Here is a 102,508-nt window from a genome sequence, read left to right as displayed (position 1 = left end):
TCCCTGATAGCTCAGTTGGTAGAGCACTCGACTGTTAATCGAGTTGTCACAGGTTCGAGTCCTGTTCGGGGAGCCATTTTCTTGATTATCGCATGGAGGCTTAGCTCAGCTGGGAGAGCATCTGCCTTACAAGCAGAGGGTCGGCGGTTCGATCCCGTCAGCCTCCATTTTATCTAAGGCTCGGTAGCTCAGTCGGTAGAGCAGAGGACTGAAAATCCTCGTGTCGGCGGTTCGATTCCGTCCCGAGCCACCATGTTATAGGGGCATAGTTTAAAGGTAGAACAAAGGTCTCCAAAACCTTTGGTGTGGGTTCAATTCCTGCTGCCCCTGTCCAAAAAGAAGCTATAATCTTTTCTGTTATACATCTAGGAGCTGCTACGGCAGCTCTTTTTTGTATTCCATTTTTCAAAAAAGGTTGGTATCCTAGTATTTCATGCTATAAGCATAACGCTCGTCAAGAGCTATAATTTCATTTATAATCGTGCAAGATATCGCACAAAATACGTCGTACTGGTGGTAGATGATGTAAATCTGGATGAGGAGTCTGTTATGACGATTTATTGCAAGGTTCTGATTGTTGATGATGAGATGTTGGTGCGCCAAGGCATCCGGCATCTTCTGGATTGGGAAAGCGAAGGGTTTCAAATTGTTGGTGAAGCCTCCAATGGCAAAGAAGCGTTAGAGATGGTTCATTTGTACCAACCGAACATTGTGTTGACCGATATTGTCATGCCGGTGATGGATGGTGAGGAATTGACGAGAATCGTAAAGGGTATGTATCCGGAGATGGAAATCGTCGTGCTCAGCAGCTTCGGAGAATTCGAGTATGTTCGCTCTACGTTTCAAAGCGGTGTCGCTGACTATATGTTAAAACCCAAACTGGACGCGGTATCCATGTTGGCTGTTCTGAAAAAAACGGCAGAACGAATTCCTGCTTTTCAACACTCGGTGTGGAAAAGTGAGAAAAAGCAGTCAGTCGATTACATCCTGGACAAGCTGATTTCGGGTTATTCCGTTGATTATGACAAAAATGAATTAAGTACGATAGTTCCGTATGCCAGTTTTGTCTTACTCTCGGTGGTTCAGGATAAATCCGTGTCCTTGACCCGAAATGAGGAATGGTTAGAAGCGGCTCTGAAAGCGATCATTCAAAATAGGGATAGACCCGTCGCTACACGCCGTTTTTCGCATCAAGACGGCTATATTCGCTACCTGCTGAATCTGGACAACTCCGCACAAGAGGACGCCGTACAGATCGCCCAGCAGCTGCTTGAAGCCGGCGATAAAGGGCATATGTCCATCGTCGTGGCGCTCAGCCATGTTTTTGAGCATCTATCTGAGCTGCACGATATTTATACCAATGACATGCTGAAAGTGTTGGATCACCGCTTCTTTCTGCCGGATCGCAGACTTCTCATTGTCAATGAATTGGAGAAGCAGGCGGAGAAAGGCGCTCCTTTTGACATGGAGGCGTTCACGGCAGAATTGAATCATCAAGAGTTCGATCTGGCTTTTGGGCGTCTAAGCACATACGCTCACTCGATGAATGGCAGACTGGATACCGACATGTTTGAGTTTAAATCTTTTTTGGACCACAGCCTGTTTAATATTATTGTTACGCTAAAGCATTTTCACTATGAGGCAAGTTCGTTGGATGAAGGCAAATACGAGTATTTTCGCGCGATTCATGAGGCTGAGCATATTGGGGAAGTTATTCTTTTGTTAGAAAAGTTTTTGAATGAGGCTGTATCATGCGTCAGCGATAATCGAACGGGATCTCCGGGCATTCAGAAAATTTTATTGTATATGGACAAACATTTTTCGCAGCCACTGACGTTAACAGAAGTCGCCAAACACTTCCACTTCAATCCTTCCTACTTGTCCAATTACTTCACGGTTCATAATAAAGAAGGTTTTAATGAATATTTGAACCGGATTCGGATCGATAAAGCCTGTACGTTGCTGCGCGAAAATCCTAATCTCTCCATTTCAGAAATAAGCAATCTCGTCGGATACTCCGATCACAGCTACTTTACGAAGGTGTTCCGAAAGCTGATGGGAATTTCCCCAAGTCACTATCGCAAAAAATAAGCTTGAAGGGACTACGATCCATAATGGGAGCATGGGTAAAAAAAATAACCGATCAAAGTCTGTTTACCAAAATGTTTATTGTGATGGTCGTAAGCATTATTTCCGTCACGATTCTGACCTCTTGGGTATCGGTTCAAATGTCGCAGAAACTTTTCGTCCAAACGTTCAGTATTACCAATTCCAAAATTATCAACCAGATCAAAACGGGATTAGACGCCATTCATTATTCCAATATAAATATAGCCATTAGTGTCGCGCAAAGCGGCGCGATTAGAAGCTTCCTAACCGAGGGGGATACGGATTCGTTAACGAATTTCAAAACGAATTTCAGCATGAGTGATCAGATGAAGCGAATTCAGTCCGGGATTGGGGCCAAAAATATTGGCATCAGCGTCCTGGGCATGAATGGCAGGAGCTACGTGAGCGATGTCACCTATTGGTCCGGCTCCTCGAAGGAGCTCCAGAACAGCCCACTAACACAAGAGACATGGAAGCAGCCCGGCAGGATATTATACAGCTTCATGAGGGCGGGAACATGGGGCTCCAATGAAGATCGGATTGTTGCCACCAAAGCGCTGCTTTCTTCAGAAAGCAAAGAAGGTTATGGATCGCTTTACATGATGATTAGAGAGAGTGATTTTAAGAAAATCTATGCGAGCTTCACAAGTCAAGGCAATGATGTCATGATTTTGAATCAAAATGGTTTGATTGTCTCTAGCAACAGGGAGGACCTGATTGGAACGATTTCCGAGGAACTCTTGTCGAGCGCCAAGCAAGCCCAGCAATCTCAAGCGACAAGTCAAGAAATGACTTTGTTTAATCATGACGTCATCGTTTTGGCAGATTATTTACCCATGTATGATTTCTATCTCGTCAATGTGATTGATAAGCAAATGACACTGGGCCAGATGCTCAACAGGAAGGCCTTATTTATGATTGGTGCCGGTATCGTATTGACGGCTGTGCTTGTTGTCTATTTTATCACTCGCAGAGTAACGCGATCTTTAAGAACGCTTGTCATGAAGATGTCGAACATTACCAAAAAGAATTTTCTCAACTACATGGCGGTGACCGGTTCGTATGAGACAAGAGAGCTCAGTAATGCTTACAACTATATGCTTGATGAGCTTAACGATTATATTATTCAGCTGGTGGAGACACAGGAGGAGCAGCGGAAGGCCGAGTTAGCTGCGCTGCAGCAGCAAATTAACCCACATTTTCTCTATAATACGCTGACTTCCGTTAATATTCTGGTTCAACAAGGGAGTAAAGAAAAGGCCACGGACACGATTCATGCGCTGATTTCTCTGCTGCAAAATACGATTAGTAATGTGAAAGACACGATATCTGTTGAGCAGGAACTTTTGAATTTAAAACATTATGTATTCATCAATCAGGTGCGCTATGGGAATGGCATTAAGGTGGATTATTTCGTTTCGCCGGACTGTTTGAAGTCGCAAGTGCCAAAATTAATGCTCCAGCCATTTATCGAAAATGCGTTTTTTCATGCTTTTAATAAAAAAACGACGGGATATATTTATGTCATTATCACGAAGGAGGGCGATACGCTGCACTGTGAAATCGTGGATAACGGCGATGGCATGGACCTTGCAGAAGCGCAAAGCGAGCAGCGTACCTCAACGAGTGCCAGGCAGCTTTTTACAGGGATTGGCATTCGCAATGTGCATGATCGCATCCTGCTTTTATACGGAGACAAATATGGAGTTTCCATTACGAGCACGCTTGGGCAAGGAACAAAAATTGCCATTAGTCTTCCCTGGCGAACTTAGCAAGTCCCCCCATGTATAGAAATCTAAAGAAAGTACAAATTATAAATAAAGTACCAAAATGGTCATTATGATAGCGGATACAAAACACAAGAATTTCGCTAATTATGACAAAATTTTTTCTAACAGAAGGGATTTCCGAGATGCTATTCTTTTAAAAGAAAGCATTTTCAAAAAATCAAAACTACACGGGGGGCGCACATGAAAAAGAAAGTTTCAACCATTTTATTGGCTAGTTTTTTGCTGCTATCTGCATGCTCAAGTAAAGCACCTGACACAACTGGAACAGCGACAGGGACTCCAACTGGAACAGGAGCAGCGAAGGAAATTACGGTCTGGGCCTGGGATAAGAACTTCAACATTGCAGCTATGAAGCTGGCACAAGAGGCTTATGCGAAAGATCATCCTGACGTGAAAATAAACATTGTTGAATACGCGCAAGATGATATTATTCAGAAGTTGAACACGGGGTTGAACTCCGGGACAACGACAGGTCTACCGAATGTTGTGCTGATTGAAGATTATCGTGCACAAAGCTTCTTGAAAACATATCCTGATTCCTTTCAAGATTTGTCGGCATCCATTAAAGCATCCGATTTCGCAGATTACAAAATCGGTCCAACAAGTTTGAATGGCAAACAATATGGCCTTCCATTTGATTCCGGAGTAACAGGTTTATATGTTCGCTCGGACTATTTACAACAAGCTGGTTATAAACTAGACGATTTGAAGGATATTACTTGGCAGCAATTGATTGAAATCGGTAAAGCGGTTAAAGCTAAAACAGGTAAGGATTTGTTAACGCAAGATCCGAATGACCTTGGCTTAATTCGTATGATGATTCAATCTGCAGGTGCTTGGTATCTGAAAAGCGACGGTTCTACACCGGATCTGAAAGATAATGCAGCTCTGAAAGATGCTTTTGCTACATACAAAGAGTTGATGTCCGCTAACATCGTTAAAATCACGTCAGATTGGAATTCCTTCCTGGCTGGCTTCAACAGCGGCAGTGTAGCAGCTGTACCGACAGGAAACTGGATCACGCCTTCCATTAAATCGCAAGCTGACCAATCTGGGAAATGGGCGGTTGTACCTTTTCCTAAGTTGAAAAATACAGCAAGTTCCGTACACGCATCAAACCTTGGAGGCAGCTCCTGGTATGTATTAAACAACCCTGGTAAAGAAGCGGCAGCTGAATTCCTTGGTAAAACACTCGGTTCCGACGTGAATCTGTACCAGAAGTTAGTAACTGACGTTGGTGTTATCGGTACGTACAAACCGGCAGCAACAGGTGAAGCTTACACGAAAGCGGATGATTTCTTCGGAGGTCAAAAAGTCATTTCCGATTTCGCAACGTGGACGACTCAAATTCCTAAAGTAAACTACGGCATGCATACGTATGCGATTGAAGATATTCTGAAAGTAGAAATGCAGAACTACCTGAAAGGCACGGATATCAATAAAGTGCTAAGTGATGCCCAGTCTCAAGCGGAGTCTCAAATTAAGTAAGTTTTCCAATAAACCTAAGGGCGCTGACCCCCGAATTGCATGATGGTGCAAGCGGGGGACAGCGTTTCGATTTTTAAATGCAATATAGGAAGGATCTGGATAAATTGAACTACTCGATGAGTAACCGTGTAAGACTGACAGGCTGGCTGTTTATCGGTATAGCGGTATTGATGATTTGTTTGTTTTACTTCTATCCCATGATTCAGGCGCTGTTGCTGTCGTTTAAAACCGGCGCAGGAGCTAATCTGCATTTCAATGGCGTCAGCAACTATAAGCGGCTTCTGAGCGATAAAACGTTTTTCACTGCTGTAAAAAATACGTTTCTATACCTAATCATTCAGGTCCCGATTATGATCATTCTCGCGATGATGATCTCCGTTCTATTGAACGACAGCAAACTTCGTTTCAAAGGGTTTTTCCGTACAGCGATTTTCTTGCCTTGTGTTACCTCGCTTGTTGCCTACTCCGTCGTATTCAAATATTTATTTGGCAATGATGGACTCATCAACTTGGCTTTAGTGAAAATGCACTTGATTGCACAACCGATTCAATGGATTTCCGATCCCTTCTGGGCGAAAATTACGATTATTATTGCCATTACGTGGCGCTGGACAGGATACAACATGATTTTCTTCCTTTCCTCTTTGCAAAATATCGATAATTCGATTTATGAAGCCGCACGCATCGACGGAGCTTCTCCGTTCAAACAGTTTTTCTTTATTACGTTCCCAATGTTAAAACCAATTGTTCTTTTTACGTCGATTACATCTACGATCGGAACCTTGCAATTGTTTGACGAGATCATGAATATTACGAAGGGTGGCCCAGGAAACGCAACCCTCTCCATATCGCAGTACATTTACAACCTTTCCTTCAAGTACACACCTGATTTTGGCTATGCGGCGACAGTTTCCTATTCGGTTGTAGCTATGATCATTGTGTTATCTGTCCTTCAAATCAAATTGGCAGGTGATAAATAATGAGAGTTCTCAATCGCACAATTGTCTATGTCTTCCTTATTGCCGTAGCCGTGATTTCGATTTTTCCATTTCTATGGATGATCGTTAGTTCAACGAATCTTTCTGTGGATGTCACGCAGGGAAGAATGCTGCCGGGTACGCATTTTGTCTCTAACTTTAATAAACTGGTTGATTCCATCAATCTCGTTCCTGCACTGTGGAATTCCCTTAAAATTTCTGTATCGACCACGATATTGGCATTGCTCGTTGCTTCGCTCGCGGGATATGCTTTCGAAGTTTATCGGAGTAAAGCAAAGGACGTCGTATTCAACTTGCTGCTTCTCTCCATGATGATTCCGTTCGCAGCGTTAATGGTTCCGCTTTACCAAATGTTCTCCAGCTTGTCAAAGACGGTTCCTTTTCTTGGAATCAACACGATGAATGCCGTTGTTCTTCCAACGTTTACAACAGCTTTTCTCATTTTCTTCTTCCGCCAAAGCACGAAAATGTTTCCGAGAGAGCTGCTGGAAGCAGGGCGAATGGATGGATTAACGGAATTAGGCCTGTTTTTCCGAATTTATATGCCGACCATGAAAACGACCTATTCAGCTGCAGCGATTATTACGTTCATGTCCAGTTGGAACAACTACTTGTGGCCGCTCATCGTGCTGCAAACACCGGAGAAACGAACAATTCCTTTATTGATTTCGAATTTAGGATCTAGTTATGCACCGGATTTCGGGGTCATTATGACCGCTATTGTCATTTCGACGATACCGACAGCGCTTGTGTTTTTCCTTATGCAAAAACAATTTGTTGCAGGTATGGTTGGTTCAGTAAAATAGGAGCTGATAGCAGTCAAAATAGAGGAGTTATTTCAGTTTTAATTCTCAGGAGGCATTATTCATGAAACATTCCGTACCAAGCCTTGATTGGCTGCAAGATGTGCGTGTTTTTCGAGTTAACAGGTTAGACGCTCATTCCGACCACCGCTATTATGGCTCGATGGCGGCTGCTGAAGCAGGCGCTTCCATGGACATGAGACATAGCTTAAATGGCAGCTGGCAGTTCAGTTACGCGCCAAATGCAGCAAGCCGTGTGCAATCGTTCTATCAATTGGATTATAACTGCAGCAGTTGGGAGCATATCCAAGTGCCGGGACATATTCAGCTGCAAGGTTGGGGACAGCCGCAGTATGTGAATACGATGTATCCTTGGGATGGCGTAGAAGCACTGCGTCCTCCATTCATCTCGCAAGAACATAATCCCGTGGGCAGCTATGTGAAAAATTTCCAACTCCCTGACACGATGAAAGGAAAACCGGTTTATATCTCCTTCCAAGGGGTTGAATCAGCTTTCTACGTATGGCTTAACGGGGAATTCGTCGGTTATAGCGAAGACAGCTTTACGCCTTCGGAATTTGATCTTACGCCTTATATTCGTGAAGGTGAGAATAAGCTGGCCGTTGAGGTTTATCAGAGAAGTACGGGAAGTTGGCTGGAGGATCAGGACTTCTGGCGGCTATCAGGCATTTTCCGGGATGTATACGTATATACGGTTCCTAAGGTGCATGTGTGGGATCTGCGTGTAAAGGCAGACTTGGATGATGCGTATGTGGAAGGATTGCTTGAAATTGACCTCGATCTCCGAGACGCTCATGCGAAAACAGCAAGTGCCAAGCTTGAATTAAAAGATGCTAAGGGGCAGACGATTCTCACAGAATCGGGTGAATTCCGAAACGGAAAGCTGTCTTTCAACCTCGCAGCGGGCATTGTTCAGCCATGGAGTGCAGAAAATCCCTATTTATATGCGGCTTGTATCTCGATCTACGATGAGAACGGAAATTTGGTCGAGGCCATCGTGCAAAAAACCGGCTTCCGCCGATTTGAGATGAAAGACAAGCTGATGTGCTTGAATGGCAAACGAATCGTATTCAAAGGTGTAAATCGCCATGAATTCAACAGCCGCAGCGGGCGAGCCATCACGAAGCAGGATATGCTGTGGGACATTCAAACACTCAAACGCAGCAATATCAATGCGGTCCGGACTTCCCACTATCCTAATCAGACCTTATGGTATGAGTTATGCGACGAGTATGGCGTCTATGTCATCGACGAGATGAATTTGGAGACACACGGATCGTGGCAGAAAATGGGGGCTGTCGAGCCTTCGTGGAACATTCCGGGCAACGATATGCAGTGGCAGGATATCGTGCTCGACCGGGCGATTTCGATGGTCGAACGCGATAAGAATCATCCTTCGATTCTTATCTGGTCCTGCGGAAACGAATCTTATGCCGGTCAAGTGATTTTGAACGTAGCCGATTACTTCCGTGAGACGGACCCAGGCCGACTTGTTCACTACGAGGGCGTATTCCATAATCGTGATTATGACGCTACAAGCGATATGGAGAGCAGAATGTATGCCAAGCCTGCGGACATTGAAGCGTATCTCAACAGCCAGCCGGGCAAACCGTATATCAGCTGCGAATATATGCATGCGATGGGCAATTCCGTCGGAGGGCTTCACAAGTATACGGAGCTGGAAAACAAACATCCGATGTATCAAGGCGGCTTTATTTGGGATTATATCGATCAGGCGATTATGAAAAAAGATCGGAATGGTCGTGAGTTCTTGGCCTATGGCGGGGATTTCCAAGACCGTCCTACGGATTACAGCTTTTGCGGAAATGGACTGGTATTCGCTGATCGTCAGCTTACGCCTAAGATGCAGGAAGTTAAATTCCTTTATCAGAATATCAAGTTGGAGCCTACAAGAAGCCATATTAAAGTAATTAACGAAAATTTATTTGTGAACACAGATCCGTACGTGCTTGAATATCGCCTCTATCATGAAGGCACGGAAATTAGCAATGGGTTTAAGGCTGTTGCCGTTGAGGCGCAAAGCGAAAGCATCATTCCAATCGAGCTGCCAGACGTGAATGGGCAATCAGGCGAATATTGCATCCAGGCTTCATTGGTGCTCAAAGAGTCAGCGATCTGGGCCGACGCCGGGTTTGAGACGGCATTTGGCGAATCCACTTTCATCATAGAAGCAACCGTACAGAATGAACAACCTGCCGGTGAAGTCAACGTGGTGGAGGGAGACGTCAATATCAGCGTCACAGGAAAAGGCTTCAAGGTCATTTTCTCGAAGCAGGTGGGCTCGCTTGTTTCGCTTAGATATCATGGCCGGGAGATGATTGCGATACCTCCGGCACCGCTATTTTGGCGGGCAACCACAGACAACGATAAAGGTACGGCAATGGGCTATACGGCCGGTGCTTGGTACGCTTCGAGCCTGGCGCGCAAATGTGTCGGCACGGAGTTGAAGCAAGAGAAAAGCTCGGCAACGGTTGCCTTTGAATACAGATTCAGCATTAGCTCTGAAGTCAGCGTTCGCATTGCTTATACGGTGCACGCGGATGGAACCATTCGGGTTCACACGAATTACAAAGGCGCAGCAGGCTTGCCGAATCTTCCGATCCTTGCCGTTTCCTTCAAAATGTCGGCTGATTATAACCAGTCCGAATGGTACGCAATGGGACCTGAAGAAAACTATAGCGATCGCAGCTTTGGAGCTCGTTTGGGAATCTTCAGCCGTCAGGTTGATCAACTGCCGACACCGTACCTCGTTCCACAGGAATCGGGTAATCGAACCGGTGTTCGTCGGGTGAATGTGACGGATGTGAAGGGGAACGGTCTTATGATTAAAGCTGACCCGCAAGCTCCGGTAGAATGCAACTTGTCTCCTTATACGGCATTTGAGCTTGAGCATGCTGACCATGCTTGGGAGCTGCCGGATGTTCATTATACGGTTGTAACAGTTGCCGGCAAACAAATGGGTGTAGGTGGCGACGACAGCTGGGGAGCTCCTGTTCACGAGGAATATCAGATTCCGGCTGATCAAGAGATCTCGTTCGAGTTCGTTATTGCTAGTGCAGGAAACTAGGTATATGAAAAAAGTCCAAGACACTTGTCTTGGGCTTTTTTTGTCGCCTTGCGTGAAGTGAGCAATTTGCTCAGCATGCCCGCCTCGCACCAAGTGACCATATTGCTCAGCATGCCCGCCTCGCACCAAGTGACCATATTGCTCAGCATGCCCGCCTCGCACCAAGTGACCAATCCGCTCAGCATGCCCGCCTCGCACCAAGTGACCATATTGCTCAGCATGCCCGCCTCGCTCAAAGTAACCAATCCGCTCAGCATGCCCGCCTAGCTCAAAGTAACCATCCCGCTCAGCACATCCGCTTCGCACCAAGTGACCATACCCACACTCCATCACCGCTTAGCGATCGGCTCCTCGCTCCCATGTCTATGTTGCACTATGTACACCATAGAACAGCTTTAACCCCCACAAACGCGCTCTTCCTTGCACAAAGTACAATGAATTCAGTACAAATAGCGTGAAATCAGCGCTATCCTGCCCAAATCGTTGTACTTTGTACAACGTAGAAGGCTGCAGCGGCTGATCTGAGGCCTTAATATTGCACAAAATGCAATATAGCGATGGCGGTGGCCATTATTTGCGGCTGACATTGGATTTCATCCAATGTCACACTCATCCACAACGCGCCTGCGCGTGCAAATAGCGGGAAACTGCGTTATCCTTGCTCGTAGTTTTTGGAAGGGAACTACAGTCCTCTATTTCCTGTAAATTCACTATTTTCCATTTAAAAGGGAACTACAGTCCGCTATTTTGCCAATTTTACGCGAATAACAGGTCATGGTGGCTAAATAAGATCCTGTAGTTCCCCTCGGAAATAAAAACAGCTCATTTTCCTCCAAATAGAGTACCCTAGTTCCTCTAAGCAAAACCTTTGTTCAACTTTAATGCAAATCGCAGGGTGTGGGAGCAGTTGCTGCATAGCGATCTGTCTGAATAGACGGCCGCCAGGTGTAATGCGATGTGCCGCCACAATAGATTGCCATAAAATTACAAGAAATGCCTGAAATCTGTAAATACAAAAGGTTAGAGGGACATATATGCTTGAGATGCGCTCACTTTTGATTTGAGGGTAATGCCAAGTTGAAAAGGAGAGGAGGCATATGCAAGAAGACTCGTTTTATAACCCGTAAATCCAGTAATTCAAAAGAGGAGAATTGTACAAATGAAAACGACCAAAAGGCTTGTGCAGTTATTTATCTTTTCTATGCTGATCTGTATCATTCTTCCGTATAGTTTATCCAAAAGCCATGCGGCAGATTCCAATTCCAATGCAACGAATTATGGCTTGAAAGCAGACTATTACAAGAACTCGGGACCCGATGAGTTTAGGTTTGAAGAATTGGTTACGACTGTGGTCGATCCGTACATTAATTTTAGTTCATTGGAAGGAGCATTCACAACGCTGGTAGGGCAGAACAATCACGTGAATGTGAGATGGACAGGGCAGATTACACCTGAATTCACTGAAAATTATACGTTCTGGATGATTGGCGACAACGGTTTCAGACTATGGATCGACAACAAACTAATTATTGATCATTGGGTTAATGACTGGGATAAAGAACAAACAAGCAGTCCGATTGCCTTGGTAGCCGGCAAGAAATACGACATTAAAGTGGAGTATTTCGAGAATGACGGCGGGTCCAATTTGTATCTAAGATGGGGCAGCCCAAGTGTGCCGAAGCAAATTGTACCTGCGACAGCCTTCACGCTGCCTGCTGATTACGAGAATAGCGGGCCTGTTGCCGGATCGGTTCTGCCTGATGGTTTGCATGCCGAATTCACATTTGCGGAGGCGTTGGAGGAGCTGGGCAGCGGTGCGCGCGAGCAACTTTCAGCTAATGTGCTCGGGAAGGAATGGCCGATTAAATCGGCGGCTTTAAAAGTCGGTGATCCGAAAACGATTCAGATAGAGTTTGAATATCCGATGTATCGTCAAGATGCTCCGATGGCCAATATCGGATATACAGGAGGCGGCGCTCTTGTTTATGCGGCAAGCAGTAAGCCACTCAAAGATTTTTATCTCGCAATCAAAAATGACTCCACCTATCAGATCGAAACGCCGTGGGCAAGCCAAGTCGATCCGAACAATCCGTTGCCGGATTATCCAAGACCGCAGATGGTTCGCGATCAGTGGCTAAACCTGAATGGGAAGTGGGAATTCCAACCCGCCAAGCAAGGGGACGCCCTTCCGACAGGTCAAACGCTGAAAGAGAACATCACGGTACCGTTTGCCGTGGAATCACGGCTTTCAGGCATCCAACGCCAAGAGCAGCTGATGTGGTATAAGCGAAATTTCACGGTGCCGCAAAATTGGAATGGCCAACATGTGAAGTTGAATTTTGGCGCAGTGGATTACGAAACGGACGTCTATGTAAACGGAACAAAGGTAGGAAGCCATAAAGGCGGCTACACGTCATTCAGTTTCGATATAACAAGTCAGTTGAAACCCGGGGAAAATGAATTGATTGTACATGTACTCGATTATACGGATACCCAAGGGGATCAAATCAAAGGGAAACAAACCGTCGTACAACCAGGAGGCATCTGGTATACGTCGGTGTCCGGGATCTGGCAAACCGTCTGGCTGGAGCCTGTCGCTAGCGCAAGCATTGACCGGATGAATATGGTGCCGGATATTTGGAATGGCAAGTTGAAGCTGACCGTAGATGCGGTAAATGGTACAGGTAAGACTGTAGAAGCTATTGCTCTAAAAAATGGCGTTGAAGTCGGTCGCATTAGCGGAAACGCGGGCACTGAATTGCTGCTTCCAGTACCGAATGCGAGATGGTGGACACCGGACGACCCGTTCCTCTATGATCTCAAAGTGTCTTTGAAGGATGGCGGAACAATCATCGATAACGTTGACAGTTACTTCGGAATGAGAGAAGTGAAGCTGGGAAAAGTCGATGGTATCCAGCGTCCATTGCTGAATGGGAAGTTCGTTTTTCAAATGGGCACTTTGGATCAAGGGTATTGGCCGGACGGCCTGTATACAGCGCCAACCGATGAGGCATTGAAATTCGATATTGAAGCCGAGAAGCGAATGGATATGAATATGATCCGCAAACATATTAAGATTGAACCGGCCCGTTGGTACTACTGGGCAGACAAGTTGGGACTTCTCGTTTGGCAGGACATGCCAAGTGGAACCAGCAGAGATGCATCGGCTCAACCGCAATATTACAAAGAATTCGATGAAATGATTAAGCAATTGCAGAATTCGCCTTCCATCATCGTCTATATTGTTTTTAATGAAGGGTGGGGGCAATTCGACAACGGCGGTGACTATACCCGAGAGGCAATTGCCCATGCGATAAAAGCAGATCCAACTCGCCTTATTAATGGAGTTACCGGTTGGTATGATGCCGGAGGCGGGGCCAATGAGTCCAAAGCAGGACATTTCCTGGATTGGCACAAATATCCTGCACCTGAGTCTCCGACGCCTTCGGACTATCGGGCAGCTACGCTTGGCGAGTATGGGGGCGTAGGGCTTCGCGTGCCAGGGCATGAATTCAGTCCTTTGACCGTGTATGCCGGACTGGCGATGAACACGAAAGAAGAGTTAACGGATCAGTATATTCGTTATATTAATACGATCAAAACATTGAAGGATAAACCTGGACTTAGTGCGGCCGTATACACCCAAATCTCGGATGTCGAATACGAAATCAACGGATTATTAAGTTACGACCGCAAAGTGGAAAAGGTTGATTTCGCTCGCGTTGCCGCAGCACATAGGGAATTAATCGGCAGCAGCAATAAGTCCGATCTCCTGACCAGCATTCAAGCGGCGAAGCAACTTCGTGATAACGCCGCTGTGGGAGATGGTCCGGGACAGTACAAGCAGCAAATCGTGAATTTTTTTTCAGCGGCCATTGTAAGCGCACAAGCTGCGTACGACAAGGAACAAACTACCGCGGATGGCATTAAAACAGCGATAGCTGCGCTGGAGGCAGCCACGAAGCAATTCCTCGACAGAGCGAATAATCCGCTGCCTTTTGTTGATACATTTGATGATCGGAATGCGGATGGTTGGACGACCTATGGCGGTGAGTGGAGTGCTGCTAACGGCAACTACACCGTGATTAACGGTGAAGGTTATAAAGCTGTGGCTAACGATACGAAATTCAAAGACTTCACTTATGAAACGGATATCTCCATGAGTGCCAGCCCTAATTTAGCTAATGCCGGCGTCATTTTCAGAGTGAATAATCCAACAGTTGGAACGGATAACTTGCAAGGTTATTATGCGGGCATTACATTGGCAGGTCGAGTTCAGTTGGGCAAGCTGAATAACAATTGGACAGAACTCGTGAATAAAGCGCTACCTTCGGTCTCCGTAGATACGGTTTACAGATTAAAGGTTGTGGCGAAGGGACCAAACATCGATGTTTATGTGAATGATACGCTTGTGGCTAGTGCGGTTGACGGTACCTACACAGAAGGTGCAATTGGCGTTCGCACATACAAGGCTAATGCAACGTTCGATAACATTCGTGTGACTGAAATGGAAGATGCCGTACAACCGAACATGACTTTAGACGGAGCAAGCCTTGTCAATGAAGGTTCGACGTTCGCGGTGAAGCTTGGTGTATCCAGTGTTACAAATTCGGTGTACGGATCAGATGTTACGTTGAAGTATCCGGCAGATTTGTTTGAACTACAGAAGGTAGACTCGGCTGCAGATGCTATTGCCGTTGTTCATTATGTCGATGATCACAAGGGCAGCGTTCGAATGGTGCTCGCGAATATCGGGGGAGATGATCGAAGCAAGCATGAAACGCCGCTTGTTTCGCTGCAATTGAAAGCGAAGGGTTCTCCGAATTCCTCTGGCAACATCTCGGTGCTCCAAGCCATTTTGGCCGATGAAAAAGGGGTGGAGACAGAAGCCGTGCCTGCTGAGCTTACAGTGAGCATTGAGGGATATGTCTCAGATGGCGACTTGAACCATGACAGCAGATATTCGATTGGTGATTTGGCCATCCTTGCTACTCATTATGGGAAAAATAGCAGCAGCCCGGACTGGAATATGGCTAGAGCAGCAGACTTAAATGGCGATGGCAAAGTAGATGTTGAAGATCTGGCGAAAATGGCACAGAAGGTGTTGAGTCAATAAGAAGAATGGAATCATGGCTTTTTTAGCATGATTCCATTTTTTTTATTGTAATCATCAGAGCCTTTTCAAATAATCAATCACTTCCTGCGGCTCCGTTCGATTCATGAAATCAGGATCAACGCGGGCATAACGGAGGATACCTTGCCTGTCAATGAGGTAAGTCGCCGGAACCGGCAGCACCCAGCGATCGCTTGCGTTGAACTTGGCGAGATCCCGTCCAAGTATGTCCGTAAATGTATTTTGAAGATAAGCAGGCAGTTCAAATAAAAGGTTGTAACTGTCAGCGACATGGCCGTTCGGATCACTTAGCACGTGGAACGTAAGCTGTTCTTTCTCCATCTGAGACAGCGAGTTGTCGGGGCTTTGAGGAGAGACGGCCGCCAGTTGGCCGCCGACCTTCTGAATTTCAGGCAGCAATTGCTGATAAGCTCTAAGCTGGACATTGCAAAACGGGCACCATCCGCCCCGGTAGAAGATGAGAATAACCGGGCCATTCGCAAGCTGGTCGTAGAGGGTGATCTGCTCTCCTAGCGGATTGGCTAATGTAAAGTCAGGGGCTTGATCCCCCTCATTCAGACCAAAAACGATACCGGATTGCTGCTGCTCCTGGATATGACGAAAAATATTTTCTTGAGCCAATGCAGGCACTTTCGCGATAAAACCTGCCTTGGTTTGTTCCAATTGTTCGTTCATCGACATGGGACAACGCTCCTTTTTGAATGGAATTTTGGCGCTTCCTTTTGGTTTCATTCTGGAACTCATTTAAATAAAGATACCAATTGGTATCTTTTTATTGTAGCATACATCCAATAAATGGCAATGGATCCCTCGAAAAATTTGTTATAATGAATTATCGACTACGATTTGCACGGAGGGCTTATGAAAAAAGGAGATAGAACCAGGGAACACATCATCATGAAATCTGCTGAGCTTTTTAATCAACAAGGATATGCGGGTTCATCGTTAAACGATATTATTGCCGCCACCGGCATTAAGAAGGGAGGCATTTACCGGCACTTTAGCAGTAAAGACGAAATTGCCCTCGAAGCCTATCAATATGCGGCCGGTACAGTGGGCAGGAGATTCACCGAAGCTATGGAGAAAGAGGAGTCTGCCTCGGGGCGATTGCTCGCTTTTTTCCATGTCTATGAAGACGTTGCGGACAATCCCCCGTTCATCGGCGGGTGTCCTTTGCAGAACACAGCGGTAGAGAGTGATGACACTCATCCGATATTGCGTAATAGAGCGCAGCGCAGCCTTACCACTACTCTGGATATGATGAAGAACATTATTCATGAAGGCATCCGATTGGGGGAATTTAAGGGGGATTTGGATGTAGATGCCTTGGCTACGTTTGCCCTTTCCTTATTGGAAGGAGGCATTATGTTGAGTAAGCTAGAAGGCAACAGCAGGCATATGCATAGGAATATGGCCAGCTTCACTTCGTACCTGCAGCAGTGTTGTTTGAATGTTCATTGAACGGCCGCACCTGCTCCCGGCACCTCGAATCATCTCAGGAAATTCGAATCAGCATACTGGGGACTGCGGACAAATACGGATGGGAAGTGAATCATTAGCATGATGGTACGATTTAAGGCTTATTGCCATGCTATTTTAAACAAATATCTTTCAGGGGAATCGATCGATTACCGACAGGTCATCTCGTTATTTCTACCGATCCTCATCGACCAAGCCTTCCTTGTCGGTTTAAGTTTGGTGAACACGGCGATGATAAGTTCATCAGGCGTGGCGGCGATCAGCGCGGTAAGTATGGTCGATTCGCTCAACATGTTTTTGGTTAACGTTTTTGTCGCCATTGCGACCGGCGGTACAGTCGTAGTGGCGCAGTATAAGGGAAGCGGGAACGATAAAATGGTTTCCAAAGCGGCGGCCAGCTCGCTTTCAGCGGTCACGCTGGTAGCGGTAGCGCTCAGCCTGCTAGTTCTGCTGTTTTATCATCCCATTCTGAAGGTGCTGTTCGGTACGGCGGAGCCGGAGGTGTTCTCCCATGCCGGTACCTATTTGGTGGGCAGCTGTATCTCCTACACGGGAATCGCGATCAAGGAAGCAGTTAACGGAGCGCTTAGAGGAATCGGCAGAACGAGAGTGACCTTGGTGCTGTCTTTGATCATGAACCTTACTTACGTGCTGCTCAATGTCGTATTTGTCCATTATTTGGACATGGGCGTTCTAGGGTTGAGCGTGGCTGTGAATATTTCCCGGTATGTAGCGGCCGGTTGCGCATTATTCTATCTGCTGCGGATGGATGCCAGCCTGAGAATTCAACTTCAGGATGTACTCGAATGGAATTTCTCCATGTTTAAGAAAATCATGTTCATTGGGCTGCCATTCGCAGCGGAGCAGTTATTTTTTAACGGGGGAAAAATGTTAACCCAAATCTATATCGTCAGCCTGGGCACCTATGCGATTGCAACTAACGCGATCAGTTCGGTAATCGCCATGCTGCTGCAAATCCCTTCAATCGCCTTGTCTACAGCGCTAGTCACGGTAGTAGGGCAATGTATTGGGAGGCGTAATATTCAGGATGCGCGCAAATTTACGAGGTCGTTTATGTGGCTGTCATCAGGCTGCCTTTTATTGATGGGGCTGCTGTTACTTCCGTTTTTCAATCCGCTTGTACGAATGTTCAGCCCTCCGGCAGAGATTATGGACGATCTGTATCTCATTATGCTGGTCAATTTCTTAGCTCAAATACCGTTATGGTCGATCAGTTTCCTGCTGCCAGGGGCACTGCGAGCTGCGGGGGATTCACGCTTCACCTCGATCTCTTCGATGCTGACCATGTGGTTGTTCCGGGTTGTGCTCGGCTATGTTTTCGGCATCACTCTGGGTTACGGCGTTATCGGGGTTTGGGCGGCTATGCAATTGGAATGGGGCGTGCGCGGGGCGGTTTTCCTCTGGCGCTACTATGGCGACAAGTGGTACAAACACCGCTTGATCGAACCTACGTGCGGGAAATAAACCAGGAAATAAGCCCCATTCCATCAGGGGTCACTTGAGGGCTTGTTTGCTCGCATAATACTTGGGCAGCACGCCTACTTTTTTCTTAAACATGCGCAGGAAGCCAGTGTAATCATTAAAACCTGACCCCATGCAGGCCTCGGTAACGTTGTAGCCATCTGCGAGCATTTTTTTGGCAAGCGCAATCCGCTTGTAGATGATGTACTCATGGATGGTGCTGCCTGTATGTTTTTTGAAAAGTCGGCTTAGATGATATTTGCTGATAAAAAACATTTTCTCCAGCCGTTCAAGGGTCAAATCTTCCGTGAGATGTTGATCCAGATACGCCAGGATGGGGCTCAATCTTTTCGGCAAATCCATGCCGTTTTCGTTTGCTTGGTTGGTATAAAAGAACCGGTGAACCAGAACAAGAATCTCAATCAAACAGCCGAGTTTCACGAGGGAATCACCCGGGAATGGGTGGTTGATGATTTCATTATATTTCGTAAATAAATCAAGCAAGGCGGAGGATTGTTGTTCGCTAAGCTTGATTTTATTTTTTTCACCGGCGGGACGATCATAGAAGCATTGAAGTGGTTTCAAGTCTTCGGTTTGAAAGAGAGCAATCAGAGCCGGATTAAATTCTATGGTTACACGTTCATATAAGTCGTCTGTCGTGAGCGCAGGTTTATGAATTTCATGCTCATTGGTAATGATGAGATCACCGAATTCCAGAGGGTACATCGTCTTGTCAACGAAATAGTTCACATCACCCCGGATTAAAAAGAAGATCTCACAGCCCTGATGCAAATGAAAATGAACATTAAAGGGGGCTGTTCGAATGGCATGGCGGAATTTCACATGTTCATCAAACTGTTCCAAGTAATCAGAAATCAAGATCATGACCTCCTGTGATGAGAGCAAGTTTATCCACTTTTGAGGCAATTTCATCAAGGAAGTGGTAATTGTAATGATATAGGATGATAGTGTGATATTCAATAGATTTGGGAGGGAACTACCTATGAGTGAGCAAAAAATCAAATTTGGACTTGTTGGCATTGGTAATATTGGCAATACGCATTTGAAGTATTTGAGTGAGATGGACAATGTAACGCTTGTAGGCGTTTGTGATGTAGATAAAGAAAAGGCCGATTTGAATGCCAAAACGTATGGGACGACGGCTTATTACGATGTCTTGGATTTATTGGACAACTCCGGGCTGGATGTCATCATTATCGCCGTTCCCCACTACGATCACCCATACATTGCCATTGAGGCTTTCAAACGCGGGATTCATGTCATGTGTGAGAAACCGATCGCCGTTCATGTCAATGATGCCAACCGCATGATTGAAGCTTATGAATCCGCTAAAGAGACATACCCGGGCCTCCAGTTTGCCATTATGTTTCAAGAAAGAACGCTGCCTTTCTATGCAAAACTTAAAGAAATTGTGGAAAGCGGAGAGTTGGGACAACTCACTCGCGCAACTTGGATTCATACCAAATGGTTCCGCTCCCAGTCTTACTATAATAGTGGCGGATGGCGGGCGACATGGGCCGGCGAGGGCGGCGGCATCTTGACGAATCAGTGTCCGCACACGCTCGATATGTATCAATGGCTGTTCGGGCTGCCTTCGCTGATTTCCGGTCATGCGCATATCGGTAAATATCATGACATCGAAGTTGAGGATGAAGTAACTGCTTACTTTGAACATTCAAACGGCATGATCGGGCATTTGATTGTGACGACAGCTGAGCTGCCGGGCACGAACCGCCTGGAAATCGTCGGCGATACCGGTAAACTCGTGTTGGAGAACGGGAAGCTGCTTCACTATAAATATGAGCAATCCATGCTCACGTTCACGAGAGAAACGGAGCAAAAATTTGCCACTTGGCAGATTGAACCGGAGGAAGTTGAAGTGGATGAGAATGCTCCTAATGGCCATCATGTCGTAACCGGCCGCTTGGTTGACCGTCTCTTGGGCAAGGAGATTGACTTGATTGCTGAAGGTCCTGAGGGGCTGGGCTCTTTGACGCTGGCTAATGGCATCATGCTGTCTTCCTTCCAGAAGCGCCCTGTTGAAGTGCCAATTGACGGTGATGCTTTCCAATCTCACTTGGACGAACGGATCAAATCCTCTACATTTGTGAAAAAAGTCGTCGCAGAATCTAAGACGCAAGAAGATATGTCAGCTTCTTTCGGCAGCAGCAAATAATAAAGGAGAGATAGCCATGCTTAAAGCAAAAATTACTTGTTTCGCCGATGAAATCTCGCAGGATTTGGAAGAACAGTTAGACGTGCTGCAGCAAGAGGGAGTCTCCTATATCGAGCTGCGGAATGTATGGGGCAAAAATGTCTTGGAATTGAATGATGAGGAACTCTCCTCCATTCGTCAAGTATTGAAAGAACGCGGTTTTCAGGTATCTTCCATTGCTTCTCCCATCGGCAAATATCCGGTTGCGGAAGAGTTTGGTCCCCAAGTACAAGCGGTTCAGAAGGCGATTCATGCAGCACACGTGTTAGGAACCCCGTACATTCGTATATTTTCCTACCACCCGCCCGAAAATGCGGATCTCGATACGTGCAGAGACGAAGTGCTGCGTAGAATGAAGCAATTGACGGAGATCGCAGAACAGAACAACGTTGTCCTCATTCTAGAAAATGATAATAACTTGTACGGAACGTCGGATGAACGTTGTTTGGAAATTTTACAGCATTGCGTGTCCGATTCCCTGCGTATGGCTTTCGACCCAGGTAATTTTGTTAAGAATGATATAAAACCGATGCAGGACGCGTATCCGAAACTTCAAACCTATACGGATTACATTCATATTAAGGATGCTACATTCGAACCGAAGCTATTTGTTCCTGCGGGAGCGGGTGACGGAGAAGTGGATGCACTGTTGTTGTCTCTAAAAGAGAGAGGCTACGACGGATTTCTGTCTGTTGAGCCGCATTTGCAGCATTACATGCCGCACGCGAGTAATCCTAAACGTGTTGTCACTGCGGTCCGCGCACTCAAGCAGCTGCTTGAACGGACGGAATACCAGTGGGAGTAAATTCATAAGTAGAAAAATAGAGCTCAATCCATTTGGATTGGCTCTTTTTTAGATCATGGACTGTTTATAAATCCCGTGGAATAAAGTGAGATAGGCAGCTGAAATCGGGAGGAGTCGAAGGCAGTGACTTATTTCATGTATCCCTATATGGGTTGGAAGCAGCAATGCACGAATGTTCCTATCGTGTTTCCACCACAGCATCAGGACCGACAACCAGGCTTCGAATATTTGATGAATCCCCGGCCATTATCCTCTCGCTTTTTATTTTTTGCCAAGGAAGCCTTCCTTGAAAATATTCAGTAAATATTCGAGCGTTGTCGGATCGCTATACGTGGAAGCTTCCGTATCAATCTCGATGACGTGCTTGTTCTTGACGGCAGGAATATTGTTCCACGTTTCGGTTTTCATGAATGAATTGTTGGCTGCCGAGCTTCTGCTCAGGACAAGATAGTCACCCGCATAATTAGGGATAACTTCTTGAGAGAGCGCATAGTAGCCTGGGCCAAGGGCATCCTTTTTAACTTTCTCAGGCATGTTTAAACCCATCGCTTGGTAGAGGACCTCGGTACCGCGAGCCCAGTTATTGCCGAATACATAGAAGTCCTTCGAATCTGTTTCAATGACGGATACGGTAGCCTGCTCACCGATTTTGGTTTTGATTTCTTTGCCGAGATCTGCCGCACGTTTCTTGAAATCATCGATCCACGTTTGCGCATCCTTTTCTTTATTCAGCAATTTGCCAATTTCAAGTTGTTGGGCCAGATAGTCCAGTTTGCCCCACGTATAGACGACCGTTGGCGCAATTTGTTTTAACTTTTCGATATTTTTCGATTCGGAGCCGGTAATGATGAGATCCGGTTTCTGCTCAATGATTTTCTCAAGTTCATTCTCTGAAACAACAGGGACGCCACTCAGTTTTTCTTTGAAAAGAGGGTTCTTGTTCGTCCATTCGTCGACTCCGACCAGTGTGCCGCCTAGAGATAACACGTTCGGCGCATTCGTCAGGGCAACGATACGCTTAGGATTCGCCGGAACCTGGACAGGTCCGGTCTCGGATGCATAAGTCATCGTTCCGGAAGCCTCTTTGGCAGCGGCTGGCGCGTTCGAGCTTTGTGGGGATGCTGCAGGGCTATTGCTCGCCATATTGTTATCGCAAGCGGAAATAGCGAACATGAACACGAAGAGAATAGGTATAAAAAGCTTGTTTTTCATCTTGGAGTCTCCTTATAGGTGGAACTAAACCACGCAATAATTGATAATGATAATCGATATCATTTAAATAAATATAGATTCTAGCTGGCAGTTTGTCAACGAGAATCTCATCTTTTGAGCAGCGGCGCGGAGCTTCGACTTTTCACTGAAGAAAATGTTGCTTTTTGAAAAACGGATAGAACCTTTGTCGAATGCAAATTTATTAGCAGGGAATGTCGTGTTTTTGGTGAAATTGTTGCTAGGAGCTTACACGGTGTGTTCCTTTTGCACGAAATAGAGATGGGGGTCGTTCGATGTATAGACTATTAATTGTCGATGATGAGCCTAGACATAGGGATGGTTTAGCGAATCTGATCGGGAAATTAAGGCCGGAATACCATGTACTTAAGGCGAAAAATGGAAATGAAGCGCTTGGCCTTATGGCTGACAATCCCATTGATATTGTTTTTAGCGATATCCGTATGCCGCAGATGGACGGCTTGCAGCTGCTCGAACATCTGGATGCCTACGAGAAACCGCCTATTCTTGTCGTATTAAGCGGTTACCGACAATTCGAATATGCACAAAAAGCCATTAGCTTAGGGGTATGCGAATATTTGCTTAAACCTGTTGATGCAGCGACCTTGAAGAATACCTTGGAGAAGATTGAAAGAGAAATAGCCGCCAATCACACGCAGCTGCAAGAAAATGAAAATGCGCTCATGAAGCTCAATCAAACGCTCCCTATTTACAATGATCATTTGATGAATCAATGGGTCGCTGGGCATATAGAGGGGAAAAGTCTATCTGAATTGCGGAAATTACTTCCGCCTATCGAGGCGGGCACTATTCTGCTTACAGAGATCAATGCGTTTAGATCAGCGGATTATATCGATGATTTCCAGGCCAAACAATTTCTGAAGGGGCAAATAGAGCAAATATTGGGGCCTGCAGCAGGCTCTGTTTCATTTTCCTTGGAGGACAGAAGAAGCATTCTCGTTACCGTCATATCCACCCGTTCATTCGAAATCTACTCGACTGAAACGCAGGATAAGCTGCGCGCATGCATTCGACAAATGAAGGAAGACGGATTGGAGATCACCATAGCGCTGGGAAGCCAATGTGAGGATATCATCCTGCAAGCTAAACAAGCCTTCGAAGACGCCAAACGGGCCCTATCGTATCAATTTTTTCTTGGTAGCGCTATCATCCTTTCGTTGAATGAGATTATGCCGGCAGCAAGCGGGAGGGTTCTCACCAAATATCGAGAAGAAGAGGAGCTGCTTGATGCTGTCCGGGAGTCGGATAAAGAGAAAACCGTTCGATTGATCACGGCCATTTTCGAAAAGCAGATCCATGAGGGGCTTCCGCTGCCTGAATCCTTTAAAGAGTTTATTCTGCGTATTGTGCTGCACCTGATCCATCAGTTTAAAGACGTTATGCTGGAGGACTATTATAAAGATTTCTTGCGAAGGGCCGAGGAGACGTTAAAACACAGCCCCTTTTATGCCATGATGAAAACTTCCGTTATCGACATGTTGAGCGAGATGATTGACACGATTCTGAAAACTAGAAATTGGAAAAAAGAAATGATTATCAAAACGTGTTTGCAATATATCGAGGAGCATTATGCCGAGGATTTATTTCTGGAGGCAGTGGCCAGCAAATTTTATTTTAACACGAGTTATTTCAGTCATTATTTCAAAGTAAACACCGGCATTTCGTTCAGCCAATACTTACTTCGAACACGGCTCAGAAAAGGGAAAGAGCTGCTGGAGGAGACGGATTCCAAAATTTACGAGATATCCAAATTGATCGGCTTTAAGGATACGAAATATTTCAATCGCGTATTTAAAAAAGAATTCGGAGTCACACCGGAAGAGTACAGACGAATTACGGTGAACATTTTCAACGCGAATAAATAAAAAGCGAGTGGATGCGGCAATGAAGAAATATTTGAGACGGCTAGGTCAATTGCTGAGTGAGCTGAGGTTCAGAGACAAATTAACGATTTCTTATATTTTTCTTATTACAGTTCCAGCTGTGGTGATTGGCATTAAATATTACAATACAAGCTCACAAATTATTCTGGAAAATGCCAGTAAACATATTTATGAAATTGTCAAAAAAGACAATCAAATTATTGATAACAGGCTAAACAAACTGCAAGAAAGCACCTTATCTACCATTTCCAATGTGGAATTATATTCACTGTTAAACGCAATGAGCACCGATGATGATATGCAACTAATTCAAATGGACAAGCGGATCAAGGAAATATTAAACCAGTATTTTATTGAAAATGGCGATATTTTCTCAGCGAATCTGCTCACGAGCTACTATGCTTTTGGAAGCAACAATGTATCCATTTCTCAGGAGAAGGTGCTGGATTCCAGCGTGTATAAGGATGCCAAGGATGCACAAGGAGGGCTTGTTTGGGTTCCCAATTACGAAGTGTCCGAAATCGTGAAAAGCGGAGAAATTCTGAATAACAATGTGAATAGTTTCTTTGCGGCCGCCCGTACGATCAACAGCACCTATTTCCAAAACGGCTCGATTCATTACATGAGTGAAGGCATCGAACGGCCCGTTCTGTTAATTAATGTAAAAATCGATATGTTTAATAGCGTGTTCGCTGATAGCCTGCCTGTAACGGGGGCATTTACTTTTGTCCTCTCCCAGGACGGAAGGGTGATCTCTCCCTCGCAATCCAATCACATCAAATCGTACGCAGACTCTAACTGGTTTCAAGACGCGATGCTGCAAAAAAGCGGATCCTCGATCACGACGATTGGCGGCAAAAAGCTGCTGGTCTGCTTCGACCGCATGCAAACGACGGGGTGGATCACGGCAGCGTTCGTGCCGTATGATCAACTGATTGTCAACTTATCGAATCTCCGCACGTATACGCTCTATCTGAGCATTTTTCTCATGGTGTTGTCGGTTATCATTGCCTATTTTCTCTCCGGCTGGTTAACGAATCCGATCAAGAAATTGTTAGTTGCGACTCATTTAATCGGGATTGGTAAATTCACCACGAAGATTCCAGTTGTATCGGATAAGGAGTTCAGCTTTCTTTTCACCAAATTCAACCAGATGAACGAGAAAATTCAGCAATTGATTACCGAAAATTACGAGGTGAAATTAAGGGAGAAAGAAGCGGAGATTATGGCTTTAAATCTGCAGCTGAATCCTCACTTTCTTTACAATACGTTAAATATTATTAACTGGATGGCTATTGATAAGAATCAGGATGACATTAGCCGCATGATTATCAGCTTATCCACGATGCTTGAGTATACCGTACATAATAAAAAAGAAGTCGTCCCTCTTCGAGAAGATATGAAGTGGCTGAAAGGCTATTTGCATATCATGAGCACTCGTTATGAAGGTATCTTTGGCGTTCAAATCGAGATTGACCCCTCCTTGGACAACTGCACGGTACCTAAACTATTTCTTCAGCCCATCATAGAAAACTCCATTATTCACGGATTCGAATCACTTGAGGACGGCGGTTTGATTCAAATTATCGGATGGCATAACGAATCGATGGTGCATTTTACTGTGCAGGATAACGGCAAGGGAATGGATGATTCCCAAAGAAAGCATATCATGAAAAACGATTCGGAGCATGTTGGGATTAGCAATATAGACAAACGAATTAAGCTGTTGTTCGGGCAAGAGTACGGAATCGCGATAGACTCCCAAGTCGGCGTAGGAACGAGTGTGCATATGGTGTTTCCATTTCGCAAATTCGAGAGCAGTGTGGACAATTTTTAGTACGGCGTCAATTTTATTGAAAATATAAGAATAGTCCACTAAACCAAAATCTTTCGAATATCCAAGATGTAAGCGCATTCGTTATAGTGGTATTACATAAGTCAAACCTTATGAAGAACCTAGAGCGATAAGGGAGGAAAGCAAATTGTTACAGAAAAAAAGAATGATGAAACGATCTCTCGTGGTTTTGTTTGCATCCATGATAACGCTCACCGGATGTACGACCGGTACGAGTACGAAAGAGGCGGCAGTAACACCAGCGGGAACGACGGCGCCTCAACCAAGCAAAGAAGCTGCTGCAACACCGGAAGCGAAGAAAGAACCTGTTAAACTAAAGTATACCTATTGGGGAAGCCCGCAAGAAAAAACAGCGATCGAGAATGCAACAAAAAAATTCACGGAGAAATATCCTTGGATTACAGTAGATCCCGTGTTCATTCCTGAATCGGATTATGACGCAAAAATTACAGCGATGGTGGCTGGTAATGAATCGCCGGATGCCGGCTATATGCATTCTGAGCTAGGGGAAGCATGGCAAAATGAAGAAAAATTCGTTAACATCAACGATTTGTTCGCAAACGACAAGGAAGTTAAAAAATCGGACTTCCTAGACTATATTTGGTTCAACGGCACAAAACCTAATTACACGTATGCGATAAGTTCAGCCGCAGAATCATTTGCTATTTTCTACAATAAAGATTTGTTTGCAGAGGCCAAAGTGGAGGCTCCTCCGGCGAAGGCTGAAAATGCATGGACGTGGGATCAATTCGTAGCAGCAGCGCAGAAATTAACACTTGATAAAAATGGTAAAAATGCAGCTGACCCGGGTTTTGATCCTAATAATATCAAACAATTCGGCGTATCCTTCGAGAGCTGGTGGGGGCCAATTATGGCTCAAGTCGTGAATAACGGCGGCGATATCATCTCGAAAGATGGGAAAACATTCGCACTCGACCAACCGGAAGCGATTGAAGCGGTGCAAAGACTTGCAGATCTTATTAATAAATACCATGTTGCTCCATCCCCGACTCAAATGAAGTCAATTCCGTCTCAAGCTGTCGCGCTGCAATCCAAAATCGTCGCGATGAGTATGCATGGACAATGGATCAATCTTGATCTTGGAGCGGCAAAAGTGAACTACGGCATTGGGGCCCTACCGAAGATGAAGCAAAGCATCGCAATGGGCATTAGTGGTGCGAGTGTTATCTACAAATCGACGAAACATTTGGAAGAAACATGGATGCTGACCAAATTCCTGGCTGATCCTGCAGGCGCCATTGATTTGTATAAAGGCGGATTATGGATGCCGACGATGAAGAAATGGTACACCGATCCTGCACTTGTAGCACAATGGGCGGAAAATAATCCTGCGCATCCGGAAGGCTTCAAAGACGCCTTTATGAACAACTTGTTGAATAATGGCGTGGCAAGCGCCGGTTACTATTTGATGAATTTCGGTAAAGTCACGGATATGACTTTCTCCGCCCTTGACCCTGTATGGCTTGGTAAATCAACGGCGGAAAAAGCGCTCAAAGATTTAGCTCCGAAAGTTCAACCGGAGATTAAAGGCCGATTTGGCGCTAACTAATGACTGAATAGGAGATTAGCAATGGATTTATCGATTAGTCGGCCTTCGTGCCGGCTAATCGAACAAATGATAGCAGGAGAGATAGCGATGGAGATTAGTACTGAGAATAAACTGGCTGTATCGACATCTAAGAAGATGCTGAAAAAAAGAATCACTCGCGAGCTTTTAAACGGTTTATTGTTTGCTTCTCCCGTACTTTTGGGGTTTCTCATTTTCGTAGTTGGTCCCGTGCTTTATACCGTGTTTCTAAGCTTTACGAAATATAATATTGTCTCCTCTCCTCAGTTTGTTGGACTTGATAATTATGTACACCTGCTTTCAGGCAAAGATGCTTTCTATTATCCAGCCGTCAGGGCTACCTTCTATTATGTCATGATCAGTGTGCCTGCAGGTATCATTTTCTCGTTTTTCATTGCCATTTTACTGAATATGAAAATAAGAGGAAGAACGGTCTTTCGTGCCATATTTTATCTGCCTGTTATCATTCCGCTTGCAGCGTCTTCCATGATCTGGCTTTGGCTGCTGCAGCCGAATTTCGGCGTCGTCAATTTCCTGCTTGAAACGTTTCATTTGCCAACATCCTTGTGGCTGTCGTCCGATGCAACCGTGATTCCGACCTTGATTCTCATCAGTTTGTGGACCACTGGAAACATGATCGTCATCTTTCTCGCAGGGCTTCAGAATATACCGGCTCATCTGTATGAGGCTCTTGAAGTGGACGGTGGGAACAGCTTTCAAAAATTGGTTTATATTACGGTGCCTATGAGCTCTTCCATTATATTTTTCAATACAGTTATCGGTTTTATCAACGCTTTTCAAACGTTTGTTCAGCCTTACGTAATGACGCAAGGGGGACCTAATAAAGCGAGTTACTTATATGTTCTCTATCTGTTCAGAGAAGGCTTTCAATTTTCGAATTTTGGTACCTCAAGCGCGAGTGCCGTTCTTCTATTCTTGATAATATTATTGTTCACCTGGGTGTTCTTTAAATTTTCAAAATCTCTTGTGTATTACGAAGGGCAGGAAGACCGCAAATGACAAATAGGAGTTCATTCAAGCTGCTTCTTGTGTATGTCATTTTAGTAATCGGCAGTCTCATTTGCTTATTCCCTTTTTATTGGATGGTTCGAACCGCGATTGTAGATATGGGGGAAATTTTTAAAAGTCCCCCGATCTTTCTTCCAACGACCATTCATTGGGATAACTTTAAGACCGCACTAAGCAGCCATCCATTCCATAGATATTTTCTCAACAGCACAATCGTTACAGGGCTTTCCATTGTTGGCGTCTTATTAAGCAGCTCACTTTGCGCCTACAGCTTTTCCAGGATTAACTGGGTTGGCAGAGATCGAGTGTTTGGTGTCATTCTGACCGGATTAATGCTCCCGTTCTTCGTCGTTATGATCCCTCATTTTATCGGTTGGAAATTATTGAATCTGACGGATTCTTTTGTTCCGTTAATTGCTCCAGCTTGGTTTGGCGGTGGTGTGTTTAACATTTTCTTGCTTCGCCAGTTCTTCATGTCCATTCCGAAAGAGATGGACGAGGCGGCTAAAATCGACGGTGCGAGCCATTTCCTAACGTATTGGAAAATTATACTGCCAATCGGCAAGCAATCGATGATTGTTGTAGGGTTGCTGACGTTTCTGGCCAGTTGGAACGACTACTTGGGACCGCTTGTTTTTATCACAAGCGAGAAAAACTATACGTTGATGCTTGGATTGACCTTGTTCCAAGGAACGTACTCTGCACAGTGGAATTATATGATGGCGGCAACCAGTGTAGTTGTTCTGCCGTCCTTGGTCTTATTCCTCATTGCACAAAAACATTTGGTAGAAGGTATTGCGATGACCGGTGTGAAGGGATGAACGTTGCATAATCGAATCGCGAAGTTAACTACCTTAAGGGGGTGGTCCTCATGAACGGAATGATCAGCATCGTAGATAAGCAAATGTGTAGCAGCAGGCTGTTCATTCCGCTAAGTCATTGTTTAGATGGCAGACAGTAGCTACTAAGGGGCATGTCACGGCTAAAATTCAATAGGAGGTAACAAATGAGAAAGTTCAAAAAATCAATTGGCAGAAAAATTTTGACGACATCATTAGTGTTCTCGTTAGCATCCATTTTCGGCGCATCCGTTTTCGCAGCAGATCCTAATTTTGTGAATAATAATGATCCCGGAATGCCTGTGTTTACGAATGCAGCCGGCAATGTCGTCGTACCTGCTGAACCTGCACCATTCAATGCGAGCAGCAGCCGAATGATGGATATGTATCAAGCGGACCTTGCCGCAGGCGGCACTTCCTACTGGATGGATCGCATCCTCACGCGGAAAGGGAATGATCCGACAGGAACCTATTTGATGTCACGGGGCAAAGCCTTGTACATGTATACGAATAGTGCCACCGTCATAGGCTTTGGCAATAACATCGCCTATTTTGATTTGCTGAATCAAAAGGGGTACTCGGTTCAGATCCCTGGCGTAACCTTCACGCAGGATGCCAATAAACGCGTACAGACGCCAAGTTACTGGTCTGCCTTTTATAATGCGACGGGATATACGCTGGAAGAGACTAAATTCATTACAGATAATAACGTAGCTATCGACAATGTGACGATTACGAATACAGGCACAACGTCCAAAACCTTTGATTTAACCGCAGATTCACCATTCGCCAAAACGGCATCCAGTGATGGCACGGAGCTTTCCGGCACCTTTGATGTCAGGAATAATTTGACCAAAGTGTATCCAAAATTTAGCGGCACGGGCATGACGGCTAACAACGGGATTTTAACCAGATCCATCACTTTGGCGCCTAATGAGAAAATAACGGTGAAATTCCAAATGGGTTTCATCACGAATGAAATCCCGCAATCGCTTGTTGATTACAATAGATTTAAAGATTATGATGCCAATACCGCTTATCTCACGCAACTTCGTGAATATAACAAATGGTGGGCAGACAACGTCCCGTACATCGATGTAGCGGATGAGAATATCAAAAAGATCATCTACTACAGATGGTGGTTAAGCCGATTTAATTTCCTCGATGCGAATATTCCTGGGAATGACTATCAGTTCCCGATTTCCGTTGAAGGAGCTTTAGGCTACAACAACGCAATCGTATTAACCCAGCCGATGCATATGCAGGATCTAAAATATTTAAGAAGCCCGATTTATTCCTATGGCGATTGGGTGTCAGCGGGCGAAACTTCCAGGGACAGTCTGTTTACAGATAATCCAGGTAAACCTTCCAACTGGAATAACAGCTATTCCCAGTACATTGGGGATTCCGCTTTTCAAACATATGAAGTCCATGGCGGTCAAACGGAAATCCTGAAAAATTTGGCGCGATATTCGGAAAAGGATGCGAAAGGCCAGCTGGATCGTTTCGACACGAACAAAGACGGCGTTATCAATTATGATTGGGGTTCTCTAACAGGGAACGATGCTGATGGCAATGCTTTTCACTATTATGAAAAAAGAGGCAATATTGATCAAAATAGAACTGAGAGCGCTTTCGTGTATGGAAATGCGATGGCTTCAGCCAAAGCTTACCAACTGGCCGGCGATTCGGCAAAGGCAACTGAAATGTTCGCTTTTGCAGATAAGCTAAAGACCTCGTTCTTGTCCATCATGTGGGATGATAGTTCGAAAATGTTTTTACAAAAGGATTTGTTGACGAATACATTTATTCCATGGAAAGAAGCAAACAATTACTACGCGTTCCAAATGGATGGACTGGTTCCCAAAGATGATCCTAAGTACTTAGAGTCACTTAGATATTGGGGAGATAGCGCCGAATTCCCTGTATTCCCATTCTATACGGCTAACCAGAAGGACAAAGCCTTATCAGTAGCGGCAGGCGTCGGCGGTTCCAATAACTTTGCCAACTTGAATGCATCAGGAAATATTCGACTCTTTACCGAGGTGCTTCGCAAATATCCGAACCAGCCTTACATAACAGCCGATATGTATAAGAAACTGATGTATTGGTTGGGATGGTCAACCGCTTATCAAGGGAATATCAACTACTTGGATAACAATGAGTATTGGTATAACTGGAACCCAACAACGAAACAAATCGGCGGAAGATCAGGCATTCACCACAATATTCTTGGAAATTACAACTATTCAGTCATTGAAGATATTATGGGCCTTGTACCTCGTACAGACGCAACGGTTGAGCTATGGCCAATTGATATCGGTTGGGATCACTTTACGGTGAATAACCTGCGATATCATGGCAATGACGTAACGATTGTCTGGGATAAACCAGGAGACGGAACTACGTACTATCCGAATGTTCAAGAAGGATATTCGATGTATGTGAACGGTACGTTAGTCATGAGAACGGATAAACTGGCTCATCTGGAATGGAATTCGGCTACAGGTGTCGTATCGATCTTAGACGGCAGCGGAGCAGTAGCATCCGTACAGAACAGCAATACACAAATGAAGAGCGCTATGGATGTCGATTTGAATACGTATGACAGGGCAGCAGACTTATTCCAGAAGGCCGGTGTGGATTTGACGCCGGAAACAGGCAATGCAGTCAACCTGGCTTTGGATTCAACGATGACGGCTTCTTATACGCATCCGCAAACCTCAGCAGCAAATGCCAAAACAGGCTTCACGATCAGCGGTAACTTCTTTACCTCTGGAGCGTTTACCGCTAACCCGCCAATTTGGGGATCGAGAGGGTCAACCAACGCGCAAGATTGGTTAGAATCTGATTTGGGGTCACCTAAGACATTTGATGATATCAAAATTTATTATTATAACGACAAACCGCAAAGCTTTTACAGAGAGCCATCCATGTATACCGTCCAATATTACGACGAAGCCACATCTGCATGGGTAGCTATTCCTAAACAGTACAAATCGCCAACACTGGCAAACTACAATCACATTCAATTCCCTGAAATTACAGCACAGAAGGTAAGAGTCCTGATGACTCCTAAGCCGGGTTCCAATGTAGGTGTCAAAGAACTTCAAATCTTCCGTACCGGTGTTAAAGCTCCGGAGGTTGTGAATACGCCGCCAGTGGTGACGGTCCAACAAGATACGACGGCGAAAATTCCGTTAAAAGCGAAACTGCTGGTCAATATGACGGATGACGGCCTGCCTAACGGTACGCTGGATACGAGCTGGTCGCTGAAAAGCGGAGTCCAAGGCGGTCAGGCTATCTTTACCAAGGATGCAGCTGGCAATACGATTGCTACTTTTAACAGACCAGGCAGCTATGTCATAACACTTACGGCAACAGACGGTGAGTTGTCTACCAAAGTGGATGTCGCCGTGACGGTAGATCCTCTTCCGAATGCGGTGAATGTAGCTTTAACAGCTACGCCATCAACTTCCTTTGTTTCAACTTGGGAAAATCTGAATGCGATCAATGATGGTTATGATCCGACCAGCTCCACCGATAAAACAGGCGGCGCTTACGGAAACTGGAATAGCAGCCCTAAAACACAGTGGGTTGAGTACACGTGGGGAACACCGGTGAACATTTCGAAATCGGATGTTTATTGGTGGACAGATAACGGAGGTATTCTGGCACCTACGGACAGTAAGCTTCAATACTGGAATGGCACGCAATATGTGGATGTTCCAAATGCAGTGGGGAATGGTGTTGCCCTCAACAAATATAATACAACGACGTTCTCACCGATTACGACGACGAAGCTGCGCATGACCGTCACAAGAGGCACGCAATGGACGGGAATTTTGGAGTGGAAGGTTTACACGACGCCGACAACAAGTGTGAAACCGGTGAAAGTAAGCACACTTCATGATGTACTGCCTGTCCTTCCGCCGACCGTTACGAAAGTTTTCGAAGATGGATCAACGGCTTCTGCAAGTGTCATCTGGGATGTTGTGACGCCAAGTCAAGTCGCGACGCCAGGAAGCTTCACAGTAAAAGGTACAGTTGAAGGAACAAATATTGAAGCTGAAGCTACAGTATATGTACGTGTAACAAATGAAGTAACGATTAACAGCATACCGGATGAGAATATATCCATCACGGCAGGGCAACCTCTCGTATTACCATCGGTGATCGAAGCTTATTATAACGATGGCTCGGTTGATAATATCAACATCAAAGTCACATGGGATGCGTATGATCCAAATCTGTTGAATCAACCTGGAACCTTCACCATTTTTGGTACAGTACCAGGCAGCTCTGTAAAAGCCAAAGCCAATGTGACGGTGTATCCAAGGACGATTACCTCTCTAGCAACAGCAACGGCTACAACGGCAGTTGGCGTAGCGCCGGTATTACCGCAAACGGTAACAGCCGTATTCGATAACGGTACAACCGGGCCTGTCAATGTCGTCTGGAGCATAACGCCAGAACAATACGCAGCTACGGGAACAGTTACGCTTAACGGTACTGTCCAAGGCACAAGTATTGTAGCTCACTTAACACTAACGGTCACTGCGAAAGCTATTACGAGCATTGCTCCGGTCAATGTAACGACAACTTCGGGTACAGCTCCTGTCCTGCCTAGTGTCGTAACAGCGACGTATAGCGACGGAACAACGGCCACAGTAAACGTCGTTTGGTCATCTATTGACCCAGCGCAATATGCGGCAGCAGGAACGTTCAGTGTCAATGGAACGATATCCGGAACTTCGGTTAAAGCAGTTGCCAATGTGACGGTACTTGCACCTCAAGTAACTTCGTCTACATTGATTGGCCCTGAAGCTGTGAATCAGGCTCAATTGTTTGACTTGACCGTTGGAGTAAGCAGCGTGCAATCAAGCTTTACGACGATGGACGTCATTGTGAAATACGACCCTGCTAAGCTCGAGTTTGATACGGTTACTAGCGGGAATGCCGTCTCCTTGCCAGAAAGTGCGATTAGCAACCTGAAAGACAATTTTAAAGTGCTGGGTACAGCCGTTAAAGCCCAAAAAGGTGAAATTCGGGTTATCATGGCTAGCGAAGGCGCAAACAATGCCATTACCAGTCCGGGCGATTTATTCAGCCTTCATGCCAAAACCAAAGCAAGCGTTGAACCGGGCATTACGACGGTATCGTTGACGGGCTTTAAAGTTTCTTATGAAGGATCTGAAACAGGAGTCCCTGGTGCTTCCCTCAATATCCAAATTAACGTTGTGGATAAAGCTGATTTGATTACAGCCATTGCTGCTGCTCAAAGTAAATACGACAGCGCAGTTGAAGGTACTCAGGTTGGTCAATATCCAAGCGGTTCCAAAGCTACATTGCTGGCAGCTATTACTCAAGCATCGGCAGTAAGCAATAACCCTTCATCCACGCAAGCTGAAGTAGTAGCTGCGCTGAATGAGCTGAACGCTGCTGTTACTGCATTTAATAACTCTGTCATTACGGAAACAGATCCAGAACCAGGTACAGTTGATAAATCTCATTTAGCTGATGCTATTACTGCAGCACAAAGCAAGCTGGATGCAGCGGTAGAAGGCAACAAACTCGGCAAGTATGAGACTGGTTCGAAAGCGGTTCTGCAAACAGCGATTGCAAGTGCTCAAGTTGTTCTTGACAAGTCCTCTTCGAGACAACCGCAAGTGGATGCAGCAACAGCTGCATTGAATGAGGCCGTAGCTACATTCGCGACTAAGTTCATTACACTTGTTCCTGGTGCAACGAAAATTACGATTAATGACTTGTCCATCGTTGCTAAGTACTACGGTACTAAATCTGGAGATACAAATTGGAACGAAATCGAAAAAGCAGATATCTACAACAATGGCGAAATTGACATTCAAGTCCTAGCAGCCGTTGCCAGAATGATTATTGACGATTGGATGCTGGAAAACTAATTCTTAGAATCGGGGAGGCGGCGGCTTACAGCCCCTCCCCGATCCTTATAGAAAGGAAGAATCGGCTTAATGACTCGCAAACTGTTTTCATTCAGCTTAGCTCTTCTGCTATTCACTACCTGGTTGCTGCCACAAACATTGCTGGCGGTGGATTCTCCTTCATTTTTCCTTGAGATGAGCGACAAAACAAACGCAGGCAAAGAGGTACAAGTTACCGTCAAGGGCAAAAATCTGACGGATGTGTTCGCTTATGAATTTAATTTGCAATTTGATTCCAAACGCCTGTTATTTAAAGACGGCAAAAGTGCGATATCCGGCTTTACTGTCAGCCCGATAATAAAGGGTGACCTGCTAACTTTTGCTCATACGAAGGTTGGACTTTCACCGGGGCAGAGTGGAGATCTCACGTTCTTCACGCTTAATTTTGAAGCCATTGAAGAGGGGGACGCCCTCATTCAGATAAAAGACGTGAAATTAATTGACTCCGATTTGAAGATGACATCGCAAAAAGCAGAAACGCTCGCAACTATACAGATTGGCCAGATCCTTCTGACGGACATTGACCAGCACTGGGCGGAAGCTTCTATTCGAAGAGCTGTCAGTCTTGGCATCGTCAAGGGTTATGATGACGGTACGTTCCGTCCGGAGCGTCCGGTAACTCGCTCTGAGTTTGTCACGATGTTGATGCGTGCATTGAAGCCTCCTGCAAGTGATAGTAAAGATCTGGCTTTTGCCGATGTCGATGTGATTCCACCGTGGGCAAAAGAGCCTTTATCGGCAGCGGTGAAACAGAATGTCATTAACGGTTATGAAGATAACACGTTCCGTGGTGATAACCAGATTACCCGTACTGAAATGGTAACGGCTATTATTCGTGTGCTCGGATTGAATGAAGAGGCAAGCGAGAATACGTCCTTTGCGGATTACGAGTCGATTCCGGCGTATGCAAAAGGATTTGTTGCCGCAGCCCTTAAGGCTGGATTAGTACAAGGGAAAGAAGACAATGCCTTCGCTCCTAATGATCCTACAACGCGAGCGGAAGCAGTAACGTTAATTCTTAGAATGCTGGACATGAAATGATGATTGTCTAAATAGAAAGGTGATGGATCGTGAAACTTTTGACTAAAGTATGTTCAGCATTCCTGTCTTTCGTGATTGCGGCTCCTTTACTTGCATCCACCGGAACTGTTCTGGCTGCCGATCCTGTCGATTACCAACTGGATATCAACGCAGCACAGCGGGGAGCTACGATAAGCCCGAACTTGAACGGGCTATTTCTGGAGGATATTAACTATGCCGGTGACGGAGGGCTGTATGCCGAGCTGGTTGAGAATCGTTCCTTCGAATTTCTTTCTGCGACGGGAAGTACGGCGAATTCGACACCGGCCCCACTTTTTGCCTGGAAATTGATACAAACTGGAGCGGGTGTCGGCACGATTACCGCACTGAAAACAAGTCCGTTAAATGCCAAAAACCCAACGTACCTGCAGCTGTCCGTGACTGCGCCGGGTGATGGTGTTGGCATTTCCAATGATGGTTATGATGGTATGGCCATTAAGAATGGCGACAATTACGATTTCTCCGTGTACTTGCGCAGCAGCGATGCGTTAACGGAACCGGTTACGGTCAGTGTCATGGATCCGTCAGGGACACAATCCTATGGCGAAGCTCAAATTGCAGGCTCCGGGATCAAGGGCACATGGAATAAGTTCACGGCAACGATTCAGGCTACAGGATCTGCAACCAATGCCAAGCTGTTTATCAAAACAAAAAATACCGGTCGAATTGATATCGATATGGTCTCGCTATTCCCTCAGGAAACATGGAAAAATCGTCCAGGAGGGCTTAGAGCCGATCTGGTGCAGATGCTTGCGGATATGAATCCCAAGTTTCTAAGATTTCCAGGCGGAGCCATTGTCGGCGGTAAAAACATGGCCAATGCGTACAACTGGAAAAACACGATTGGGGATGTAGCGGAACGCCCGAATAACATTAATTTCTGGTCAACGGCCAACCGAGGTGAGAAAGGGGCGGCGCTAACCCAAAATCAATCGGGAGGTTTAGGCTTCTATGAATACTTCCAATTGGCGGAGGATCTGGGCTCGGAGCCGCTGCCGGTTGTAAATGTAGGCATGGTCGAGCAATTTCTGGTCGGTGGTCCCAACACGCCATTGAGTGAGATTCAGCCCTATATCCAGGATGCGCTCGATCTCATCGAATATGCCAATGGCGATGTTTCTACGGAATGGGGCGCTAAGCGCGCTGCGGCTGGGCATCCGGCTCCGTTTAATCTGAAATATATGAGCCTTGGCAACGAACATTGGGGACAGGATTATTATGATCGATATCCTTTGTTCTACGATGCGATTAAAGCTAAATATCCGTATATGAATCTCATTTTTTCAACGGGTGGCAGTGCGGACGTTGCCGCAGGCTGGAATTGGATGAACGACCCAAGTAAAGGAAAGGGCCGAGCGGAAGTCATCGATGAGCACTATTACACGAACGCCTCCTTTATGCTGAACAATACGAACAGGTACGATAGTTACGACCGTAATTCCAAGCAGGTATTTGTCGGCGAATATGCGGTTAAAAACGATGCGGGTTCCGCCAATAATGGCGATGGCAATACAGGCAACTCGATGAAAGGCGCTCTTGCCGAAGCAGCGTATATGACTGGACTTGAGCGCAATGCGGATATTGTGAAGTTTGCCTCGTATGCGCCAACCTTTGCCAAGCTCGGAAGCGCAGGCGGAAATACGTATACACAGTGGTGGCCTGATCTCATTTTCTTTAATAATTCGCAAGTCTATGGAACGACATCCTATCAGGTTCAGAAGTTATTTAGCAGTAACACGAGCAAAAGCTCTTATGTACTGCCTAGCACCTTATCCAAACCTAACGCGAGCGCCTTAGCAGGTGTATACTCGGCAGTCAGTAAGGACCTTTCAACGGGTGATATTGTTGTAAAACTAGTAAACAACTCCAGTGCTGCGCAAAACACTCGTATCCATCTGGATGGAATCAACGCAGCCAACCTGTCGCTGGAAGGAACGGCAACGGTACTTGCCGCTAACGCTTTGACCGACGAGAACTCGTTAGCGAATCCAACCAAAGTTGCCCCGCAAACACAGGCTATATCTGCAGTAAGTCCACTATTCGACTATAGCTTGCCTAAATATTCAGTGACGGTTTTGCGTTTGCATACGACAGGCGAGAATCCGTTAGATATCCTTAGTATTCCTTGTATCACCTTGGATGCTGTTGTGAACAAAGCACCGAAATTACCAACGACTGTAACAGCGATACTTAAAAATGGCACGACGACCAAATTAGCGGTTACCTGGGATCCAGTCGATGTCTCGAAGTTCTCTACAATAGGCAATATCTTTATCGTTAATGGCGTAGTCCCAAGTACATCTGAGAAAGCGATGGCGATCGTAACGGTCATTGGAACGCCGTCGTTAACAAGCATTGATCCGGTTTCCGTCTCCACGCGAGCGGGTGTAGCACCTTTCTTGCCAACTACCGTGAAGGCTAACTATTCGGATCAGAGCAATGATTATGTTGGCGTCACATGGGAACAACCGGATGCAGCGAAATATGCGCAAGCAGGAACGTTCACCATGGAAGGAACGGTTGCGGGCACGACAATAAAAGCCGTAGCGAATGTGACGGTAACGCCAGGACCGGCGGCAGGAACAGACTTAATGCTCTGGTACAAATTTGACGAGGGCAACGGAACGACGCTTACCGATTCGTCCAATAAAGGGAATACCGGAACGTTAAAAACAACTTCGGGAGGTTCAGCCACTTGGGTGGCAGGAGGCCATGACGGCACAGGATTGAACTTGAACGGCGGCAAAATTGACGCCGGTACGAGCCGAGATTTGCAGCCGGCGGATATTACCGTCTCCTTCTGGTTCAAGCGAACAGCCAGCATCAGCGGTGAACAGGTCGTCGCATGGTTCAAGCCGAATGGCAATTATGCGGGACAGGGCTTTTTCATCACTTTCAATGGCGCGATTATTATGATGATTGACGGCACGAACCTGTTCAAGGTGGCTCAAGCACCAAATACCTTCTTCCCATTAAATGAATGGACACATGTCGCGTTTACGTTTAACTCGGTATCCAAGCAAGGCGCTATTTACAAAAACGGCGTAGCCCAACAGGTAGCTATTGAGGGAGCCTTGAATAGTATTACGCCAACCAGCGACCCTAAATTAATCGGCGTTAGCGGTTATTCGGACGGCGCACCGTTAAAGGGCGGGGTGTTGGATGATTTCCAAATCTATAATCTGGATAAGAGTCCACAAGAAGTTCAGACCATCTATCAAGGGAAGCAAATTGCAAGCATTAACGAGATCCATGTAACGACGGAAGCGGGAACGGCTCCAGTGTTACCGACTGTTGTAACAGCGGTGTATAGCGACTCCTCAACATCGCCCGTAAATGTCACGTGGGATGCCGTTGATCCAATCAAGTATGCGCAAGAGGGCACTTTTATTGTCAATGGTGCGGTTCAAGGAACAGCTGTCAAAGCAAGAGCGAATGTTACGGTCGTTTCAGCAGGCGTCACAGCAGCGACATTAACGGGGCCTTCTTCCGTTGGCAGCGCTCAGGGTTTTGATTTGAGCATTGGCGTGAATAAACTGCGCACCAGCTTCACTACATTGAATATGGTGCTCAATTATGACCCAAGCAAAGTGCAATTCGAAACAAAAACGAATAGCAACGGTACGCTTTCCTTGGCAGACAATGTGCTGAGTCCTGAGAAAGCTAATTTCCGAGTGCTGGATACAGGTATAAAAGCGGATAAAGGCCAAATTATGATTCTTATGGCCGGTGAAGGAACCAATAATGAAGTCAGCGAGTCAGGCCCGCTGTTAACCGTACACGCTCGTGCGCAAGCCGTCAGCGATACGGTCACAACTAGCGTCTACATCTCCGACTTTGAAATATCTAAAGACGGTGTGGGCAGAACGGTAGAAGGCGCAACTCATGCGTTTGAAATCACCGTAGACAGGCAAAACGTGGATACATCGCTACTAAACGCGGCCATATCGCAAGCTCAAAGCAAATTGGATACGACAAAAGAAGGCACGACCATCGGTACGTATCCGGCAGCAGCGAGATCAGCTTTGCAGGCAGCGATTAACAGTGCACAAGCAACAGCGAACAACGCATCTTCGCAAAATCAAGTGGATGCAGCGGTCGTCAGCTTGCAAACTGCTGTACAAACTTACATCACCACTTTCATCACATTAATTCCGGGTCAAACAAGAATTACGCTGAATGATTTGTCGTTAATTGCCAAGTATTACGGAACGACGTCTTCAGATGCCAACTGGCCTCTGATTGAGAAAGCCGACATCTATCATAGTGGCGTTATTGACATTCATGCACTGGCGGCAGTGGCAAAAATGATTCTCGATGACTGGTTAAACGAGGAATAGTTAATTGCACGAAGGCAGGCCTGTCATCCTTGGATGACGGGTCTCGCTGTGATTTCTATGGATGATACTATGAATAGCAAAGGGGAGCCTTTCCATGACTTTATCGATCGCAAGACCTGTTCCATTGAAACAAATCCAGATTACGGATGATTTCTGGTCCGAGTACATTCGATTGGTTCGTGAAGTTGTTGTTCCTTATCAGTGGGAAGCGTTGAATGATCGAATTGAGGGGGCGGAGCCAAGCCATGCGATGAAAAATTTCAAAATTGCGGCGGGTTTGGAGGCCGGCGAGTTCTATGGGATGGTTTTTCAGGACAGCGATGTTTCGAAGTGGCTTGAAGCCGTGAGTTACTTATTGGAGACAAGGAAAGACCCGGAACTGGAACAATTGACTGACGAGGTTATTGATATTATTGCCCTGGCTCAGCAGAAAGATGGGTACTTAAACACCTATTTTACGCTCAAAGAACCGGAGAACAGATGGACGAATCTTGCCGAGTGCCATGAGCTTTACTGTGCAGGCCATTTTATTGAAGCTGCCGTTGCTTATTACAACTCGACAGGCAAAGAAAAGGTGCTCGAAGTAGCTTGCCGTCTAGCCGATTGCATCGATCAGGTATTTGGGCCTGGACCGGATCAATTGAACGGATATGACGGGCATCAAGAAATTGAATTAGCGCTGGTTAAGCTGTACAATGTCACACAGAATGAAAGATATTTGAGATTAAGCCAGTTTTTTTTGGACGAAAGGGGGAAAGAGCCGAGTTTTTATGAAATGGAGTATCAGCGCCGCAATGGGAAGGTCCATTTTCCAGCGTTAGATATCGTTCATGATCGTGCCTACAGTCAAGCCCATAAACCGATTCGAGAGCAGCACACGGCAGAGGGGCATGCGGTGCGTGCCGTTTATATGTGCACGGGGATGGCCGATGTAGCGGCGCAGACAGGAGATGCGGAACTGCTTGAAGCTTGCCGTCGATTATGGCGGAATATGGTCAGCAAACGGATGTACATAACGGGAGCAATTGGCTCTATGGAGTACGGGGAGTCGTTTTCGCTGGATTATGATCTGCCTAACGACACCGCTTATGCGGAGACTTGCGCCTCGATCGGCTTGATATTCTTCGCGCAGCGCATGCTGCAAATGGAGGCCAAAAGCGAGTACGCGGATGTCATGGAGCAAGCGCTCTACAATACTGTGATCAGTGGGATGTCGCGCGACGGGAAACGGTTTTTCTACGTGAACCCGTTAGAGGTATGGCCGGATGCCATCGGTAAAAATCACACGGTGAACCATGTGAAGGCAGAGCGGCAAGGATGGTTCGGATGTGCGTGCTGCCCGCCGAATATTGCGCGTTTGCTCGCTTCGTTAGGCCACTATGTGTATAACATTCAAGGGCGAACGATTTATGCGAACTTGTATATCGGCAATCAAGCGACTTTACAAATAGAAGGGCAGCAGGTAAAGATTGAGCAGCAATCCCAATTTCCTTGGAATGGACTTGTACGTTTTCACATTGACGTTGAGCGGGAGACGGAATTCACTTTAGCGCTGCGAATTCCGAAATGGTGCCGGGAAGCGAAGCTCGTCGTTCAGAATGAACTCGTTTCGCTTCCTGATGTTTGTGTAGATGGCTATGCCTATATCCATAGAAAATGGCAGCCAGGCGATCGCGTAGAACTGGATCTGGCGATGCCGGTCAACCGGATGACGGGCCATCCGCAGGTACGTGAAACCATCGGCAAAGTTGCACTTCAACGTGGGCCGCTGGTGTATTGCATCGAAGAGGTGGACAATGGACCGAACCTGCATCAAGTTCTTTTGCAGCGGCAGTCCGCCTACGAGCTTCAATTCGAGCCTGATGTCGTTGGAGGCCTTCAGACTATTTCTGTTCCTGCCTACCGGTTAGCATCCAGCGAGTGGGGAGACCAATTGTACATGGCCAGCGCAGAAAGCCATCTGGAAGAGGTCAATTTGAAGTTTATTCCGTATTATGCGTGGGCCAACAGGGGGCGCGGTGAAATGTCCGTGTGGGTAAAAGCGTAGTGATTGCCGGCTAATCCGCCGGTTTTCCTGTGCAGCTCCCGACATGATATAATGAACCCGATTAACAGCAGGAGATGATCGTCGGATGGGGTTCGCGAAAGTGTATTTAGCCTACTTGAAAAATAATTTATTCATGAGACTGCTGCTCCTGTTTTCACTCATTACGATTATTACGATTATTTCCTTTTCTTTTTACATGTATCACTCGATGTCGCAAGCCGCGATCAACCGTGAGCTGGATATACAAAAGAAGGCCATGATGAACGTTAATAATTATTTGGGACAGAAGTATGACTCGGCGCAGTCCATTTTATTCGGGTTATATCGGGATAGTTCGCTGGCCGCGGGCGTATCCTTCATGCTGCAGCATCCGTTTCAAGAATATGTGCAGCATAGCCTTGAACAAAATAATTTGGGTGGAAACAGCACATGGAATGATGGTTTGGAGTATTTCAAAAACCACTTGGAAGATGACGAGGATATTCGCAATATCATGTTGTACAGCGTGGAGCAGCAGGATTTGTACGTTCTGAGCCACAACCGGCCGATGAGGCTCATATCCGCGAACGCGGCGCACTCGTATATTCCGGAAGTGATGGCGCTCGACAGCAAGAGTGTCACGCTTCCGAATATTTGGGTGCGCGAAGCCGCGGATCAATGGGATAACCATCTATATGCCGTGCGGACGCCGATCAATGATAAACAAACGTTGAAAAACATCGGTCAACAGCTTGTTTATTTCAGTTCGGACAGCATTTGGAAAGTGTTATCCGATGAGCAGAAAGATTTGAAAGGGGCGATTCTCGTCCTGTCGTCAGAAGGCGGCGTCCTGTTCGACTCCTCAGATCAGTATTATGGCAAGCCTTATCCATACATGGACCAAGTGAATGCGATGTATGAGCACAGCGAGATGAATAATAACAATTATGTGACGAAGCTTACGCAAAATAAAGGTGATTTTATCGTCGTCGGCCTGATGCCCAAAGAGGAGCTTTCCGCTTCTTCGTGGCGAATCGGGAGCACGATTTTTTCAATTAGTGCCGTGTGTATTGCTATTGCGATCCTGCTGCCATCATTGGTCGTGCTGAATGTCGCTAAGCGAACGAACCTGATTATCCGCTTCACCCGGAAGGTCAAACAAGGTGATTTGACAGCACGGATTCAGGACAGTCGGGAGGACGAGTTGGGCCAGATTTCCCGCAGTTTTAACGAGATGATCGATGAATTGAACCAATATATCGACCGCGTATATAAGGCGGATATTAAGCAGAAACATACGGAATTAACAGCGCTGCAAGCTCGTGTGAATCCCCACTTTTTATATAATACACTGGAAGTGATCCGCATGCGGGCGATATCCCAAGGCGCTCATGACGTTGGCGAAATGATCTACAGCTTATCGGCGTTATTCCGCAGTTTTGTCCAGCAGAAGAAAGTTTACACATTGAAGGACGAGCTGGAAGCCTGCCGCTTGTATTTGGAGCTGTTTCAGATTCGCTACAAAGATAAATTTACGTATACAATCGAATGGGATCGGAAGCTCGCTCCTCTTCGCATTATGAAAATGTCGCTGCAGCCAATTATTGAGAACTACATCGTTCATGGATTGCGAAATGAGAGCACGGACAACCAGCTGCACATTCGAGTCCATCAAATGGAGGAATTCCTGCACGTTCAGGTGACAGACAACGGTAACGGGATAACGCCCGAACGTTTGAAAGAGATTGAGCAGCGCCTGCAAATGGAAGAGTCGGAAGACGAATCGTTTGGTTTACGGAGCATTCATCAACGACTGAAGCTTCTCTATGGAAGTAAATACGGCATCGAGCTGCGAAGCACCCCAGGGATTGGAACGACTGTTGATGTATGGCTGCCTGCGGACGGCGGGAAGGAAGATTACGATGTTTAGGGTTTTCATTGTGGATGATGAACCATTTATTGTAGAAGGATTGTACGACATTATCGACTGGGCGGAAATGGGGCTGGAGATTGTTGGACATGCCGGCAACGGTCAAAAAGCGCTGGAAGCTTTACAGGAAACGACCGTGGACATCCTCTTGACGGATATCTCCATGCCTGTGATGAATGGGTTGGATTTGATTCGGGGTGCCCGGGTTCACCACCCGGATCTGAAAGTCATCGTGCTCAGCGGATTCGATGAATTCAGTTATTTAAAAGAAGGCATGATGCTGGGCATTGAAAATTATCTGCTGAAGCCTATCAATATCAAAGAGCTCAAAGCAACTCTGCACAATACGGTTGAGAAGCTGAATTCTACGAAAGAGACCCGGCTGGTTCAAGCTTACAGTAAGCAAATTCTGAAAGACAACACCTTGCAGCGCTGGCTGACGCATCAGATTGCGCCGACGGAATTCTACGAACGAGCGGAATTGCTGGGCTTCAACCTGGATTGCCCGTATATGGTAGTCTCCGTATTGCGGACGGAAGCCAATGCCGCGGAGGTTTTTGAGACACTCTCACAGCGAGTGGAGGCACATGACGGGTTGACGTCCTTCTACGATATGGATGGCGATATCGTGCTGCTTGCGGTTATGAATGATGCGGATCGCGGCAGAAAAACGTTGAAGGATTTGCTTCGACAATTCCAAGTCGATCTGCACGACCGCTTACTCCGCATCACGGTAGGCAGTGTTGAACAGCTTCCTGAACAAACAGGAGAGAGTTATGCAAGCGCGAAGAAAGCACAGGAGTATTTCTGGGTTTATCCGGAGCTCTTTCTAATTGATGTTAGCGACTTAGCGTTCCATGAAGGCCATCCTAAGGTGGATTTCTCGATCATAGACTGGGCTAGTTATGCCAAACTGATCGTGGCCAAAGATCTGGAACATTTAAAGCTGCAAATTCAGAGTGATTTCAAGCGGATTCAGGCGCTGCCGGGAATTACCCCGCAGCATTTTCAGGATATAGCTTTCGAGATGGTGATTCATTTCAAAATGGAACTCAAGACCATCCGCCATACCGAGGAACAGGACGTATACAATCAAGCTTTTCAACAAATCAGGAGCTCGGTGACGCTTGACGACTTGGAAAAGGCGATTCTGGAAGTTGCTGAGATGACGGTCGGATTATTAATCTCTGACGTTCGAAGTCCGATCGTGCAGCAAGTATTGAAATATATTCACGAATCGTACGCCGATGAGCTTTCGCTCAAAATGCTGGGAGCTCATTATCATATTCACCCGGTCTATTTAGGACAGCTGTTTCACAAGGAAATTAACGAGTCGTTTACGGAATATATCAACCGGTACCGGATCGAGAAGGCCAAGGAATTGCTCAAAACAACCCATTTGAAAGTTCATGTCATTGCCAAAGACGTGGGCTATTGGGAAGTCGGTTATTTTTATAAACAGTTCAAAAAGTATGTGGGAATATCCCCGACCGATTATAGAGGACTGCTCTAGGGTAAACTGGAGTGCAGTCCTTTTTTTTGTTTTTTCTTTGATTTGTACATGCTTACATTTAATTTATCGTCTATTTGTAAATGCTTTCATAGGTTACTGTAAATATAGCCCCTCGGGCGTTATACAATAGAGCACTGAACAGGGAGGATACACACAGATGAGCAAGATTAAAAACCGATGGACGGCGACACTTGGACTAACGCTTGCGGCTTCAATGGTACTTAGTGCATGTGGAAGCAAAGATGCTAGCGATACGAATGGGGCGGGAACGCCAGATAAACCGGTAGAGTTGATTTGGTACACGATCGGGACGCCGCAAAAAGACGTTGACCGCGTGATGACGGAAGTTAGTAAATACACAGCTCAGAAAATTGGCGTAACTGTGAAAATGAACATGATCGATTGGGGCGACTATCCGCAAAAGATGCAGGTTATGACCGCTTCCGGTACCCCTATGGACATTATGTTCACGTCTTCATGGGCATTTGACTATGTGCAAAACGCGCGTAAAGGCGCTTTCAAATCGATTGATGATCTTCTCCAAAAAAATGGACAAGGGATTGTCAAAGCGTTGGACCCCGCTTTCTTGAACGGTTCTAAAGTAGACGGCCACAACTACGGTGTTCCAGCCAACAAAGAGCTTCCGGCACAAGACGTATGGCGTTTTAACAAAAACCTGCTTGATAAATACAACTTGAAAATCGATAACGTAAAATCTATCGAAAGCTTGGAGCCATTGCTGAAAACGATCAAAGAAAAAGAACCGAATGTATACGGCTTAGCTGTGGACAAAACGTTCATGCCATATGTTCCGTATGACTATGTCATTGAAAAAATGCCGATGGCTGTGAAAATCGACAACCCGGATTACAAAGTCGTCAACATTTTGGATACGCCGGAAATGAAGCAAGCGCTTCAAGTGATGAACAAATACTACAAAGCGGGTTACATTCCGACGGAAGCGGCAACGCTTAGCTCTTTGAACGATGTTCAAGTGACGGGCAAATGGTTCGCGGATAAAGCGACCAACCAACCTTTTGCAGATAATCTATGGTCCGCAAGCTATGGTTATCCCGTTGTTTCTACGCCAGCAAGCCCGGCTTTGATCTACAACTGGTCTGTCATGGGTTCCATGCAAGCGATCTCAGCCAATTCCAAATATCCTGAGAAAGCGATGGAGTTCTTGAACTTGCTGAATACGGATCCGGTTCTGCGCAATATGGTTGACTCCGGAATTGAAGGCGTTCACTACAAAAAAGTCGATAACGATAAAATGGAAAACCTGCCGGATTCCAAAAACTATGATATGCCGACCTTCTCGCTTGGAAACGTTCTACTGACGTACAAAGACAAGAAAGATCCAGAGAACAAATGGGAAGAGTTCAAAAAGTTTAATGACACGGGCGTACCTGCACCGCTGCTTGGTTTTAACTTCGATCCTTCGAAAGTAACGGCTGAAATCGCTGCGGTTCAGAACGTGAAAGAAGAATTCTGGGCGACATTGATGACAGGTACGGTTGATCCGGACAAATTCATTCCTCAAGCTAACGAGAAGTTCAAAGCGGCTGGTCTGGATAAAATCATTGCAGAAGCACAAAGTCAGATTGACGCTTGGAAAGCAGCGAACAAAAAATAAAATTGAATTCGGATTAGGCGAATGTCACGCATTCGCCTGATCTTTTTAATCGCAAATGGGAGGGGTGGTTTTATGAATAGAATAGGAGCATTTCTAAAAGATGTTAAACAAAGCAAAGTGCTGCTGCTCATGGCATTGCCGGCGACGCTTTGGTTCCTGTTCTTCTCTTATTTACCGATGGCGGGCATGGTGATTGCGTTTAAGCAGTATCGCTATAGCCGAGACGGTTTTTGGGCAAGTATTATGGAAAGCAAATGGGTCGGATTGCAAAATTTCAAGTTTCTTTTCAGTACAAATGATGCCTATATCATTACGCGAAATACATTGCTGTACAATATCGTATTTATTGTTGCAGGTCTCGTGCTCTCAGTGGCGTTAGCCATTGTCTTATCGGAAATTGCCAACAAGAAGCTGGCGAAACTGTACCAAACCGGGATGTTCCTGCCTTACTTTTTATCCTGGGTTATTGTAGGCTACTTCGTATTTAGTTTTCTTAGCTTTGATAAAGGGATGCTTAATCATATTCTCTCGGCGTTCGGAGTTGATCCGATCCGGTGGTATAACGACAAAACGTACTGGCCTCTTATTATTATTTTCGTCTATCTATGGAAATCCGTAGGGTATAGCAGTGTTGTTTATTTAGCCGCTATCATGGGGATTGATAAGTCCCTATATGAAGCTGCGATGATTGACGGTGCCAGCAAATGGCAGCAAATTAAGCACATCACATTCCCGATGTTGAAGCCTCTGATGACGATTCTGACGCTGCTCGCGATCGGGCGTATTTTCTACGCAGATTTCGGATTGTTTTTGCAAGTGCCAAGAGATTCAGGAACGCTATATTCGGTAACGAATGTTATCGACACTTATGTTTATCGCGGCCTCAAATCTACCGGTGAAATCGGGATGAGTACGGCAGCAGGTCTTTATCAATCGGTTATTGGTTTCATTCTCGTTATGACATCCAACTATATTGTTCGAAAATTTGATAAAGATAATGCATTGTTCTAAGGAATTGCAGGGAAAGGAGGAACTTTAAAATGATAGCAAAACGGATGAAAAGTCGTGATTTTCATAAATTGCCGCCGGTACTTAATATCCTGTTCAACCTCGTCGCAGGGATTTTTGCTTTGGCGTGTGTGTTTCCATTTCTATTTGTAACGATCATTTCATTTACGGATGAGAAGACGCTTAGCGCGAACGGGTATCGAATCTTTCCTGAAAAGTGGAGTCTGGAAGCCTATCGTTATTTGTTTAAGGCAGGCGATCAATTGCTCATGTCTTACGGAGTCACGATTCTAGTAACGGTTGTCGGTACGATTGTCAGCTTGATATTGACGGCTACGTTTGCTTATGCGATTTCAAGAAAAAGCTTTAAATTCCGCAATTTTTTCGGTTTCTTCGCTTTTTTTACGATGCTGTTCAATGGCGGTCTCGTGCCGACCTATATCGTTGTTACACAGTTAATGGGGCTTAAGGATTCCTTGTGGGCTCTCGTATTGCCGCTTGCCGGTAACGCCTTCTACATGATGATTATGCGGACTTTCTTCAGCACGTCGGTGCCTGATGCCATTATTGAGTCCGGAAAAATCGACGGTGCCGGTGAATTCGGTATTTTCATCAGATTGGTGCTGCCGCTTTCACTCCCGGGTTTAGCAACGATCGGCTTGTTCAGCACCCTGGGGTACTGGAACGACTGGTTTAATGCGCTGCTCTATATCGATTCGCCTAATCTCGTACCGCTGCAATCGATGCTGATGCGAATCGAGAACAGTATGCAGTTTTTGCTGCAAAACACGAGCAATCCTTCGATTGGCGTGGGCTTACTGCAGTCTCTGCCGCAGGATACATCGCGAATGGCAATGGTTGTGCTGGCTACAGGACCGATCATCTTCGCTTATCCGTTTTTCCAACGGTACTTTATTCAAGGTTTGACCATCGGCGCAGTGAAAGAGTAAGACAGACGGATTCATACAACATTTGTATATCATAACTATTTTGGAGGACTTACCATGGAACAATTCAGACTGCCGAAAATTCCAATGCCGAAGCTCGAAATGCCAAAGGCGATTCAAGACGTATTAGCGGAAGCCGAAGAGAAGCTGGCGCACCGTCCGAAGCTTTTGCAATTATTTAAAAACTGTTTCCCAAACACGCTGGAAACGACTACGAAAATGATGGAGGACGGCACGACATTCGTCATTACGGGGGATATCCCGGCATCCTGGCTGCGTGATTCGGTTGAACAGGTGATGCACTATGTCCCGTTTGCGAAAAATGATCCGGATCTTAGCCGCATTCTTAGCGGGCTAATTAAAAGGCATGTGCAATATATTCATATTGACCCTTACGCGAACGCTTTTAACGAATCGGCAAACGATTGGCATTGGAATAAAGCAGATCAAACGGAAATGTCGCCATGGGTGTGGGAACGGAAATTTGAACTTGATTCCTTGTGTTTCTCGATGCGTCTGGCTTACGCCTATTGGAAGGAAACGGAACTGACGGATATTTTCGATGCCGGTTTTAAAGCGGCGATGATCAAAATTTATGAGCTTTTCAAAACGGAACAGCACCACTTCGAGCAATCTCCGTATCGGTTCACACGGAATAACGGAATTCCGACGGATTCGCTGCGAAATAACGGACTAGGAATGCCGGTGAACTATACGGGGATGGTTTGGTCAGGTTTCCGTTCCAGTGATGATGCCTGCGATTTCCATTACAACATTCCTGCGAATATGTTCGCGGTTGTAGCCCTCCGCCATATGCAAGAATTCGCGGAATGGGTGTTCCGGGATATGGATTTCTTAAGTGATCTGAAAGCGCTGGAAGCGGATATTGATCACGGCATTAAACTCTACGGTATCTATCGCCATCCGGAGTTTGGACCGATTTATGCGTATGAGACCGACGGCTTCGGCAACTACTGCCTGATGGATGACGCGGGAACGCCAGGACTCATGTCGATTCCTTATCTGGGATATGTCTCTGCTGACGATCCGATCTATCAGAACACTAGACGATTTGCGCTGAGCAAAGAGAATCCGTTTTATTTTGAAGGGAAAGTGGCAAAAGGGATCGGAAGTCCGCATACGCCGGACAATTATATTTGGCACATGGCTTTGTCCATGCAAGGAATTACGGCCTCAACAGCCGAAGAGAAATTAGCGATGATCGCCATGCTCGAAGCAACGGATGCGGACACCGGATTCATGCATGAAGGTTTTCATGTCGACGATCCAACCATTTTTACGCGAAAATGGTTCGCTTGGTCGAACAGTCTATTCTCCCAGCTCGTGTATAAAGCGATGAAGGAAGGCTTGCTATGAGTCCGAGCCATCCTGTCGTCATTTTCTATGATCCGGCATTCCCGATCAGCGCTTCACTTGAAGTTCCAGCGGCTGAGTTGACAGCGCAAGGTGGAATCCTTGCAGACGCCGACTCGCTGGCGGAAACGCTTCGGCAGGCGGAGGGAGGATGCTTCGTCAACCTGCATGCGCCTTATTTCCCTAAATCCGCATGGCAGGAAATTCTGGCTTTCTTGAAACGCGGCGGAGGATTGTTAAGCGTCGGAGGTGCAGCTTTCAAGCGGCCGGTTCGCTGGCAGGCAGACGGCTGGCACGTGGAAGCAGAGCAAACCGCCTACCACCAGCAGCTGTTCATCCATGAGATACTCCGCGTCGAGTCGAGTCCGATCTTCAGTTATGCGGCTTTAGACAGCATACCGCTGCTGAAGGGGCAAGAATCGATGTTCGCGATTGCCGACACATGGAACATGGTGCCGCATACGACGCGCAACAGTGATTTGCCTCATCAAATGGGTGCCGCTGGAACGATGTGCACGCAGATTTATCCCCTCATGAAGGGCATCGGCAAGGAAGGCCGTGAAGTTGCTGCACCTGTTGTTCTGTGGGAAAACACCCGCGGTGATTTTGTGGGTTCGCGTTGGCTGTTTGTCAATGTCCCATTGAGCGGTGGTTTCTGGCATGATGGCGGAGCTCGGGCTTTGCTCGCGTGGGCGGCATTTTGCGCCAAAGGGGTTACGGAGCTGTGGATCAAGCCGAATTATGCCAGCTACGAGCCTGGCGAGCATCCGGTGCTTTCGCTTCAAACACAACGGATGGGAAGGAACTTGGCGGAAGTCAAAACTCCTTCATGGAAGTTTAATCTGACTGTGGAGCGCGAAGACGGCGCTGGGGCCGGTTGGACGCATCAAATAACAGCAGTCGTGAACAAAGAATTTAATCTTGTGCGCATTCCTGTACCTTTAGAGATTGGGCGCGGCTTGTATCGTGTAACGTGTGTGGCTGAGGCTGAAGATGGAGAGATTCGGGTGCTTCGCCAGGGCTTCTGGGGTCATGATGCAGAGCTGCTCGCTGAAGGCAGTCCAATCACTTGCGATCGCGATTATTTCATCAAAGATGGACGCCCACTGCCCGTTGTCGGGATGACGTACATGACTTCCGATGTCGCTCGAAAATTTTTGTTCTTACCGAACGCGGACGTGTGGGACCGGGATATGGCCCAGATGGCGAAAGCGGGCATTAACTGGATACGTACGGGCATTTGGACGGCGTACCGCAACGTGATGCAGGTGGATGGGCATGCTTCCGAAGAAGTGCTGAGAGCGATCGACGCCTTTTTCTTAACGGCTAAAAAGCATAATTTGCAGGTAACGTTCACTTTCTTCTCCTTTACACCGGAGACTTGGGAAGGCGTGAATCCGTACCTGGATCCGCAAAGCGTAGAGGCACAGAAGCGATTTATTCGCTCCATTGTGTCGCGCCACCGCGAGTCAACACACGTGGACTGGGACTTGATCAATGAGCCGTCCATGTTCGATCCGGCGCAGATTTTTGCGAATGGTCCGCGCTCCAGCCGGGACGCTTTCGAGCAGGCCGCTTTCACAGCTTGGCTGAAGCAGCGTCACGATAACATTGCGCTCCTGCAAGAACGGTGGAATATGTCGCCGGAACAGCTTCCGACCTTTGAAACGGCGGTCATTCCCGAGGCGGATGAAATCAACTTTGACGTGCAGGATATGCATCGGGCCAAAAAGGGAACCCGTTGGCTCGATTACTGCCTGTTCTCGATGGATATGCATAATCGTTGGGCGAAGGAGCTCTACGATACGATCAAAGAAATCTGTCCGAATCACCTTGTCGTGGTCGGTCAGGACGAGGCGCTTGGCGCGCAGCGGCCTTCGCCATTCTTTTATCAGGAAGCCGTCGACTATACGACCGTACATTCGTGGTGGCTGAACGACAACCTCGTTTGGGACGGGATTTTTGCCAAAACACACAATAAGCCTAACGTTATTCAAGAAACAGGCATCATGTACGTAGAAACGCCTGATGGTCGCGCCAAACGCTCGGAGAACGAGCTAAGGAGCATGCTGGAGCGCAAATATGCCTACGCATTTTCTACTGGCGGCGCTGGCGCTATTCACTGGATTTGGAATACGAACTTCTATATGGATAATGCGAATGAATCGCATATCGGCGCGCTTCGCGCAGACGGCACGGAGAAGCCGGAGGCGGATGTTTCTTATGATTTCGGACGGTTTATGGCTGAAATCAGGGACCTTTTCAAAGATCGAGAGCTGGAAGACATCGCAGCGATTTTCCCTTATTCGAACGATTTCTCGAACCGGAAATTGGCTTTCGATGCTACGACGCGAATGATACGCGTCCTGGCGTATCAGATGAACATGCCGCTGCGAGCGGCTTCGGAGTATCATCTGGACGTGCTTATGGCCCAACCGCCGAAGTTGATTATGCTTCCGAGCGCTCATAATATTGACGAGCAGGCTTGGGAGAAGCTGCTGGAGGTCGTTAAGACGACAGGGGCGACGCTGCTTGTAACGGGTCCGCTAAGTCTTGATGCTTACTGGAAGCAGACGCCACGCTTAACCGGCGAGCTGGGCGAAGCGGAGCTTCAGAATGTGCGCCGGGAAGAAATGCTCTTGCTGCATGGCGAGAAGCTGCCGGTATCTTTCGGCCAGCGCCGCATTGCCGAGGTGGTTAAAGAAGTTCGCACCGCAGGTTCCGAAGTTGTAGACGGCAGCCGGGGCGATGCGGTTGTCGACATTCCGCTTGGACGCGGCAAGCTGATTTGGAGTCCTCTGCCCGTTGAACTGAACGAACGGACGGAGACCGTGCTTGCTTTATATCGCCACGCGGTAGAAGCAGCAGGCTGCGACAGCGGTATGCAGTGGAAGCAAGGCGGCGATATCGCTGGCGTGTACGGAAGGAAGCTGCGTTATAAGGAAGGTTTCCTGTACGTTTTCGTTTCCGAATATGCTTGGGATGCGGACATTGAAGTGAAAGACACGGATAGCGGAGCAACGTATGGCTTTACGTTGAAGAAAGAGCGTTCCGTGTTATTTGCAGCTAATGTGAAGGGCGAAATCTTATCTGTCTACCGACCGGATGAAGTTCAAATTGAGAGGAGCTAAGCCATGAGCACCAAACGAACAGCTCATATCATTTCCCATACGCACTGGGATCGGGAATGGTATTTACCATACGAGAAACATCATGTACGCCTTGTGAAATTGGTGGACACTTTGCTGGATAAATTAGATAACGATCCGAATTATCGCAGTTTTTACTTGGATGGACAAACCATTATTCTAGAGGATTACTTGCAAGTCCGACCTGATCAAAAAGGGAAGCTTGAAAAATATATCCAAGATGGCCGAATCATCATCGGGCCTTGGTACATTCTGCAGGATGCTTTCCTGACTAGCGGTGAAGCCAATGTGCGTAATATGCAAATTGGGCATCAAGATGCAAGAAAATATGGCTCTGTAGCCAAAATCGGCTATTTCCCGGATACGTTCGGGCTTGTAGGCCAAACGCCGCAGTTGATGCAGCAATCCGGCATTACGAACGCTTTTTTCGGCCGTGGGGTTAAGCCTACAGGTTTTAACAATACGGTCTCTGATAGCGACTATGAATCCTCATTCTCTGAATTGATGTGGGAAGGACCGGATGGTTCAAAGGTTCTGGGTATTCTTTTCGCAAACTGGTACTCTAACGGAAATGAAGTCCCTGTGGATCTCGAGGAAGCTAAGGCATATTGGGAGCGGAAGCTGTCGGATGCCGAAAAATACGCTTCGACGAGCGAGCTGCTCTTCATGAACGGCTGCGATCATCAACCGATTCAGCTTGATTTGCCTGAGGCAATTGAAACGGCAAGGGAGTTATATCCGGACACGGTATTTATTCATTCGAATTTCAACGACTATTTGGAGTCTGTTCAGCGTTCATTGAAGCATGAGCTTTCTACGGTCAAAGGCGAGCTTCGCAGCCAACGCACGGACGGCTGGTCGACGCTGGTGAACACGGCTTCGGCGCGTGTTTATTTGAAGCAGATGAATCAACTAGGGCAAGCGATGTTGGAAAAAGTCGCAGAACCGCTGGCTGCATTCGCACATACGCTTGGCGTCGGGGAGAAATACCCGCATCATCTGTTCACGTATGCGTGGAAAACACTCATGCAGAACCATCCGCATGACAGTATTTGCGGGTGCAGCGTGGATGAAGTGCACCGCGAAATGGTCACTCGTTTCGAGAAAAGCCGCCACGTGGCGGAAGCGATTGTGGAGGAAAAATCCCGCGCGCTTGCTGACGCGGTTGATACATCGAGCTTCGAGGGAGCAGGCAAAGACGCCCTGCCGGTCGTTGTTTTTAACACTTCGGGTTGGGAACGTACCGGCGTTGTCAGTATTGAAATTGATGCGCTTAGCCTGTACTTCCGTGACGGTTATAAGCTTGAAGAGGCAAGCCGTCTTGCCAAGGAAGCGGATCTCACGGGGCGTGTGCTCGTAGATGAGCAGGGGACAGAGATTTCCTGTTCTATGGAAGATCTCGGTTTGCAGTTCGGCTACGATTTGCCGGACGATAAATTCCGCCAGCCGTATATGAGCCGCAAGGTGAAGCTGACTTTTGAAGCGGAGAAGGTGCCTGCTTTAGGTTTGAAGACGTATGCTTGGGTGAAGAAAGAGTCGACAGTAACTCAGCAGGATTCCTTGATCACGGCAGATCGCGTAATGGAAAATGATGCGCTGAAAATCGCTATTGCAGATGACGGCTCGTTCAGCCTGTTGGACAAAAAGAGCGGCCGTACGTACCGCGATTTGGGTGTATATGAGAATACCGGGGATATCGGTAACGAATATATGTACAAACAGCCGGACGGCGAAACGCCGCGTACGACCAAGGGCAGCGTTGCGCAGATTCGCGTGCTGCAAGATACGGCTTATCAAGCCGCGATCGAAATCATCCATGAATGGGTGATCCCTGCATCGGCCGATGAAAAGCTGGATGAAGAGCAGCGCGATTTGATCTACTTCCCGCATCGGAAAGCCCAACGTTCCACACGTATGGTGCCAATGACGATTCGCACAGTTGTCTCTTTGAGCCGCAGTGGTAAAGGGGTAGAGATTGAAGCGACGCTCAACAATCAGGCGAAAGACCATCGCCTGCGGATGCTTTTCCCTACGGATTTGGATACGAGTGTTCACCAGGTGGACTCCATGTTTGAAATCCCGCAGCGCAGCAACAAGCCGGCAGCGGAATGGGAGAATCCAAGCAATACCCAGCATCAACAGGCTTTTGTTGATGTCAGTGAAGCGGGAGCAGGACTTGTTGTGGCTAACCTCGGGTTGAACGAATACGAAGTCCTGCAGGACGGGCGTAATACAATTGCTGTGACCTTGCTTCGTGCCGTTGGCGAGCTTGGCGATTGGGGCTTGTTTCCTACGCCGGAAGCGCAATGTTTAGGTGAGCACACGGTTCGCATGCAGATCATTCCGTACAGTGATCAAGCTATGCAGTCTGCCGCGTATGCGGAGGCTTATCAATTCCAAATCCCGTGGACGTTAAGTCAGACGGGAGTTCACGTTGGCAGTATTGCGCCAACATATGCACCTTTCGAGTGGGAAGGCGGAGATTTGGCATTCTCTTCGCTGAAAATGAATGAAGGCACGGGCGATCTGCTGCTGCGTTGGTACAACATGAGGTCTCATGCGGCTGAATTGAAGCTTCATTCGAATACGCCTTATTACTACTTCTACAAGAGCACGATCTTGGAAGATCACGGTGAGCGTGTGGATACCGATGCATCAGGCCGTTTGACACTGCCGGTTGGCCGTTGTGAAATTGTAACGATCGGGGTTTCCCGCTGAATAATGAAAAAGAGCTAAGCGGCTTCTGCGCTTAGCTCTTTTTCATTATATGCGTTGCTGCAGGGAGGGGCAGTGAGTGCGCTTTCATGGATACAGGTGACTGTTCATGACGACAGCGCACAGCGGACCTTTCAACGCCGAAGCCATGGCAGTCATCCTTGCTCAGGACACAAAAGCCGCTTTTTCTCATCGGAAGCATCATAAGCAGCAAGAATAGATGAAAGCAAGCCAGGGAAACGTTGCTCTAAATCTTCTGTTCTTAATGAGATAAGGCGTTGAGTGCCTTGGACGCGAATATTCACAACGCCGGCTTCTCTTAAAGTTCGAGCATGATGAGACATGGTTGATTTTACAACAGGTACTTGGAAGTCGCCGCAAGGTCGTTCGTTCAAAGTGCTGAGTTCAGAGACGACATGCAAGCGGATAGGATCGCTCAAAGCATATAAGACGGTGGACAAATGAATGTCTGCAATATCTGGATGATGTAAATGTTTCATTCTAGAGCCCCCTTATTTATTTCGGGATAACGATTGTATTATAGCATAACTCATGTTATTATTCTATTGTTCGATAATTATCGAATTATTAAATTGGATGAGGAGGCGAATAAACGCCATGCAAAAAGATACAAATCAAGCACAAGAGAGTGGCATCAAAAAAGAAGGAGTCGTTCTCTTTCTGCTCGGATTAACGATTGTACTCGTCATCATGAACACGATGATGTTTAACTTAGCATTGCCCGATGTGGCCAAAGCGTTCCAACTCACAGCCGCATCCACGTCATGGATCGTAACGGGATATTCCATTGTATTCGCGATCTCATCCATTACGTATAGTCGACTTGCCGATTTTGTTCCAATAAGAAGGCTTTTCGTTATCGGAATCCTGTCGCTAAGTATTGGGGCCATCATGGGATTATTCAGCAACAGCTTCGCTGTTCTGCTAATTGTCCGCATCCTGCAAGCCTCCGGAGCGGGTTCAATTCCAGCACTGGCGTTAGTCCTTTTGTCCCGTTACATTCCATTGGAACGCAGGGGTAAAGCGATGGCGTTGATTATGTCTTCCGTCGCATTTGGACTTGGGTTCGGCCCTGTTGTCGGCGGATTTATCGTAGAGTTCTTAGGTTGGCATCTTCTGTTTGTCGTAACGGCTATCACTTTGGTGCTAGTGCCTCTGTATATGAAGCTCATTCCAAAAGAAGAACCACGTAAAGGTTCTTTCGACGCGCTAGGCGCACTATTCATTGGTGTAGGTACGACCGGACTTCTTTTATTCTTAACGAACCATTCTCTCATTGCGCTGCTTGCCGGGCTTGTCTCGATCGTTCTTTTTATTGTGCGCATCCGGTCTGCAAAAGATCCTTTCGTACTTCCGTCGTTATTTGCGAATCGTTCGTTTCTTATTTTAGGCGCTGTGGGTGTAGCCGCGTATTTGTGCAGCTTCGCAACCTTGTTTCTCATGCCGCAGATTTTGGTTAAACAGTATCACTTAAGTGCGATTCAAGCGGGTTTGGTGATTTTCCCAGGATCAGCTCTCGCGATGATCATTTCCCGTCAAGTTGGCCGTATCATTGACTTACGCGGCAATAGCTCGATCATTCGATATACGCCACTGCTACTACTGGCATCTGTGATTCTTTTTGCCTTATTCGAGGGCATCTCCTTCTTCTCAATCATGTTCATCTATATGTTAATGAGCGTAAGTTATACGATCTTAACGAGCAGTATATCCAACGAAATGTCGAGACTGCTTCTTCCATCACAGATTGCGTCCGGCCTTGGATTATTTCAGCTGCTGCAATTTTTCAGCGGAGCGTTCGGGGTTGCAGCAACGGCAAGTGCCCTTGTTTGGCAGAAAGATCTGCCGCTCGCCCATGCTTACAGCAATATTTACTGGGGACTTACGCTGATTGTCATTCTAGCCATCGTGTGCGCGATTGCGTACCTCCGGGCTGCTTGGAGAAAAGCACAGCCTGCCGCTTAATATACTTGGAACGAGTAAGGTTGGTTCATTTGTCTTTTATGGCGAATGACCAACCTTTTCCTATTTTCTAATTCCTCGATTTGTTATAATGGCGAAGTCGTATAGATCAGTCATACTTGGAGGTCTTCAAATGCTGCATGAAATGTTTAAAAAGGTACTTTTCTGTTCAATCGCATTAATCGTTTTTATCGTTACAGGATGTTCGCAACAAACAGCGGTTCCCACAGTAGTAGTCTCGCCATCACCGAGTGCGTCAACAACGCCTGCATCCGTACCAGTCGACAGCAAGATGATACCGGCGAAGATCGTGCGTGTCGTCGATGGGGATACCATGAAAGTGTCATTTCAAGAGTCGGGGAAAGTAAAAGAAGAAACAATTAGACTGCTGCTGGTGGATACGCCTGAGAGTGTAGCCCCTGATAAACCTGTTCAACCGTTTGCTCTGGAAGCTTCCAAATTCGCCAAGGATACGTTAACGGATAAAGATGTACGTCTGGAACTGGACGTATCCGAGCGGGATAAATACGGAAGGCTGCTTTGCTATTTATACATAGGGGATAAAATGTTCAATGAAATGCTGCTCGAAAATGGGTACGCCAGAGTAGCCTATATTTACCCGCCGAATGTCAAATATGTCGATAAGTTTCGCGAGATCCAAAAGGCAGCGCAGCTTAAAGGAGTTAACATTTGGAGCGTGGAGAACTACGCCCAAGAAGACGGGTTTCACGAAAATGCCGTGAAAGACAAACCAAGTCCTTCAGCAGCCGCGACGCCTGTGCCGACAGCTGCGCCAACAGCTGCGCCAACAGCTGCGCCAACAGCTGCGCCCACAACTGCGCCGACAGCTGGGCAACTAACGCCATCGCCTACAGTGAAGCCTGCGCCAACGACAGAGTCGAACGTTATTTATAATTCTTGCGCGGAGGCCAAGGCTGCAGGTGTTTACAATATCAAAAGAGGTCAACCCGGATATAGTTCTAAACTTGATCGAGATAATGATGGCGTTGCTTGTGAGAAATGATTCAGGCGCAATCCGCCAATGAACTTTGCTGTTTCCAACCGCGCGCGAATCCCGGGCACGCGGTGTCGCCGACGCATGGCGGCGGTCAAAACCCCACGCTATCGCTCTAGTAGTTTCTCCCTGACGACGGGAACTACAGGGTTCTATTTCTGCGAAATAGGCACTTTTTCGCGCGGAGAGGAACTGTGGGCCGCTATTTGTACGTTTTCTTAAAGAAAACGGGATTAGGCTGTCAAATAAGGACCTGTAGTTCCGCCGAACTTGGAAACGGGCTTAATTTGCTAGAATAGTGCCCTGTAGTTCCTCAAGGGTGTTGCGTTGAGCAAGTTAATGCTAAGATGAGGTTACCCCTCTGACATGGGTTTACACACCAATAGACCGTCAGGATGTTTTGTGGACAAATTTAGATCGGATCGCATCATAAGATAGCCGAAGGGAGACGGTAATCGATGAAAAGAAGTGAAGTAAGCCAGGCGCAGGCGCGGGCTGCGCAAATGCTGGAGGCAAGCGGTATTGTGCTGACAGAGGAGGAAATCCGGCATATTGAAGTGGCTGGTTTCGGGCTCGGCCAATTGGACGTGCAGGGACTTGAATTAGTGACTTATGTCAACAATGATCGTTATTGCGCCAAAGAACTCGTTCTTTTTCCACGGCAAACCTGTCCAGAGCACTTACACCCGCCAGTGGGTGAGGATCCCGGCAAAATGGAGACATTTCGCTGCCGTTCCGGAAAGGTTTTTCTGTATGTGGAAGGAGAAGCGACCCTAAGCTTGAATGCAGTAATTCCTGCAGGAAGCGAAGCTTATTATTCGGTTTTTCACGAAATTGAATTGCATCCTGGTGAGCAGTACACGATAAACCCTGGTATCAAACACTGGTTTCAAGCTGGAGAGGATGGAGCGATCGTTTCGGAGTTTTCCAGTACAAGCCGGGACGAGCATGATCTGTTTACAGATCCTCGTATTGCACGAGTACCGCTCGTGGATGAAGATCTTGAAAACTACTAGCCTAATGTGTGACAATGAGAGTGTTACATAAAATGAGTGAACAAGTTGGAAGCCTTGAAGGAGGATATTTAGCACAATGAGAACGATGAAACTTGGTACAAGCAACTTGGAAGTTCCGGTTATCGCGGTAGGTTGTATGAGAATTAATTCATTGGAAAAAAATGAGGCTGAGCGCTTCGTCCAGTCAGCGATGGATGCAGGAGCCAATTTCTTTGACCATGCTGATATTTACGGTGGAGGCAAGTGTGAAGAAATCTTCTCCGAAGCCATTCATATGAACGATGATATTCGCGAGAAAATCATTTTGCAATCCAAATGCGGCATTCGGAAGGGGATGTTCGATTTCTCGAAAGAACATATTTTGGAATCCGTGGACAATATCCTGAAGCGCCTCAAAACCGACTATTTGGACATTCTGCTTCTGCACCGTCCGGATGCGTTAGTAGAACCGGAAGAGGTCGCCGAGGCTTTTGATCTTCTTGAAAGCACTGGAAAAGTTAGACACTTCGGTGTTTCGAATCAGACTCCGATGCAAATTCAATTGCTGAAGAAATCGGTCAAGCAGCCGCTGGTTGCCAATCAATTGCAGCTAAGTATCACGAACTCCACGATGATTTCAAACGGCATGAACGTGAATATGCTGAATGAATCCGCTGTGAACCGTGACAGCAACGTGCTTGATTTCTGCAGACTGAACGATATCACAATTCAGCCTTGGTCGCCTTTCCAATACGGATTCTTCGAAGGCGTATTCCTTGGCAACGAGAAGTTCCCCGAGTTGAATCTGAAAATCGATGAGATTGCTGCAAAATACGAAGTGAGCAACACCACGATCGCGATCGCATGGCTATTACGCCACCCAGCTCGGATGCAGCCGGTTACTGGCACGACGACGATTGAGCGCTTAATGGATTGCTGCAAAGCAGCTGATGTTCATTTGACACGTCAGGAATGGTATGAGATTTATCGCGCGGCAGGCAATGTGTTGCCATAAGAACTGCTATTCAAAAGACTTCCAGCGCTGCTCGCTGCTGGAGGTCTTTTTTTGATGTTCGTTCGCGGAGCGGAGTAACTGGCATTTCTAACGTTAAAAATGGCGTATGAGTGAAGGGATGGCAGAAGGTTGAAGTTGAGGTGACATCAAACGGCTGATCAACCATATTGAAGGCGTATGTTGCATTATATACAATATAATGGCGTGGTCTGATCGCGAATGCGGTCATTCGCTGCACAATATACAACCATTTATTGCGAAAAGGTGAGATGAAAGCGATTTAGAGCATGAATCGTTGTAAATAGTACAACATGGAGGCGATCTGAGGCCTAATTACAGCCAAATGGTTGTAAAGAATACAACATACTAGCCACTAATAGAGGAAAACGGAGGATGTCCAGTCGGTCATTCAAAGTATTGTCCAAGTATAAGAATGGATGAAATAGAGAAAGGTTATACAGATGCTCAATAGAAAAAATGCTTACCTACTGCTGGTCTTTGTCACAGTTGTTTTAATTGTGTACAGTATTTACGCCAATTTCGTTTTTGATCCACGAGCAACCGCATTTCTAAGTCAAAAGATCGATCTCAAACGAGCGTTACATGTCGCGGTATGGCTGAAGGTGATGCATGTGCATGTCGCATTTGCTTGCTTGGCGATGATCGCGGGTGCGATTAATTTCTCCTCTATCCTTCTTAAAAAATACCGGAAGTTCCATCGCTTGAACGGCTATTTGTACGTTTTATCCGTTATAATTGTTGACCTTACGTCCGGTTACATGGCTCCCTATGCGACCGGTGGGAAGGCTAGCAGCATGGCTTTTAATTTGTTAAATATCATATGGATGTTCTTGATCATCATGGCGATAGTGAAAATCAGAAAAAAACAAATGGACCCCCACCGAAAGTGGATGATCAGAAGTTATGCATTCGTTTTTACCAATTTCTCTATTCATCTGTTGACTGCAATCTTCCACAAGGGATTCAGCCTTCCCTATACGGAGAGCTATACGATTAGTATATATTCTTCGATTGTTTTACTGCTTCTGGTGGGCGAGATGGTTACTCGTATCCCGTCGAAGGCGGCGGGTTAGCAGCTCCTCTCGAATATGACGATTGTCACCTCGAACCGATGACTTGATTCACTTCTGAAAAACTCCCTCAAAGGTGATAATGATATCAATAAATCCTTTAAGGGAGTGTTCAAATTATGAATTCAACAGTATCGATGATGATTTCAGCTTTAATATTCTTTTTTATCCTGCGTGGACAATTAAGTGGAATGAATAAGCCGCTCAAAAAATCAGGCGTAACGCTGCTGCTGCCAATCTTATATATTTCAACTTCATTCACGCAGTTGTTCGATCCATCGCTGCATATCCGTGAAGGGCAAGTCATTCTTGCACTTTTGATCGGTATGGTTGTCTCCATCCCCCTTATCTTAACGACTAACTTTGAAGTGCGGGACAACGGCAACACATTTATTAAACGTAACAAAACGGTGTTCGTGCTGCTGATTGTAATCTTTGCACTACGTTTCCTTGCCGTAGCAACAATAAAATCAATTGATCCAAGCACACTGAGTTTTATGTGCAACCTCTTTACCTTTGGGTACATCGCGACTTGGCGCATTACGAGTTATGTGAAGTTCCGCGGCGTAAGCTCTTCAAAACAAGCGATGTTACATGTTTAAATCATTAGCGGCGCATCCTGCGCTGCTTTTTTGCATTTATGGAGACAATGCGGACATTTACATGATGATGACATGTTTTATTTTTGACACTCTTTCTTGATAGCTTTGGCTTGTGAGTTTTTTGTGAGTATGAAATGATAGAATGACTCGAATTGTTGTTTTTAGAGAAAGAGGGAGTCTTCATGCACAAGCTTCGGCAGTTCATTGGTATCGTTGTGGTTTTTTCTCTCTCTGTTCTTTTATTCATAGGCATTTATTCGCAGGCCACTCCGAATAAGGTTGATCAGCCTGCGAAACATGGCATGTTGGATTTAAGGAACTGGGATCTTCATCAACAGGGGTTAACCTCTCTGGACGGAGAGTGGGAGTTCTATGAAGGGAAGCTCCTGGAACCGGGAGATTTTCATAATGGACCGAGACCGGACGTAACCTATTTAACGGTACCTGGTACATGGAAGGGCAAAGATAACGAACAAGGAATGAGCCGGAAAGGGTTTGGAACCTATCGACTCAAGGTGCTTGTCCAAGGGAACGATGATGACATCTATGGGGTTAAATTAAGAAGTATCCGAATGTCGCATCGACTATACATTGACGGCCAATTGCAGGGGGAGAGCGGACGGCCAGCTGAAAGCAAGGCCATGAGTGCGCCAGGTAATACGCCTTACAGCGCATTTTTCCATACCGATGCCAAGGAAATTGAATTCATCATCCAAGTGTCTAACTATGAATTTTTCACGGGGGGAATTGTCAATTCGATTCAGTTCGGATCGCACAAAGATATTGCGAGCTTGGATAATATTTTAACGGGTAGCGATATGGTGGCTATTTTTGTTTTGGTCATGTTCGGAACGTACCATATCAGTTTCTATCTTCTTAGGAAGCAGGAGAAAACCTACTTGCTCAGTGGGTTATATTTGTTCTCGCTTTCTATTGTTCAATTACTTTTTGGCGAAAAGATTTTTCAGAGGCTGCTGCCGAATATCCCTTTCGATATCGTGTACAAAGCGCTGGATGTCAGTCAATTCCTAAGCTCGCTTTTAAGTATTTTGTTTTTTTGCTCCCTAGACAAAAGGTTAATTCCGCGTCAAAAGATGATGTGGCTGCTCTCGCCGATTCTGCTTTATTTAGCTGTCATTATTGTACTGCCTTATTCGCTTTATAATGAGGTCAGATATGCATTTTTTGTCTACATCGGACTTGTTCCACTTTATATTCTTATAAGAATGGTCCAGTTATATATGCGCAGTCAGCGTGGTGGGCACGATCGGAAAGAGATCTTGCTTTTCATCGCTGCAATCATCTCGTTGTTAATTTTTTTGATAGACGGTTCGCTGTATGCCGAGAATGCGGTTGCTTCAGATCTTTTAAGTAAAGTAGGAGTTATTTGTTTCATTACTTTAATGAATATTTTACTGGCTGTACGGTTTAAAAACGCCTACGAAAAAAATGAGCTGCTGACGCACCAATTAGTCGTTTCCAACCAGCTGAAAGATGAGTTCTTAATGCACACCTCACATGAGGTCAAAACGCCACTTCACGGGATTATGAATATTACCTCCTATTTACTTGATGATGATGAACATAATTTGTCTGCGAAGCAAAAGGAAAGTCTTTGGCTCATCAAGGATACATCGATCAAGCTTTCTATGCTGATGCGCGATTTGATCGATGTCTCTCGATTGAAGCAGGGCGAGCTGAGGCTGCAAATGGGCGTTGTAGATGTCAGGACTGTAACTCAGATTGTGTTTGATGTTTTGCAATTTGAACTAGCTGGTAAAACGGTACGGTTGGATAATCAGGTTCCGCCGGACGTTTGGGTTGAAGCTGACGAGAATCGCTTACGCCAAGTTATGTACAATTTGATCCATAATTCTATCAAACATACATATACAGGAAGTATCACGCTTACAGCAACCGTTGCTGAGGGAATTGTCTATATTACAGTGGCAGATACCGGAACCGGCATTCCGAAAGATAAGCATACGAAAATATTCGAGTATTTTGATCAGCTGGATCAGAGGTTGCCGGATGATGGGTACACGGGTATGGGGGTTGGTTTGTATATTAGTAGAAAGCTCGTCGAACGAATGGGGGGACGAATTGGAGTCGACTGGTCTGAGGTTGGTCAGGGAACACGCATGATCTTCTCATTGTCCAAGGCGGCGGAGAAAGCTCTTATCTACGAGCACACGCATGATGAATTGGAGGGGCAATCAGGTCGAGTCATTCCCAGACGCGATTCACTGGACATTTTGGAAGAGCATGCTTCTACGATAATGATTGTAGATGACGAAGCTTCCAATATCTACACATTGCTGAACATTCTAAAAAGATACCGTTACAATGTGGTCACTGCCTTCTCGGCTAAGGAAGCTATGGCGAAAATGAAGGAGTACCCGCAGATTGATCTGGTCATTCTTGATGTCATGATGCCAGGTGTCTCGGGTATCGAGTTGTGCCGTATGCTGCGTACGCATCACTCCATTCTAGACCTTCCTATTTTGTTTGCCACAGCCAAGGATACGCTTCAAGACATCGCTCTTGGCTTCAGGGCAGGAGCAAACGATTATTTGACCAAACCGTTCGAAGCAGAAACGCTGCTTGCACGAATACATACGTTAATTGCTATGAAAACGTCGATCCAAGAGGCGATTATGAGCGAGCTCGCATTCCATCAGGCTCAAATTAAACCGCATTTTCTGTACAATGCGCTGAGCAGCGTCATTTCGTTTTGTTATACGGATGGGGAGAAAGCAGCCTATCTATTATCGAAGCTCAGCCAGTATTTACGCTATATTTTAGACATGGACCGCCATGAGTTGTACGTCAGTTTAGGACGTGAATTGGAACTGATTGACGCCTATGTTGAGATTGAGAAGGCGCGTTTCGGTGAGCGTTTTGATGTTAGATATTATGTCGATGACGATCTCAAGGATATATCGATTCCTTCCTTGTGTATTCAGCCTTTTATCGAAAATGCCATTCGTCATGGCTTGTTTGAAAAGGATGGGCATGGCACCGTAACATTATCCATTCAGGAGGGGGATCGCTATTTGCAGATAGCTGTTCAAGACGATGGCGTCGGGATTCATGATGATCTGCTTTACAGTATTGCCAGTGGCAGGTCACGTACAGGCGGAATCGGGATTGCGAACATCCGCAAACGGTTGGATGCGATTCCTGGCGCGACAGTAACTGTAAGCTCAGAGCTCGGACGCGGAACGAAAGTTGTGATGTATTTGCCACTAACATCTACGGAATTTGCGACTATGGAGGAAAGGGGGGCGAAGATTGTTTAAGGTTATCATTGTCGAAGATGAAAAGCCGATTCTCGAGCTTATGAAGGTTCTTATCGGCCGCAACGGGCATTTTGAGATTGTGGGGACTTTCAGCAATGGTTTGGAGGCGCTTGAAGGGCTGCAAGAACTGAAACCGGATATTGCCTTCCTGGATGTGGAAATGCCCAAGATGAACGGACTGGAACTCGCGCAGCGATTAAATGAACGATTAGAGCATACCCGCATCGTGTTTACGACGGCGTATAAAGACTATGCTGTGGATGCATTTAAAGTTTACGCGTTCGATTATTTGCTAAAGCCGGTTACACCGGCTGCAATTGAACGTTTGACTAGCAGGTTAAACAAGCTTGAACGTCCTACTGTTGCAGAGGAGAAAAAAGAACGCCACATGCAAGTACGATGTCTGGGTGGATTCGATGTTAGGAGTCAAGACGGCATGGTTGTCCGTTGGCCTACGAGAAAGACGGAAGAATTATTTGCCTATCTCCTGTGTCACTTGAAACAGGATATTAGTAAATGGCAGCTAGCGGATATATTATGGCCGGAGATGCCGGAGGACAGAGGCTCTCATAATTTGCACAATACGATCTATCGTCTCAAAAAGCTGCTCAAAGAGCAAGAGATTGGCATGGACATCGTGAAAACGAATGAAGGTTATCTGCTTGATCCTCTGCAAGAAGGACTGGATTTAATGGAATTTCAAAATGCTGTGGGAGACGGTTTGCAGGATCTCGCACTAGCGGATCGTGCGTGCTCGCTGTATCGCGGACCTCTTTTGGAACGGAAGGATTATATCTGGAAATCTCAGCTGGAGGAAAGCTATGCCAAGCATTATACGGTGCTAATGAGAAGCTTGGTTAAGCAAGAAATGGCCGTTGAGGCGTGGACCAAGGCAGAACAAAGGTTGGATGTGTATTTGTCATTATACCCTTTAAACGAAGAAATGCATCAATTACTAATGGATATCTATGCTTCTAGTGGACGGCAGGAGCTGGCATTCAAACATTATACCAGCTTCGAATCGCTATACAGGCAAGAATTAGGCATCGAGCTGCCGAAAGTGATGAGAGACAGGGCATCCGCGTATTTATAGAACGCAGGAATGGGGCTGTTCCGAGAGTAGAAGGTTCTACTTCGGGACAGCTCTTTTTGTGCTTGAATGCTTCACGACACGCGGAGTGCACCACTTGGGTGAATTTATCAAGTTATGTCGAAAAGTTTGTGAGAATCTTGGGAGACGCGTGTGATAACATGCATGTCAATGAGTAATTTGTCATATTATGGGTCCTAATATCGAGTGCCCAGGGAGGACTAGCGAATGAGACAGAAACGAATGAGAAGAAAAAAAGACAGGATGAAGAAAAAATATGCGTACCTCGTAGCGATGCTGGCGATGCTGGGTGCACACGCCGTGATGGTGAATAAGGCGGAAGCAAAGCCTGTGTGGGCAGATGATAATTTTCTTCAGTATGTGAATTATAGCAGTACCTTTTCTAAATTTTCGAATGAAAATGATGACTATGATGAAAGCAATTTGCAAGCGAATGGCTCCTATATCCCAAAGTTCCCTAACAACCTTACATTAGCGCCAAAAAGTACGGGTTCCGATGACGACGGTTATGCGCTCGGAGGATGGATTGCGCCCTCAGATCTCCCGAGTTCGCTCGTAGATCCTGCGAGAATGAATCAGTTGGAGTTTAAGGTGGACGCCTCCGTGCGAATTGATGACAATGACACAATGATTATTGTAACGAATGGAAACCAATACAAGCGCGCCAAGGATAACAACGATACTGGCATGGCCAAACTGTACGATATGACTTCGGGATGGAATCCGTTTCAAGCCAGCGGCAACAGCATTCAATTTGTACTGGATGACGTCAATACACCACTTAGCCGATACGAGCGAATTAAAATGTCCTTGGCTGATGTGGTTGGCCCCGGTTTGCAATCTATTTCTGTATCGAATGCCGGCGATGGCAAGTTTCATCTCGGAGAGACGATAGAATTTGTCCTGCATTTTGATGAGCTGGTGAATATCGACACTTCCTTCGAACTCCCAATGAATACAGGGAAAAAGGCTGTGTATTTCTCGGGCAATGGAACGAAAGACATCGTCTTTCACTACACGGTCGTAGCGGACGATATGACGCGAAGCGATATTGGCAAGCAGCCCTACAATCAGGGCAGATACCTTGGGATCGGCAGCAGAGCACCAAGCGAGTGGGATCTCAATCAAGGCGGAGACGATAAGATTGGTGCAATACTCCCGCCGAATGTTAAGGATCTCTCGGATAACGAAATGCTGGGCAGCACAATGGGTAATCCTTACAACTGGAAAAGTAAATACGACGCCAATTACACATTCACTGGCGGATCAAGTTACTACAACCAATTGGACAGCAGCAAGATCCAGGTAGACGGTATCGTACCGGTTATCCATGAAGTTCAAGTAACAACCTCTACAGGGACAAAATTTATAAAAGCAGGAGACAAGCTAACCGTTAAGCTTTTGCTGGATGATGTGGTTTCCGGAACAGATGGCTACATCACATTCAACAATGGCAAGAAAGCCCTGTATCAATCAGGCAGCGGTTCGAAGGTAGTCACCTACCAATACGTCGTTCAGCCTGAAGATGAAGGGAACGATCTGGCGTATTCGAATTTCATCGGCCATCTAGGGATCACCGACGATTATGGCAACACACCGATGATACAGAATGGCTACAATCCTCCTTTATCGCTGGATGGCGAAGCGATCTGCGTCGATGCGAAACTGCCGACTGTGTTATTTCAGTCTGCTACAGAAGGGACCACTCAGCGTCAACACACGGTTCAGTTGAACGTAATTGAGCAAGGCTCTGGCGTGAAAGGGGACGTACTTCAATATGCTTGGCTCCAATCTCCGGGCGAGCAGAATGTTACCTGGGTGACATACGGGATCATGGACGGCAAATTGCCTACCATCTCGAAGAGCAATATGAATGGTGACTGGTATGTGGCGGTATTGCTGGAGGATCGTGCAGGCAATAGGAATCAGATTACGAGTCCAGCCATTCGTTTCGATAACATCCAGCCGGTAATTGCGATTACGCCTAACGGCAGTGGTAATCAGTTTCTGGGATCACTGACACCGCAAGTGAACGTAACCGATGAGAACTCGGGTGTGGACGATGCCAAGCTGGAATACCAATGGGTGTACCACGATGATGAGGCCAATGAACTCGACTGGCTCCCCTTCCAGAATGGCCATCCTGTCCAAACACCGCAATTTCCTGAACATGGCCGGTACACGTTGTATGTGCGTGCTTATGACAGGGCAGGAAATAAGTCGGAGGCCGTCACTTTGCCATTTTATTTGGACACGAAACCACCGGAAATAAATATGACGCCAGACGGCAATTTGACGCAGCAGAGTATGCAAAAAGCGCAGATTAGCGCAGTAGACGCGAATAGCAATTTAAAATCGTTGATGTACGGCTGGAGCCAGGATGCCGATCCGAAAAATGCAGCTTGGAAGGAGCTCGGCTCACGGCGCGAGGTCTCAACTGACGACGAAGAACAACGGATGGAAGGTGTATGGTTTCTGCATGTACGTGCGTCCGATATTTGGGGAAATGAGGCATTCCAGAGCCGTGCATTCTACGTTGATAATACGCCGCCAACCGTCGTGTTTCAGTATGCGCCATCCGTGACAGCAACGGTCAAGGAAGCAGTGGCTACCGTGAGAGCAAAGGATGCCAATACGATCTCAGCGCTTTACTATCAATGGACTACATCAGAAACAAAACCCGGTATGGCGGACGCCAGCTGGCTTCCTTTTGCAAACGGCTCGAAGCTTTCCAAAAATAATGTGGATGGCGATTGGTTTCTCCATATTAAAGCTGTTGATTCATTCGGCAACGAAAGCATCACCACATCAAGGGTATTTAAGCTAAGCCATTCTGCGCCAAAGAGTTCCGATTTCCAGACCGATATGCCAACACATACGAATGCTGATGAAGTCAAAATTCAAATAAGTGCTCCATCGAAAGAAACCTATTCTTATCATATCGAAGACCAAAACCAGCATGAAATCCAAACGGGCCTAATAACGGACGGTTCAACGGAATTAACGTTGGCGATGCCTTCCGAGGAGGGGACTTATACCTATAGCTTCAGCTTTGAAAATGAGGTTCAAAACCGTAGTGACAAAGTGTTTCGGTCGATTGTTGTAGACAAGACTCTTTCTGTAGCCGAAGTCGTGTATAGCGAGACTGCACAGACACGCAATCCTGTAACCGTCCGATTAACGAATCTCTACGATAATGAGACGCTTGCAAGCGAACTTCAGCTGCCTGACGGCGAGAGTCATACCTTTCAGGAAAACGGCAGCTATACGTTTAAAATTGTGGACAAGGCCGGCAATGAGCGGTTGATTCCTGTTCAGGTGACGAATATTGATAACGTTATGCCGAATATTCGAATCGCTGCCGGACAGGGGCAACAGCCGAGTCGGACCGTGAGTGCTGCTGTTTATGCCGAAGACAACCGGACTGCAAAGGGAGATATCCATCTCTATACACAATGGACCCCTACGGAGTCAGCGCCGGATCTGTCCGATGCCAATTGGAAAGCCATAGCGAATGAAGCGCTTGTTACTGAAAGTGAGCTGGAATCCGGTGCATGGTTCCTGCATGTGAAAGCGGTCGATCAAGTCGGAAATACCGCAGTACTGACAAGCGACAAGCAGATCGTTGACCGCAATGCCCCTTTCGCCACTATCGTGTATTCCACGGTAGAACCAACTGCCAATACAGTAACTGCGCATGTCACATTTGATAAACCTGGTGTTCGTATACTCAATACACCAGGGGGTATACCTTTTTATACGTTCGGTGCCAACGGATCCTTCACCTTTGAATTTGAAGACGAGGCTGGCAACCGCAGCAGCGCCTTGGCGACCGTCGATCAAATCAATCCGGTCCTGCCGAAGGCTGACATTTCGGTTTCAACCACGGATATCACGAATCAAGATGTGTTGGTTACGATGGCAACGGCCAATAACCGATTTACGTTAGCCGATTTCATGTTCGAGGCGGGCATGGGCGAGCAGTTCGTAAGCAGTCAATCCGATGGCGCAGCGGTGACGGAATCCGTCTACAGCATTGCACAGAATGGCCTGATTTCATTTGTGATTAGAGACAGGAATGGGGAAGTGGCCGATCAGCCTGTGAAAGTGCCCGTGTGGAATATCGACAAAAAGGCTCCGTCAGCAACGCTTCGTTACAGCAGCTCGAACTGGACAAGAAGCAGTGTTGGTATTACGCTGCAGCTGGCAGATGAATCGCCGACAGTCATTTTGAACAATCAGGGCAGCAATACCTTCCTATTGGAAGAAAACGGCCAGTTTACGTTCGAGTTTCAGGATGCAGCGGGGAACCGATCTTCCATCACAGCGGAGGTCACGCACATTGATAACGAGGCTCCGACGGCAAGTCTCTCCTACAGCACGACGGAGCCAACGAACAAGCCGGTCACCGTGACGTTGCTAGCTGCCGACAACAGTGGTGCGCCTGTTACTATCGTGAATAACGGTGGACAAGCCAGCTACACGTTCACTGAGAATGGCACATTCTCTTTTATCATCCGGGATCAAGCTGGCAATGAGAGCGTGATTCCAGTCGAGGTTACGAACATTGATAAGAAGAAACCGACGGGCAGCGTGGTCTACAGCACCAAAGCGTTGACCAATGAGGATGTGGTTGCCCAATTATTGGCGGTTGACGACCTCGGTGAACCTGTGACGGTCACTAGCGGAGGCGGTTCCCAGGTTACTTTCAAACAAAACGGCGTGTTCACCTTCACCTTCCAAGATCGAGCAGGCAATGAGGGCACTGTCGTTGCGGGCGTCAATTGGATTGACAAAACACCTCCACGTGGCACGATTACGGCTTCGGAAACGAATCCTACGCAGCAGGATGTCGTGTTGACGTTGGATCTGCCGGAAGGCGGAGACATCATCAATCATGACGGTCAGCACACGATCGTGGCAACAGAAAACGGTGATTACACGTTCAAAGTGGCAGATTCGCTTGGCAATACGGCGGATATCACCTATCGGGTTGACAACATCGACCGAAAAGCGCCGATCGGGCAAATCGTGTACAACACGGACGGGCCAACGAACCAAGATGTCATCGCAACGGTGATTGCTGGGGAAGATTTCAAGGTGCTGAACAATCAGGGCAGCAAACAGGTTGTGTTTAAAGAGAACGGCGAGTTCGTGTTTGATCTTCAAGATGAAGCGGGCAATACCTCCTCGGTTAAAGCGACAGTGAATAGAATCGATAGAACTGCACCAACTGTAACGATTAAATACAGCGCTACGAAGCTGACTAATCAGAACGTAACGGCTTCCGTCTACAGCGAAGAGGGCGACAGACTGATAGCCATCAATAATGACGAGAAAACGAGTCTAGTTTTTAAAGAGAACGGCTCCTTCACTTTCATTGTTACGGATGAAGCCGGCAATCGCGTACGCGCTCTCGCGAAGGTTCAGAACATTGACAAATCCGCGCCAATCATCAAATTTGCCAAACCGTATATGATTTTTGAGCCTGGCGAAGAGATCGTCTTGAACGATTTTGAAGCGTATGACGACAGGGATGGCGCAATCGCACCGGATCGCGTCACTCTGAATCCACCGGAAGTGGATGGTTCAACAGGCGGGACGTACATAGTCACCTACAGTACGACGGATGAGGCGGGCAACACGGCTGAGGTGAAACGCCCTGTCCAAGTGTTAACGCCGCAGGATTTTCTAGTTCTGGTGAACGGCAAGTTTGAACCAAGCTCCCAGTATATGGTTGAAGGCAATGAAGTGACTTTCAAAGTCGTTAACTTCGTCGATCAGTACAAAGCTGATTATAAAAAAGGCGACGGCATGCTGAAAAGCGGGGATTTTAAGCAAAACACGACGGCTCTGGAACATGACGTAACAGAGGAGCCAGTTGCCAAAGAAGTCAAGTTCACGGCCAAGCAGCCTGGATGGCATACGTTTTATTTTCAGGATTTGAATCGGCGAACGGCGGTTATCAACATTTACTTCCTTGGAGGTCAGTGAGTTAAGAAAGGAGCTTGGCTGTGTATAGATGGATAAGTAGTTTTTTGGTCGCTTTGATGCTGTTTACGTTTTCGTTTGCCGAGCTAACCCATGCGGCAGTTGTAGGTGACCCTCCCTTAGAGCTGGACAATGGCATCGTGAAGATGGTCGTTGACAGCAAGGGTCACTACACAATTAAAACCGTCAAAGGCAATCCGTTGAGAAAAAGTGACGATGACAAGTGGTTGCTGTTCCAGGATAAAAGCCCGGATACGTCGTTCACGACGTTTCGAATTAATAATGAAGACTATATATTCGGCGAGGGATACGGCTTAAGTTTAGCCAGAAAGGCCGCTTTGCAAGGCCGCCCGGAAATTCAAGGCAAAGCCATTGTGACGACCTGGGATGTCGACGGTGTGGAGATCAAGCAGAAGCTGGAGCTCATTATGGATAAAGACAATCCAAACTATGGCAATGTGTTCATTCAGTATGGCGTGACGAATCACTCTCAAACGTCGGTGCAAGTAGGCAGCCGAATCTTGCTCGATGTCATGACGGGGACGAATGATGGCGCAGGCATCAAGCTTGGCAATCTTTTCGTCGATACAGAAAAGACATATACCGGCAGCGAGGTGCCAAAGATTTGGCGTGCGAGCGACAATGAGTTTGCCCCAAGCGTAATCTCCTATGGTTTAACAAGCGGCTGGGGCAACAAAACGCCGGATGCGATGACGATCGGCCATTGGCAGGGGCTGTCCCAATCAACCTGGGAATACGATGTGAAGCCGGATCGCAATTTTACAATCGAATCGGACTATGGGAAGAAGGATACAGCCGTCGCCTTTTATTGGAATCCCATTGCGCTTCCGAGCGGAGAGCGGACGGTATTTGAAACGTATTATGGCATTGGGGAAGTACCGGATAAGGCATACTCTTACAACGTCCAACTGTCCTCGATCAGCAAATTGAACGTAAATGAAACGTACGACGGATACAAGGAAGAAGAGTTTGAAATTACGGCTTATGTGGAAAATAACCTGCCTAATTCCGCCGACGTGTACGATGCCACGGCCTCCATCTCTTTTGAGAAAGGGCTGCAGCTAGTCAAAGGAGAGGAGAGCACGAAGGTCAAACGCCTCCTTAAGGTAGGCGAGCAGCAGGCGTTTACATGGCGGGTGAGGGCACTGCCTCAGGATATTTACAAAATGGAGAAGTACCGTGTCGATGTCTATGACAGTCGGCAGATCGGGCCTGACGGTAAGGTGAACACCTCCGATATTTATTCGAGCAGCCGTTTTGTTTTGTTGCCGAGCGTAAATGGCGGCCCGCCGAAGACGCTGTACAATACCGTAAGCCCAGATAAGCTTTATTACAGCGGCAAACGTTCGTTCACGATCAAAGGAACGGGCTTTGAGATGTACAAAGACACCGCCAAATGGAAGCTGTTGCTGCAGCATGCGGGCACGAAGCAGGAGTTGAAAATACCATCTAACCAAATTTCCGTGTCGGATGATACGACGATTTTGGCAACCTTGGAAGATGAACTGCCAGTTGGAGAATACAATATTCTTATTGAACAGCAAGACAGCACGCGAACGCAACTGCCGTTCAAGCTGATGTTTACGAAGGATAAAACGTATATTTCCCGAAATTATGGCGTTCTTGCGGTTCTCAAAGACTACGAGTTGAAGGGATCGAGCAGCGATCCGACGTACTTTTACCGGGTGCTGCCTCTCAAAGACGAAGATCAATTGGAGAAGCTCAAAGCCCATCTTGCGGCTATGCCGAAGAACGGCGGTGCTGAACGAAGCGTGCTGCTTACCGTGAAAGGTGATATTCGCGAGGTGCGGACAACCACGGGGAAGGTATCCAAGTATTTGGTTTATTCCGCGAATAAAAAAGCCGTCATCAACGATATCATGACCTATAGCTCGCCGGTTCCGATGATTATTTCAGACAATAAGCAGCAGGTGCTGAACATCGATCCAACTTATAATTTTGGGTTTAACTATGCGTTGATCCCGGCATTTGATCCTGGGTTCCCGTGGAATTTTGACACGATAGGTGGAGCACTTCCGCAAGGAACTGAGGTGAAGCCTGACACGAACGCTGATTTGGGTCTGCCGGAGTTTGGCTTCGATAAGACGTTTAAACCGGTAAATACGGGTTTTGATATCGATTATCCCTATCGTTCCGGGCAAGCCGGCTTGAACAAAGATCAATTGAATCAATTGAAAAATACATTCGTGTATATTCAAGGCCAAGGCCTGCTAGGCGTTAATGCCAAGAATGGCTTTGACTTCTGGTATGACAACTTTAACATTGCACTCCAGGACGGTCAGGCTTACACCCTGGAAGGGGATCGTGAAGAGGCGAAAGACGAAACAATTGTCGTTCAAATGAGCGGCGTTGGGAAGTTCCTGAACGTCATGCTCTCCGGGTTGCCGATTGATATTAACGAGCTTATTCTGGCTAACCGGGATGATAAAGATATGTTGTCCTTCGGAGCTAAAGTATCGCTGCCGTTCCTTGGGGGCAAAAAAAGCGCAGATGGCGAGGAGTCGAAAGGAGCTCTCTCCATCGATGCGAAGGATATTCTCTTCTCCCGCAAAGGATACGAAGGACTAATCGCAGAAGGCGAGCTCTCTTTATCGAACTTCGGTATGGTGAAAGGGATTGAAGCTAATGTTGGCGTTGATACCTTTCATGGACACTACACCGTGGACGGATCTGCGGAAATCGGCGTCGTTAAAGCGGAAGTGAGCTTTGAAATTATGCGTGAACGCCAAAACGACACCTGGTATTTAAATAAGCTCATTCTTTCAGGCGAGGGCGATCCTGGAATCCCTGTTGTGCCTGGAAGCGTGTATGTGACCAAGCTGGGCGGCGGCGTTGAGAATCTTGCTGAGCTGACCAATCCGTATTACGGAGGAGCTGAAATCTTTACAGTGGTCGTGCTTAGCGACATCAGTGCGGTGAAAGTTTTCAAGGGTGAATTTGAAGGAAAATTCAATCGAAGAAAAATGCGCATTGACGGCAATCTGGACGTTGCTTCCCTCCCGATTTTCAAAACGGCCTATTTGGAAGCTTCCTGGGATACAGGTACGGATGAGAGCTTCTATGTCACAGGGGGCGGTACCATTGATATTCTGGATGGGCTGATCGCAGGAGGAGGCAGTGTCTACATTTCTGACAAGCGGCTTGACGGCAGAGCTTATATTGAGCTGAAAATACCGCGTTCCGTTCCTTTTATTGGCGGTGAAACATTGGCGAAAGCCTCGGCGGGCATCAATAACGAAGAGATTTGGGCAGCGGCGCAAATCAATCTGCTACTGGTTACCATTGAACTGACAGCTGATTATTATTGGTCAGGCGGTTTGGATGTCGGGGTTGGTATCGCTTCTTCCGATCCAGCCTACCTGCCTCGTCTAGGGCGCAACAAAGGCATTTATGCTATGCCAGTCCGCGACGGGAATCAGAGAGGTACAATGATGTACGGCACGAATATGCGGATCATCGGCAGCTCGAAGCCGATGTCGCTTCTGGCTTCGAGAGATGGGTGGACTCGCGATAACGAGGCACCTATTTACGGAACGGGAACGGCTCTTGCAGCAGATGACGATAAAAAGACGCATAGGTTTACGTTAGGTGACTCGTCTAGCAGCTATTTAATCGAGATGGCTTATGAAGGCGACCTGCCTCAAGTAAATTTAACAAAACCTGACGGTACGCCAATTGATTTGGTGGAAAAAGGGAACTACTTCCTCCGTACCGATGAGGTTGACGGGGTTCAGAAGCATTACATGGTCATTGGTCTTGAAAAGCCTGCCAATGGCGTCTATACGCTTACTTCGGACCATGAAGTTGAAACGAAGCTGGCGCAAGTACTTCCAGTACCGAAGCTGACGAACGCAAACGCAGAGCTTGAGGGCAGCAGCAAGTTGAAGTTGAGCTGGAGCGGCCAGAATTATAAAGAATCGGCGAACCCGGCAGAAGCGTCCAAGCTCATTATTTCCTTGTCGACCGAGAAGGAAAGTGTCGGCAGGGTGCTTGCTACGGTTGATCCAAAAACCGGTGAGCAGACACTAGACATTCCGGAGGATTTACAGACCGGTGATTATTATGTCCATTTCGGCTTATCGACGGAGAAAATGTCATACAGCGAGCAGGATTCGCAGAAGCTGCACATCGTGAATCCGAAGGCACCGGCTGCCGTGACTTCCGTGCAAGGCGCGAAGAACGGCAACGGCATGCTGCGCGCAGCGTGGCCGGCAAGCTCGGATCCAGCGACCACAGGTTACAACATCGAAGTGTTCGATACGGAAGGCAATGCGGTCGATAAATTTGGCGTCGCGTATGCTGACGCGAAGAACACGACGAAGGATGCGAACGGCAATTACAGCGTCATCATCGGGGGGACGTATCAAGGGCTTGCAGCCGAAGGAAAGCCGCCTGAAATTCTAGGGCTGGAGACCGGCAAGACCTATAAAATTGGCATTACGCCAGTGCGGCAAGAAACCGACATCCACGACAGCACGAAGCGTAAATCTTATTACGGGCCAACCACGGTCAGCGCTGAAGTAGAGCTGCCTGAGCCGAAACCTCCTGAGTTTACTGTTGGCGTCGCTGGCAAATCGACGGAGGGCATCCTCATCAGCGATACGGAAGCGATTGACAACGCTCAAGGTTCATCTTCAAAGATGACGGGCGTTAAGGAACGCGACGTCAAGCTTATGTTAAGCGCTGAGGAGGAAGTCACTGCGGACATTTACGTTGATTCTGTAAAATCAAGTAAACAGATGCATGGTGTATCGGATGAGTTGACCATTTATCAACTAACGGATGGCGTTCATTATGTGGATTTGGTTGCCAAGAACAAAGACGGAGACATGGCCGTGAAGCGGGTGAAGTTCGTTGTTGATACTAAGGCGCCAGTGATCATGCTGGACAGTCCTGCGTCCGACTCGATGGCTCCGAACGGAATAGCCGAGATTAGAGGCAGAACGGAAGCAGGAGCTAAGGTCGTCATCGACGGCCACGAAGTGGCTGGAGATGAGCAAGGTCGTTTCCAAGCTTCCATTCCGCTAAGCAACCATTTCAAGCATGACATCACCGTCTCATCTTCCGATGTGGTGGGGAATACGACAACTTCCCAACTACAGGTGATTAACGGAGCCATCCAGCCGCTGAAGAAGGTGCGCTTAACGCCGAGTATTGAGAAAATGAAGGCTGGAGAGAGCGTGCAGCTTCAACTTATCGGAATTCAGAATGATGCTGCAGGCAGCGAAATGAATATTGATTCCCAGTATGTGAAGTGGGAGTTCATGGAGGGTGAATCCATTGCCCACGTGGATACGGATGGAAGATTGACGGCGAAGCAGGACGGAGATATCGTTCTACTTGCCTCGTATCAAGTAACGGATACTTATGCGTTCCAAGATGCCGTTGTCATCAAGGTCGGTCAGGAATCGGATGTGAAACCGGTTAGTCGCGTGAAGTTGACACCTGATATACAGAAAATGTTCATCGGAGATTCCTTAAAACTAGACCTCATCGGTTTGAGGGATGATGGTACAGCTGTTACACTCGACGACAGCCGTGTGACGTGGGAAATTACCAACGGCGCCTCTCTTGCGAGTATCGACCAAACGGGTACTTTGACGGCTCTTGCGAAAGGCGACATCACGGTTCGTGCGTCCAACAGGCTTAGCAGCGGTTCGACGGTTCAAGATGTGATGAACATTCATATTGAAAGAGATCCGAAAACGATTCAGCTTAAAAGCGTAAATATATCACCGGATGCAGCTAAAATGATAGCAGGCGAATCGCTTCTCTTGAAGCTGACCGGTATTGATGATGAAGGCCTTGCCATGGCGCTTAATCCGGAGAAGGTCGACTGGAAGCTAACCAAGGGCAGCGAGCTCGCTTTCATCGACTCATCTGGTAAGCTGACAACACGGCAAGCAGGAAGTATCGGCATCCAGGCCACCTATACGCTGGATAATGGGACAACGCTTCAGGCTGAAAAGACGGTCACCATAGTGGAGCAAGAAAGTTCTTCTTCTGGAAATGGAACAGGAAGTGGGACTGGGAATCCAATGCCTGTTGATCCCAACACGAAGGGAGCCGGCGAATTCGATCTCACTCCTGATACGGATTTGTTGAACAAACGTGTCGATGAAATTTCTATCTCTATTCACAAAGGTGCCGTTAATCAGGTTGATAAATTGCTGGTTGGCAGAGTAAGCAATGTTGAGAAGTATCTTTCAACCGATGAAAAGAAAAACAAACAACCTATTACTGGCATCTATGAGCTCGGACTTGCGAGTAAAAACAAGCAAATGAAACAACCAATAGAAGTGACATTCCATTACGACGCTGAGCGTGTTCAAGATTCGAGAGGTTTGGCCGTGTACCGATTCAACGACTATATGCAGAAATGGGAAGTTGTTCCGAGTGAAGTGGATCCTATTCGCAGGGAGGTTACTGTACATATTGATCGATTGGGCAAATATGCCTTGTTCAACGTGAGCGCTCCCATCCAGTTCGTTGATATTCCGAAAGAAAGATGGTCGGCTTCGGGCATTTATGCACTCCAATCTTTAGGCATCATTGATGGTTTAATAGAGGGGAAAGACATGGTGTACCAACCGGTACGCAGTATTTCACGGGCGGAGTTCATCAAACTGCTTGCCTCTGCGAGGAAGCTGCCTATTCAAACCGGTAATTTAGAAAGCGAGTTTAAAGATTGGCATCAGGTTCCGGACTGGGCTAAGCCTTACATGTATACCTCCATCATTGAGAATATACTAGGAGGTCGCCCAACGGAACAAGGTCTCGTCTTGGACAGCAACACACCAATTACCCGAGCGGAAGCTGTAACGATTCTAGGCCGAGTGCTTGGGGGCAACAGCCAGACAGCAGCACCTTCCGAACCGTTTGCAGATGCGGGTGACATACCGGACTTTGCAAGGAGCTATGTGGAGCAAGTTCGTCAACATGGATTAATGGATGGCTATGAAGACGGAACGTTTAGACCGGGCAAAACGATGACGCGTGAAGAAACAGCGATATTGATTTACAGACTTATTCAGTTTTATGGCAGGTAGGAGGCAGTATCGATAGGACAGATCGTTAAGATCTGTCCTCTTTTCAATTATGGAGGATATTACTTTACTAATAAGGAGAGGTTTCATGTGAAGAATACGATTTTGATTGTAGATGATGCTGCATTTATGAGAGCAATGTTAAAAGATATGCTTTTAGCTTTGGACTATGTGGTTATAGGGGAGGGCCGAAACGGTCTTGAAGGTGTACAGTTATACAAAAGGCTCAAACCGGATTTGGTGACATTGGACATAACCATGCCTGAGATGGATGGAATCGCGGCGCTGAAGGAAATCAAACAATTGGATCCCCAAGCCAAAATCATCATGTGTTCTGCCATGGGTCAGCAGAAACTGGTCGTTGATTCCATTCAAGCAGGCGCAAAAGACTTCCTCGTCAAACCTTTTAATAAAGATAGAATTGCTGACACTTTGGAAAAGTTATTTTAGGCAGGAAATCAATTTGCCCTAATCGAATCTGTAGTGGATGTCCATGAACACACGAGAAGGCGGATGAAAGGGATGCAGATTAGCGGTCAGATGAAACGGTTGCTGCTCATGAATGCAGCATCAACAGTCATATTTAACTACATTGGTATTTTCGTCAATTTATTTATTTGGGAGAAGAACAACAATATCTCTGAGGTGGTATGGTTCAACCTCATTATGTTTATCACATGGACGTTCGCGTTTGCGGTTGGTTCCAGATTGTTAACCAGCTATACGACACGTGTGTTGATTCGCACGAATGCGGTCTGCGGCGGAGTCGTTTTTCTGCTTTTATCGGTGCTGGAGCTTGAGAATAGGCTTTTATGGATTACAATTATCGCCATTCCCATCGGCGTGATGTGGGGATTTTATGCCGCAGCGCAAAACATTACCTTGAGTGTGTACGGAAAAGGGAAGGATTTTGAGCAGTATTTTTCAATTGCCAATATCATCAACCAGCTCGTATCGATTATTAATCCGATTGCTTTTGCGCTCATTATCAAATGGATTGGCTACTCAGGGTCCTTTTTACTGATGTTCGTGTTTGTGGGCTTATTATTGACTGTTTCGTTTTATATTCCTACTATTACCCTCGCCGGTGAATCTGTGCCATTATTTCGCGGCATCCAATTTCGGCTCGTATTTGCAACCAGTGCGCTGCGGTGGATGGTTCCGTCTTTGCTGGCGGCCGGCATATTTTTGCAATTCCAGGTGCTGTTTGCGTTGGTGTTTACATTTTCGGTCTCGGAGGATAAATTGGTCATCGCCATGCTTAATGTGCTATATGCCTGCTTTGCCATCGGGGCTATGATGTTGTATAGGAGACTAAAGACGCGTGAAGGGGTATGGTTGGCAATCGGGATGATTTTTGTGTCAGTTGGCATTCTTCTGCCCTTACTGCCGAAAGCGCCCATCCTTATCATTTCCAATATTTTAACGACCATCGGGATGTTTTATTTCGGGACGGTGTGGAACACGAGGCAGTTTCGAATTATTGCCAAGCAAACGGCCCTGCAGCAAGCCCGGATTTTCTTATGGCGTGAATGTTTTTTGAATGCTTCGAGGATACTGTTGCTCATACTGGCTTTATCGGTAAAAGACATCCGCGGAGGAGCGTTTATCTTCTTAATCATGCTGGCGCTTGCCTGCGCACTCATGGTTCCTTACTTCTCAGGGAAGAGCACAGAAGCTTTCGAGCGGCAGACAGAGCAAGAGGAGATTTAGGCATAGATTGCGGGCGGAGTATTCCGTTACAAATAAGTAGGGACTGGGAGGTTTTGTCCAAATGAGCCAAGCAAACGATCTTGTGATTGATGTTACTCTTGTGAAAAGTTTAATTTCCACACAATTTCCACAGTGGGCAGAGCTTGCGATTGAGCAGGTCATTTCCGGCGGGACGGACAATGTGATCTATCGGCTCGGCACAGATATGGCCGTAAGATTGCCGAGGGCGGAATGGGCGGTCGGGCAGGTGGAGAAGGAGCAGAAATGGCTGCCGCAACTGGCTGCGCTGCTGCCGATTCCCATTCATGCTCCGTTAGCTTTTGGGGCGCCGACTGAAGGCTACCCCCGGAACTGGTCTGTGTATCGCTGGCTGGAAGGAGAGAACGCGACGGTCCGGGATGTAGAAGATCAAAACCATGCAGCTAACGTACTGGCTCAGTTCGTAACCGCCATGCAGCGGATCGATTCCGATGGAGGGCCTCCGCCAGGCGCACATAACTCAGGCCGTGGCGAACCTCTGGCGAAACGCGATGCCGCAGTTCGTGCTGCCATCGTAACCCTGCATTACATTGTGGATACTGACGCAGCAACCGCTGTGTGGGAGGCAGCCCTGCAGGCAGCGGTATGGCAAGGCAAGCCGGTTTGGATTCACGGTGATCTCCATCCAGGGAACCTGCTGATCGAGAAGGGCCGGCTAAGCGCTGTTATTGACTTTGGTACTTTGGGCGTGGGAGATCCTGCGTGCGACCTCATGGTCGCGTGGACGTTCCTTGCCGCGCAAGGCCGCGAACGCTTCCGCGCAGCCCTGCCTATCGATGATGCGGCTTGGTTACGCGGGAGCGGGTGGGCGCTTTCCTTCGGGTTAATCGCGCTAGCCTACTATCTAGAAACAAATCTTGTCCTCGCAGAGATTTCTCGGCGCACAATCAATGAAGTTCTCGCTGATTATAAGAACGGCTTGTTATAAGGATTTTGACGGATCATCTGAATGAGATTGTTTGTTGAAGCAGATAAGGGTTCATTTTTACGTGTACAAATGGCGATTGTATTCTTAAGTTGGATTCCTTCTACATAAACGCGGGACAACTCACCACGATTTACATATTCGCGTACAACGAGGGAAGACACGAAGTTAGCGCCATACCCGGCAATCACGGCAGTAATCGCTTCATGGAGTCCGTTAAATTGCAAAGAAATGGCGGGAACGGCTGAATGATAGGTGCGGCATAGAGACAGCAGTCTCTCGCGAGTTGAACTGCCTTCTTCACGCATGACAAAAGGTTCTTTCATCATTTCGGCCAGAGAGACCTGCTGATTGGCATATTTGTGATCAGGCGCCACGACAAACCATAACTCATCCTGAAACAATTCCTCTGTCAGAATGGTGTCCGGGTAGGTCTCAGCTATGCCCCCATAAATGGCGATATCCACTTCTACATTTAGCAGCTGGTTCAAGGCACCGCTGGAATTGGTCGTGTTGATCATCATTTCAACTTGTTCATATTGCTGCTTAAACTTTGCGATCCAAGTTGGAATGAGGAAATGTGCGGGTAAGTAGGTAGCGGCTAGCCGAATACTTCCGGTTGTGCCGCTGCGGTAATTGTGAGCGAATTGTTCGATTTGCTGTTCAACCGCAAAAAGCCTTTTTGCAAGTAAAGACAGTTCTTCACCGGCATCCGTTAGCGTTACCCCTCTTCCCAGAGGTTTCAGCAGGAGAAGCTGCAGCTCCTTTTCGAACTTTTTGATCTGTGCAGTAATGGCGGGTTGGCTTATATTTAATAATTCGGAAGCGCGTGTCACACTACCGCTGGTTGCAACTGTATGAAATAAGCGTAAGGCATGTAAATTCATTAGAAGGCTCCCTTTGTTTCTGTTTTATATATTATATATATGATTCTAACATAAAGATATATTATTTATATGATTAGATTCGATTTATAATGAAGCCAGAAGGTAAATAGCAAAGAGGAGTGATAACGATGAATGCAACTAACACATGGGAAAAAGTAGACCAGTATGTTAAAGAACGGTTGATTCCACACGACACTGTTCTGGAAAATGCCTTGGCCGCGAATCAGCTTGCAGGGCTGCCAGCTTATGATGTTTCACCTACGCAAGGTAAGTTTTTGAATTTGTTGATTCAAATGAAAGGCGCTAAACGGATCCTGGAGATTGGCACATTAGGCGGATATAGTACCATTTGGATGGCGAGGGCATTACCATCAGACGGAAAGTTAGTTACACTGGAACTGGATCCGATTCATGCTAGAGTGGCAAGTGAAAACATATCCCATGCTCAGCTGAGTGAACTTGTCGAGCTTCGTGTAGGAGACGCACTAGAACAATTAGCTCAGTTGGACAATGAAGGTGTTGAACCTTTTGATCTGATATTTATAGATGCCGATAAACCCAATAACCCTCATTATTTAAAATGGGCGCTGCATTTTTCTCATCCTGGGACGGTGATTATTGGAGATAATGTCATCCGTGATGGCGAGGTCATCAATGAGGAAAGTCAAGATCCCCGCGTTCAGGGAGTAAGGAAATTCTATGATCTGTTGGCGGGTGAACCGAGGATTTCGGCAACGGCCATTCAGACGGTCGGCAGTAAAGGATATGATGGTTTTGTATTAGGTATTGTAAAATGATGAAACCGGACATGGGATTTTCCATGTCCGGCTTTCTCGTTTGTGGGAGGAATTCCAGGAGTCCGGGCGAATATCTTTTTAATGATCTGTTTGCTGTCACTGTCAGGCAATCATCAAATTTGATTTAGAGGTTAAGGAGATTTCAGAGAGATGCCAGAACGTAATGTTTTATGGAAGCTTTGGGGAGTATCGCTGTTATGGGGCTTTAACTATGTTGCAAGCGCCTATTTGCTGCGAGATTTCTCGCCTATTTTTTTATCATTCGCCCGACTCGTTGTTATGTCACTGTTCTTAATTTCTGTAGCGGTCATTAACAAATCCATCAGACGTCCAACCTCGCGGGAGTGGGGACTTCTATTGTTTGCCGGTATTTTTGGGACTTTATTCAACCAATTGTTTTACTTTACAGGGCTGCAGCACTCAACAGCAGGCAACGCAGCGCTCATTATTGCGCTTTCTCCCATAGCTACACTGCTGTTATCGCGCTTGTTTCTGAAAGAAGAAGTCACATGGCTGAAGCTTTGCGGATCTGTCGTAGCTTTAGTTGGTGTTGTATGTATAGTCCTTTACGGAGGAAAGACACTCGGTATTTCAAAAGGCGATGTATATTTGCTGCTCGCTATGCTGGGTATGTCGGTCAGCTTGTTGTTCATTCGCAGATTAACTAGTGGGATGAGTTCCTACGAGGTAACGATATATTCAACGGTGATTGGGACCATTTTAATGTCCCCTGCGGTAGGAGTTGAAGCGCTTCAAGGTCATCTTCATGCGAGCCATCACTTGCTGTCTTGGTTATTGCTGATCGGCGTAGCCGTCATTGGTCAAGGGGTGGCTGGCTTTTGGTGGAACCAGGGCATCGCCGTCGTCGGGCCGTCTACTAGCGCAATGTTTATGAATATCCCGCCATTTATCGCGATCATCGTAAGCTTCTTCTTATTAGGCGATCCGATTCGAGCGGCCCAAGTAGGCGGGGGCATTCTGATTCTGGCTGGTGTGATGATAGCCAATATGAAACGCCGTCAGCCCCGGGAAATAGGGGCGGGAATTTAACAAATAAGCAAGCAGGTACCAGTAGGGTATCTGCTTGCTTTTGTTTGAGATAAACTATTTCTTGGGAAATAATTGATGAATTCTTGTACGCAAAGGTAAACAGATTTCGACACTCCTATTTCGACTGTAAATGCAACTCTATCAATCTAGAATACTATTAAAAGCATTTTATCCTTGGAAATAGTGAGGAGATGGCGATATGGTAAATTTAGATTTAGAGTTGGTATACAGTCCAAAACAGGTGCATGAGCATCTCCGGGTAAGCGATTCCAGTTTACGCAAATATGCGATGGCGCTTGAAGCAAGAGGCTATAAGTTTCGTAAAGAAGATAATGGCAATCGGATTTTTACACAGCATGATATTGATATTTTTGAAATCCTGAAACAACGGCTGGATGCTGGTCAAAGTATGAAAACCGCGGCAAGCTCAACGATGAACCATGTTCGCAAGAACGTCCCAAGAACGCTACCCGTTCCTGTGGCGCCAGCGGTTACCCCGGCTGCTCCTCAAGCATCCCAAGCGGTAACCGAGCGTTCTCCAGACGTCTTCAAACAGAAGTTTGAGGAGGGTTTTGCGATAATGCTGGAAGACCGCATCCATACCGCGATGAAACCGCTCATCGAAGGGGTCACTCAGCTAAGCGGTCTTGTAGCGGATTTGACCAGCCAGAATAAACAGCTGCTAAGCCAAAACCAAGAGCTGAGAACCATGCTTCCAGCTCCTCGGGACGTAGAGGAAGAGAAGCGTCAGCAGCGAGAGCTCGTAGATGAAGTGAAGGTGCTGCATGAGAAACAAAAGAAGCTGGAGCAGCAGCATTATGAAGAACTGAAGCGTCAGAATGAGGAAATTCAAAAACTGATTCCACCTGCGCCAGATCTCGATAAAGAGCGCAGCGAAAGAACGAATGAGTATCTCACCATCCGCAGAATCAATCTGGCACTTGAGAAGGAAGCCTTCGAGCATTGGAACCGTAAGCCGGAACATGAACGGATTCGAAAGATTGGCTTATTCAAGAAAGAAGAAAATATTGAAGTGCGTAACCAGTTCATAAAATCCTATATGGATGAATATTTTGAAGATCGGTTACGCGGTGAATTTGCGCAATAAGCGAAGGAAGCAAGCTAATTCTTTGAGTGAGGGAGCTCATGGAATTAGCTTGTTTTTTTCTTTATCCCTTTATTAAGAATTTGTAATTGACTGCCGAGGAGAACGGTGGTAATTTATCAATGTTTCCTTTCAAGAAATCGAACGATCTAGTTGGAGGTATCATCATTCGTGGAGAAGAATACGATCGCAAAGGAACAGATGCCTACTAGCAAGCCACGGGCTCTCCTCGAAATATTGGCTGTGTCTGCCAAGTTAGGCGTAACTTCATTTGGCGGGCCGATTGCGCATCTCGGTTATTTTCATAACGAGTACATACGTCGCCGCAAATGGTTGAATGAGCAGGACTATGCGGATATCGTTGCCCTCTGTCAGTTCTTGCCCGGTCCGGCAAGCAGCCAGGTCGGCATAGCCGTTGGGATCGTTCGCGCTGGCATGTTGGGCGGATTGACAGCCTGGCTTGGTTTTACACTGCCATCGGTCATTGCGTTGGTACTGTTTGCCTTACTGCTGCAAGGGTTTGATATTGGCAGCACCGGTTGGATTCATGGCCTCAAAATCGTTGCAGTAGCTATCGTCGTGCAAGCTATTTTGGGGATGGGGCAGAAGCTTGCTCCTGATCGCAATAGAGCAACAATTGCCGTGCTTGTAGCAGCTGTTACCGTCCTGTGGCAGACGGCTATTAGCCAAGTTTTACTGATAGGCATTGCGGGAATTGCAGGCATGTTTTTGTATAAAAATACGTCGATCCCGAATACGACAAGTCTCTCCATTCCGATTAGCCGAAGCGTTGCAATTCTCTCTTTGGGTGTTTTCTTCGGACTGCTAATCTTGCTTCCCTCGCTTCGGCAAATTGTTCATATCGAGTGGTTGTCCATGTTTGATAGTTTCTATCGGTCAGGATCGCTTGTTTTTGGCGGGGGCCACGTTGTTCTCCCCATGCTGGAAAGGGAAGTCGTCCCGACAGGGTGGGTCAGCAAGTCGGACTTTCTTGCGGGATATGGTGCCGCGCAAGCTGTCCCTGGCCCGTTATTCACCTTCGCAGCGTATTTGGGGACGATGATTGGCGGAGCGAAAGGGGCGATAATCGCTACGACAGCTATTTTTCTTCCAGCGTATCTTTTAGTCGTAGGAGCATTGCCTTTCTGGCATACTTTGCGCAAGAGCACTAAAGTCCAAGGAGCATTAGTCGGAATTAATGCAGCCGTTGTTGGCATTTTGCTTGCAGCGTTATATAACCCGCTTTGGATCACGGCTATCCTAGCTCCCGTAGATTTTGTTTTGGCCATGATTCTGTTTGTGATGCTTGTCTTTTGGAAGCTGCCTCCTTGGGTTGTTGTCATCGCAGGAGCCATTGGCGGACTGCTAATTAGCTGATTTAAAGAGTTAAGCCTGAGCAATCAGGCTTTTTCGCATTTGCAAATTTTCAGATATTTAACTTGATTACGCATTACATTTAATCTAGATTTTACAGGCAGATTGTAAACTAATTATTGTGAGGACTATGAATGAGATGGACGAGCTATTCTAACATAATGGGGGGCTGAACGTATGGGAATCCATGCTTATTTTAGGTCTTTAAATGATTTAGAAAGAATTATTCGCTGTCCAGGCAAGTTCAAGTTCGAGGAACACAGTGTCGCGGCTCACTCATGGAAAGTCGTCCAGTACGCCAAAACTCTCGCAGACATTGAAGAGAAAAACGGCGCTAGCATTGACTGGAAAAAGCTTTACGAAATCACAAGCAGCCATGATTATGGTGAAATATTCATTGGGGATATCAAAACGCCTGTCAAGCACGCATCCCCTGAACTTCGTTTATTGATTCAAAAGGTTGAAGAAGGCATGGTCTATAACTTTATTGAAGAGCAGATTCCTGAGGAATTTAAAGAAATTTTTCATCATCAGCTTCGTGAGGGCAAAGATCATTCGATTGAAGGTTTAATTTTGGAAGTGGCCGATAAAATGGATCAGGTGTATGAAGCATTTGCTGAACTTAAAAGGGGAAACACGGAGAAAGAATTCATTAAAATGTACCGTGATGCTCTTATCAAAATTAATACGATTCCTTTACATTGCGTTGATTATTTTTTGAAAAACATCCTGCCGGATATGGTAAATGACGAAATTACTTCGCCGGTTGATATCAAAAGAATTACAGAGGAAGCCTTGTCTTACCGTGATCAAAGGTGAGAAAGCATCTCGGCTAAAGGGGGCGTATCTATGGCATTTGCTAGTATTGTCCCCCTCTTACATCATTTTATCCTTTCCTCCAAAGCCACTGTCAACTTATTCCCCAATTCGTAATTTCATCGAGTTATCCCCAAAATATGAGAAGCAAATGATTATATTAATGAATGAAGGCGCATTCTAAAAATAGCTGCTATTGCTAGCTCCGGTTGGGCTCCCGCGGCTATTAAGCCAAAGCGAAGCGCCGTATTACTACCACTCCGCAATTCCTCCTACTTTAATTCATTCCCTTCAATTTTTCACCTTTAAAGGTATTTGGCCGGTCAGAGGCGAACTAGTCGATGATCAGCCATTTTTATAATCAATGGAGGGAATACGTTGAAATTACATCTTTTTCACGCGCTGTGGGGCATGACAGGTTCGCTTAGCGAGCAGCTGCATCGCGCCAAGCAGCATGGCTACGAGGGAATTGAAGCACCTATGCCAAGTCAAGAGCAGCAAAACGAATTTATTGAGTTGTTAGGCGAACTGCAACTGGCATACATACCTCAGATTTTCACATCCAATCATCATGAAGAATCCTTTCAACAGCAAGTCGAGCGGGCGAAGCAATTTTCTCCTGTGCTCATCAACTCTCATAGCGGAAAAGACTATATGTCGGAAGATGAGCAAAATCGCTTTTTCGAACAAGCGTTGCGTGTGGAAAAAGCGGCTGGCATTCAAGTTGCGCACGAAACACATAGAGGTCGTGTTATGTTCACTCCGAAAGCTACGGCCAGAGTCCTGAAATTGTTCCCGGATCTGAAAATCACAGCAGATTTCAGCCATTTCACATGTGTATGTGAATCCATGTTGGCTGATCAGCAAGAGGATCTTGAACTGATTAAGAGCAGAGCTCTGCATGTTCATGGAAGGGTCGGCTTTGAGGAAGGTCCGCAAGTCCCGCACCCGGCAGCTCCTGAGTATGCTAATCATTTGCAGCAGTTTGAGACGTGGTGGGATGAAATGTTCCACAACCCGATCATCCCGGCGCAGCCATTTGCAACGTTCACGCCTGAATTCGGCCCGCCAGGTTATATGCCGACATTACCTTTTACACGTCAGCCTGTGGCGGATCTTTTTCAAGTGAACCACTGGATAGCTGAGCGAATTCGGAAAACATACGAGTAAAAGGTAGTGGGGGAGTCGCGCTATGCGGCTCTTTTTTTAAGTCATAAAAACGAGGAGGCTGACGCAGATGCCTGAGATATCGAATCCTATTGTGCCCGGATTTTATGCAGACCCTGAAGCTAGAACCTATGAGGGCAAGCATTGGATTTACGCTACGCGATCCTTTACAGCATATACGGACCAGATGAATCTGGATGCATTTAGCTCTACAGATTTGATTCACTGGAATAAGCATGAAGCCATACTGGAAATGTCAGATTTCCCATGGGTGTGGAGGGCTGTTTGGGCACCAACAATTATTGAAAATAAGGGGAAATACTACCTCGTATTTGCATCAAACGATATCCAGTCCAATGATGAAATCGGCGGATTGGAAATGGCAGTGTCGGATAATCCGACGGGGCCGTTTAGAGGATATTTGGGAAAACCGCTGATCGATCGTTTCATTCACTCGGCTCAACCGATTGACGCCCATCTTTTTAAAGATGATGACGGTAGCATTTATCTCTATTATGGAGGTTGGGGGCACTGTAATGTAGCGAAAATGAATGAAGACATGAACGGCTTTGTTCCTTTTGAAAATGGGGATACTTTCCTTTCTATCACGCCCGAAGGGTATGTCGAAGGCCCCTGCATGATTAAAAAAGGGGATCTTTATTACTTCATGTGGTCCATGGGAAGTTGGGTGAATGGCACTTATCGGGTGGCTTATGGCGTAAGCGATAGTCCGCTGGGACCATTTGAGAACAAAGGCACGATTCTTCAAAAACAAGAACCGATTGCCGAGGGACCTGGCCATCACGGTTATTTGTATTTGCCGGAAACGGATGCGTGGATCATTGTATATCATCGTAGAATGATAGGCGATACTGATCCTGGAAGCAGGGTTTTATGTATGGACAGGCTGCACTTTGAGGATGGCGCAATTATTCCCGTTACGATGACGGATAAGTGGCACACATCGGATTAAACGCGGAGGTATTATAGCAGATGACAAAACTAGATGAACTAAGAAATCGCATAGACGAAGTTGACCAAAAGATCATTGCACTACTGGCTCAAAGATTTCAATATACAGAAGAAGTCGGCATTTACAAAGCGGAGAATCAACTGCACTCGCAAGATGTCAGCCGCGAAAATCAACAGTTTCAGAAGATCGCTAAGCTTTCGGCTCAATACGGATTGAACCCTGACTATGCTTCGGAAATTTATAGACGTATCATCGATATCGTCATTTCACGGCACGAAGAATTACTCAAATCGACATGTAAATAGAGGTAAAAGTGAGCCGCAGCCGGACATGGGAAGTTAATTCCTGTGTCCGGTTTCTGTTTTTTACGCAAATGCTTGGTTTCAGAACAAGGGGATGCTGGAGGGGAACTACAGGGCACTATTTTGCTCAGAATAGATATTTGAGCGAGGGAGAGGGAACTAGGGGCCGCTATTTCTCAGCTTTCGAAGCGGAAACTGGGTTTGGCGGGCAAATAAGAACCTGTAGTTCCCTCCAGCACGCCAAACGCCGCTTTTTTGCAAAATAAGCGACTGGAGTTCCCTTATTTTGCGCGGGCGGGCGAGGAAAGGGCGGGCAACGCAGGTCGGGTCGGGCAGAACAGGCAGATTAGGTCCGGTTTGGGCGGCAGCAAGGCCTGACCGGGCAAGATAACGGCATTTTACGCAAAATATCCGAAAATAGCAAATTTACACCTGATAGTCTAAATACATGAATGCCGGATTTTTTTATATTGGAGGTAATGAATGGAAAGGGGCACTCCAACGTGAAAGTAAAAAAAATGATGACAGGAAGTTTATTGACCGTTTTCGCTGCAACGATGATAGTAGGGGGTTCAGCATCAGTTTCAGCAGAGGATACACCCTCGTATACGCTGACAGTTCTTACGGATAAGCCGTCCAAAGGAGAAAATGTGGAGGTTCTCATAAAAGGACATCAGCTAAAAGATGTCTATGCGTACGAAATCAATTTGGATTTCAATCCGAAGCAGCTTAAATTAAAAGAAGCTACGACGGAGATTCCTGGATTCTCGGTTCCTCCCATTGTGAAAGATAACCATATTCAGCTCGCGCACACACGCATAGGCCGAACGAAGGGCGACGATGGCGAACAGATTTTGTACAAGTTAAAGTTTGAAGCGATAGATGACGGGAAGGCGGAACTGGCGATCGGCAAGGTCAAATTGGTCGATTCCATTCTAGCAAGCACGGATCAGGACTCGAATGCCAAAGTGGCCGTTGATATTAACGATTTGTTCCCATTCGATGATCTGGGCGATTTCACGTGGGCCAAAACAGCGATTGCCTTCCTAGCTGAGAAGGGGATTGTGAATGGAACGGCTGAGCGCACTTTCAGTCCGGGCCAGCCTGTTACGCGTGCCGATTTTGTGGTTCTTCTGATGAGAGCCTTGGAGGTAAAAGGCGGATCTGGCGAGCGCTTTGACGATGTGCAGCAGGGTGAGTACTTTGATGAGCACCTATCCGCTGCAAGAAGCTTAGGTATTGTAGAAGGTGATGACTATAATAACTTCCATCCGAGAGAGTCTGTAACTAGAGAGGACATGATGACGCTCACGGCTCGTACCTTAAAAACGCTGAATAAGCTCCCGGCAAGTAAAGGGACATCTTTAGCTGATTCGTTTAACGATACTTCAGAGATTTCGGATTATGCGATACAAAGTGTTACAAATCTGGTGGAGATGGGCTTGGTAGATGGTTATGGCGAGGGCATTCATCCTAAGGAGTTTACGAATCGCGCTCAAGCGGCTATGCTGATTTATAAACTGTTGACTGCAAAATAATTATAGGCAAAATGATTGTGAAATCGCATGCATCAGGGAGGGGCTTGATTGGCGGAAATGCCTAAGAGCAGCCTCCTTTTTGTCTTTGCGCTTGTTCTTTGCATGGCCGCAAGCATCCTAAGCGAAATGGCAAGAAAACGCACAAAAAGGCGGAATAACCTAAATACTTCCTGTCTCCATTGTTACATAATGTATCTGTGATCTTCCAATGAATAGGATGAAAGGAGTTAATGTGAAAAAAAGCGAAGCTAATAGATTTCAATGCTCTCGCCCATTCATCATTTATGTAATCAGGAGGCTGGAATAGGATGAAGTTAAAGAAGACGTTTAATCTGCTGCTTATTGCTGCTTGTGCATTCGGAACGATCTCAACGGCTCCATTGATGACGCTTCAAGCACAAGCTGCGGAAGTGGCGAATGAGCCGGCTGTTCATGGCTTAAAAGGGGAGTACTACACAAGTTCGGGTTCACCGCAGTTTAACTTTGGCACGTTAAAATCAACCGTACTTGATCCCAATTTGGACTTCGGCAACTTGGAGACCGCGCTTGGGATTCTAACCGGGCAGCAGGATAATGTGAATGTGCGTTGGAGCGGGTTCATTGAACCGCAGTTTTCCGAAGACTACACGTTCTCCATCATTGGTGACAATGGCTTCCGGCTCTGGATTGACAACAAACTGGTCATCGATCATTGGGTCAACGACTGGGACAAAGAACAGGTCGCAGCGCCAATTTCATTGGTAGCAGGGCAAAAATATGCAATTAAGGTTGAATACTTTGAGAATACGGGTGGATCTAATATTCACATGCGCTGGTCGAGTCCATCCACACCGAAGTCCGCGATCCCGACGGAGGCGCTTACTCCGCCAAGCGGTTTCTCCTATGGGGGCAGCGTAGCCGTCAATGGAGCGACGGCGGAAGTTAAATTAGATAAACCTTTGCAATCGCTTCCAGAAGGATTTGTTAATCATTTCAACGTTAGTGTCATGGGCAGCAACTGGCCGATCGCATCGGCAGCGCTCAAACAAGGCGATAACAGCACCATCGTGGTTACTTTCCAGTATCCGGTGTATTCAAAGGATGTTTGGTTAGTTAAGGCAAGCTATGACGGCCAGGCGGGCCTAGTGGATCAGGATGGCAGAGTCGTTCAGGCATTCGATAAAATGTTGAAAAACGATTCTACGTATCAAATTACGACGCCATGGGCAAGCCAAGTAGATAAGGATCATGTCCTTCCAGAATACCCTAGGCCGCAGCTCGTTCGCGATAAATGGCAGAACTTGAACGGGGAATGGCAATTCCAGTCGGCTAAGGTCGGGGAGGCGCTGCCAACCGGGCAAACATTGAAGGAGAAAATCGTTGTTCCTTTTGCTGCGGAGTCGGTGCTTTCGGGCATTAAACGCGTAGAAAATCTCATGTGGTATAAGCGTTCATTCACGGTTCCAAATGATTGGAACGGGCAGCGCGTGATGTTGAACTTCGGCGCTTCCGATTATTTGACAACGGTTTATGTCAACGGTGTGAAGGTTGGCGAGCACAAAGGCGGTTACACTTCATTTAGCTTCGATGTCACTGATCAATTAAAAGCAGGCGATAATGAACTGATCGTTCATGTACTGGATAATACGGATATGGGGGAAGATCAGGCTGTCGGTAAGCAAACGGTGAAAAAACTCGGCGGCATCTGGTACACGTCCGTCTCCGGGATTTGGCAAACGGTTTGGATGGAGCCTGTCGCACCGGCTCATATTGAAAAGCTGGATATGGCGCCGGATCTTACGAATCAAATGTTAAAATTAACCGTTCCTGCGGGAGCCGCTAACAATCTCACCGTTGAAGCCATTGCGACGAAGGACGGTAAGGAAGTTGGAAGAATCAGCGGTCCTGCCGGTACGGAGCTGAAAGTTCCAGTTCCGAATCCTCGGTTATGGACGCCGGATGATCCTTTCTTGTACGATTTGCAAGTTCGCTTGAAAAACGGGGATCAAGTTGTCGATCAAGTTAACAGCTATTTCGGGATGAGGGAGATCAAGCTAGGGAAAGTAGACGGCATTACAAGACCGCTGTTGAACGGCAAATTTGTCTTCCAAATGGGGCCGCTGGATCAAGGCTTTTATCCGGACGGTATTTATACAGCACCGACGGAAGACGCTTTGAAATATGATATTCAAACCGTGAAACGAGTCGGTATGAATATGATCCGTAAGCATATTAAAGTAGAGCCGGCTCGCTGGTATTATTGGGCGGATAAGTTAGGCGTCCTCGTTTGGCAGGATATGCCGAGCTTGGAGGATCGCCAAAATAATCATGGCGCGGATATCACACAAGCTGCCAAAACGCAGTGGCTGAAGGAATACAAAGAAATGGTCGACCAGCTTCGCAGTGTGCCATCCATTATTGAATGGACCGTCTTTAATGAAGGCTGGGGCGAATTCGATTGGGGCGGACAGCAGACGAAGGATGCGACCAATTATGTGAAAAGCCTTGACCCGACGCGTTTAATTAACAACGCAAGCGGCTGGCAGGATTCCGGTGCAGGCGATTTGGTTGATATGCATGCTTACCCGGCTCCAAATTCACCGAAGCCAACGGACACACGTGCTGCTGTACTCGGGGAATATGGTGGGCTCGGGTTGCATACACCGGGACATGAATGGAGTCCGCTCGTATTCTCGTATCAAGAGATGAAAAGCAAAAAAGAGATTACGGACAAATACATCGATTACATTAACCAATTGAAAAATCTCAAAGGCAATCCTGGCTTGAGCGCAGCGGTTTATACGCAGATCAGCGACGTCGAATATGAGATTAACGGCTTGCTATCCTATGACCGCAAAGTGGAGAAACTCGATTTTGACCGGATCGCCAAAGCTCACCGCGAGTTAATCGGCACGGTAACGGCCGGCGATTTGTCCAGCGGCATTCAGGACGCTGAGCTCTTTTTCAGTAAGCTGACCGCAGGTACGAAGCCAGGCCAATACCCGCAAGCTGTAGTGGATCATTTCCAAGGTGTCATTCAATCCGCTAAGCAGGTACTTGCCGACAGCAATGCCACTGCGAGCAATTATCAGCAGGCGCTAAATGACCTGAAAGCTGAGAAGGATAGCGTTTTTGCTAGTGTGAACGATCCGCTTCCAAAAGGCTCCACGGTGGATAACTTCGACAGCACTACGCTAAACAGCAATTGGAGTATTTACCGTCAAAATAACGCGAATTGGAGTCTGACGACCAACCCTGGCAAGCTAACGATTCAAACGCTTACAGGCGATAGCTTTGGCAATTCCAATGCGCTGAAAAATGCCTTCTTGCAAAACGCGCCTAACGGCGATTTTGTCATCACAACGAAGGTTGATGCGCAGGTAAGGAAGAACTACCAGCAAGCCGGGCTGCTCGTTTGGCAGGACGAAGATAACTATGTGAAGTTTGGGCATGTGTGGGATACAGACGGCGCAACAGGGAAATCCCTGGAATCCGCCTTCGAGAAAAATGCCACATACACCAAAGCCGGGCATATGGCGACACATCCAGGTTACGATACATCGTACCTGCAAATCCGTAAGGTAGGTAACGTTTATACGACCTATTATTGGGATGGTTCCAGCTGGAAGCAGGCTGCAGACCCTGTTACGGTTCAATTATCGAATCTCAAAGTAGGATTCTATGCATTCTCCGCAACTGACGGGACGTCCATCCCGGCTAAGTTCGATTACTTCTCGGCCGGCCCGATTGTGAATGATCCTACGGCGTCGTTAACTGGACCTGCATCGGTCACAAGCGAGCAATCGTTTGATTCGACACTTGGCCTGAGCAGTGTCACGCAAAGTGTGTATGCGGGAGATGTAAGCGTGACGTATGACGCGAATCAACTCGAATTTGTATCTGCAGAAAGCGTGAAAAGCGGTTTAGAGCTTCTCGATAAGAAAGTAACGCCGGGTTCGGTCCGTCTCATTACCGTAAATGTGAGCGGTACGAGTATCAACGGCGATTTGCTGAAGCTTCATTGGAAGGCGAAGACGACTGGGGAGAATATCACCAGCACGATTACACTTTCTAATCTTGTTTTGGCGAACGGTGAAGGCGTAGAAACGGCTGTGGACGGTACCACGCAAAGCATTCGCATACTTGCTAATGTCGATAAAACAGCGTTGAACTCTCTCATCGCTACTGCGCAAAGCAAGCATGACGGTGCGACGGAAGGTACAGCCGTTGGCCAGTATCCTGCTGGCGCCAAAGCGCTGTTACAAGCGGCTATCGACAAAGCTGCGTTGGTTGCTAACGACGCGAATGCGACGAATGCGCAGGTTGCACAAGCGGTTACTGAACTGAATAGTGCGTTGCAAGCCTTTAACCAGTCGGTTGTTACTGGCAATTCCGGTGACACGAATGGCGACGGTAAGTACTCAATCGGCGATCTGGCTATTGTTGCTGCCGCTTATGGCAAAACGTCGCAAGACGCAGATTGGGATAAGTACAAACAAGCGGATCTGGACAACAATGGTCGCGTAGACCTTGTCGACTTGGCGATGTTGGCACAAAGAATTTTAGAATAAACGGATAGGAAAGTCGCCTAACTTCAGGATTTATTGGGGTTGGGCGACTTTTTTTGCGCCATCAGATGCCTTGTCCTGAACTTTTGTCAGAATCGCGCAAAGTTTCGCCTAATCGCGTAAAGACGCCCTTTTTTCACATGGATATAATCAGGGTAAACAACGTTCAGGGAGAGGTTCACATGAAAAAGATGATCAGTGTGCTAGTTGGCATTCTACTGCTAAGCTGCTTGCCATTGTATCTGCATTTCGCACACAAAAGTACGGAACCTGATTCAGGCGGCGACGGGCAGCGTTTGGATGTCCACAAGCTGGAGAGCATCGTGAATTTGGCAAGCTCAGGGGAAAAGGCAGGCACCAATGATGTCAAAGCGCCTTCTTTTACCTTAAAAGCACTGGACGGTTCGTATCATACGATTGGGGGCAAACGGGAGAAGCCGGTTGTCATTCATTTCTGGGCCAGCTGGTGTGAAGCCTGCTCGGTTGAGGTGGCCACGCTGCGTAAACTGTATGGACAGTACAAGGATCAAGTTGATTTTCTGGGCATCAACGTGTCCACCGAAGAAAAGCCGGAAAATATTGAGAAGTTCGTCAAACAGAACAATCTCAAGTATCCGATCCTGCTGGATGAGCACAAACACGCCGCTGATTTATACCAGCTCCATGCGCTGCCGACTGTTTTTCTAATCGATAAAAACGGCTATGTCATGGATACGTTTCACATGGTAGATCCGCTGGAACTGGAAGAAAAGATCAAGCATCTTGCGGAGCCTTAACAGCTTTCAACTTTATGGAAAGGAGGAGACAGCTTGACGGCTGACGACTTACATAACAACGTGGCTGTGTCTAGTTACAAGGGGTAAGATTTGATTTATTTTAGGAAAAGAGGTGTCCTGTGTTAAAAGGAAAAACGGTAATCGTCCAATTGCTTATTTTTGCTTTATATTTGACCATGTTATCTCCCTATCCGGTGCAGGCGGCGGAAGTGGAAAAAATACCTAGCTATTTTGCAGATCATTTCGATAAAATGAAGATAAACGATACATGGAATGCCATTGAAGGCCCATGGTCCATTGATGCTGGCAGACTGTCGGTAGCGAAAGGCCAAGGCTATAAAGCGATCTCCAACAAGGATGACATGAGCGACTTTACGATTGAGTCAGATATTCGTGTGGCTGATCGTAATGGAGACGCTGGCCTTCTATTCCGAACTGTAAGCGCAACACCAGGCGCTGATAATGTGCGTGGTTATTATGCTGGACTTAGCGCGACCGGAACAGGAGCGGTCATGCTTGGCCGCATGAGCAACAATTGGACGGAATTAAAGCGTTCCAATGTAACCATTAATCCGAATACGGATTATCGTTTGAAAGTTTCTGCAGTAGGCAGTCAAATCAACGTATATGTCAATGATGTGTTAGTTTTGCAGCAAACTGACAGCACGTACACTCAAGGTAGAGTTGGCGTTAGAATGTACAATTCAACGCCATCGTACGACAATATAGTAGTGAAATCCGTGGGAGGCGATACGTTGTTATCGGATAACTTCGATACGCCGGCAGAACAAACGATTGAACATTGGAATGTGGTGGATGGAAGCTGGAAATTGCAATCCGGAGCCATTACGGTCAATAAAGGTGACGGTTACAAAATGCTGGCTCAGGACGCTGAATTCCAAGATATGACGCTGGAAAGCGATATTAAACTGCCGAGCGATACAGGTACAGGAGATGCAGGACTGCTCTTTAAGACACAAAGCGCAACACCCGGGGCCGATAATGTAAAAGGTTACTATGCCGGTTTAAGCGGCGATGGCAAGGTCACACTTGGCCGCATGAACAATAACTGGACCCCGCTGAAGCAAGTCAAAGTGTTCGATACGATCGATCCGAATCGTTTCTATCACATGAAGGTCGTCACGTATCAGAATGACATTAAAGTGTATGTAAACGATTCCCAAAAACCCGTCCTCACCTTCACGGACGACAGCCCGCAGAAATATACGAAAGGCGGAATCGGTTTACGAAGTTACCGTGCGCAGGCGAGCTACGATAATGTCATCGCAAGTGAATATGTGGTGCCGGACAAAGAATTCACTTCACCTGTAGCGAATAAGGATCCACTGGTGCAAACGCCTTTTATCCCGCTGCCGCTTGGTTCAGTTGAAGCCAAAGGCTGGCTGCTGAAGCAGCTTGAACTTCAGCGCGACGGGGCTACAGGATATGCTGAGGATTTATACGGAGAACTCAGTACGAACGCTGCTTGGCTTGGCGGCACAGCGCCGGATTCGGACTGGGAGCGTCCTGTCTATTATTTGAAGGGACTAGTGCCTCTAGCTTACACGCTGAAAGATCCGAACTTAATTGCCAAATCCCAAAAATGGATTGAAGCCATCTTGGCAAGCCAGCAAGCGGACGGTTCCTTTGGTCCCCAAAGCAGCGATGATTGGTGGCCACGCATGGTCGCGCTCTATGTCATGAAGGATTACTATGAAGCTACGAATGATGCTCGTGTGCTTACGTTCATGACGAACTATTTCCACTACCAAGCCGCTCAATTACCGGCACGACCACTCAGAGACTGGGGCAAAGTGCGGGTAGGCGATAATATCGATACGGTACTTTGGTTGTACAACCGGACGGATGACGCTTTCTTATTGCAGTTGGCTGATACACTGGCTGGACAAGGGTATCCGATCACGGATACGTTTACGAACGACGGTTTCCAGAATTTCGGCAATGACTTCCAGCCGACTCATTCCGTTAACGTGAATGAAGCGATTAAAATGCCGGCTATTTATTATCAAAGATCACATGACAATGTGGATCGTGATGCCTTCCAAGCAGGCGTTGAGAATTTGACCAAGCATGCACAAATTACGGGAATGCCATCCGGTACAGAGATGTTGGCCGGCATTGCGTCTACGCAGGGCGTAGAGCTCTGTGCGATTACCGAGCGGATGCAAAGTAATGAAGAGGCGGCGATGATTCTCGGGGATCCTCACATTGGCGATGCGCTTGAGAAAATTGCCTTCAATTCATTGCCGGGCGCGATGGATAAGGACTTGAAGCTACATCAGTATTATTCATTGCCGAATCAGGTCGAGAGCAATATTGCCGATCATGGCTTCAAGCAAAACTATGATAACGGGATGATGCCTTCCCCGACTTCCGGTTTCCCTTGCTGCCGCTTTAATATGCATATGGGTTGGCCGTATTTTGTGAAAAATATGTGGGCAGCTACGAATGACGGTGGACTTGGCGTTATTGCTTATGGGCCAAGCCGCGTTTCGACCAAGATTAAGAATGCCAATGTAACGATTGAAGAAACAACGAACTATCCGTTTGAAGATCAAATCGGGTTTGAAGTGAACACGTCACAATCCGTAAGTTTTCCACTCAAGCTAAGAATTCCGGCATGGGCGGATCAACCGACGGTTACGGTGAACGGCCAAGCTCAGGCGGCTGTGAAGGCGGGAGAATACCTGACGATCGACAGAACATGGGCAGCGGGTGATCATGTT

Annotated in this window: 59 protein-coding genes and 4 tRNA genes (1 of these 63 only partly in view); 57 read left to right on the top strand and 6 right to left on the bottom strand. The window is 46.7% G+C overall.

All coding sequences use genetic code 11. The features are described 5' to 3' along the window. From AC3WTJ_RS26090 to lacZ, 10 genes are all read left to right on the top strand, one after another. Window positions 1-76: transfer RNA gene (locus AC3WTJ_RS26090), tRNA-Asn, on the top strand. Between the two features lie 18 nt (window positions 77-94). Beyond that, window positions 95-167: transfer RNA gene (locus AC3WTJ_RS26085), tRNA-Val, on the top strand. Window positions 168-177: 10 nt separating this feature from the next. Further along, window positions 178-253 (top strand) — tRNA-Phe (locus tag AC3WTJ_RS26080). A gap of 6 nt (window positions 254-259) precedes the next feature. After that, window positions 260-330, top strand: a tRNA-Trp gene (locus AC3WTJ_RS26075). A gap of 219 nt (window positions 331-549) precedes the next feature. Further along, on the top strand, window positions 550-2,091 hold the full coding sequence (locus AC3WTJ_RS26070) for a response regulator transcription factor (protein ID WP_492524301.1): 1,542 nt from the start codon (window positions 550-552) through the stop codon (window positions 2,089-2,091). Between the two features lie 23 nt (window positions 2,092-2,114). Continuing rightward, entirely contained in the window at window positions 2,115-3,881 is a 1,767-nt protein-coding gene (locus tag AC3WTJ_RS26065) for a cache domain-containing sensor histidine kinase (protein WP_492524300.1), read from the top strand. A gap of 198 nt (window positions 3,882-4,079) precedes the next feature. Next, window positions 4,080-5,387, top strand: coding sequence for an extracellular solute-binding protein (locus AC3WTJ_RS26060; RefSeq protein WP_492524299.1), 1,308 nt, complete (start codon window positions 4,080-4,082; stop codon window positions 5,385-5,387). 116 nt (window positions 5,388-5,503) lie between these two features. After that, window positions 5,504-6,367, top strand: coding sequence for a carbohydrate ABC transporter permease (locus tag AC3WTJ_RS26055; RefSeq protein ID WP_492524316.1), 864 nt, complete (start codon window positions 5,504-5,506; stop codon window positions 6,365-6,367). Beyond that, window positions 6,367-7,191, top strand: coding sequence for a carbohydrate ABC transporter permease (locus AC3WTJ_RS26050; RefSeq protein ID WP_492524298.1), 825 nt, complete (start codon window positions 6,367-6,369; stop codon window positions 7,189-7,191). The genes AC3WTJ_RS26055 and AC3WTJ_RS26050 overlap by 1 nt, the downstream gene beginning before the upstream one ends. Before the next feature lie 61 nt (window positions 7,192-7,252). Continuing rightward, window positions 7,253-10,297, top strand: a complete 3,045-nt coding sequence (gene lacZ / locus AC3WTJ_RS26045; protein WP_492524297.1) for a beta-galactosidase, LacZ type — start codon at window positions 7,253-7,255, stop codon at window positions 10,295-10,297. On the opposite strand, the gene AC3WTJ_RS26040 is transcribed toward lacZ, so the two are convergent. Continuing rightward, window positions 10,294-10,554 (bottom strand): hypothetical protein, encoded by a 261-nt coding sequence (locus tag AC3WTJ_RS26040; protein WP_492524296.1) that lies wholly within the window; start codon window positions 10,552-10,554, stop codon window positions 10,294-10,296. The genes lacZ and AC3WTJ_RS26040 overlap by 4 nt on opposite strands. A gap of 902 nt (window positions 10,555-11,456) precedes the next feature. Here AC3WTJ_RS26040 and AC3WTJ_RS26035 point away from each other — a divergent pair. Then, window positions 11,457-15,413 (top strand): PA14 domain-containing protein, encoded by a 3,957-nt coding sequence (locus AC3WTJ_RS26035; protein WP_492524295.1) that lies wholly within the window; start codon window positions 11,457-11,459, stop codon window positions 15,411-15,413. 54 nt (window positions 15,414-15,467) lie between these two features. On the opposite strand, the gene AC3WTJ_RS26030 is transcribed toward AC3WTJ_RS26035, so the two are convergent. Continuing rightward, complete coding sequence (locus AC3WTJ_RS26030) at window positions 15,468-16,112, bottom strand: peroxiredoxin-like family protein (protein WP_492524294.1); 645 nt, start codon at window positions 16,110-16,112, stop codon at window positions 15,468-15,470. 180 nt (window positions 16,113-16,292) lie between these two features. Here AC3WTJ_RS26030 and AC3WTJ_RS26025 point away from each other — a divergent pair, with 180 nt between their 5' ends. Both AC3WTJ_RS26025 and AC3WTJ_RS26020 read left to right on the top strand, forming a co-directional pair. Next, on the top strand, window positions 16,293-16,892 hold the full coding sequence (locus AC3WTJ_RS26025; RefSeq protein WP_492524293.1) for a TetR/AcrR family transcriptional regulator: 600 nt from the start codon (window positions 16,293-16,295) through the stop codon (window positions 16,890-16,892). Window positions 16,893-16,982: 90 nt separating this feature from the next. Continuing rightward, window positions 16,983-18,395: an MATE family efflux transporter gene (locus AC3WTJ_RS26020; RefSeq protein ID WP_492524315.1), complete on the top strand. Its 1,413-nt coding sequence runs from the start codon at window positions 16,983-16,985 to the stop codon at window positions 18,393-18,395. A gap of 30 nt (window positions 18,396-18,425) precedes the next feature. Here the strand turns inward: AC3WTJ_RS26020 and AC3WTJ_RS26015 are convergent, their stop codons facing one another. Next, window positions 18,426-19,271: an AraC family transcriptional regulator gene (locus AC3WTJ_RS26015; protein WP_492524292.1), complete on the bottom strand. Its 846-nt coding sequence runs from the start codon at window positions 19,269-19,271 to the stop codon at window positions 18,426-18,428. 124 nt (window positions 19,272-19,395) lie between these two features. On the opposite strand from AC3WTJ_RS26015, the gene AC3WTJ_RS26010 reads away from it, so the two are divergent. Together AC3WTJ_RS26010 and AC3WTJ_RS26005 are read left to right on the top strand one after the other, a co-directional pair. Beyond that, window positions 19,396-20,589, top strand: coding sequence for a Gfo/Idh/MocA family protein (locus AC3WTJ_RS26010; protein WP_492524291.1), 1,194 nt, complete (start codon window positions 19,396-19,398; stop codon window positions 20,587-20,589). A gap of 16 nt (window positions 20,590-20,605) precedes the next feature. Beyond that, window positions 20,606-21,433, top strand: a complete 828-nt coding sequence (locus tag AC3WTJ_RS26005; RefSeq protein ID WP_492524290.1) for a sugar phosphate isomerase/epimerase family protein — start codon at window positions 20,606-20,608, stop codon at window positions 21,431-21,433. A 261-nt stretch (window positions 21,434-21,694) separates the two neighbouring features. On the opposite strand, the gene AC3WTJ_RS26000 is transcribed toward AC3WTJ_RS26005, so the two are convergent. Beyond that, complete coding sequence (locus AC3WTJ_RS26000; RefSeq protein WP_492524289.1) at window positions 21,695-22,645, bottom strand: iron-hydroxamate ABC transporter substrate-binding protein; 951 nt, start codon at window positions 22,643-22,645, stop codon at window positions 21,695-21,697. A 293-nt stretch (window positions 22,646-22,938) separates the two neighbouring features. Between AC3WTJ_RS26000 and AC3WTJ_RS25995 the strand changes: the two genes are divergently transcribed. The 17 genes from AC3WTJ_RS25995 to AC3WTJ_RS25915 all read left to right on the top strand — a co-directional run bounded on the left by AC3WTJ_RS25995 (window position 22,939) and on the right by AC3WTJ_RS25915 (window position 57,562). Further along, a complete protein-coding gene (locus AC3WTJ_RS25995; protein ID WP_492524288.1) occupies window positions 22,939-24,549 on the top strand; it encodes a response regulator in 1,611 nt (536 codons plus the stop codon). A 19-nt stretch (window positions 24,550-24,568) separates the two neighbouring features. Next, window positions 24,569-26,404 carry a cache domain-containing sensor histidine kinase gene (locus AC3WTJ_RS25990; protein ID WP_492524287.1) on the top strand — a complete coding sequence of 612 codons (1,836 nt, stop codon included), beginning with the start codon at window positions 24,569-24,571 and terminating at the stop codon, window positions 26,402-26,404. A gap of 145 nt (window positions 26,405-26,549) precedes the next feature. Beyond that, a complete protein-coding gene (locus AC3WTJ_RS25985) occupies window positions 26,550-27,992 on the top strand; it encodes an ABC transporter substrate-binding protein (RefSeq protein WP_407868263.1) in 1,443 nt (480 codons plus the stop codon). A gap of 87 nt (window positions 27,993-28,079) precedes the next feature. Further along, window positions 28,080-29,030: a carbohydrate ABC transporter permease gene (locus AC3WTJ_RS25980; protein WP_492524286.1), complete on the top strand. Its 951-nt coding sequence runs from the start codon at window positions 28,080-28,082 to the stop codon at window positions 29,028-29,030. Continuing rightward, window positions 29,027-29,860, top strand: coding sequence for a carbohydrate ABC transporter permease (locus AC3WTJ_RS25975; protein WP_157326108.1), 834 nt, complete (start codon window positions 29,027-29,029; stop codon window positions 29,858-29,860). Before AC3WTJ_RS25980 ends, AC3WTJ_RS25975 begins: the two co-directional genes overlap by 4 nt. Window positions 29,861-30,045: 185 nt before the next feature. Next, a complete protein-coding gene (locus AC3WTJ_RS25970; RefSeq protein ID WP_492524285.1) occupies window positions 30,046-35,802 on the top strand; it encodes an Ig-like domain-containing protein in 5,757 nt (1,918 codons plus the stop codon). Window positions 35,803-35,871: 69 nt separating this feature from the next. Then, the gene (locus AC3WTJ_RS25965; RefSeq protein ID WP_492524284.1) at window positions 35,872-36,882 is read left to right on the top strand and encodes an S-layer homology domain-containing protein; all 1,011 of its coding nucleotides are present in this window, start codon (window positions 35,872-35,874) and stop codon (window positions 36,880-36,882) included. Between the two features lie 29 nt (window positions 36,883-36,911). Continuing rightward, window positions 36,912-41,261 carry an alpha-L-arabinofuranosidase family protein gene (locus AC3WTJ_RS25960; protein ID WP_492524283.1) on the top strand — a complete coding sequence of 1,450 codons (4,350 nt, stop codon included), beginning with the start codon at window positions 36,912-36,914 and terminating at the stop codon, window positions 41,259-41,261. 94 nt (window positions 41,262-41,355) lie between these two features. After that, on the top strand, window positions 41,356-43,308 hold the full coding sequence (locus AC3WTJ_RS25955; protein ID WP_492524282.1) for a glycoside hydrolase family 127 protein: 1,953 nt from the start codon (window positions 41,356-41,358) through the stop codon (window positions 43,306-43,308). A gap of 85 nt (window positions 43,309-43,393) precedes the next feature. After that, a complete protein-coding gene (locus AC3WTJ_RS25950) occupies window positions 43,394-45,217 on the top strand; it encodes a sensor histidine kinase (protein ID WP_492524281.1) in 1,824 nt (607 codons plus the stop codon). Continuing rightward, window positions 45,210-46,730, top strand: coding sequence for a response regulator (locus tag AC3WTJ_RS25945; protein ID WP_492524280.1), 1,521 nt, complete (start codon window positions 45,210-45,212; stop codon window positions 46,728-46,730). Before AC3WTJ_RS25950 ends, AC3WTJ_RS25945 begins: the two co-directional genes overlap by 8 nt. A gap of 157 nt (window positions 46,731-46,887) precedes the next feature. Beyond that, on the top strand, window positions 46,888-48,366 hold the full coding sequence (locus AC3WTJ_RS25940; RefSeq protein ID WP_492524279.1) for an ABC transporter substrate-binding protein: 1,479 nt from the start codon (window positions 46,888-46,890) through the stop codon (window positions 48,364-48,366). Between the two features lie 72 nt (window positions 48,367-48,438). Further along, a complete protein-coding gene (locus AC3WTJ_RS25935; protein WP_127450471.1) occupies window positions 48,439-49,377 on the top strand; it encodes an ABC transporter permease in 939 nt (312 codons plus the stop codon). Between the two features lie 29 nt (window positions 49,378-49,406). Beyond that, entirely contained in the window at window positions 49,407-50,324 is a 918-nt protein-coding gene (locus AC3WTJ_RS25930; protein ID WP_492524278.1) for a carbohydrate ABC transporter permease, read from the top strand. A gap of 54 nt (window positions 50,325-50,378) precedes the next feature. Next, a complete protein-coding gene (locus AC3WTJ_RS25925) occupies window positions 50,379-51,698 on the top strand; it encodes a glycoside hydrolase family 125 protein (RefSeq protein ID WP_492524277.1) in 1,320 nt (439 codons plus the stop codon). Then, the gene (locus tag AC3WTJ_RS25920) at window positions 51,695-54,826 is read left to right on the top strand and encodes a beta-galactosidase (protein WP_492524276.1); all 3,132 of its coding nucleotides are present in this window, start codon (window positions 51,695-51,697) and stop codon (window positions 54,824-54,826) included. Before AC3WTJ_RS25925 ends, AC3WTJ_RS25920 begins: the two co-directional genes overlap by 4 nt. 3 nt (window positions 54,827-54,829) lie before the next feature. Further along, entirely contained in the window at window positions 54,830-57,562 is a 2,733-nt protein-coding gene (locus AC3WTJ_RS25915) for an alpha-mannosidase (RefSeq protein WP_492524275.1), read from the top strand. A 152-nt stretch (window positions 57,563-57,714) separates the two neighbouring features. On the opposite strand, the gene AC3WTJ_RS25910 is transcribed toward AC3WTJ_RS25915, so the two are convergent. Beyond that, entirely contained in the window at window positions 57,715-58,059 is a 345-nt protein-coding gene (locus AC3WTJ_RS25910; protein ID WP_127450461.1) for an ArsR/SmtB family transcription factor, read from the bottom strand. Window positions 58,060-58,177: 118 nt separating this feature from the next. On the opposite strand from AC3WTJ_RS25910, the gene AC3WTJ_RS25905 reads away from it, so the two are divergent. The 13 genes from AC3WTJ_RS25905 (at window position 58,178) to AC3WTJ_RS25845 (ending at window position 84,432) form a co-directional block, all read left to right on the top strand. Continuing rightward, complete coding sequence (locus tag AC3WTJ_RS25905) at window positions 58,178-59,545, top strand: MFS transporter (protein WP_492524274.1); 1,368 nt, start codon at window positions 58,178-58,180, stop codon at window positions 59,543-59,545. Between the two features lie 130 nt (window positions 59,546-59,675). Beyond that, complete coding sequence (locus tag AC3WTJ_RS25900; protein WP_492524273.1) at window positions 59,676-60,566, top strand: thermonuclease family protein; 891 nt, start codon at window positions 59,676-59,678, stop codon at window positions 60,564-60,566. A 449-nt stretch (window positions 60,567-61,015) separates the two neighbouring features. Continuing rightward, entirely contained in the window at window positions 61,016-61,573 is a 558-nt protein-coding gene (locus AC3WTJ_RS25895) for a D-lyxose/D-mannose family sugar isomerase (protein ID WP_492524272.1), read from the top strand. A gap of 76 nt (window positions 61,574-61,649) precedes the next feature. Next, the gene (locus AC3WTJ_RS25890) at window positions 61,650-62,567 is read left to right on the top strand and encodes an aldo/keto reductase (protein ID WP_492524271.1); all 918 of its coding nucleotides are present in this window, start codon (window positions 61,650-61,652) and stop codon (window positions 62,565-62,567) included. A 461-nt stretch (window positions 62,568-63,028) separates the two neighbouring features. Further along, on the top strand, window positions 63,029-63,661 hold the full coding sequence (locus AC3WTJ_RS25885) for a DUF2306 domain-containing protein (protein WP_492524270.1): 633 nt from the start codon (window positions 63,029-63,031) through the stop codon (window positions 63,659-63,661). Window positions 63,662-63,777: 116 nt separating this feature from the next. Further along, entirely contained in the window at window positions 63,778-64,260 is a 483-nt protein-coding gene (locus AC3WTJ_RS25880; RefSeq protein ID WP_492524269.1) for a CcdC protein domain-containing protein, read from the top strand. Window positions 64,261-64,442: 182 nt separating this feature from the next. After that, the gene (locus AC3WTJ_RS25875; RefSeq protein ID WP_492524268.1) at window positions 64,443-67,562 is read left to right on the top strand and encodes a hybrid sensor histidine kinase/response regulator; all 3,120 of its coding nucleotides are present in this window, start codon (window positions 64,443-64,445) and stop codon (window positions 67,560-67,562) included. Further along, window positions 67,555-68,655: a response regulator gene (locus tag AC3WTJ_RS25870; RefSeq protein WP_492524267.1), complete on the top strand. Its 1,101-nt coding sequence runs from the start codon at window positions 67,555-67,557 to the stop codon at window positions 68,653-68,655. Before AC3WTJ_RS25875 ends, AC3WTJ_RS25870 begins: the two co-directional genes overlap by 8 nt. A 225-nt stretch (window positions 68,656-68,880) precedes the next feature. Further along, complete coding sequence (locus tag AC3WTJ_RS25865) at window positions 68,881-74,667, top strand: Ig-like domain repeat protein (protein ID WP_492524266.1); 5,787 nt, start codon at window positions 68,881-68,883, stop codon at window positions 74,665-74,667. Between the two features lie 20 nt (window positions 74,668-74,687). Next, window positions 74,688-81,755, top strand: coding sequence for an S-layer homology domain-containing protein (locus tag AC3WTJ_RS25860; protein WP_492524265.1), 7,068 nt, complete (start codon window positions 74,688-74,690; stop codon window positions 81,753-81,755). Window positions 81,756-81,842: 87 nt separating this feature from the next. Next, window positions 81,843-82,202 (top strand): response regulator, encoded by a 360-nt coding sequence (locus tag AC3WTJ_RS25855; RefSeq protein ID WP_492524264.1) that lies wholly within the window; start codon window positions 81,843-81,845, stop codon window positions 82,200-82,202. 72 nt (window positions 82,203-82,274) lie between these two features. Further along, complete coding sequence (locus AC3WTJ_RS25850) at window positions 82,275-83,465, top strand: MFS transporter (RefSeq protein WP_492524263.1); 1,191 nt, start codon at window positions 82,275-82,277, stop codon at window positions 83,463-83,465. 61 nt (window positions 83,466-83,526) lie between these two features. Continuing rightward, window positions 83,527-84,432, top strand: a complete 906-nt coding sequence (locus AC3WTJ_RS25845) for an aminoglycoside phosphotransferase family protein (protein WP_492524262.1) — start codon at window positions 83,527-83,529, stop codon at window positions 84,430-84,432. Here AC3WTJ_RS25845 and AC3WTJ_RS25840 read toward each other — a convergent pair. Then, window positions 84,411-85,316 carry a LysR substrate-binding domain-containing protein gene (locus AC3WTJ_RS25840; protein WP_492524261.1) on the bottom strand — a complete coding sequence of 302 codons (906 nt, stop codon included), beginning with the start codon at window positions 85,314-85,316 and terminating at the stop codon, window positions 84,411-84,413. The genes AC3WTJ_RS25845 and AC3WTJ_RS25840 overlap by 22 nt on opposite strands. A 128-nt stretch (window positions 85,317-85,444) precedes the next feature. Here AC3WTJ_RS25840 and AC3WTJ_RS25835 point away from each other — a divergent pair, with 128 nt between their 5' ends. The 12 genes from AC3WTJ_RS25835 to AC3WTJ_RS25780 all read left to right on the top strand — a co-directional run. Beyond that, the gene (locus tag AC3WTJ_RS25835) at window positions 85,445-86,113 is read left to right on the top strand and encodes an O-methyltransferase (protein ID WP_492524260.1); all 669 of its coding nucleotides are present in this window, start codon (window positions 85,445-85,447) and stop codon (window positions 86,111-86,113) included. A gap of 150 nt (window positions 86,114-86,263) precedes the next feature. Then, window positions 86,264-87,163 carry a DMT family transporter gene (locus AC3WTJ_RS25830; RefSeq protein ID WP_492524259.1) on the top strand — a complete coding sequence of 300 codons (900 nt, stop codon included), beginning with the start codon at window positions 86,264-86,266 and terminating at the stop codon, window positions 87,161-87,163. 199 nt (window positions 87,164-87,362) lie between these two features. Continuing rightward, window positions 87,363-88,271 carry a hypothetical protein gene (locus tag AC3WTJ_RS25825; RefSeq protein WP_407868233.1) on the top strand — a complete coding sequence of 303 codons (909 nt, stop codon included), beginning with the start codon at window positions 87,363-87,365 and terminating at the stop codon, window positions 88,269-88,271. A gap of 198 nt (window positions 88,272-88,469) precedes the next feature. Beyond that, window positions 88,470-89,645: a chromate transporter gene (locus tag AC3WTJ_RS25820; RefSeq protein ID WP_492524314.1), complete on the top strand. Its 1,176-nt coding sequence runs from the start codon at window positions 88,470-88,472 to the stop codon at window positions 89,643-89,645. 174 nt (window positions 89,646-89,819) lie between these two features. Then, window positions 89,820-90,461: a YfbR-like 5'-deoxynucleotidase gene (locus AC3WTJ_RS25815; protein WP_492524258.1), complete on the top strand. Its 642-nt coding sequence runs from the start codon at window positions 89,820-89,822 to the stop codon at window positions 90,459-90,461. A gap of 375 nt (window positions 90,462-90,836) precedes the next feature. Further along, the gene (locus AC3WTJ_RS25810) at window positions 90,837-91,628 is read left to right on the top strand and encodes a sugar phosphate isomerase/epimerase family protein (RefSeq protein ID WP_492524257.1); all 792 of its coding nucleotides are present in this window, start codon (window positions 90,837-90,839) and stop codon (window positions 91,626-91,628) included. A gap of 67 nt (window positions 91,629-91,695) precedes the next feature. Next, the gene (locus AC3WTJ_RS25805) at window positions 91,696-92,598 is read left to right on the top strand and encodes a glycoside hydrolase family 43 protein (RefSeq protein WP_492524256.1); all 903 of its coding nucleotides are present in this window, start codon (window positions 91,696-91,698) and stop codon (window positions 92,596-92,598) included. A 20-nt stretch (window positions 92,599-92,618) separates the two neighbouring features. Next, the gene (locus AC3WTJ_RS25800) at window positions 92,619-92,903 is read left to right on the top strand and encodes a chorismate mutase (protein WP_492524255.1); all 285 of its coding nucleotides are present in this window, start codon (window positions 92,619-92,621) and stop codon (window positions 92,901-92,903) included. A 500-nt stretch (window positions 92,904-93,403) separates the two neighbouring features. After that, window positions 93,404-94,438: an S-layer homology domain-containing protein gene (locus AC3WTJ_RS25795; protein WP_492524254.1), complete on the top strand. Its 1,035-nt coding sequence runs from the start codon at window positions 93,404-93,406 to the stop codon at window positions 94,436-94,438. A 308-nt stretch (window positions 94,439-94,746) separates the two neighbouring features. Next, window positions 94,747-98,988 carry a PA14 domain-containing protein gene (locus tag AC3WTJ_RS25790; protein WP_492524253.1) on the top strand — a complete coding sequence of 1,414 codons (4,242 nt, stop codon included), beginning with the start codon at window positions 94,747-94,749 and terminating at the stop codon, window positions 98,986-98,988. 179 nt (window positions 98,989-99,167) lie between these two features. Beyond that, a complete protein-coding gene (locus AC3WTJ_RS25785; RefSeq protein ID WP_492524252.1) occupies window positions 99,168-99,761 on the top strand; it encodes a TlpA family protein disulfide reductase in 594 nt (197 codons plus the stop codon). A 119-nt stretch (window positions 99,762-99,880) separates the two neighbouring features. After that, window positions 99,881-102,508: the 5' portion of a 3-keto-alpha-glucoside-1,2-lyase-like domain-containing protein gene (locus AC3WTJ_RS25780; protein WP_492524251.1), read on the top strand. The gene runs 1,713 nt beyond the window's last position; only the first 2,628 of its 4,341 coding nucleotides appear in the window; its start codon is at window positions 99,881-99,883; the stop codon falls past the right edge of the window.

The sequence above is a fragment of the Paenibacillus sp. FW101-FHT12H11 genome (assembly GCF_058790355.1).
Note: the sequence above shows the minus strand (reverse complement) of the source record. Positions and strands in the feature narration are given on the sequence as shown.

Excerpts from the sequence above, each read along its gene's own strand:
- AC3WTJ_RS25865 (WP_492524266.1), top strand. The coding sequence starts at position 68,881 with ATGAGACAGAAACGAATGAGAAGAAAAAAAGACAGGATGAAGAAAAAA.
- AC3WTJ_RS25970 (WP_492524285.1), top strand. The coding sequence starts at position 30,046 with ATGAGAAAGTTCAAAAAATCAATTGGCAGAAAAATTTTGACGACATCA.
- AC3WTJ_RS25995 (WP_492524288.1), top strand. The coding sequence starts at position 22,939 with ATGTATAGACTATTAATTGTCGATGATGAGCCTAGACATAGGGATGGT.
- AC3WTJ_RS25920 (WP_492524276.1), top strand. The coding sequence starts at position 51,695 with ATGAGTCCGAGCCATCCTGTCGTCATTTTCTATGATCCGGCATTCCCG.
- AC3WTJ_RS26070 (WP_492524301.1), top strand. The coding sequence starts at position 550 with ATGACGATTTATTGCAAGGTTCTGATTGTTGATGATGAGATGTTGGTG.
- AC3WTJ_RS25945 (WP_492524280.1), top strand. The coding sequence starts at position 45,210 with ATGTTTAGGGTTTTCATTGTGGATGATGAACCATTTATTGTAGAAGGA.
- AC3WTJ_RS25835 (WP_492524260.1), top strand. The coding sequence starts at position 85,445 with ATGAATGCAACTAACACATGGGAAAAAGTAGACCAGTATGTTAAAGAA.
- lacZ (WP_492524297.1), top strand. The coding sequence starts at position 7,253 with ATGAAACATTCCGTACCAAGCCTTGATTGGCTGCAAGATGTGCGTGTT.
- AC3WTJ_RS25800 (WP_492524255.1), top strand. The coding sequence starts at position 92,619 with ATGACAAAACTAGATGAACTAAGAAATCGCATAGACGAAGTTGACCAA.
- AC3WTJ_RS26010 (WP_492524291.1), top strand. The coding sequence starts at position 19,396 with ATGAGTGAGCAAAAAATCAAATTTGGACTTGTTGGCATTGGTAATATT.
- AC3WTJ_RS25885 (WP_492524270.1), top strand. The coding sequence starts at position 63,029 with ATGCTCAATAGAAAAAATGCTTACCTACTGCTGGTCTTTGTCACAGTT.
- AC3WTJ_RS26040 (WP_492524296.1), bottom strand. The coding sequence starts at position 10,554 with ATGCTGAGCGGATTGGTTACTTTGAGCGAGGCGGGCATGCTGAGCAAT.
- AC3WTJ_RS25900 (WP_492524273.1), top strand. The coding sequence starts at position 59,676 with ATGCTGCATGAAATGTTTAAAAAGGTACTTTTCTGTTCAATCGCATTA.
- AC3WTJ_RS26050 (WP_492524298.1), top strand. The coding sequence starts at position 6,367 with ATGAGAGTTCTCAATCGCACAATTGTCTATGTCTTCCTTATTGCCGTA.
- AC3WTJ_RS25980 (WP_492524286.1), top strand. The coding sequence starts at position 28,080 with ATGGAGATTAGTACTGAGAATAAACTGGCTGTATCGACATCTAAGAAG.
- AC3WTJ_RS25805 (WP_492524256.1), top strand. The coding sequence starts at position 91,696 with ATGCCTGAGATATCGAATCCTATTGTGCCCGGATTTTATGCAGACCCT.
- AC3WTJ_RS26055 (WP_492524316.1), top strand. The coding sequence starts at position 5,504 with ATGAGTAACCGTGTAAGACTGACAGGCTGGCTGTTTATCGGTATAGCG.
- AC3WTJ_RS25965 (WP_492524284.1), top strand. The coding sequence starts at position 35,872 with ATGACTCGCAAACTGTTTTCATTCAGCTTAGCTCTTCTGCTATTCACT.
- AC3WTJ_RS25825 (WP_407868233.1), top strand. The coding sequence starts at position 87,363 with ATGGTAAATTTAGATTTAGAGTTGGTATACAGTCCAAAACAGGTGCAT.
- AC3WTJ_RS25940 (WP_492524279.1), top strand. The coding sequence starts at position 46,888 with ATGAGCAAGATTAAAAACCGATGGACGGCGACACTTGGACTAACGCTT.
- AC3WTJ_RS25925 (WP_492524277.1), top strand. The coding sequence starts at position 50,379 with ATGGAACAATTCAGACTGCCGAAAATTCCAATGCCGAAGCTCGAAATG.
- AC3WTJ_RS25975 (WP_157326108.1), top strand. The coding sequence starts at position 29,027 with ATGACAAATAGGAGTTCATTCAAGCTGCTTCTTGTGTATGTCATTTTA.
- AC3WTJ_RS25990 (WP_492524287.1), top strand. The coding sequence starts at position 24,569 with ATGAAGAAATATTTGAGACGGCTAGGTCAATTGCTGAGTGAGCTGAGG.
- AC3WTJ_RS26060 (WP_492524299.1), top strand. The coding sequence starts at position 4,080 with ATGAAAAAGAAAGTTTCAACCATTTTATTGGCTAGTTTTTTGCTGCTA.
- AC3WTJ_RS25875 (WP_492524268.1), top strand. The coding sequence starts at position 64,443 with ATGCACAAGCTTCGGCAGTTCATTGGTATCGTTGTGGTTTTTTCTCTC.
- AC3WTJ_RS25850 (WP_492524263.1), top strand. The coding sequence starts at position 82,275 with ATGCAGATTAGCGGTCAGATGAAACGGTTGCTGCTCATGAATGCAGCA.
- AC3WTJ_RS25955 (WP_492524282.1), top strand. The coding sequence starts at position 41,356 with ATGACTTTATCGATCGCAAGACCTGTTCCATTGAAACAAATCCAGATT.
- AC3WTJ_RS25880 (WP_492524269.1), top strand. The coding sequence starts at position 63,778 with ATGAATTCAACAGTATCGATGATGATTTCAGCTTTAATATTCTTTTTT.
- AC3WTJ_RS25845 (WP_492524262.1), top strand. The coding sequence starts at position 83,527 with ATGAGCCAAGCAAACGATCTTGTGATTGATGTTACTCTTGTGAAAAGT.
- AC3WTJ_RS25950 (WP_492524281.1), top strand. The coding sequence starts at position 43,394 with ATGGGGTTCGCGAAAGTGTATTTAGCCTACTTGAAAAATAATTTATTC.
- AC3WTJ_RS26030 (WP_492524294.1), bottom strand. The coding sequence starts at position 16,112 with ATGTCGATGAACGAACAATTGGAACAAACCAAGGCAGGTTTTATCGCG.
- AC3WTJ_RS25785 (WP_492524252.1), top strand. The coding sequence starts at position 99,168 with ATGAAAAAGATGATCAGTGTGCTAGTTGGCATTCTACTGCTAAGCTGC.
- AC3WTJ_RS25915 (WP_492524275.1), top strand. The coding sequence starts at position 54,830 with ATGAGCACCAAACGAACAGCTCATATCATTTCCCATACGCACTGGGAT.
- AC3WTJ_RS25930 (WP_492524278.1), top strand. The coding sequence starts at position 49,407 with ATGATAGCAAAACGGATGAAAAGTCGTGATTTTCATAAATTGCCGCCG.
- AC3WTJ_RS26000 (WP_492524289.1), bottom strand. The coding sequence starts at position 22,645 with ATGAAAAACAAGCTTTTTATACCTATTCTCTTCGTGTTCATGTTCGCT.
- AC3WTJ_RS25840 (WP_492524261.1), bottom strand. The coding sequence starts at position 85,316 with ATGAATTTACATGCCTTACGCTTATTTCATACAGTTGCAACCAGCGGT.
- AC3WTJ_RS25895 (WP_492524272.1), top strand. The coding sequence starts at position 61,016 with ATGAAAAGAAGTGAAGTAAGCCAGGCGCAGGCGCGGGCTGCGCAAATG.
- AC3WTJ_RS25935 (WP_127450471.1), top strand. The coding sequence starts at position 48,439 with ATGAATAGAATAGGAGCATTTCTAAAAGATGTTAAACAAAGCAAAGTG.
- AC3WTJ_RS26005 (WP_492524290.1), top strand. The coding sequence starts at position 20,606 with ATGCTTAAAGCAAAAATTACTTGTTTCGCCGATGAAATCTCGCAGGAT.
- AC3WTJ_RS25815 (WP_492524258.1), top strand. The coding sequence starts at position 89,820 with ATGGGAATCCATGCTTATTTTAGGTCTTTAAATGATTTAGAAAGAATT.
- AC3WTJ_RS25790 (WP_492524253.1), top strand. The coding sequence starts at position 94,747 with ATGAAGTTAAAGAAGACGTTTAATCTGCTGCTTATTGCTGCTTGTGCA.
- AC3WTJ_RS26035 (WP_492524295.1), top strand. The coding sequence starts at position 11,457 with ATGAAAACGACCAAAAGGCTTGTGCAGTTATTTATCTTTTCTATGCTG.
- AC3WTJ_RS25910 (WP_127450461.1), bottom strand. The coding sequence starts at position 58,059 with ATGAAACATTTACATCATCCAGATATTGCAGACATTCATTTGTCCACC.
- AC3WTJ_RS25905 (WP_492524274.1), top strand. The coding sequence starts at position 58,178 with ATGCAAAAAGATACAAATCAAGCACAAGAGAGTGGCATCAAAAAAGAA.
- AC3WTJ_RS25830 (WP_492524259.1), top strand. The coding sequence starts at position 86,264 with ATGCCAGAACGTAATGTTTTATGGAAGCTTTGGGGAGTATCGCTGTTA.
- AC3WTJ_RS26065 (WP_492524300.1), top strand. The coding sequence starts at position 2,115 with ATGGGAGCATGGGTAAAAAAAATAACCGATCAAAGTCTGTTTACCAAA.
- AC3WTJ_RS26025 (WP_492524293.1), top strand. The coding sequence starts at position 16,293 with ATGAAAAAAGGAGATAGAACCAGGGAACACATCATCATGAAATCTGCT.
- AC3WTJ_RS25820 (WP_492524314.1), top strand. The coding sequence starts at position 88,470 with ATGCCTACTAGCAAGCCACGGGCTCTCCTCGAAATATTGGCTGTGTCT.
- AC3WTJ_RS25890 (WP_492524271.1), top strand. The coding sequence starts at position 61,650 with ATGAGAACGATGAAACTTGGTACAAGCAACTTGGAAGTTCCGGTTATC.